The sequence below is a fragment of the Tatumella sp. UCD-D_suzukii genome (genome assembly GCF_000611875.2).
In the GTDB taxonomy this organism is placed as follows: Bacteria; Pseudomonadota; Gammaproteobacteria; order Enterobacterales; family Enterobacteriaceae; genus Tatumella; species Tatumella ptyseos.
Genome location: NZ_JFJX01000053.1, coordinates 230,686 through 346,028 on the forward strand (window position 1 = coordinate 230,686; position 115,343 = coordinate 346,028).

Annotated in this window: 107 protein-coding genes, 1 tRNA gene and 1 pseudogene (1 of these 109 running past the window's edge); 57 read left to right on the forward strand and 52 right to left on the reverse strand. The window is 51.8% G+C overall.

The window, feature by feature from the left end; all coding sequences use genetic code 11:
- Window positions 1-335: 335 nt before the first annotated feature.
- Complete coding sequence (gene zwf / locus CG67_RS10985; protein ID WP_025902994.1) at window positions 336-1,811, forward strand: glucose-6-phosphate dehydrogenase; 1,476 nt, start codon at window positions 336-338, stop codon at window positions 1,809-1,811.
- A gap of 472 nt (window positions 1,812-2,283) precedes the next feature.
- On the forward strand, window positions 2,284-2,859 hold the full coding sequence (locus tag CG67_RS10990) for an Ail/Lom family outer membrane beta-barrel protein (protein WP_025902995.1): 576 nt from the start codon (window positions 2,284-2,286) through the stop codon (window positions 2,857-2,859).
- Between the two features lie 110 nt (window positions 2,860-2,969).
- On the opposite strand, the gene purT is transcribed toward CG67_RS10990, so the two are convergent.
- Entirely contained in the window at window positions 2,970-4,148 is a 1,179-nt protein-coding gene (gene purT, locus CG67_RS10995; RefSeq protein WP_025902996.1) for a formate-dependent phosphoribosylglycinamide formyltransferase, read from the reverse strand.
- A 290-nt stretch (window positions 4,149-4,438) separates the two neighbouring features.
- Between purT and CG67_RS11000 the strand changes: the two genes are divergently transcribed.
- Window positions 4,439-6,496 (forward strand): S9 family peptidase, encoded by a 2,058-nt coding sequence (locus tag CG67_RS11000; protein WP_025902997.1) that lies wholly within the window; start codon window positions 4,439-4,441, stop codon window positions 6,494-6,496.
- 4 nt (window positions 6,497-6,500) lie between these two features.
- On the opposite strand, the gene exoX is transcribed toward CG67_RS11000, so the two are convergent.
- Together exoX and CG67_RS11010 are read right to left on the reverse strand one after the other, a co-directional pair.
- The gene (gene exoX / locus CG67_RS11005) at window positions 6,501-7,175 is read right to left on the reverse strand and encodes an exodeoxyribonuclease X (protein WP_038024773.1); all 675 of its coding nucleotides are present in this window, start codon (window positions 7,173-7,175) and stop codon (window positions 6,501-6,503) included.
- On the reverse strand, window positions 7,175-7,408 hold the full coding sequence (locus CG67_RS11010) for a DNA polymerase III subunit theta (protein WP_025902999.1): 234 nt from the start codon (window positions 7,406-7,408) through the stop codon (window positions 7,175-7,177). Before CG67_RS11010 ends, exoX begins: the two co-directional genes overlap by 1 nt.
- A gap of 233 nt (window positions 7,409-7,641) precedes the next feature.
- Here CG67_RS11010 and copD point away from each other — a divergent pair, with 233 nt between their 5' ends.
- Window positions 7,642-8,514 carry a copper homeostasis membrane protein CopD gene (gene copD, locus CG67_RS11020; protein WP_051546384.1) on the forward strand — a complete coding sequence of 291 codons (873 nt, stop codon included), beginning with the start codon at window positions 7,642-7,644 and terminating at the stop codon, window positions 8,512-8,514.
- 38 nt (window positions 8,515-8,552) lie between these two features.
- Window positions 8,553-8,891: a DUF2511 domain-containing protein gene (locus tag CG67_RS11025; protein ID WP_025903002.1), complete on the forward strand. Its 339-nt coding sequence runs from the start codon at window positions 8,553-8,555 to the stop codon at window positions 8,889-8,891.
- A 183-nt stretch (window positions 8,892-9,074) separates the two neighbouring features.
- On the opposite strand, the gene rsmF is transcribed toward CG67_RS11025, so the two are convergent.
- The 3 genes from rsmF to yebS all read right to left on the reverse strand — a co-directional run bounded on the left by rsmF (window position 9,075) and on the right by yebS (window position 14,422).
- The gene (gene rsmF / locus CG67_RS11030; protein WP_025903003.1) at window positions 9,075-10,502 is read right to left on the reverse strand and encodes a 16S rRNA (cytosine(1407)-C(5))-methyltransferase RsmF; all 1,428 of its coding nucleotides are present in this window, start codon (window positions 10,500-10,502) and stop codon (window positions 9,075-9,077) included.
- Between the two features lie 79 nt (window positions 10,503-10,581).
- The gene (locus CG67_RS11035; RefSeq protein ID WP_025903004.1) at window positions 10,582-13,209 is read right to left on the reverse strand and encodes a PqiB family protein; all 2,628 of its coding nucleotides are present in this window, start codon (window positions 13,207-13,209) and stop codon (window positions 10,582-10,584) included.
- The gene (yebS, locus tag CG67_RS11040) at window positions 13,178-14,422 is read right to left on the reverse strand and encodes a membrane integrity lipid transport subunit YebS (RefSeq protein ID WP_025903005.1); all 1,245 of its coding nucleotides are present in this window, start codon (window positions 14,420-14,422) and stop codon (window positions 13,178-13,180) included. Before yebS ends, CG67_RS11035 begins: the two co-directional genes overlap by 32 nt.
- Window positions 14,423-14,643: 221 nt before the next feature.
- Between yebS and CG67_RS11045 the strand changes: the two genes are divergently transcribed.
- From CG67_RS11045 to htpX, 5 genes are all read left to right on the forward strand, one after another.
- Window positions 14,644-15,144 (forward strand): GAF domain-containing protein, encoded by a 501-nt coding sequence (locus tag CG67_RS11045; protein WP_025903006.1) that lies wholly within the window; start codon window positions 14,644-14,646, stop codon window positions 15,142-15,144.
- 95 nt (window positions 15,145-15,239) lie between these two features.
- The gene (gene proQ, locus CG67_RS11050) at window positions 15,240-15,920 is read left to right on the forward strand and encodes an RNA chaperone ProQ (RefSeq protein ID WP_025903007.1); all 681 of its coding nucleotides are present in this window, start codon (window positions 15,240-15,242) and stop codon (window positions 15,918-15,920) included.
- Between the two features lie 19 nt (window positions 15,921-15,939).
- Window positions 15,940-17,979: a carboxy terminal-processing peptidase gene (gene prc / locus CG67_RS11055; protein ID WP_025903008.1), complete on the forward strand. Its 2,040-nt coding sequence runs from the start codon at window positions 15,940-15,942 to the stop codon at window positions 17,977-17,979.
- Window positions 17,980-18,099: 120 nt separating this feature from the next.
- Entirely contained in the window at window positions 18,100-18,273 is a 174-nt protein-coding gene (locus tag CG67_RS18330; RefSeq protein ID WP_156022682.1) for a hypothetical protein, read from the forward strand.
- 238 nt (window positions 18,274-18,511) lie between these two features.
- Window positions 18,512-19,393, forward strand: a complete 882-nt coding sequence (htpX, locus tag CG67_RS11060) for a protease HtpX (RefSeq protein WP_025903009.1) — start codon at window positions 18,512-18,514, stop codon at window positions 19,391-19,393.
- Between the two features lie 26 nt (window positions 19,394-19,419).
- On the opposite strand, the gene CG67_RS11065 is transcribed toward htpX, so the two are convergent.
- Entirely contained in the window at window positions 19,420-19,671 is a 252-nt protein-coding gene (locus CG67_RS11065) for a YobH family protein (RefSeq protein WP_025903010.1), read from the reverse strand.
- A gap of 215 nt (window positions 19,672-19,886) precedes the next feature.
- Between CG67_RS11065 and CG67_RS11070 the strand changes: the two genes are divergently transcribed.
- From CG67_RS11070 to CG67_RS11085, 5 genes are all read left to right on the forward strand, one after another.
- Window positions 19,887-20,171, forward strand: coding sequence for a YebO family protein (locus tag CG67_RS11070; RefSeq protein WP_025903011.1), 285 nt, complete (start codon window positions 19,887-19,889; stop codon window positions 20,169-20,171).
- Window positions 20,172-21,031: 860 nt separating this feature from the next.
- Window positions 21,032-21,118, forward strand: coding sequence for a hypothetical protein (locus tag CG67_RS18105; RefSeq protein ID WP_235501133.1), 87 nt, complete (start codon window positions 21,032-21,034; stop codon window positions 21,116-21,118).
- 42 nt (window positions 21,119-21,160) lie between these two features.
- Window positions 21,161-21,370: a transcription antiterminator/RNA stability regulator CspE gene (gene cspE, locus CG67_RS11075; RefSeq protein WP_001062678.1), complete on the forward strand. Its 210-nt coding sequence runs from the start codon at window positions 21,161-21,163 to the stop codon at window positions 21,368-21,370.
- A gap of 117 nt (window positions 21,371-21,487) precedes the next feature.
- Entirely contained in the window at window positions 21,488-22,324 is an 837-nt protein-coding gene (rlmA, locus tag CG67_RS11080; protein WP_025903012.1) for a 23S rRNA (guanine(745)-N(1))-methyltransferase, read from the forward strand.
- A 273-nt stretch (window positions 22,325-22,597) separates the two neighbouring features.
- On the forward strand, window positions 22,598-24,163 hold the full coding sequence (locus CG67_RS11085; RefSeq protein WP_025903013.1) for a TerC family protein: 1,566 nt from the start codon (window positions 22,598-22,600) through the stop codon (window positions 24,161-24,163).
- A gap of 58 nt (window positions 24,164-24,221) precedes the next feature.
- Here CG67_RS11085 and CG67_RS11090 read toward each other — a convergent pair whose 3' ends face one another.
- From CG67_RS11090 to pabB, 3 genes are all read right to left on the reverse strand, one after another.
- Window positions 24,222-25,586: an L-serine ammonia-lyase gene (locus tag CG67_RS11090; protein ID WP_025903014.1), complete on the reverse strand. Its 1,365-nt coding sequence runs from the start codon at window positions 25,584-25,586 to the stop codon at window positions 24,222-24,224.
- A 162-nt stretch (window positions 25,587-25,748) separates the two neighbouring features.
- Window positions 25,749-26,312, reverse strand: a complete 564-nt coding sequence (locus CG67_RS11095; protein ID WP_025903015.1) for a CoA pyrophosphatase — start codon at window positions 26,310-26,312, stop codon at window positions 25,749-25,751.
- A complete protein-coding gene (pabB, locus tag CG67_RS11100; protein ID WP_025903016.1) occupies window positions 26,305-27,681 on the reverse strand; it encodes an aminodeoxychorismate synthase component 1 in 1,377 nt (458 codons plus the stop codon). The genes CG67_RS11095 and pabB overlap by 8 nt, the downstream gene beginning before the upstream one ends.
- A gap of 114 nt (window positions 27,682-27,795) precedes the next feature.
- On the opposite strand from pabB, the gene CG67_RS11105 reads away from it, so the two are divergent.
- Entirely contained in the window at window positions 27,796-27,987 is a 192-nt protein-coding gene (locus CG67_RS11105; protein ID WP_025903017.1) for a YoaH family protein, read from the forward strand.
- 6 nt (window positions 27,988-27,993) lie between these two features.
- Here CG67_RS11105 and CG67_RS11110 read toward each other — a convergent pair whose 3' ends face one another.
- Window positions 27,994-28,338 (reverse strand): RidA family protein, encoded by a 345-nt coding sequence (locus CG67_RS11110; RefSeq protein WP_025903018.1) that lies wholly within the window; start codon window positions 28,336-28,338, stop codon window positions 27,994-27,996.
- Between the two features lie 125 nt (window positions 28,339-28,463).
- Here CG67_RS11110 and CG67_RS11115 point away from each other — a divergent pair, with 125 nt between their 5' ends.
- From CG67_RS11115 to rnd, 4 genes are all read left to right on the forward strand, one after another.
- Window positions 28,464-30,398, forward strand: coding sequence for an ATP-dependent DNA helicase (locus tag CG67_RS11115; protein ID WP_025903019.1), 1,935 nt, complete (start codon window positions 28,464-28,466; stop codon window positions 30,396-30,398).
- A 160-nt stretch (window positions 30,399-30,558) separates the two neighbouring features.
- Window positions 30,559-31,269, forward strand: a complete 711-nt coding sequence (gene tsaB, locus CG67_RS11120) for a tRNA (adenosine(37)-N6)-threonylcarbamoyltransferase complex dimerization subunit type 1 TsaB (protein WP_029990163.1) — start codon at window positions 30,559-30,561, stop codon at window positions 31,267-31,269.
- A gap of 61 nt (window positions 31,270-31,330) precedes the next feature.
- The gene (locus CG67_RS11125; RefSeq protein WP_081671445.1) at window positions 31,331-31,927 is read left to right on the forward strand and encodes a Slp family lipoprotein; all 597 of its coding nucleotides are present in this window, start codon (window positions 31,331-31,333) and stop codon (window positions 31,925-31,927) included.
- A gap of 352 nt (window positions 31,928-32,279) precedes the next feature.
- The gene (gene rnd, locus CG67_RS11135; RefSeq protein WP_025903023.1) at window positions 32,280-33,401 is read left to right on the forward strand and encodes a ribonuclease D; all 1,122 of its coding nucleotides are present in this window, start codon (window positions 32,280-32,282) and stop codon (window positions 33,399-33,401) included.
- Window positions 33,402-33,454: 53 nt separating this feature from the next.
- Here the strand turns inward: rnd and minE are convergent, their stop codons facing one another.
- Genes minE through minC form a run of 3 tightly spaced genes read right to left on the reverse strand, consistent with a single transcriptional unit; the run spans window position 33,455 to window position 35,302 of the window.
- Window positions 33,455-33,724 carry a cell division topological specificity factor MinE gene (minE, locus tag CG67_RS11140; protein WP_025903024.1) on the reverse strand — a complete coding sequence of 90 codons (270 nt, stop codon included), beginning with the start codon at window positions 33,722-33,724 and terminating at the stop codon, window positions 33,455-33,457.
- A gap of 3 nt (window positions 33,725-33,727) precedes the next feature.
- Window positions 33,728-34,540 carry a septum site-determining protein MinD gene (gene minD / locus CG67_RS11145; protein ID WP_025903025.1) on the reverse strand — a complete coding sequence of 271 codons (813 nt, stop codon included), beginning with the start codon at window positions 34,538-34,540 and terminating at the stop codon, window positions 33,728-33,730.
- Between the two features lie 33 nt (window positions 34,541-34,573).
- Entirely contained in the window at window positions 34,574-35,302 is a 729-nt protein-coding gene (gene minC, locus CG67_RS11150; RefSeq protein ID WP_025903026.1) for a septum site-determining protein MinC, read from the reverse strand.
- Window positions 35,303-35,459: 157 nt separating this feature from the next.
- Between minC and CG67_RS11155 the strand changes: the two genes are divergently transcribed.
- The 3 genes from CG67_RS11155 (at window position 35,460) to CG67_RS11165 (ending at window position 37,178) form a co-directional block, all read left to right on the forward strand.
- Window positions 35,460-35,732 (forward strand): YcgL domain-containing protein, encoded by a 273-nt coding sequence (locus tag CG67_RS11155; protein ID WP_025903027.1) that lies wholly within the window; start codon window positions 35,460-35,462, stop codon window positions 35,730-35,732.
- Window positions 35,733-36,004: 272 nt separating this feature from the next.
- A complete protein-coding gene (locus CG67_RS11160; RefSeq protein ID WP_025903028.1) occupies window positions 36,005-36,664 on the forward strand; it encodes a fumarylacetoacetate hydrolase family protein in 660 nt (219 codons plus the stop codon).
- A gap of 64 nt (window positions 36,665-36,728) precedes the next feature.
- Window positions 36,729-37,178: a YcgN family cysteine cluster protein gene (locus tag CG67_RS11165; RefSeq protein WP_025903029.1), complete on the forward strand. Its 450-nt coding sequence runs from the start codon at window positions 36,729-36,731 to the stop codon at window positions 37,176-37,178.
- Window positions 37,179-37,213: 35 nt separating this feature from the next.
- Here CG67_RS11165 and dsbB read toward each other — a convergent pair whose 3' ends face one another.
- Window positions 37,214-37,729 (reverse strand): disulfide bond formation protein DsbB, encoded by a 516-nt coding sequence (gene dsbB / locus CG67_RS11170; protein ID WP_025903030.1) that lies wholly within the window; start codon window positions 37,727-37,729, stop codon window positions 37,214-37,216.
- Window positions 37,730-37,993: 264 nt separating this feature from the next.
- Here dsbB and fadR point away from each other — a divergent pair, with 264 nt between their 5' ends.
- A complete protein-coding gene (gene fadR / locus CG67_RS11175) occupies window positions 37,994-38,713 on the forward strand; it encodes a fatty acid metabolism transcriptional regulator FadR (protein ID WP_025903031.1) in 720 nt (239 codons plus the stop codon).
- 31 nt (window positions 38,714-38,744) lie between these two features.
- Here fadR and CG67_RS11180 read toward each other — a convergent pair whose 3' ends face one another.
- Window positions 38,745-40,280: a SpoVR family protein gene (locus CG67_RS11180; RefSeq protein ID WP_025903032.1), complete on the reverse strand. Its 1,536-nt coding sequence runs from the start codon at window positions 40,278-40,280 to the stop codon at window positions 38,745-38,747.
- 478 nt (window positions 40,281-40,758) lie between these two features.
- Here CG67_RS11180 and CG67_RS11185 point away from each other — a divergent pair, with 478 nt between their 5' ends.
- Window positions 40,759-42,057: a D-amino acid dehydrogenase gene (locus tag CG67_RS11185; RefSeq protein ID WP_025903033.1), complete on the forward strand. Its 1,299-nt coding sequence runs from the start codon at window positions 40,759-40,761 to the stop codon at window positions 42,055-42,057.
- 17 nt (window positions 42,058-42,074) lie between these two features.
- Entirely contained in the window at window positions 42,075-43,145 is a 1,071-nt protein-coding gene (gene dadX, locus CG67_RS11190; protein ID WP_025903034.1) for a catabolic alanine racemase DadX, read from the forward strand.
- A 95-nt stretch (window positions 43,146-43,240) separates the two neighbouring features.
- Here dadX and CG67_RS11195 read toward each other — a convergent pair whose 3' ends face one another.
- The 5 genes from CG67_RS11195 to CG67_RS11210 all read right to left on the reverse strand — a co-directional run bounded on the left by CG67_RS11195 (window position 43,241) and on the right by CG67_RS11210 (window position 50,142).
- A complete protein-coding gene (locus CG67_RS11195) occupies window positions 43,241-44,431 on the reverse strand; it encodes a multidrug effflux MFS transporter (RefSeq protein WP_025903035.1) in 1,191 nt (396 codons plus the stop codon).
- 159 nt (window positions 44,432-44,590) lie between these two features.
- Window positions 44,591-46,306 (reverse strand): potassium/proton antiporter, encoded by a 1,716-nt coding sequence (locus tag CG67_RS11200; protein ID WP_371190692.1) that lies wholly within the window; start codon window positions 46,304-46,306, stop codon window positions 44,591-44,593.
- Window positions 46,307-46,518: 212 nt separating this feature from the next.
- Entirely contained in the window at window positions 46,519-46,617 is a 99-nt protein-coding gene (locus CG67_RS18110) for a YoaK family small membrane protein (protein WP_145959578.1), read from the reverse strand.
- Between the two features lie 251 nt (window positions 46,618-46,868).
- Window positions 46,869-48,143 (reverse strand): YeaH/YhbH family protein, encoded by a 1,275-nt coding sequence (locus tag CG67_RS11205; protein ID WP_025903037.1) that lies wholly within the window; start codon window positions 48,141-48,143, stop codon window positions 46,869-46,871.
- Window positions 48,144-48,207: 64 nt separating this feature from the next.
- Window positions 48,208-50,142 carry a PrkA family serine protein kinase gene (locus CG67_RS11210; protein WP_025903038.1) on the reverse strand — a complete coding sequence of 645 codons (1,935 nt, stop codon included), beginning with the start codon at window positions 50,140-50,142 and terminating at the stop codon, window positions 48,208-48,210.
- Between the two features lie 407 nt (window positions 50,143-50,549).
- On the opposite strand from CG67_RS11210, the gene CG67_RS11215 reads away from it, so the two are divergent.
- A complete protein-coding gene (locus CG67_RS11215; RefSeq protein WP_025903039.1) occupies window positions 50,550-51,293 on the forward strand; it encodes a MipA/OmpV family protein in 744 nt (247 codons plus the stop codon).
- A gap of 102 nt (window positions 51,294-51,395) precedes the next feature.
- Here the strand turns inward: CG67_RS11215 and CG67_RS11220 are convergent, their stop codons facing one another.
- Both CG67_RS11220 and gapA read right to left on the reverse strand, forming a co-directional pair.
- Window positions 51,396-52,271 (reverse strand): D-hexose-6-phosphate mutarotase, encoded by an 876-nt coding sequence (locus CG67_RS11220; RefSeq protein ID WP_025903040.1) that lies wholly within the window; start codon window positions 52,269-52,271, stop codon window positions 51,396-51,398.
- Between the two features lie 88 nt (window positions 52,272-52,359).
- Window positions 52,360-53,358, reverse strand: coding sequence for a glyceraldehyde-3-phosphate dehydrogenase (gapA, locus tag CG67_RS11225; protein ID WP_025903041.1), 999 nt, complete (start codon window positions 53,356-53,358; stop codon window positions 52,360-52,362).
- A gap of 349 nt (window positions 53,359-53,707) precedes the next feature.
- Between gapA and msrB the strand changes: the two genes are divergently transcribed.
- Window positions 53,708-54,094 (forward strand): peptide-methionine (R)-S-oxide reductase MsrB, encoded by a 387-nt coding sequence (gene msrB, locus CG67_RS11230; RefSeq protein WP_029990339.1) that lies wholly within the window; start codon window positions 53,708-53,710, stop codon window positions 54,092-54,094.
- A 3-nt stretch (window positions 54,095-54,097) separates the two neighbouring features.
- Entirely contained in the window at window positions 54,098-54,373 is a 276-nt protein-coding gene (locus CG67_RS11235; protein ID WP_025903043.1) for a YeaC family protein, read from the forward strand.
- Window positions 54,374-54,423: 50 nt separating this feature from the next.
- On the opposite strand, the gene ansA is transcribed toward CG67_RS11235, so the two are convergent.
- Both ansA and sppA read right to left on the reverse strand, forming a co-directional pair.
- Entirely contained in the window at window positions 54,424-55,437 is a 1,014-nt protein-coding gene (gene ansA, locus CG67_RS11240; protein WP_025903044.1) for an asparaginase, read from the reverse strand.
- A 101-nt stretch (window positions 55,438-55,538) separates the two neighbouring features.
- A complete protein-coding gene (gene sppA, locus CG67_RS11245) occupies window positions 55,539-57,404 on the reverse strand; it encodes a signal peptide peptidase SppA (protein WP_025903045.1) in 1,866 nt (621 codons plus the stop codon).
- Window positions 57,405-57,573: 169 nt separating this feature from the next.
- On the opposite strand from sppA, the gene CG67_RS11250 reads away from it, so the two are divergent.
- Together CG67_RS11250 and CG67_RS11255 are read left to right on the forward strand one after the other, a co-directional pair.
- Window positions 57,574-58,122, forward strand: a complete 549-nt coding sequence (locus CG67_RS11250; protein WP_025903046.1) for an NAD(P)H nitroreductase — start codon at window positions 57,574-57,576, stop codon at window positions 58,120-58,122.
- A 204-nt stretch (window positions 58,123-58,326) separates the two neighbouring features.
- The gene (locus CG67_RS11255; protein WP_025903047.1) at window positions 58,327-60,252 is read left to right on the forward strand and encodes a DNA topoisomerase III; all 1,926 of its coding nucleotides are present in this window, start codon (window positions 58,327-58,329) and stop codon (window positions 60,250-60,252) included.
- 168 nt (window positions 60,253-60,420) lie between these two features.
- Here the strand turns inward: CG67_RS11255 and xthA are convergent, their stop codons facing one another.
- The 4 genes from xthA to CG67_RS11275 form a co-directional block, all read right to left on the reverse strand.
- Window positions 60,421-61,227, reverse strand: coding sequence for an exodeoxyribonuclease III (gene xthA, locus CG67_RS11260; RefSeq protein WP_025903048.1), 807 nt, complete (start codon window positions 61,225-61,227; stop codon window positions 60,421-60,423).
- A 416-nt stretch (window positions 61,228-61,643) separates the two neighbouring features.
- A tRNA-Tyr gene (locus tag CG67_RS11265) sits at window positions 61,644-61,728 on the reverse strand.
- A gap of 144 nt (window positions 61,729-61,872) precedes the next feature.
- Window positions 61,873-62,721, reverse strand: a complete 849-nt coding sequence (gene purU, locus CG67_RS11270; protein ID WP_025903049.1) for a formyltetrahydrofolate deformylase — start codon at window positions 62,719-62,721, stop codon at window positions 61,873-61,875.
- 53 nt (window positions 62,722-62,774) lie between these two features.
- Window positions 62,775-63,236 carry a YchJ family protein gene (locus CG67_RS11275; RefSeq protein ID WP_029990341.1) on the reverse strand — a complete coding sequence of 154 codons (462 nt, stop codon included), beginning with the start codon at window positions 63,234-63,236 and terminating at the stop codon, window positions 62,775-62,777.
- A 218-nt stretch (window positions 63,237-63,454) separates the two neighbouring features.
- Here CG67_RS11275 and rssB point away from each other — a divergent pair, with 218 nt between their 5' ends.
- From rssB to CG67_RS11290, 3 genes are all read left to right on the forward strand, one after another.
- Window positions 63,455-64,471, forward strand: a complete 1,017-nt coding sequence (rssB, locus tag CG67_RS11280) for a two-component system response regulator RssB (protein WP_025903051.1) — start codon at window positions 63,455-63,457, stop codon at window positions 64,469-64,471.
- A 181-nt stretch (window positions 64,472-64,652) separates the two neighbouring features.
- Window positions 64,653-65,552 carry a UTP--glucose-1-phosphate uridylyltransferase GalU gene (gene galU, locus CG67_RS11285; RefSeq protein ID WP_025903052.1) on the forward strand — a complete coding sequence of 300 codons (900 nt, stop codon included), beginning with the start codon at window positions 64,653-64,655 and terminating at the stop codon, window positions 65,550-65,552.
- A 225-nt stretch (window positions 65,553-65,777) separates the two neighbouring features.
- Window positions 65,778-66,785 carry an NAD-dependent epimerase gene (locus CG67_RS11290; protein ID WP_025903053.1) on the forward strand — a complete coding sequence of 336 codons (1,008 nt, stop codon included), beginning with the start codon at window positions 65,778-65,780 and terminating at the stop codon, window positions 66,783-66,785.
- Window positions 66,786-66,866: 81 nt separating this feature from the next.
- On the opposite strand, the gene hns is transcribed toward CG67_RS11290, so the two are convergent.
- Window positions 66,867-67,271 (reverse strand): histone-like nucleoid-structuring protein H-NS, encoded by a 405-nt coding sequence (gene hns / locus CG67_RS11295; RefSeq protein ID WP_025903054.1) that lies wholly within the window; start codon window positions 67,269-67,271, stop codon window positions 66,867-66,869.
- Window positions 67,272-67,542: 271 nt separating this feature from the next.
- Between hns and CG67_RS11300 the strand changes: the two genes are divergently transcribed.
- A complete protein-coding gene (locus tag CG67_RS11300; protein ID WP_025903055.1) occupies window positions 67,543-68,166 on the forward strand; it encodes a thymidine kinase in 624 nt (207 codons plus the stop codon).
- 50 nt (window positions 68,167-68,216) lie between these two features.
- On the opposite strand, the gene adhE is transcribed toward CG67_RS11300, so the two are convergent.
- Window positions 68,217-70,898, reverse strand: a complete 2,682-nt coding sequence (gene adhE / locus CG67_RS11305) for a bifunctional acetaldehyde-CoA/alcohol dehydrogenase (protein ID WP_025903056.1) — start codon at window positions 70,896-70,898, stop codon at window positions 68,217-68,219.
- A gap of 388 nt (window positions 70,899-71,286) precedes the next feature.
- On the opposite strand from adhE, the gene CG67_RS11310 reads away from it, so the two are divergent.
- The 6 genes from CG67_RS11310 to oppF all read left to right on the forward strand — a co-directional run bounded on the left by CG67_RS11310 (window position 71,287) and on the right by oppF (window position 77,979).
- Window positions 71,287-71,943 (forward strand): YchE family NAAT transporter, encoded by a 657-nt coding sequence (locus CG67_RS11310; protein WP_025903057.1) that lies wholly within the window; start codon window positions 71,287-71,289, stop codon window positions 71,941-71,943.
- Window positions 71,944-72,402: 459 nt separating this feature from the next.
- Window positions 72,403-74,043: an ABC transporter substrate-binding protein gene (locus tag CG67_RS11315; protein WP_025903058.1), complete on the forward strand. Its 1,641-nt coding sequence runs from the start codon at window positions 72,403-72,405 to the stop codon at window positions 74,041-74,043.
- A gap of 86 nt (window positions 74,044-74,129) precedes the next feature.
- Entirely contained in the window at window positions 74,130-75,050 is a 921-nt protein-coding gene (gene oppB / locus CG67_RS11320) for an oligopeptide ABC transporter permease OppB (protein ID WP_025903059.1), read from the forward strand.
- A 15-nt stretch (window positions 75,051-75,065) separates the two neighbouring features.
- Window positions 75,066-75,974, forward strand: a complete 909-nt coding sequence (gene oppC, locus CG67_RS11325) for an oligopeptide ABC transporter permease OppC (protein ID WP_025903060.1) — start codon at window positions 75,066-75,068, stop codon at window positions 75,972-75,974.
- Window positions 75,975-75,985: 11 nt separating this feature from the next.
- Window positions 75,986-76,975: an oligopeptide ABC transporter ATP-binding protein OppD gene (gene oppD, locus CG67_RS11330; protein WP_025903061.1), complete on the forward strand. Its 990-nt coding sequence runs from the start codon at window positions 75,986-75,988 to the stop codon at window positions 76,973-76,975.
- Complete coding sequence (gene oppF, locus CG67_RS11335; protein ID WP_025903062.1) at window positions 76,972-77,979, forward strand: murein tripeptide/oligopeptide ABC transporter ATP binding protein OppF; 1,008 nt, start codon at window positions 76,972-76,974, stop codon at window positions 77,977-77,979. Before oppD ends, oppF begins: the two co-directional genes overlap by 4 nt.
- A 383-nt stretch (window positions 77,980-78,362) precedes the next feature.
- Here the strand turns inward: oppF and CG67_RS11340 are convergent, their stop codons facing one another.
- Together CG67_RS11340 and cls are read right to left on the reverse strand one after the other, a co-directional pair.
- Complete coding sequence (locus CG67_RS11340; RefSeq protein ID WP_025903063.1) at window positions 78,363-78,692, reverse strand: HI1450 family dsDNA-mimic protein; 330 nt, start codon at window positions 78,690-78,692, stop codon at window positions 78,363-78,365.
- 34 nt (window positions 78,693-78,726) lie between these two features.
- Window positions 78,727-80,187: a cardiolipin synthase gene (gene cls / locus CG67_RS11345; RefSeq protein WP_025903064.1), complete on the reverse strand. Its 1,461-nt coding sequence runs from the start codon at window positions 80,185-80,187 to the stop codon at window positions 78,727-78,729.
- A gap of 137 nt (window positions 80,188-80,324) precedes the next feature.
- On the opposite strand from cls, the gene CG67_RS11350 reads away from it, so the two are divergent.
- The gene (locus tag CG67_RS11350) at window positions 80,325-80,522 is read left to right on the forward strand and encodes a YciY family protein (protein ID WP_025903065.1); all 198 of its coding nucleotides are present in this window, start codon (window positions 80,325-80,327) and stop codon (window positions 80,520-80,522) included.
- A gap of 252 nt (window positions 80,523-80,774) precedes the next feature.
- Here the strand turns inward: CG67_RS11350 and CG67_RS11355 are convergent, their stop codons facing one another.
- Window positions 80,775-81,071: a YciI family protein gene (locus tag CG67_RS11355; RefSeq protein WP_025903066.1), complete on the reverse strand. Its 297-nt coding sequence runs from the start codon at window positions 81,069-81,071 to the stop codon at window positions 80,775-80,777.
- A 157-nt stretch (window positions 81,072-81,228) separates the two neighbouring features.
- Here CG67_RS11355 and CG67_RS11360 point away from each other — a divergent pair, with 157 nt between their 5' ends.
- Window positions 81,229-82,011 (forward strand): energy transducer TonB, encoded by a 783-nt coding sequence (locus CG67_RS11360; RefSeq protein WP_025903067.1) that lies wholly within the window; start codon window positions 81,229-81,231, stop codon window positions 82,009-82,011.
- Between the two features lie 97 nt (window positions 82,012-82,108).
- Here CG67_RS11360 and yciA read toward each other — a convergent pair whose 3' ends face one another.
- The 3 genes from yciA to CG67_RS11375 are packed head-to-tail and all read right to left on the reverse strand — an operon-like array spanning window position 82,109 to window position 83,888.
- Window positions 82,109-82,528 carry an acyl-CoA thioester hydrolase YciA gene (gene yciA / locus CG67_RS11365; protein ID WP_025903068.1) on the reverse strand — a complete coding sequence of 140 codons (420 nt, stop codon included), beginning with the start codon at window positions 82,526-82,528 and terminating at the stop codon, window positions 82,109-82,111.
- Between the two features lie 36 nt (window positions 82,529-82,564).
- Entirely contained in the window at window positions 82,565-83,101 is a 537-nt protein-coding gene (locus CG67_RS11370) for a septation protein A (protein ID WP_025903069.1), read from the reverse strand.
- Between the two features lie 52 nt (window positions 83,102-83,153).
- Complete coding sequence (locus tag CG67_RS11375; RefSeq protein ID WP_025903070.1) at window positions 83,154-83,888, reverse strand: YciC family protein; 735 nt, start codon at window positions 83,886-83,888, stop codon at window positions 83,154-83,156.
- 369 nt (window positions 83,889-84,257) lie between these two features.
- On the opposite strand from CG67_RS11375, the gene ompW reads away from it, so the two are divergent.
- On the forward strand, window positions 84,258-84,890 hold the full coding sequence (ompW, locus tag CG67_RS11380; RefSeq protein ID WP_025903071.1) for an outer membrane protein OmpW: 633 nt from the start codon (window positions 84,258-84,260) through the stop codon (window positions 84,888-84,890).
- A gap of 69 nt (window positions 84,891-84,959) precedes the next feature.
- On the opposite strand, the gene CG67_RS11385 is transcribed toward ompW, so the two are convergent.
- From CG67_RS11385 to CG67_RS11415, 6 genes and pseudogenes are all read right to left on the reverse strand, one after another.
- Complete coding sequence (locus tag CG67_RS11385; protein WP_025903072.1) at window positions 84,960-85,274, reverse strand: BON domain-containing protein; 315 nt, start codon at window positions 85,272-85,274, stop codon at window positions 84,960-84,962.
- A gap of 122 nt (window positions 85,275-85,396) precedes the next feature.
- The gene (trpA, locus tag CG67_RS11390) at window positions 85,397-86,212 is read right to left on the reverse strand and encodes a tryptophan synthase subunit alpha (RefSeq protein ID WP_025903073.1); all 816 of its coding nucleotides are present in this window, start codon (window positions 86,210-86,212) and stop codon (window positions 85,397-85,399) included.
- Window positions 86,212-87,402, reverse strand: coding sequence for a tryptophan synthase subunit beta (trpB, locus tag CG67_RS11395; protein WP_025903074.1), 1,191 nt, complete (start codon window positions 87,400-87,402; stop codon window positions 86,212-86,214). Before trpB ends, trpA begins: the two co-directional genes overlap by 1 nt.
- A 39-nt stretch (window positions 87,403-87,441) precedes the next feature.
- Window positions 87,442-88,803, reverse strand: coding sequence for a bifunctional indole-3-glycerol-phosphate synthase TrpC/phosphoribosylanthranilate isomerase TrpF (trpCF, locus tag CG67_RS11400; protein WP_025903075.1), 1,362 nt, complete (start codon window positions 88,801-88,803; stop codon window positions 87,442-87,444).
- Window positions 88,804-88,805: 2 nt separating this feature from the next.
- Window positions 88,806-90,396, reverse strand: a pseudogene (gene trpD / locus CG67_RS18570) (bifunctional anthranilate synthase glutamate amidotransferase component TrpG/anthranilate phosphoribosyltransferase TrpD).
- Window positions 90,396-91,958 (reverse strand): anthranilate synthase component 1, encoded by a 1,563-nt coding sequence (locus CG67_RS11415; protein ID WP_025903076.1) that lies wholly within the window; start codon window positions 91,956-91,958, stop codon window positions 90,396-90,398. Before CG67_RS11415 ends, trpD begins: the two are co-directional and overlap by 1 nt.
- Before the next feature lie 278 nt (window positions 91,959-92,236).
- Between CG67_RS11415 and CG67_RS11420 the strand changes: the two genes are divergently transcribed.
- From CG67_RS11420 to rluB, 3 genes are all read left to right on the forward strand, one after another.
- A complete protein-coding gene (locus tag CG67_RS11420; RefSeq protein ID WP_051546386.1) occupies window positions 92,237-93,136 on the forward strand; it encodes a PHP domain-containing protein in 900 nt (299 codons plus the stop codon).
- Complete coding sequence (locus CG67_RS11425) at window positions 93,133-93,753, forward strand: L-threonylcarbamoyladenylate synthase (protein ID WP_025903078.1); 621 nt, start codon at window positions 93,133-93,135, stop codon at window positions 93,751-93,753. The genes CG67_RS11420 and CG67_RS11425 overlap by 4 nt, the downstream gene beginning before the upstream one ends.
- Window positions 93,754-93,923: 170 nt before the next feature.
- Window positions 93,924-94,859, forward strand: a complete 936-nt coding sequence (gene rluB, locus CG67_RS11430) for a 23S rRNA pseudouridine(2605) synthase RluB (protein WP_025903079.1) — start codon at window positions 93,924-93,926, stop codon at window positions 94,857-94,859.
- 52 nt (window positions 94,860-94,911) lie between these two features.
- Here rluB and CG67_RS11435 read toward each other — a convergent pair whose 3' ends face one another.
- Window positions 94,912-95,673 (reverse strand): YciK family oxidoreductase, encoded by a 762-nt coding sequence (locus CG67_RS11435; RefSeq protein ID WP_025903080.1) that lies wholly within the window; start codon window positions 95,671-95,673, stop codon window positions 94,912-94,914.
- Window positions 95,674-95,845: 172 nt separating this feature from the next.
- Between CG67_RS11435 and sohB the strand changes: the two genes are divergently transcribed.
- Window positions 95,846-96,892 carry a protease SohB gene (gene sohB, locus CG67_RS11440; protein ID WP_025903081.1) on the forward strand — a complete coding sequence of 349 codons (1,047 nt, stop codon included), beginning with the start codon at window positions 95,846-95,848 and terminating at the stop codon, window positions 96,890-96,892.
- A gap of 51 nt (window positions 96,893-96,943) precedes the next feature.
- Here the strand turns inward: sohB and CG67_RS11445 are convergent, their stop codons facing one another.
- Window positions 96,944-97,195: a DUF2498 family protein gene (locus CG67_RS11445; RefSeq protein ID WP_025903082.1), complete on the reverse strand. Its 252-nt coding sequence runs from the start codon at window positions 97,193-97,195 to the stop codon at window positions 96,944-96,946.
- A gap of 25 nt (window positions 97,196-97,220) precedes the next feature.
- Here CG67_RS11445 and CG67_RS11450 point away from each other — a divergent pair, with 25 nt between their 5' ends.
- From CG67_RS11450 to cysB, 3 genes are all read left to right on the forward strand, one after another.
- Window positions 97,221-97,565: a hypothetical protein gene (locus CG67_RS11450; protein WP_025903083.1), complete on the forward strand. Its 345-nt coding sequence runs from the start codon at window positions 97,221-97,223 to the stop codon at window positions 97,563-97,565.
- The gene (gene topA, locus CG67_RS11455; RefSeq protein ID WP_025903084.1) at window positions 97,558-100,155 is read left to right on the forward strand and encodes a type I DNA topoisomerase; all 2,598 of its coding nucleotides are present in this window, start codon (window positions 97,558-97,560) and stop codon (window positions 100,153-100,155) included. The genes CG67_RS11450 and topA overlap by 8 nt, the downstream gene beginning before the upstream one ends.
- Before the next feature lie 444 nt (window positions 100,156-100,599).
- A complete protein-coding gene (gene cysB / locus CG67_RS11460; RefSeq protein WP_025903085.1) occupies window positions 100,600-101,574 on the forward strand; it encodes an HTH-type transcriptional regulator CysB in 975 nt (324 codons plus the stop codon).
- A gap of 440 nt (window positions 101,575-102,014) precedes the next feature.
- Here cysB and ribA read toward each other — a convergent pair whose 3' ends face one another.
- Window positions 102,015-102,617: a GTP cyclohydrolase II gene (ribA, locus tag CG67_RS11465; protein ID WP_025903086.1), complete on the reverse strand. Its 603-nt coding sequence runs from the start codon at window positions 102,615-102,617 to the stop codon at window positions 102,015-102,017.
- Window positions 102,618-102,828: 211 nt separating this feature from the next.
- Here ribA and pgpB point away from each other — a divergent pair, with 211 nt between their 5' ends.
- From pgpB to yciH, 5 genes are all read left to right on the forward strand, one after another.
- Entirely contained in the window at window positions 102,829-103,563 is a 735-nt protein-coding gene (pgpB, locus tag CG67_RS11470) for a phosphatidylglycerophosphatase B (RefSeq protein ID WP_025903087.1), read from the forward strand.
- A 145-nt stretch (window positions 103,564-103,708) separates the two neighbouring features.
- Window positions 103,709-104,017, forward strand: coding sequence for a LapA family protein (locus CG67_RS11475; RefSeq protein ID WP_025903088.1), 309 nt, complete (start codon window positions 103,709-103,711; stop codon window positions 104,015-104,017).
- Between the two features lie 6 nt (window positions 104,018-104,023).
- Window positions 104,024-105,193 carry a lipopolysaccharide assembly protein LapB gene (gene lapB, locus CG67_RS11480; RefSeq protein ID WP_025903089.1) on the forward strand — a complete coding sequence of 390 codons (1,170 nt, stop codon included), beginning with the start codon at window positions 104,024-104,026 and terminating at the stop codon, window positions 105,191-105,193.
- Between the two features lie 181 nt (window positions 105,194-105,374).
- Complete coding sequence (pyrF, locus tag CG67_RS11485; RefSeq protein WP_025903090.1) at window positions 105,375-106,097, forward strand: orotidine-5'-phosphate decarboxylase; 723 nt, start codon at window positions 105,375-105,377, stop codon at window positions 106,095-106,097.
- Window positions 106,097-106,417 (forward strand): stress response translation initiation inhibitor YciH, encoded by a 321-nt coding sequence (gene yciH / locus CG67_RS11490; RefSeq protein ID WP_025903091.1) that lies wholly within the window; start codon window positions 106,097-106,099, stop codon window positions 106,415-106,417. Before pyrF ends, yciH begins: the two co-directional genes overlap by 1 nt.
- Before the next feature lie 47 nt (window positions 106,418-106,464).
- Here the strand turns inward: yciH and CG67_RS11495 are convergent, their stop codons facing one another.
- The 3 genes from CG67_RS11495 to CG67_RS11505 all read right to left on the reverse strand — a co-directional run bounded on the left by CG67_RS11495 (window position 106,465) and on the right by CG67_RS11505 (window position 111,427).
- Window positions 106,465-106,650, reverse strand: coding sequence for a glycine zipper 2TM domain-containing protein (locus tag CG67_RS11495; RefSeq protein WP_038024775.1), 186 nt, complete (start codon window positions 106,648-106,650; stop codon window positions 106,465-106,467).
- Between the two features lie 405 nt (window positions 106,651-107,055).
- Window positions 107,056-108,990: an exoribonuclease II gene (locus CG67_RS11500; protein ID WP_025903093.1), complete on the reverse strand. Its 1,935-nt coding sequence runs from the start codon at window positions 108,988-108,990 to the stop codon at window positions 107,056-107,058.
- Window positions 108,991-109,117: 127 nt separating this feature from the next.
- Window positions 109,118-111,427 (reverse strand): FdhF/YdeP family oxidoreductase, encoded by a 2,310-nt coding sequence (locus CG67_RS11505; protein ID WP_025903094.1) that lies wholly within the window; start codon window positions 111,425-111,427, stop codon window positions 109,118-109,120.
- Between the two features lie 240 nt (window positions 111,428-111,667).
- Here CG67_RS11505 and CG67_RS11510 point away from each other — a divergent pair, with 240 nt between their 5' ends.
- Window positions 111,668-112,585, forward strand: coding sequence for a LysR family transcriptional regulator (locus tag CG67_RS11510; RefSeq protein WP_025903095.1), 918 nt, complete (start codon window positions 111,668-111,670; stop codon window positions 112,583-112,585).
- Here CG67_RS11510 and CG67_RS11515 read toward each other — a convergent pair.
- The 3 genes from CG67_RS11515 to sapF form a co-directional block, all read right to left on the reverse strand.
- Complete coding sequence (locus CG67_RS11515) at window positions 112,567-113,571, reverse strand: hypothetical protein (protein WP_025903096.1); 1,005 nt, start codon at window positions 113,569-113,571, stop codon at window positions 112,567-112,569. The genes CG67_RS11510 and CG67_RS11515 overlap by 19 nt on opposite strands.
- Window positions 113,572-113,790: 219 nt before the next feature.
- Window positions 113,791-114,579: an enoyl-ACP reductase FabI gene (gene fabI, locus CG67_RS11520; protein ID WP_025903097.1), complete on the reverse strand. Its 789-nt coding sequence runs from the start codon at window positions 114,577-114,579 to the stop codon at window positions 113,791-113,793.
- Between the two features lie 142 nt (window positions 114,580-114,721).
- Window positions 114,722-115,343 carry the 3' portion of a putrescine export ABC transporter ATP-binding protein SapF gene (sapF, locus tag CG67_RS11525; protein WP_025903098.1) on the reverse strand. It continues 185 nt past the right edge of the window, so only the last 622 of its 807 coding nucleotides appear in the window; the start codon falls outside the window, past its right edge; its stop codon occupies window positions 114,722-114,724.

Genomic DNA, 115,343 nt, shown 5'->3' on the forward strand with positions numbered 1-115,343 from the left:
GAAATATCGGTGATTTTCTCCTGGTTGAATGTCATCGTCTATTATTTAAAAAGGGAATAACACTGTTTCATTTGCAGTCACCCGGCACGCCGGGTGGTAAACTCTGATATAAGAATAGGTTGTCATCACCGTCTACACTGTACGTTAGCTAATTCTCTGTACAGTCAGTGTGTTAATATAGTCTGGCTGGCCGGGCGTACTCACACCAGGTAACTTTCTGTGTATTTACCTGATGGCCTAAAAAGAAGTACAGTGTCACGCAAATAAATTAAAAGTGAAAAGAGACCGGCACTATCAGCAGACCGTGACGGTAACTCTGCAATGAGGAGAGTAGAATGGCGGTAACCCATCAGGCCCAGGCATGTGATCTGGTCATTTTCGGTGCCAAAGGCGATCTCGCACGCCGCAAACTGTTGCCTTCCCTGTATCAGCTGGAAAAAGCCGGTCAGATCCATGACGATTCCCGCATTATTGGCGTAGGCCGTGCTGACTGGGATAAAGCGGCGTATATCGCCGTGGTGCGTGAAGCACTGGAAACGTTTATGAAAGAAAAAATCGATGAAGAGTTGTGGGATAAACTCAGCAGTCGTCTCGACTTTTGTAATCTGGATGTGAATGATGCCGCACATTTCTCCCGTCTGGGTAAAATGCTCGACCAGAAAAAACGTGTCACCATCAACTACTTCGCGATGCCACCGGGAACTTTCGGTGCCATCTGTCAGGGGCTGGGCCAGGCAAAACTGAATGCTAAACCGGCACGGGTTGTGATGGAAAAACCGCTGGGGACTTCACTGGAGACCTCACGTGAAATCAACGACAGCGTGGGCGAGTATTTCGATGAAAGCCAGGTTTTCCGTATTGACCATTACCTCGGCAAAGAAACGGTACTGAATCTGTTGGCGCTGCGCTTTGCTAACTCCATCTTCGTTAACAACTGGGATAACCGGACTATCGATCATGTACAGATCACGGTCGCTGAAGAGGTAGGGATTGAAGGGCGCTGGGGCTATTTTGATAAAGCCGGCCAGATGCGCGATATGATCCAGAACCATCTGCTGCAGATCCTGACCATGATTGCCATGTCTCCGCCATCTGATCTCAGTGCGGACAGTATTCGTGACGAGAAAGTCAAAGTATTACGTTCGTTACGCCAGATAGATCAAAGCAACGTGCGTGAGAAAACGGTCCGTGGTCAGTACACGGCGGGCTTTGTACAGGGCAAAAAGGTACCAGGGTACCTGGAAGAAGAGGGTGCGAATAAGACCAGCAGCACAGAGACCTTTGTTGCCATCCGTGTTGATATCGATAACTGGCGCTGGGCGGGTGTACCTTTCTACCTGAGAACCGGTAAACGTCTGCCGGCTAAGTGTTCTGAAGTCGTGGTGTATTTCAAAAACCCGGAAATGAATCTGTTTAAAGATTCCTATTCAGAGCTTCCGCAGAACAAACTGACGATCCGTCTGCAGCCGGACGAAGGTGTGGATATTGAGATCCTGAACAAAGTTCCGGGTCTGGATCACAAGCATAAACTGCAGACCACGAAACTGGATCTCAGCTTCTCAGAGACGTTCAACGAATCTCACCTGGCTGATGCTTATGAGCGCCTGCTGCTGGAGAGCATGCGGGGTATTCAGGCGCTGTTTGTACGCCGTGATGAAGTGGAAGCTGCATGGACCTGGGTTGACTCTATCATCAATGCCTGGGCAACCGATGGCGACAGTGCGAAGCCTTACCAGGCAGGGACCTGGGGGCCGGTCGCTTCAGTCGCGATGATCACCCGTGACGGACGCTCGTGGAACGAGTTTGAATAACTCCCGTTGCTAAGTGTGATATCCCTGACGGCCTGCTCTGCAGGCCGTTTTTATCCCCGGAACGGGGGTATTTTCCGCAGTTTTTTGCCGCAGCCCCGGGTGTATTAATCTGAAGCATGGCAGGTCAGTCTCCGGGGATCGACAGGTATCAGGGCACCTTATCATTTACCCCCTGGCCTGCACACTGAACGGGGCCGCTGTTTTACGGCCATACGCTGACGGAATAAACGGAGAAAAATCCGGTTTTTTGCAAACCAGTTCAAAATTTATTAGCAGTCAGGCTAATGACTTCCAATGATAACTTTATATACTGTCTGCAATGCAGAGATTGCGCGTTATGCGGGGCGAAATACGGGGATTTTCAGTGAGCTCCCGGTTCAACTGTTCCCAATATGAGTCCCTCAGCAATCACGGATATTGCAGGGAACCCGAAGTTCGGGTCTGAAAAATTCAGGATTATGGATGATTACGAATGAAAAAATACTCTGTGCTATTGATGCTGATGACCGGCATCCTGATCAGCATGCCAGCAACGGCTGGACGCCATAGCTTTACGCTGGGTTATACCGGCGCTCAGGTAGCGGATTTAAATAATCTGAAGGGCGTAAACCTGAAATATCGCTATGAATGGAACTCTCCCCTCAGCGTCATTGCTTCAGCCAGTTACCTGAAATCTACGACGTATTATGAACACAATAGCCTGAATCAGTCCTATGCAAGAGAAACCCGGATCCGGGAATATTCTTTACTTGCAGGGCCCGCCTGGCGGTTTAATGAATTTTTCAGTATTTATGCCCAGGCCGGTGCCACTTTCAATAAAACGACTGTCAACTGGGCGAATGTATTTATTGCCCCGGTGAACAGGGGGATGAACTATATGTTCCATAAAACCAGCCGTTCAACAGTCCCGATGATAAGCCTGGGCACACAAATTAATCCTCTCAGCCCTATTGTCCTCGACCTGTCTTATGATGTGGCCCGTCCGAAGATCTCCGGAGAGACGAAAACGTTTAGCAGCGTTAATCTCGGGGCCGGGATCGCCTTCTGACAAGCGCTGTGACTTTCTTCCCCTGAAAAACCGTCTGAGTGACAAAGCATAAAGGGGCAGGGGAGGTTCCGGCCGGAGATCTCCGGCCGGGTGTACTGAGGTATAGCCGGTCAGCCGTTCACTGTCACCTTACCGGCGGCAGCAATGGCTCTGCTGACGGCCTCTTCAACTGTAGTTGCACAGGCCAGTGCCACACCCATACGACGCCGACCGGCAATTTCCGGTTTACCGAATAATCGTAATTGCACGCCGGCAGACAGGGCCTGATCGACTCCGGAAAAACGCACATCCCGGCTGTTCAGTTCCGGCAGGATCACGGCCGAGGCCGCCGGACCGTACTGGCGGATAGCTCCTACCGGCAGGCCGAGAAACGCGCGAACATGCAGGGCGAATTCTGATAGATCCTGAGAAATCAGTGTTACCATACCGGTATCATGTGGCCGCGGAGAGACTTCACTGAAGATAACCTCATCACCGCAGACAAACAGTTCCACACCGAACAGACCATAGCCGCCAAGGGCTTCTACCACGGATGCTGCAATGGTCTGTGCACGTTGCAGGGCCGCAGAACTCATCGCCTGAGGCTGCCAGGACTCACGGTAATCGCCGTCTTCCTGACGGTGACCGATAGGGTCACAGAAATGGATACCGTCTGCCGCATGAACGGTCAGTAACGTTATTTCAAAATCAAAGGCGACAACGGCTTCAATAATGACCCGTCCGGCGCCGGCGCGGCCACCTTGCTGTGCATATTCCCAGGCTTTTTCAAGCCCGGAAGCATCACGAATAAAGCTCTGGCCTTTACCGGAGGAACTCATTACCGGCTTAACAATACAGGGAAACCCGATGTCCTCTGCTGCGGCAAAGAAGGTCTCTTTACTGTCGGCGAAGCGGTAACCGGAGGTGGGCAGTTGCAGCTCTTCTGCCGCCAGACGACGAATACCTTCACGGTTCATTGTCAGTTTTGCAGCCCGTGCCGACGGCACCACACGCTGTCCCTGTTGTTCCAGTTCCAGCAGAGTATCGGTAGCAATAGCCTCAATTTCCGGCACCACATAATCCGGTTTCTCTTTGGCGATAATCTCTGCCAAAGCTACGCCATCAAGCATATTGATGACATAACTGCGGTGCGCCACATGCATGGCCGGGGCATCCGGGTAGCGATCCACGGCAATCACTTCGACTCCCAGTCGCTGGCATTCCAGTGCCACTTCTTTTCCCAGTTCACCTGAACCTAATAACATTACGCGCGTAGCTGAAGGACGCAGTGCCGTGCCAAGAGTTACCATTGTTCCACCCATTAAATCTGATCATAAACACGGCGGGCAGTATAAACGAAAACGATTGCGCTGGCATTAACGGGCGATTTCTTTTTTATAATGTTACATTCAGCAGCAGAGGGGCAGGTGTGTCAGGTGGCGTAGTGACATGATCACGTAGTATGACAGAGACACCTGACTGACCCGCAGACGATTCAGCGTAACGCCATCAATGTCCTGTCGGGCGGTATCCTACGCATGGCCCTGAATAGCAGCCTCCGGTGGATAGGCCATAAGATTGTGATGACCAGGAAAAGAAAATGACAATACCTAAAGCAGCGAAACACCCCCATACCATGACGCTTCATGGCGAAACACGTGTGGACGATTACTACTGGCTCAGGGATGATGAGCGCGCTGATCCTGACGTTATCGCCTATCTGCAGGCGGAGAACAATTATTGCCGGCAGCAGCTATCTCCGGTGGAACCACTGGAGCAGACGCTGTACGAAGAAATGGTGTCCAGGATCCCGCCGAAGGATCACTCAGTGCCTTACCGCAAGAACGGTTATCTTTACCAGCAGCGTTACGAGAAAGGGGGCGAATATCCCCTGTGGTTTCGTGCTGCCGATGAAGAGGGGTTACAGCCGGACTGGCAATGTCTGATTGACTGTAACCAGCGGGCAAAAAATCATCCGTTTTACAGTCTCGGTGCGCTGGATATTACCCCTGATAACCGCCTGATGGCAGTGGCTGAAGACTATCTGTCACGACGTCAGTATGAGATCCGTTTGTATGATCTACAGCAGAATTGCTGGCTGCCGGAGGTGCTGACCGGAGTATCTCCTTCGCTGGTATGGGCAAATGACGGCAAAACCTTGTTCTATGTCAGGCAGGATCCCGGGACGCTGTTGCCCTGGCAGGTCTGGCGTCATGAGACCGGCACCCCGGTCACCGATGACCAGCTGGTCTATGAGGAATCGGACGACAGTTTCTATGTCAGTCTTGGGAAAACCACCTCCGAAGCCTTTATCGAAATTGTGATTGATAGTACGACGACCAGTGAGATCTGGCTGGTGGACGCCGTACAGCCGTCCGGTGCTGCCCGTTGCTTCCTGCCACGCAGGGAAGATCACGAGTATGACCTCGACCACTATCAGAACCATTTTTATATCCGTTCAAACTCAGCGGGGAAAAACTTTGCGCTCTTTATGGCAGAAGAGACGGCTCCGCAGGAGTCGCACTGGCAAACCTTGCTGCCTGCACGGGATCATCGGGTGCTGGAAGATTTTCAGATCTTCCGTGACTGGCTGGTCACCGGTGAACGTGAAAATGGCCTCAGCTGCCTGACACAGTATCACCGCTTTCGTGACGAAACGCGGGAAGTAACCTTCGATGACCCTACCCGGGTGGCCTGGCTTGGGTATAACCCGTCACCGGAAACCTCACAATTACGTTACGGTTACTCGTCAATGACCACGCCGGCCACCACCTATCAGCTGGATCTGGACAGCGGGGAACGTCAGGTTCTGAAACAAACGGTGGTTAAAGGCTTCAGCAGCGAACAGTATCAAAGCGATTATCTGTGGCTGACGATGGAAGATGGCTGCCGTGTTCCGGTCTCTGTGGTCTATCGGAAATCCCTGTTCTCCCCGGGGAAAAATCCGTTACTGGTCTACGGATACGGGGCTTATGGCAGCAGTATGGATGCAGATTTCAGCAGCAGTCGTCTGAGTCTGCTGGATCGGGGCTTTGTCTATGCCCTGGTGCATATCCGTGGCGGCGGGGAGTTGGGGCAGGCCTGGTATGATGCCGGCCGGCTGGCCAATAAACAAAACAGTTTCAGCGATTTTACCGGCGCAACCCGGCAACTGCTGGCGCAGGGCTACGGTGATCCCACCCGGTGTTACGCCATGGGCGGCAGTGCCGGAGGGTTGCTGATGGGCGCGGTGATCAATCAGGCTCCGTCACTCTATCACGGTGTTGTTGCACAGGTACCGTTTGTCGATGTGCTGACGACGATGCTGGATGAAAGTATTCCGCTGACCACCGGTGAATATGATGAATGGGGCAATCCGAACAGGGCGGAAGATTATGCGACGATCCGTGCTTACAGCCCGTATGACAATATTGTCCCCGCCAGTTATCCGCATTTACTGGTGACCACCGGACTGCATGATTCTCAGGTGCAATACTGGGAACCGGCCAAATGGGTAGCAAAACTCCGTGAGGTTAAACAGGATGACCATCTGTTATTACTTCTCACCGATATGGAGGCCGGTCACGGCGGGAAATCAGGGCGTTACAAAGCGTATGAAGATATCGCGATGGAAATGGCATTCCTGCTGGGACTGGCGGATGGCTCCCTGGGCCACTGAGGGCTCAGGGCTGTCCTTTCAGGTAACGTTGCAGCGTCTGGCGAAACGCCGGGCGCAGGTCGTTCAGGTTATCCAGCATCCAGCGTAAATACCCCGGGTCTTTACGTGCGATCACGGCGACCGGCTGACCCCGATACTTCCCGAACGGGAAAATATCGGGGTTCGCTTCCCGGGAAGCTGGCTGGCACAGCGTACGCAGGGCAGTAATCTCCGGGCCTGACTCTTCCATGATGCGCAGCAGAAGTGCGGCGGTGACATAACAGTCATACAGTGCCCGGTGGGCATGCAATTCCGCAGGTGGCGTCACCTCCAGTTGCAGGCTATGGCGCAGGGCCTGGTTACCGTATTTTCGGCCCGGCCAGAGCTGCCGTGCCATTTTCATCGTACACAGCCATTCGCCACCCATTTCGGGCAGCACCCGGCGGTCAAAACTGGCATTATGTGCCACATAGCAGGGGCTTCCCTGATAGCGGCCGATGATATCTTCGATATACGGCTTTCCGGCCACCATTGCCGGGGTGATACGATGGATAGTCATGGCCCGGGTACTGATTGGCCGGTCAGGACAGACCAGGTCGCTCATCGGGTTCGTGATCTTTCCGTCGATAACATCTATCGACGCAATCTCAACAATGCCGCCTTCTAATCCACAGGTTTCAGTATCGATGACTCTGAACATCAGTTTTTCTGTTTCGGTTCATAAGGCAGACGGGAAAGGGTCAGCGATGTCTGACGATAAACACCCAGCCGCTGGCGGAAACGCTCACGAAGGGCCTCCGGCTGTTCCCGTTCAACAATCTCTGCAACTACCGGCATATTATAACGCTCTTTAAACGCCACACCGGACGCCGCTAAATCCGTATTAATTTGATCTTTTTCTTCTGCACTGAGCAGGGCTAAATTAAAGCTCATCATAGACTCCATGTTATCAGGCGCAAAAATAATGCTTTCTGGCGGGGCAATCAACCCTTTCCGGCTTGCGGCAATCTCGACACCCTTCGGTCTGCAGCGTATTCTTGACGAAAACCGGCGTACCGGCTGCAAATTACCTCAGGGGATCAACGTGTCAGGCAGTCATAACGAATTCAATCCGTTGATGCAGTCAGATTATCATAACATCCTTACTCCAGGGATCCGGAGTGATAGTGACTGATTTTTTATACATTTCGCTACGGTTTTTCCATTTCAGCAGTTTGTTCCTGCTGACTGGCTGTCTGATGTATCTGATGCTGCTGACACCGGCCGGTTACAGAAACCGCCTGTGGAACCGTTTATCGTCAGCCTTGCGGGTCAGCGCCGTCACAGCTCTGTTTTCTGCCATCGCCCTGTTTGCGTTACAGACCATCATGATGAGCGGTGACACGGCGGCCATCAGACAACCTGAACTCTGGGTAGCGGTTGCCGGCACGCGCTTTGGCCATGCCTGGTTGCCGGAAATGACCTTCGCGGCGGTGTCTTTCATGCTGCTACGGGTCGGCGGGGAGACTGTCCGTTATCCCCTGCTGCTAAGTCAGTTACTGCAACTATTCCTGACGGCGATGACAGGCCATGCGGCGATGCATGATGGCTGGCGAGGCGTGGCAGGAGAAGCCAGCCAGAGTCTTCATGTGATTGCCGCCGCTTTCTGGTGTGGCGGCTTGTATCCGCTCCGGGTGCTGATCAAGCAGGGGCAGCGGGATCCTAAAGATAACACCGCTATTCTCACCATGATGAAATTCTCCCGCTCGGGTCACTGGGCGGTTGCGCTGGTGCTGCTGACCGGCTTGTGCAACACCTTACTGATCGCCGGTATTCCCCGACATTTTTCGTTCTGGTTATCCGGGGTGATCCTGAAAAGTGTGCTGGTGGCGGGCATGGTAACACTGGCATTACTTAATCGTTACTGGCTGGTTCCCAGGTTCAGGCAATTCCCGACAGAGAGTCGCCGCATGTTTATTCGTCTGACGCAGGCAGAAATTTTGCTGGCTACGGGAGCCATCGCGGTCGTCAGTCTGTTTGCTACACTGTCACCAGACTGATCCTGTTTTATTACGTGTTATTAAAGGCTGAGACTGAAATGAAGAAACAATTACCCTGGCTGCTATTGGCACTAAGCACGCCTGTGTTGGCGACTCAGGTCATTACCGTGAGTCGTTTTGAGACCGGAAAGGCGAACTGGCCATTAAACCGCGAAGAAATCATGCTGACGTGTGAAAAAGACGGGGCACTGTTTGCGATTAACCCGTCAACACTGATGAATTATCCCCTGAATGCAAAAGCGGAGCAGAAGGTCAGTCAGGGACTGGCGAGCGGGGAATCTATTGCGCCGCTGGTGCTGGATGATAAAGCACACAGCGGGCAAAAAATGAGCCTGCAACCGCTGATTGATAAAGCCAGCGGGCTTTGCGGCCATTAATCTGCTGCGGCAGAGAGCCTGAAAAAGGGGGGCGCTGGAAATTATCAGGATCTGAACTAGTATTACTGATACTAACCTATGCAACTGCCATCGGTTATCGCTCATCATTTTTAGCGCACGGCTCTCTGAGCCATTTCCCTGGACCGGTCACTGGAGTTGTGTCCGGTCTTTTTTTTCGCTCTCTTAACGGAATAAACGTCCGTCTCTGACCAAATCCCGCGGATAGCTGTTTTTAATCCGGTTGCCGACTTTTTTAACCAGACCCAGTGGCTGTCCGTGATGCATCACCAGCATTTCATTACCTGGTAACGGACCGTCAGGATGAATATCCCGTCCCCGATACCATTCCTCGGCTTCTTCATCAGTGAAAGCGTAGACCTGCGCATGGTCAGGGTTCCCCAGCGCAATAACCGCCTCATGCTGCCATCGGTAACCTTTTGCAAAGGTTTCTGCCAGCCGGACACCAATGCGTGAAAAGCGGATCCGGCCAAACAGGGGCACGGTAGCTTGCGGAAATAACCAGATTTCTTTATCCCGTTGCCAGAGTTCCAGGTCTGCCGGCCAGTGTAATCCGGACCCGGCCGCCCGCTGACGGACTTCTTCGGCCTGTTGACGGGATAATGGCGTAAACGGGAATTTACCGACCTTATAGCCAGGAGCCGGCAGTTTCGGAACACTGCCGGTTTTTCGCAGGCAGGCAACAAAGAAACCTTCGCTGTCAAATACCTGCGGGAAAACGTGCAGGAAACCTTCCGGTGTGGCGACCTGTTCAGCGCCAGGGAAGAGGGTATCGAGCCGGATAACCTCGACCGCTTCCGGATAGCGGGCGAGCAGCGACCCAATCACCTGCTGGTTTTCCAGCCGGTTCAGGGTACAGGTTGAATAAACCAGGGTTCCTCCCGGTTTCAGGGCCTGGAAAGCACTTTCCAGCAGACCCTGCTGCGTGTCAGCAATTTGCTGACAACTCTGCGGACTCCAGTTTTTCAGGGCTTTCGGATCTTTACGGATAACGCCTTCGCCCGAGCAGGGAGCGTCCAGCAGCACAGCATCAAAATACTCCGGCAGGGCCGGGCCGAAAACGGCGGCATCAAAATGTGTAATGGCTGCACGGGTGACGCCGCAGCGACTGATATTGGCGTGCAATACTTTGACCCGACTGGCCGAATATTCATTCGCCAGGATCATGCCTTCTTCGCCCATCCGGGCAGCAATCTGTGTGGTCTTGGAACCTGGGGCGGCAGCCATATCGATAACGGACTGAGGGTGTTCGCAATGGGCAAACAGTGCGGAGACCGGCAGCATCGAGCTGGCTTCCTGGATGTAAAACAGTCCGCTCAGATGTTCAGCCACACTGCCCAGCGGCAGGGATTCATCGTCACGGGTGATCCAGAAACCTTCTTCACACCAGGGGATCGGCGTCAGCTGCCAGCCATACCCGGCGACTTTAGAAAGAAATGCGTCGACAGAAATTTTCAACGTATTGACGCGGAGACTGCGGCGCAGAGGTAACCGGCAATAGGTTTTAAAGTCTTCAAAAGATGCCCCGTCACCCAGCAGTTGTTGCATCTGGCTCAGGAAATCGTCGGGTAAAAAAAGGGATGAATCGGACACAGCGGAGTTCCGTCAGAAAATAATGCGGCAGTGTAGCATGATAACGGGAAGTCACGCTTCCCGTTATCATGACACCGGCTTAGCGGGGGAGAGCTGTTCCCCATTGCTGCCAGTTCTTCGGTGCCTCATTCAGCAGCAGGAAATGCTTATTCGCGGTGGCTTCCGGTGCCAGGGGGACCGTGGGCGGAGTAGCAAATTCAATGCCACCGCGGATGAACTGCTGGAACGTCCCGGTTTTCACCACGCCGCCGGTTAAACCGAAATTCAGTGAATAGCCGGAAGCCTGCCAGAAGATGGAGTTATTGCGTACCAGATACTGGTAGTGCTGGCTGATACGCATTGCTATCTGTACGCGATCGGCCATGGCACCCAGCGAGATACCGGTGACGGTACCAACTTCTACCCCACGGAACAGGATAGGCGTACCGATGGTCAGCGATCCGGCCTCCGGCGCATCGACGAAGAAGGTTTTACCGTTCAGGTAGCGGGAATCGGTGATCGTTGACTGCTGCAGTTCAAAAGTACGCACTGATGCGCCTTTGCCCGGTTCCACGTTAACGTAAGGCTGTAACAGGGAATCCAGGTGACTGATCCCCGTGGAGGAGATTTCCGGGCTGATCACCGAAAACCGGCTGCCGGTTCTGGCAAAATCATTCACATATTCGGGGTACAGTACGGCTTTTGCCAGCACCTGATTGTTATTGGCACTCAGCGACAGTGACTCTATCTGGCCGATAGTGATCCCCAGATAACGGATGGGCATTCCGTTGGAAAGCTTACTGGCATCATAGGTTTTCAGAGTGATCTGACTCCCGATGGCGCGGGCGGCTGTCTCTGACGGGAAAAGGGTGCGGGACTGCCCGGGCTGATGCACTACCCCCGGCATATTATCAAAGCTGATAGCACCTTTCAGCGCCCGGTTAAGCGGGGTGGCCTGTACAGTAATGCCGCTGGTATTGATCTGCACCCGGGCACCGCCTTCAGCCCAGAACACCGTATCCCGTGTGATAAGGTTGCGGTAGGGCGGAGAAATATGTACTGCGACTTCAAAGTTATTCGCATGTGGCGTCACAGCGACAATTTCACCGACCTGGTAACGGCGATAAAGTACGACCGATCCTGCCTGGATATCCGGCAGGCTGCTGGCGGTCAGGGTGAGGGTCGTCGAAGGGGTGTCTCCGGTGATGCCCTCGTCGGCTTTACCGGCATCGGCATACAAAGGATACCCGGATAAGGGTTCACCACGGTCACCCGCTTCCAGCCGGATGCCTCCCTGCAGCCACTGACCCGGTGTCGCGCCTACCATCCGGATCCCGTCCGGACTCACATTGACACGGATCTGACTGTCGGCAACAAATTTACTGTTGCCGTGGACAAAACGGCGATAATCCGGCGCGATTGAGACGATAAAACTGACGCCGTCATTGGTCAATTGACGTTCGGATACCGTACCGATAGTGACGCCATTCAGTACTACCGGCTGGCCCGGAGCAATACCATAACTGTCAGAGGCCTTCAGACGGAGGTTCAGGCTGCCCGGGGTATGCATCAGAGTTTGTGTAGCGGGATAGACACTGAAACGTGACTGTGGCTGGCCCCCCCCGGGGACCAGTTCGAGAGTATCCCCGGTCAACAGACTACTGAGAGACGTGTCTGTCAGGCCGATTTTCGGGCTGTGCAATTCGATACGGGTTTCACTGCGCATTAGTCCGGCCACGGATGGGTCGATAATCAGCTCTCCGCTGACATGTTGCGGGTCTGCCAGGTTCAGACGGGTCAACGTACCGACCTGTAACCCCTGATAGATTAACGGGGTGGAGCCGGCCGTCAGGTTGTCCCCGTCCGGCAGATCCAGCTGAATTTTCACGCCCCGGTGACTTTGCGCGAGGTTCGGATATAACTGATAACGATCGTCGGTAATTGCAGGCTGACTGTCGGACGGTGAATCAAAGGCGATGGCTCCGTTAATCAGTGCCGGCAGGCTGTCCATTTTCACGTTAACGCCACTGAGGCTGAAGCTCGCATCCACGCCGGACACATTCCAGAAACGGCTGTCTTTTTTCACCAATGAACTGTACCGGCGATCAATCAGCAGGTCGATAACCACACCCTGGTTGCCGTTGTTAATACTGTAGTTATAGACCTTACCGACCGGGATTTTCCGGTAATAGACGATAGAACCAATAGAGAGTGAACCGAGATCCGGCGCATTCAGATGCAGTAATAACCCGGAGGTATTTGTACTGAAGCGGGGCTGGGAGTCCAGAGCCGTGAAGTTGTCCTGGCGGTTACCGTTGCCCGGCATCATCGAGATATAGTTCCCGCCGACCAGAGCATCCAGCCCGGAAACCCCGGCGAGTGAGGCTTGCGGCGTGACCAGCCAGAATTTCGTATTCTGACGTAGTGCATCTTTCATATCGTTCTTAATGCTGGCACGAATACGGATAGTGCGATAGTCATCGCTCAGGACGATCCCCTCGACCGTACCAATCTGCACCCCCTGATAGCGTATCGGGGTGCGTCCGGGAACAATACCGTCCGCAGACTGGAAGTTGATGGTGATGGTGGTTCCCCGCTGCAGGTAGTTTTGCCACAGTAACCAGCCGGTGATCAGCAGAGCAACGACCGGTAATAACCAAAAGGGGGAGAGCTTACGTTTCTTTGTCACCGCTGAATTAATCGGCATATTCGGCGTTTCCTGTTGCATGTGCATCCCAGAGTAATCGACTGTCAAGCCATTCGGCGGCCAGTATGGTAAGAATAACGGCGGAGCCGAAATAGAAAGCAGCCGGCCCCATAGTAAAAGCTAAAAGCTGGTCACGGTTCACCAGTGACATGGTCAGTGAAATGACAAACAGATCAAGCATTGACCAGCGACCAATCCACTTGATTGCTCTGAGCAGGCGGATCCGTGTTTTCAGGCCCTGAACACAGTGGAAGTGAATACTGAGCAGCAGGGAAATCATGATTAATACTTTGCTGAACGGTACCAGAATACTGGCAATAAACACGACCATGGCGACCGGGAAGTTTCCGGCCCCGAGGGATAAAATACCGGAAAAAATGGTATCTGCCTGTTGAGAGCCATTCAGATAGATAACCGATATCGGTAACAGGTTGGCCGGAAACAGCAGAATGATCGAGGCAATCAGTGCAGCCCAGGTTTTCTGGAGGCTGTGAGGCCGGCGTTTATCCAGGGGGGTATGGCAGCGAGGACAACGGCCACGGTCATCCGGTAATCCGCTGAAATGACAATGCAGGCAGACAATAATTTTCTCCGGGGCGGCAGCCACGGCCTTCTGCGGATAAAATGTTTGCCACAGTGACTGCGGGTTCAGATTGATCAAGGTCAGCAGGCTCAGTACAGTGAGGGTAATAAATGCGGTTAACCCGTAGCCGGCAGTCAGTGCCGCGTAGTCCTGTACCTTAATCGCCGCGACAGCGATCCCCACCAGGTAAATATCCAGCATCACCCATTCTTTCAGCTTTTCCAGCATCAGTAATACCGGCCGAAGATTCATGCCAAGCCAGTGACCGATGAGCAGATAAAAGATGGCCAGCACCAGTGTGACCGGTGCACCGATAGCACCGAAGGTCACCATGGCGGCAGTGAGGACATTGCCGGCAGAGACCATTTGATAAATCCCCCCGAGCACGCTGGCATTGATATTCATGCCCAGCAAACGGATGCTGATCAGTGGCCAACTGAAAGCACACGGCATCAGGATCATCATGGCAATCGCCAGGATCACCAGTCGGGAGAGAGGCCAGGCATTGCCACTGACTATCTTTGCCATACAGCGGGGGCAGTAAGCGGTTTCGTGGGCATTTAGCGGTGACAGGTTGAAAACCAGATCACATTGAGGGCACCGGTGGACGGCGCTATGCGATAATACCGGCCTGATTGTGTTAATTTTCATAAACGAAATTTATAGTTATCCGGTGGAGTTGTTAAAAATCCTGAATTATCCCAGGGGCAGTCTGCTATATTACAGCGGACGATAGTGAAGAGATTTCCCGGACAACGGATTGCTAAGAGTATAGTAACTCTGCTATTGATTCATTATGCCTGTGTATGTTTTTGTGCTATTCAGAAACATACGGAAGAAAGTAATAATTTGTTAATGTATATGGTTGGTATATGAGCAAACAAGCATTTTATGATGAGCTTAACCGGGATTTCAACGCGTTGACTTCCGGAGAAACATCATTCCTGGCCCTGCTGGGAAACTGCAGTGCCTTACTGTTTGAGCGGTTGTCAGGGGTTAACTGGGCCGGATTTTATTTGCTGAGTGAACCTGACACACTGGTACTTGGACCGTTCCAGGGGAAAATTGCCTGTGTGCGTATTCCTGTCGGCCGGGGTGTTTGCGGCACAGCGGTGGCCGAAAATGCGGTTCAACGGGTGGCGGATGTGCATGCTTTTGCCGGCCACATAGCTTGCGATGCTGCCAGTAACTCTGAAATTGTATTACCTGTGACCGTTAATGGCCGGGTCATCGGGGTACTGGATATCGATAGTACGGAATATGACCGTTTCGATGCGGACGACGAAAAAGGGCTGCATCAGCTGGCTGAAAGCCTGTCAGCGGCCCTGCCGGGGACAGAAATTGAAAGATTTTTGCAACAGAACGACAGCTAATTGACAGGATGCATAGCATTTAGCAACGTTGTCATTATAATGACGCCTGTTCATGTCCGCGTTGGTCGGCAAAACCGTTGTAATCAGGAAATTTCATGGAAAATCAACCTAAGTTGAATAGCAGTAAAGAAGTCATCGCCTTCCTGGCCGAGAGTTTCCCTCAATGTTTCTGCATTGAAGGTGAAGCGAAGCCCCTGAAAATCGGTATTTTTCAGGATATTGTTGAACGTGTCCCGGCAGAGTCGCAGATAAGTAAAACCCGGCTGCGTTCAGCACTACGTTTATATACCTCCAGCTGGCGTTACCTGCACGGTATCAAAGCGGGTGCGAAACGCGTTGACCTGGATGGAAACGCCTGCGGAGAGCTTGATGAGCAACATGTCGAGCACGCACGTAAACAGCTGGAAGAAGCCAAAGCCCGTGTGCAGGCGCACCGCGCACAGCAGCGGGCCAGTAAAGCAGAAAATGGTGAAGCAACCAGCGAACCCCGTAAGCCACGTAAAGCAGCTCCGCGCGCGACTTCCTCCGCTGATGCGCCGCGGAAACCCCGCGATAATGCAAAAAAATCTGCTACCCCTCGTTCAGCCAAACCGGCTGCAGCGCCTCTGAAACCGGTAACAGATACTTCTGCATTGCACGCAGGCCAGCCAATTAAAGTCAAGGCCGGGCAAAACGCAATGGATGCCACTGTCCTTGAAGTATCAAAAGAGGGTGTTCGGGTTCAGCTTGCATCCGGCATGGCAATGATAGTACGCGCAGAACACTTGCAGTTCTGAAACGGAGAATGACCAGGGCATGAACACCTTTAAGTTAAGTATGATTGCTGGCCTGCTTTTTGCAGGCCAGACCTTCGCGTCAGACACCATCACCCGCGAAGATCAGATCCCGGTATTGCATGAGGAACCTCAGCATGTGACTGTCAGTGAACGTGTGACTACGCGGTTCACGCAATCCCATTACCGTCAGATCAACCTGAACAGTGCTTTTTCAGAAAAAATCTTCGATCGCTATCTGAACATGCTGGACTATAACCACAATGTGCTGCTGGCGTCCGATATTGCGAAATTTTCTGACAAAGCGGGTACGGTCGGGGATGAACTCAAAACCGGCAAACTGGATATTTTCTACGACCTGTTCAATCTGTCGCAAAAGCGCCGTTTTGAACGTTATCAGTACGCGCTGGAAGTCCTGAAACGCCCGATGGACTTTACCGGGCATGACACCATTAATCTGGACCGCAGTAAGGCACCGTGGCCGGTCTCAGAAGCTGAACTGAACAGCCTATGGGATGCCAGGGTCAAATTTGACGAGCTTAATCTCAAGCTTGCCGGCAAGAGTGATGCCGAAATCCGGGATACACTGACCCGGCGTTATACATTAGCTATCCGTCGTCTGGCACAGACCAACAGTGAAGACGTGTTTCAGATGGCGATGAATTCCTTTGCGCACCAGATAGATCCGCATACTAATTATCTGTCGCCACGCAACACAGAACAATTTAATACCGAAATGAGCCTTTCCCTGGAAGGTATCGGTGCAGTGCTCCAGTCTGACGATGATGGCTCCGTCATGATCAACTCGATGGTGGCCGGCGGTCCTGCCGCACGGAGCAAGCTGCTGTCGGTCGGGGATCGTATCGTTGCCGTTGGCGAACCGGGCAAACCACTGGAAGATATTATCGGCTGGCGCCTGGACGATGTGGTGGAGAAAATCAAAGGGCCTAAGGGAAGCCGGGTTCGTCTTGAGATTTTACCCGCCGGTAAAGGGACCAAAACCCGCACCATTACCCTGACGCGTGAAAAAATTCGTCTGGAAGATCGCGCGGTGCAGATGTCTGTGCACAACGTGGGCACGCATAAAGTCGGTGTACTGGATATTCCCGGGTTCTATGTCGGACTGACCGATGATGTGAAGGTTCAGCTGCAGAAACTGGAAAAACAGCACGTTGACAGTATTGTTATCGACTTACGCACCAACGGGGGCGGGGCACTGACAGAAGCAGTTTCACTTTCCGGCTTATTTATCCCGTCAGGTCCTGTCGTTCAGGTCCGTGACAATACCGGTAAAATCCGTCAGGACAGTGATACCGATGGTATTGTCTACTATAAAGGTCCGTTAGTGGTGCTGGTTGACCGTTTCAGTGCTTCAGCCTCTGAAATTTTTGCGGCCGCGATGCAGGATTACGGCAGAGCACTGATTGTCGGTGAACCGACCTTCGGTAAAGGAACGGTCCAGCAATACCGTTCACTGAGTCGTATTTATGATCAGATGCTGCGCCCTGAATGGCCTGCGCTGGGCTCTGTACAGTACACCATTCAGAAATTTTACCGTATTAACGGTGGCAGTACACAGCTGAAAGGGGTTACCCCGGATCTGCTGATGCCAACGGGTGTTGAGACGGTGAAAACCGGTGAGAAGTATGAAGATAATGCCTTACCGTGGGATAGCATCCCGCCGGCAAAATACCAGAAATACGGTGATCTGAAACCTTATCTGCCAACGCTACTGGCCGAGCACAATGCGCGGATCGCTAAAGATCGCGAATTCCAGTATATCCTGCAGGATATTAAGCGTTTTGATGCGATGAAAGACAAAATTGATATTGTTTCTCTGAATTATGCTGAGCGTGAGAAAGAGAACAAAGAAGATGATGCAATGCGTCTGGACCGCATTAATGCCCGTCTGCAGGCCGAAGGTAAGAAACCGCTGGCGAGCCTTGATCAGTTGCCAAAAGACTATAAAGAGCCTGATCCTTACATGGATGAGACGGTCGATATTGCCAACGATCTCGCACAGCTTGAAGATGCGTCCTCTTCGACTAAAGCGAGTAAATAAGCGCTCTCCGTCATTAAAAAACACCGGTTATCCGGTGTTTTTTTTTTGCCGGTGATCCACCCATACTAATACCTGCACAAAATACCGACCCCGTGACCGTAACTTCATTCAGGCAGCGGAATGACCCGGCCCTTAATCTTTGCCCTGTCAATGATCCGTAAAATAATGAGTGAAGCGTCCGACAGTGAAATGCCTCCGGGGGCTTCACTACGGCTATCGCGGATTGCGGGTAAAGCTACTTATGCGGGGGAAGCGGAGAGTACGTTGCGCGGCAAGGCAGGGGATTACCAATGATACCGGTGCCCGGGAGTCGCTGGCCATCATCACTAAACACACTTATCTGAGGTATCGGTACAGACGTTCCCGGGCGAGTTATGTCAGGAATAGCGAGAGTAATGCCGTCATATGTCTGTCAAAATGTAAAGTTATGTCTTTTCAGAGATCTACACTCAATCGTTGCTTGAAAAGCCCTGTAATGCACATAGGATAGGGGGCTGATAACCTGCGTAAATAATGAGGACAATAAACGTTTATGATGCGTATCGCTCTATTTTTGCTTACCAACCTGGCCGTCATGCTGGTGTTCGGATTAATACTGAGCCTGACGGGGATCCGTTCCGCCAGTGTTCAGGGATTAATGATCATGGCGGGGCTGTTTGGTTTTGGCGGTTCATTTATTTCTCTGCTGATGTCTAAATGGATGGCATTACGATCCGTCGGCGGTGAAGTGATCGAACAACCGCGCAATGAAACCGAAAACTGGCTAATGAACACGGTAGCACAGCAGGCGCGGGCGGCCGGCATCGCAATGCCGCAGGTTGCGGTTTATCATGCACCTGACATTAATGCCTTTGCTACCGGCGCCCGCCGGGATGCGTCGCTGGTGGCGGTTTCGACCGGGCTTTTACAAAATATGAACCGCGATGAGGCCGAAGCTGTACTGGCCCATGAAATCAGTCATATTGCTAATGGCGATATGGTGACCATGACACTGATTCAGGGGATCGTGAATACCTTTGTGATCTTTATCTCCCGGATCATTGCTCAGCTGGCTTCCGGTTTTATGTCGTCTGACCGGGATTCTGAAGAGAACGGTAACGGTAATCCGCTGGTCTATTTCGCGGTCGCCACGGTACTGGAACTGGTGTTCGGTATGCTTGCCAGTCTGATCACTATGTGGTTCTCGCGTTACCGTGAGTTTCATGCGGATGCCGGTTCTGCAAAACTGGTGGGGCGTGAAAAAATGATTGCCGCACTCCAGCGCCTGAAAACCAGCTATGAGCCTCAGGAACCGGGCAATATGATGGCCTTCTGCATTAACGGTAAAGGAAAGTCGTTGAGTGAGTTATTTATGTCTCACCCGCCACTGGATAAGCGTATTGAAGCGCTGCGCCGTGGTGATTATCTGAAATAATCACAGACCGCCGGGGTGCCCGGCGGTCAGTTTTTCAGCGAACCGTCTCCCGGAATGAAGGTATCCTCATTTTTGCTGAACAACGGACACTCCGCTTTGCCTGTCACACCCCCCTCGGAATGTAAGTAACGCGATACCGTCATTCCCTTCGCCGTCAGATACTGGCAGCTAAGACCCAAACCGAAGGCAATTTTATGGCTACCGGTCAGCACTCCGTAACCGGAGAACAACATAATCAGCCACAGCATGGCCAGGATTATCAGGCTGCGTAAAACCATTTCATTTCATCTCCGAAAGATTGAACAGGATCCCGTTCCAGGCTGACTCATCTGTAGCATGGGACAATCTCCGTTTTAAAGGGATCAGAGATAACTGAAAGTGTTTCAATCACCCTGGTCATTGTGCACAACAGCAGATGAACATTTTATTGATGCAGAGTAGAATGTTGGCTCAGTTTCTCATGAAGTAACACAGAGTGTTTTGAGGCCAATGTATGAATGATTTTACGTCCGGACCGGGGCCGTTTGTTCTGCCGTCGTTAATTGCCCTGGCGGTGATTTTTGCGCTGATTATCTGGTTCTTTGTTAACCGTGCCAGTGTCCGAGCCAATGATAAGATACAGCTCCTTGAGGCGTTGCTCAGGGAACAAAAAAAGCAGAATGCGTTGTTGAAACGTCTGGTTGAGTATCACATGCCTGTGGTGCCTGAAGTTGCCGATGAACCGGTAGTGGCTGAACCGGAAGGTAGTGAATACCTGCAGTTTGTCCCGGAACGTTAATCCGCTGAAAAGTACAGAGACGGTATACGCCTGGCTGATACAGCCAAAGGGATACAGGGGCAGGGGGGAGGGGTGGCCTGTGTTACCTTTACCCGTCTCTTTCCGCAGGACGTTGCTCCGGTTATCCGTAACCGTACGCGACCCGGTGGATGATGCGCTACCGGAATCGCGTGGCTGACGAGAGGTATAGGCTGACTCACAGGGGCCGGAATATTTCGCCTGAAAAGCCACTGTCTGGCCGGGCACTGCCCTGAGATATTTACCTGTCGTACCCTCTCTGCCGGCTTTATGTGGCCTCATTATCGGGAATTATTGATCACTGTGCATGCTTTCCGGAGAGTTTGCACAGCATCCGGTTGCCTTAAGGGAAGGGCCGGCAGAGGGATGGAACAATATTACTCAGGCGGCAACGGGATTACGTTTTATTTATAATAGTGTCATAGAAAAATAATATATTTGCCCTGACAGTCTGCCGGCAGCATTATTTCTGTTAATTTTCTGAGTAAATAAACTTCAACTTGCTCACGAAAAATTTATGTCAGTGATTACTATCATTTCATCAGGGTTATACGATGAGGTTATATATTTATAATCCTGAACAGTTAAAACTACTGAAATAGTATCATTTTGGTATTAATTAGTGATGACTCCCCGACGCTGAAAGCCTCTGAGTCACCGGTTTACAGGGCCCCCGGGGGGACGTCCGGAAGACTAAAATGTGTCTCATATCAATAATTATTGCCATTGTTGCCTCTCAGGATTAAAAATGGCTTGCCATTAATTAAAGGATATGTGATAACAATTGATAGATTAATCGAGGTACGATTCTGTATATGTATGGCATTATCAGTAAAGAAGTTATGAGTAAAGACGTTATCGTTAGAACTGCTTCCTTTGCCGAACCTAATATTAGTGCCTCATTCAGTGAGTCCCGCGTTTTTCTGTAATATCGCCTACGGGCAAAATAAACATTTTAAGGAATTTGCAAAATGGCAAAGATTAAAGGTCAGGTTAAGTGGTTCAACGAGTCTAAAGGTTTTGGTTTCATTACTCCTGCTGACGGCAGCAAAGATGTGTTCGTACACTTCTCTGCAATCCAGGGTAACGGCTTCAAAACTCTGGCTGAAGGCCAGAACGTTGAGTTCGAAATCCAGGACGGCCAGAAAGGTCCTGCTGCAGTAAACGTTACTGCTATCTGATAAGCGACAATCTTTCAGGGGTAACCTCCTGACAGGATAAATTGCGAAACCCTGCTCTTTGAGCGGGGTTTTTTCTTTTGACTCCGGCGATGAACAGGTACACTGCCCGCTGATTTTATGAGTGGGGTAACAGCAGTGTTTATATGTCCGTTGTGCCAGCAGTTGCTTGAAAAGCAACAGGGCGGATGGCGATGCGCCGGTAATCATCAGTTTGACCAGGCCCGTGAAGGGTATGTGAATCTTCTTCCTGTGCAGCATAAAGGCTCGAAAGTCCCCGGCGACAGCCCGGAGATGATGCAGGCACGGCGCAATTTTCTCGATGCCGGCTATTATCAGCCTCTGCGTGATGCCGTAACGGCATTGCTGACTGAACATGTGCCCGGCCCCGATGTCAGGGTCCTTGATATTGGTTGCGGCGAAGGTTATTACACTGCCGGCATTGCGGCGGCATTTGAATCGAGGCCCGGTGCGGAAATTTATGGCCTGGATGTGGCGAAAATTGCCATAAAATCTGCTGCTAAACGTTATAAAGCGATTCGTTTCTGTGTCGCCTCCAGTTATCGTCTGCCGTTTGCGGATAACAGTCTTTCTGCGGTATTGCGTATTTATGCCCCCTGCAAAGATGAAGAGCTCGCCCGAACGATCATGCCTGGCGGTTATCTGCTGACGGTCACACCGGCACCACGTCACCTGATGCAACTTAAAGCCCTCATCTATCAGGAAGTTAAACTGCATGAGGAAAATGAGCACCCGCTGGAAGCGTTTGAATGCGTCAGGGAGCAACGGCTCAGTTACCCTATGTCTCTGCCCCCGGAAGCTTCGCAGGCTCTGTTGCAAATGACTCCTTTTGCATGGCGGGCGACGGACGCGGTCCGTGACACCCTGGCGGCATCGGAGAGCTTTACCTGTGAAGCTGATTTTTGTCTGCGGTTATGGCAACGGAAGCGTGGATAAATCTGTACAAGTGTCAATAACTTTGTAAATGTAAAAAATATTTTTGACGGCGTTGCTGTAACTGATACATTAACACCCTGTTTATTATTCAGGAGTAATGGGCTTAGCCCGGGTTATGGATCGTCACCGACGTCGTTCAATGTTCTTCTCAGGGTTGCTCTGCAACACCTCTGGTTTTCTTTTCTCACCCATTTTCGTTCAGTTTCCATCAATACCGGCTTTTTGCCGGCACCTTGCTGAGGTCAGGACGTTGACGTCCCTGAGGAGCTGCTAATGGAAATATTTCTTGATCCTTCCGTCTGGGCAGGGCTGCTGACCTTAATCGTGCTGGAGATTGTTCTCGGTATCGATAACCTGGTTTTTATTGCCATTCTTGCCGATAAACTTCCGCCGAAGCAGCGTGATAAGGCCCGGATTATCGGCCTTAGCCTGGCGCTGGTGATGCGACTGGCTTTGCTTTCATTGATGTCATGGCTGGTCACGCTGACAAAACCCTTATTCCATGTCGGCGGCTTCGGGTTCTCAGGACGTGATTTAATCATGCTGGCGGGCGGGATTTTCCTGCTCTTTAAAGCCACGACGGAATTACATGAAAGACTGGAAAACCGGCCAGAGACGCATGACGGTAACAAGAGCTATGCCAGTTTCTGGGTCGTTGTGATTCAGATAGTGGTACTGGACGCCGTATTCTCGCTGGATGCGGTGATCACCGCCGTGGGTATGGTGAGCCATCTGTGGATTATGATGACGGCAGTGGTCATTGCCATGGGCATCATGCTGCTGGCTTCGCGGCCACTGACCCGGTTCGTCAATGCACATCCGACGGTCGTTGTGCTGTGTCTCAGCTTCCTGCTGATGATTGGCCTGAGCCTGGTGGCTGAAGGTTTTGGTTTCCATATCCCGAAAGGCTACCTCTATGCGGCCATCGGATTCTCGATAATCATCGAGTTTTTCAATCAGATAGCACGGCGTAATTTTATCCGTCATCAGGCCCGCAGACCGATGCGTGAACGTACGGCCGAGGTGATCCTGCGCCTGATGGGCGGGCAGCGGGGCCAGCATCAGACGGATGAAGGGACCTCTCCCGAAATCAGAAAACCGGGGACTGAAGCTTTCAAGGATGAAGAGCGCTATATGATCACCGGGGTACTGACGCTGGCCTCGCGTTCCATCCGTAGCCTGATGACGCCACGTGGAGAAATTTCCTGGGTTAATGCGGAAAGCCCGATAGATGAGATCCGTCAGCAGTTACTGGATACCCCCCACAGCCTGTTCCCGGTGAGCCGGGGTGAGCTGGATGAAATCATCGGCGTGGTCCGGGCGAAGGAACTGTTGGTAGCGCTGGATCATGGGGTTGATGTGGCTCAATTTGCCGCAGCGACGCCAGCTATCATTGTGCCGGAAACACTGGACCCGATAAACCTGCTCGGGGTGCTACGCAGGGCCCGCGGAAGCTGTGTGATTGTCAGCAATGAATTTGGTGTGGTTCAGGGGCTGATCACGCCGCTGGATGTTCTGGAAGCGATTGCGGGTGAGTTCCCGGATGAAGATGAAACGCCCGATATTATTCCCGAAGGTGAGGGATGGCTGGTAAAAGGCGGGACGGATCTGCATTCACTGGAACAGTTACTGGATGTGCACTGTCTGGTGGTCCCGGGTGAAGACCATGCGTCACTGGCAGGACGACTTATCGGCCTGAAAGGGCAGATACCGCAGGTCGGGGAAGTGATCACCCTTGACGACCTCAGTTTTACCATTACAGAGGCCACGGATTACCGTATTGATCTGGTCCGTGTCACCCGCACTCGTCCGGTCGACCCTGACGAGGAGTCCGCCTGAAAAAAGGCCCCGGGAATACCCCCGGGGCCTTTCATCGCCTGCCGCTTAATTTGCAGCGTTAATCACATTGCACTTTGATCGCCAGCCCGCCACGGGAAGTTTCACGGTATTTTGCATTCATGTCTTTCCCGGTCTCATACATGGTTTCGATCACTTTATCGAGCGAAACCCGCGGGGCACTGGTACGACGCAGTGCCATACGTGCCGCATTGATGGCTTTCACAGATGCAATAGCATTACGTTCAATGCAGGGCACCTGAACCTGACCGGCCACCGGGTCACAGGTCAGGCCGAGGTTATGTTCCATACCTATCTCCGCCGCAATACAGACCTGCTCCGGACTGGCCCCGGATAACTCTGCAAGCCCGGCGGCAGCCATTGAACAAGCGACGCCCACCTCGCCCTGACAGCCGACCTCCGCCCCGGAAATCGAAGCATTCATCTTATAGAGGATCCCGATAGCCCCGGAGGCCAGGAAATAGCGTAAAGCGACTTCCTGGCTGACCGGTGAGACAAACTGATGGTAGTAGGAAAGCACTGCCGGAATAATCCCACAGGCACCATTCGTGGGTGCGGTGACCACCCGGCCACCGGCCGCATTTTCTTCATTGACCGCCAGGGCAAACATATTCACCCAGTCAATAACGTTCATCGGGTCACTGGAATGCTGACTGCCGGAAATCAGCAGACGTCGCAGGGAAGAGGCCCTGCGAGGAACACGCAACGGCCCCGGCAGAACACCTTCGGTATTTAACCCCCGGTCGATACAGGCTTGCATCGTCTGCCAGACCGTAGCGAAATACTGTTCTATTTCACTGCGGCTATGCAGCGCCAGCTCATTTTTCATGACCAGTCCGGAAATAGACTGTCCGGTGCGATGGCAGCTTTCCAGCAACTCCCGGGCAGTATTGAACGGGTGTGGCACTTCAACCTCATCGAGGACCGGTTGTCCGAACTGCGCTTCTTCGATGATAAAACCGCCGCCTACGGAATAATACGTCTTCTTAAGCAGGCACATGTCGTCTTCCCAGGCGGTCAGGGTCAGTCCGTTTTCATGCAGTGGCAGGTTATCACTGCGGAAGATCATGCCGCCTTCCCGCGGAAAATCCACCTCATGTGTTCCCCCGGCCATCGGCAGGCGTTGTCGCTGGCTGACATCGGCCACAAACGCCGGAATGGCATCAATATCGACCGTATCCGGAGCAGCCCCGGATAATCCCATAATGATGGCAATATCCGTATGGTGACCGTGTCCGGTAAGGGAAAGTGAACCATAGACATCCACTGAAATGCGGGTCGTCCGGGTAAGTTTATCTTCGGCAATCAGCGCATCAGCAAATTCTTTGCCCGCCTTCATCGGGCCAACCGTATGAGAACTGGAAGGGCCGATACCTACTTTAAACATGTCGAAGACACTTATCACAAAAACTCCCGTACTTTGGTCAATCTGGCTATAACCGGCTGATGCTGGTTGTTCCGCAGGAAAGCCAGCGCATCAGCGCAGTAAAATGTGTTCCGGGTAAGATACACGGAATAATTATTGATGGAAAAGTGAGATAACGACAGGGATTATCGCTAAAGAAGGCTATTCACCGGTTATCTGTTTTCCAAGGTTGCGAATAATACCTGCAGTCATGCCCCAGATAAAATGCTTTTGGTAATCCACCACCCGGACCGTGTGGGGCTGTCCGTTTCGCAGCACGTCCAGCCGGAAAAAGTTCGCAGGGGAAAGCAAGGGGGCTAATGGTACTTCAAAGCTCAGCGCGACTTCTTCCGGGGCCAGGGTCAGCAGAGTGCCTGGCGTTAACAACGCCACAAACGGGGTGACGCGAAAGCCGGTCTGACTGCTGACGACGGGGAGGGTACCGATAACCTCGATGTGACGGGGGGGCACCCCCAATTCTTCACAGGTTTCCCGTAGCGCGGTCTGCATCAGTGAACGGTCAGCCGGATCCCGTTTCCCGCCGGGAAAGGCAACCTGTCCCGGATGATGCCGCAAATGCGCGGCACGCTTTGTCAGCAGCAGGTGTGGCTCCGGATACGTTATCACCGGCACTAATACGGCCGCTTCACGGCCACCCGGCGACACCGGTGCATTGTCCGGGGGTAACAGTAAAGTGAACCGCTGACGGAATGCCTCGCTATTCATTGCAGGCCGAAGCGGATAAATGCTGCAGAGCCGGGAGGATCCTCTGCACTTTATGGAAAGTCTCCTGATACTCCTCGTCCAGGACGCTGTCGGCGACAATCCCGCCGCCGGCGGTACAGTAAAGTTTTCCGCCTTCGGCGGTCAGGGTCCGGATAGTGATACTGGTATCCATGGTACCGCAACGGCTGAGATAACCGATGCTGCCACACCAGGCATTCCGGCGATGAGGCTCCAGTTCGTCGATAATTTCCATGGCACGGATCTTCGGTGCCCCGGTAATGGATCCCCCCGGGAAGCAGGATCGTAACAGGTCAGTCGGGTGAAGATCGGCTGGCAGGCTTCCGCGAACCGTACTGACCAGATGATGCACCGCCGGGAAAGGCTCCACAGTGAACAGTTCAGGGACGGTCACACTGCCCGGTGTCGCAATGCGGCCGATATCGTTACGCAGCAAGTCGACAATCATCAGGTTCTCGGCCCGATCTTTTTCTGCGACCGCGAGTTCTGCGGCCTGCCTTGCATCTTCCTGCGGATCGGTCATCCGCGGGCGGGTCCCTTTAATCGGCCGGGTTTCAATCTCACTGCCGGAGACTTTAAGAAAGCGTTCCGGGGAGAGGCTCAGCAGACAGCTTTCGTTAAGACGAATAAATGCGCTGAAAGGCGCCCGGTTTTGGTGACTCAGATGTTCCCAGGCTTGCCACTCACTTCCTTCATAACCGGCGCTGAACCGCTGTGCCAGATTTATCTGGTAACAGTCGCCGGCACGGATATACTCTTTGACCCGCTCGAAACACCGGGCGTAGCCCTGAGCCGATAAATTGCTTTCCCAGTCGGTCAGTAACCGAAAGGGGGGCTGCGGAGATAACTGTTGTTGAGACAGCCAGTGAAGACGCTGGCTGACGTCGCTCAGGCTGACCAGGGTAAGGCGTTTTTGATGGTGATCTGCTATCATGGCCCAGTCGTAAATACCGACTGCCATATCAGGGGTCTGCAGATCGTTTATTGCCCGTTGGGGAAGGTGTTCAAATCGTCGCCCCAGATCATAACCGAACAGACCCAGCGCGCCGCCGGCAAAGGGAATATCCGCATCGGGAGTGCCGACAGCCGGTAATATTTCCAGGGCTTCCTGCACCAGAGCCAGCGGATCCCGCCCGGAAAGCCTGAAGCCAACGGCATCTTCAATGGTGGTTTCAGTCCCACGGGTAGTGAGTGTCCGGAGGGGAGCCGCGCTAAAAATATCAAAACGGTTATCGTGATGATCTGCACCGGAAGAGCTTAATAACATGGCCCACGGTTGTTCAGAAACACGCGAAAACCAGCCGGTAAGCGCGTCCGGAGAGTATGGCAGGGAAATTGTTTTCAGGGTCATAAGTGTCAGAAAGTCGTCAGCATCGAAACTGACTATAGCCTGACATATTTTTTTATCACTGACATCCGTTATCTCGTGCATCCTGCACAGAGCTGTTGTCTGACAGAGGTTTCTATGTTTAAAGGATTACCGGCACTTTCGGTTGAACAGCAACAACAGGCCGTCGAACGCATTCATCAACTGATTGCCGATGGCATGTCCAGCGGTGAGGCTATCGCACAGGTTGCGGCTGAAATTCGTGAAACGCACCAGGGCGGGATCAGCCTGGCGCGCTTTGAAGATGACGAAGAAGACGAGCAGGAATAGCGGCGCTTATAACGCGGCGATCACCTTAATTTCTACTTTGTATTTCGGATGCATCAGACCGGCCAGCACGGTGCAGCGCACCGGTGCATTTCCCGGAGAGACCCAGGCATCCCAGGCCTGGTTCATCGCGTCAAAATCGGCTTTGTCAGTCAGAAAAATGGTCGCGTCCAGGATCTTACTTTTATCGCTGCCGACGCGGGCCAGGATCTTATCGATAACGGCCAGGGCATCGGCGGTCTGTGCCAGGGCGTCGCCTTCAAGATCTTCCGGCACACTGGTGTAGTATACCGTCTGATCGTGAATTACGGCTTCGGACATACGGTGTTCAGGATCGATTCGTGTAATGGTCATTCACAACTCCTTAGTGTCAATGTCCGTCAGCCTGCCATATCAGGAGGAATATGTCATCCCTGGTGGTGAGCGGGCAGGATTACTGACATAATTGCAGGGTGCAACCGAATGACGAGAGAGGCGATGTGACTGAAGATTTTTCCCCGGGAGGGATCCTGACCGATGCCATTCCGGGTTTCCGGCCTCGCGCCGCTCAGCGGGAAATGGCTCAGGCCGTCACAACCGCAATATCAGAAGGGCATGAGCTGGTTGCGGAAGCCGGCACCGGCACCGGAAAGACCTTCGCCTATCTGGTTCCGGCGCTGCGCTCCGGTAAAAAAGTGATTGTCTCCACCGGTTCCCGTGCATTACAGGATCAGCTTTATACCCGGGATCTCCCGACCATTGTTAACGCACTGTCCTACAAAGGAAAAACGGCTCTCCTGAAGGGCCGGTCGAATTACCTTTGTCTGGAAAGAATGGATCAGCAAAACCTCTCCGGTGGCGACCTTCCTGTACAGGCATTGAGTGATTTAGTCAGTGTCCGTGGCTGGTCGGCGGTGACGGTGGACGGAGATATCAGCAGTTGCGGTAGTGTGGCAGAAGACAGCACCTTATGGCCGCTGGTGACCAGTACCAATGATAACTGTCTGGGCAGTGACTGTCCCCGCTACAGTGACTGCTTTGTGGTTAAAGCGCGCCAGCGAGCGATGGATGCAGATGTCGTGGTGGTGAATCATCATCTTTTCCTTGCCGATCTGGTGGTCAAAGAAAGTGGTTTTGCCGAGCTGATCCCGGAGGCAGATGTCATGATCTTTGATGAAGCGCATCAGCTTCCTGACATTGCCAGCCAGTATTTCGGTCAGCAGATTTCCGGGCGTCAGCTGCAGGATCTGTCGCGTGATATTACTATCGCATACCGTACCGAAGTGCGGGATGTACAGCAGTTACAGAAAGCGGCCGACCGTCTGGCTCAGGCCAGTCAGGACTTCCGGCTGATACTGGGAGACCCGGGGTATCGCGGTAATCTGCGGGAAGTCTTACAGCGTCCCGATGTTTCACGCATGCGGGTATTGCTGGATGATGCGCTGGAACTCTGCTACGACGTGATTAAACTCAGTCTTGGGCGCTCAGCCTTACTTGATGCCGCCTTCGAACGGGCAGCGCAATACCGGACCCGGCTTAAACGCATCAGTCAGACCAGTGAGGCGGGGTTCAGTTACTGGTATGAATGTAACGCCCGCTACTTTACCCTGGCACTGACACCACTTTCGGTCGCAGAACGCTTTCGTGAAGTGATGGATGCCCGTAAAGCCGCCTGGGTTTTCACCTCTGCAACCCTGTCCGTTAACGGCAAAATGGATCACTTTGCTGACCGGTTAGGGGTGAGCGGCGCCCGGCAGCTGATCCTCAACAGTCCTTTTGATTATCGTCAGCAGGCATTGCTTTGTGTGCCACGAAATCTTCCGGAAAACCAGCGTCCCGGGGCGGCTAAATCATTGGCCGCCATGCTTGCGCCGTTGATTGAAGCGAACCGGGGACGCTGCTTCTTTTTATGTACCTCGTATCAGATGATGCGTGATCTGGCGGCTGAATTCAGGGCGTTACTGACGTTGCCGGTACTGTTACAGGGAGAAACCAGCAAAGGTCAGATCCTGCAGCAGTTTATTGAGGCAGGTAATGCCTTGCTGGTGGCAACCAGCAGTTTCTGGGAAGGCGTGGATGTCCGCGGTGATGCGTTATCACTGGTGATTATCGATAAGCTGCCCTTTACCTCGCCGGAAGACCCTTTACTGAAAGCGCGAATGGAAGACGCGCGTCACCGGGGACTGGATCCTTTTAATGAAGTGCAATTGCCGGATGCGGTTATTACGCTGAAACAAGGGGCAGGGCGGCTGATCCGTGATGTGACGGATCGCGGTGTGCTGGTGATTTGTGATGCCAGACTGGTCTCAAGGCCTTATGGCGAGCTGTTTCTTAACAGTCTTCCGGATACACCGCGTACCCGGGATCTTGCCCGGGCGGAAGCGTTTATTACTGCAGGAAGTCCGCAGATGATGGAGGATACCGATGAAACCTGAGCCTGTCTTATTTTGTTGCGGATCATTTGCATTTCCTGATGTGTCTTTCATGTATCCCTGCGCCGCTGCGGTGTAGAATAGTCTTACCGGAAGAGGGCGGACGGGCGAAACTCCGCATCAGTCCTCACCGGTTCTTCACACTTATTAATAACGAAAAATTATGCAAGATATCTCAACACTGAAACTATTAGCCCTGGATACTGCGACAGAAGCCTGTTCCGCAGCCATCCTGAATCAACAGCAGCAGGATGCACGTTTTGAGATTGCGCCCCGTGATCACACCCGTAAGATCCTGCCGCTGGTGGCAGAATTACTGGCAGGACAGGAACTGACCCTGAATTCTCTGCATGCCCTGGTGTTTTGTCGTGGTCCGGGCAGTTTTACCGGTGTGCGTATCGGCATCGGCATTGCTCAGGGGCTGGCGCTCGGCGCGGAGCTACCAATGATTGGCGTCTCCACGCTGGCTACGCTGGCGCAAGGGGCTTTCAGACGCTGTCAGGCGGACAGGGTACTGACGGCCATTGATGCCCGGATGGGGGAAGTCTATTGGGCAGAATATCAGCGTGATGCGTCAGGAGAATGGCAGGGCAGTGACACCGAAGCCGTATTAAGTCCGGCTCAGGCCCTTCTGCGTATGCAGTCACTTTCCGGCCGCTGGGCAATGGCAGGAACAGGGTGGCAGGCGTATCCGGAATTGCTGCAGGGGCATTCTCTGGAGCTGACGGAGGGGGCTACCGAATTACCGGCCGCAGAAGACATGCTGCCCCTGGCGACAGTGCTCTGGCAACGGGGCGAAGTGTCGCAGGCGGCAGACATTGAGCCGGTGTATCTGCGTAACGAAGTGACATGGAAAAAATTGCCTGGCAGATAATGCCGGCAGCATGTGGTTCGGATGAGGTGAGGCAACGGATAACATTCAGGAGATAATCATGATGAAACTGATCAAACATTGTCCGGCAATGCTGCTGGTCCCGGTATTACTGTTGTCAGGATGTGTTACGGTGCCGCAGAGTATCCGCGGTCATTCCCCGTTGCCTCAGCAGAATCTGGTCCAGGTGATGAATGCGCCGCAGCTTTATGTCGGTCAGGAATCACGGTTCGGGGGTAAAGTCGTCAGCGTGAGCAATACCAATGGCCGGACCCGCATTGAGCTGGCCGTACAGCCACTGGATGACAGCGCGCGGCCGGTGCTGGGTGCGGCTTCAATCGGCAGGATCTACGCGGACGTACCTGCTTTTGTCGACCCGGTTAACCTTAATAACCAGTATCTGACGGTGCTGGGCAATATCCGTGGTACCGATGAAGGTAAGGTCGGTAACGCGTCCTATAAATTCCTGGTGATTGATGTCACCGGTTATCAGCGCTGGCATCTGGTCAGACAGGTAATGACGCCACCGCAACCAATGGATCCGTGGTTCGTCTACGGCCCGGGTCCCGGACGTTACCGTCACGGTTACTGGGTTGCTAACCCCTGGTGGGGATTCTATAACCCGGGGCCGGCCACGGTTCAGTCTTACCTGACGGAATAAGTGATACGGTGACAAAGACCGTGGCCTGCCGGCCGCGGTTTTTTTGTGCGTTTCTCCGCTCCGCCAGGGGCCCGGCTTTTCGCATTTTCACCGTCTGGCGGGTAAATCAGGGCGGAGAGGTAAAGAGTTGCTTGACCCTGACTGTAATAATCTGACAGGGTAGGCAGATGCAGAAAACAGTTAATGCCCGGCAGCCGGACAATGTGGCTGGCCGGCACTGTTCAGGTCCACCGGAACAAGCTCCGTTATACCACCCCACGGTGGCGCCGGAATCTTTTTATACCAACGCCGGAGAGCCCGGCGTTTTTCATTATCGCTGTGATGTATTTCCACAGTAAGAGAGAATGTTGCTTTGAACTATCAATTAATTCATACCAATCAGCAACTGGCAGAGGTTTGCGCTGAAGCCAGACAGAAAACAGCCGTTGCCCTGGATACCGAGTTTGTCCGTACCCGAACCTATTATCCGCAACTGGGGTTGATCCAGTTATTTGACGGCTCACTCCTGACGCTGATTGATCCTCTCGGGATCAGCGACTGGGAACCCTTCAAGGCCCTGCTGAGTGATGTTCAGGTGGTTAAGTACCTGCATGCTGGCGGAGAAGATTTAGAAGTCTTCCTTAACCGTTTCGGTGTTCTGCCTGAACCCATGGTCGATACCCAAATCCTGGCGGCATTCCTGGGCTTCCCGATGTCACTGGGATTTGCAGCAATGGTCTCAGAGTTCGAGGGTGTGACGCTGGATAAAAGTGAATCACGCACTGACTGGCTGGCCAGGCCTCTCAGTGAACGTCAGTGTGAGTATGCCGCGGCAGATGTCTGGTATTTGTTGCCGATTGCACAAAAACTGCATCAGCAGGCTGAAGAGCAACAGGTGCTGGCAGATGCACTCAGTGAATGTACGATGTTATGCGAAAGGCGCAGAGATATCCTGCCGGCGGATCAGGCATGGATTGATATCAGTCAGGCCTGGCAGCTCCGCCCGTTGCAACTGGCAGCGTTGCAGAAGCTCGCAGAATGGCGCCTGAACTATGCACGGCGTAAAGATATGGCGGTTAACTTCGTCGTCAAAGAGGAAAACCTCTGGAAAGTCGCACGCTATCTGCCAGGGTCTCTGGGGGAGTTACACGAGATGGGGCTTGCCGGACCGGAAATACGTTTCCACGGCGACACCTTGCTTCGTCTGGTCGCTCAGGCCAAAGAGGCCCCGGAAGAGAGTTATCCGTTACCGTTGAAAAACCTGATCGAGTGCCCTGGCTATAAAGCCCTGTTTAAGGACCTGAAAGCCTGCATTAAATCGATCAGTGACCGCACGGGCTTCAGTCAGGAGTTACTGGCTTCCCGTCGGCAGATCAATCAGGTACTGAGTGAACACTGGAAAATTAAACCTGTGAGTCGCACGCCGGAGCTGCTGAAAGGCTGGCGGGGTAAACTGATGGAACAGGAAATTACCGCCATTATCGACGGTAAATAAGAAACCGGTGAATGCCGCCGTTGAGCGCGGCATTCATTATCGGTTGCAGGGCCTCATTTCGCGGCTTCTTCAGCTTCCGGTAGCGTCACGTTGAGCTCAAGAATCGAGATATCTTCCCCTTTCTGGTCCAACTGAACGGTAACCATCTCCGGATCAATCTTCACATACTTACAAATCACTTCCAGAATATCGCGTTTCAGTTGCGGAAGATAATGGGGTTCACTGTCTCCACGACGTCGTTCCGCGACGATGATTTGCAGACGTTCTTTAGCAATGTTTGCAGTATGTTTTTTCCGGGATAAAAAGAAATCAAGTAATGCCATGTCTTATCCCCCGAACAGGCGTTTTAGGAAACCCTTCTTCTCTTCTTCAATAAAGCGGAAGGGACGTTCTTCACCGAGTAAGCGATCGACGGTATCAGCATAGGCTTTGCCTGCGTCTGAAATAGTATCCAGAATCACAGGTTCGCCCTGGTTTGAAGCACGCAGCACTGACTGGTCTTCGGGGATCACTCCCACCAGAGGGATACGCAGGATCTCCAGGACATCTTCCATGCTTAACATGTCGCCACGGCTGACCCGGCCCGGGTTGTAACGGGTCAGCAGAAGGTGTTCTTTGATAGGTGTTTCACCTTTTTCTGCACGGCGTGACTTAGAGGCAATAATGCCGAGAATACGGTCAGAGTCGCGGACAGATGAGACTTCAGGGTTGGTGGTAATGATAGCTTCATCGGCGAAATAGAGTGCCATCAGCGCCCCGGTTTCGATACCGGCAGGGGAGTCACAAACCACAAAGTCGAAATCAAGGTCGGAAAGTTCGTTCAGGACTTTCTCCACACCTTCGTAGGTGAGCGCATCTTTATCGCGGGTCTGCGAAGCAGGTAAGATAAACAGGTTTTCGGTACGTTTGTCTTTAATCAATGCCTGATTCAGCGTAGCATCACCCTGGATAACATTGACAAAGTCATAGACAACCCGCCGTTCGCATCCCATGATCAGGTCCAGATTACGCAGACCGATATCGAAATCGATAACGACGGTTTTTTTCCCTTTCTGCGCTAAACCGGTAGCGATGGCCGCGCTTGACGTGGTCTTGCCAACGCCCCCTTTGCCCGATGTAACTACAATAATGCGTGCCATATATGATGATTTCCTTAACAATAGAAAAGGGGTCTAATTGAGTGTCTTAATCGACAGTACACCGTCAGTTAACGACAAGCGTGCCGCTTGTCCGGAATATTCTGACGGGATCTGATCCATAATCCAGTATTCACCGGCAATGGACACCAGTTCTGCCGCTAAATGGGTACAAAAAATTTCGGCGCTCTGCTCACCACTGGCTCCTGCCAGGGCGCGGCCCCGCATCATTCCGTAGATATGAATATTACCATCCGCGACAAGTTCGGCACCGGCACTGACACTGCTGGTGACGATCAGGTCCGCATTTTTAGCATAAATTTGCTGACCCGAACGTACCGGAGTATTGACGATCCGCGTACGGGCGAACGTCTCTCCCTCTGTCACCACAGGCGGTGCTGTCACCGGTGGCTCTGCCGGGGCAGGTAACGGTTCACTGTCACGGGTTTTACGTAAGTCTTTTCCCTCGGTCAGTACCGGCAGACCTGCAGCCTGAATCAGTTGCTTTAGCTGTTCATCTTTACAACCGCTGACACCCATAATACGCAAGCCGGTCGAGGTGATCGCTGACTGGATTTTCGGCCAGTTCACGTCCGCGGATAACGAGGAAATATTCAGAACAACCGGGGCATTTTTAAGAAACGCCGGTGCCTGATCAATTTTTTCCAGAATCGCCTGACGGATCACTTCGGGCTGTGTGTGGTGAAGATGTACAACAGATAAAGTAAAACTGCTTCCTTTAAGTTCAATTGGCGTTTGCGACATCTGTCCTGACCAGTCCTGTTTTTACAGTTTCATTTCTGAACAGGCGTTTAAATATCCGCCATTGGCCCAGAAGGTTCAATATTCGAATGACTCTTGTCATGTTATAGTTACACTATTATCAGGGCAAGTCACCACAGAGATTAATTCGGAGAAAAATATGTTATGTGCCATCTACAGAAGTTCATTACGGGACCAGACCTATCTGTATATTGAAAAAAAAGATGATTTCTCCCGTGTCCCTGAAGAGCTTCTGAAAGGTTTTGGCAAACCAGTGCTGGCTATGGTGCTATCCCTGGCCGGGCGGGAAAAATTAGGCAGTGCCGATATCAATAAAGTGAAGCAGGAATTGCAGGAAAAAGGCTATTATTTACAGGTACCACCACCGGTCGAAAACTTACTTAAAACACATCTGGCTTCTGCAAAAAATTAATTATTAAGATTACTCTGTAATTATAACCAGTATTATTTCCGGGATGTTCAATACATCCCGTTTCACATTTTCTGGTCAGAACCTCATTGCCACACCTCTCATTTTATCTTTAACCCGGCAGCCGGTTTCCGTTAACGTTAATCCGGGGTAAGAATTTGTTACCTGTTTCCCCGCAGAAGATGTGCTCAGCCGGAGGGGAACTATTTTCTTTTCTGCAGTTTCCTGATAATTATGGTTCGCTAATTGTTCACTTTTTGTAACGAGGGCTCGACATGTATCAGCATCGGAACTGGCAGGGAGAATTACTGGAGCTGCCCGCAGGTAAAGTGGTTTGCGTTGGCAGTAATTACGCGAAACATATCAGTGAAATGGGCAGTATTACCCCCGAAGAGCCGGTCGTCTTTATTAAACCTGAAACGGCACTCTGTGATTTACGACAGCCGCTGCATCTGCTTACCGGTTTTGGCGAAATCCACCATGAAACCGAGCTGGCAGTACTGATAGGCAGTACCTTACAACAGGCAAGCGAAGCACAGGTCTTACCGGCAATTGCAGGTTACGGTGTTGCGCTGGATTTGACCTTGCGTTCGGTGCAGGCGGGACTCAAAAAGAAAGGGCAGCCGTGGGAAAAATCAAAAGGGTTTGATAATTCCTGTCCTGTTTCGGGGTTTGTGCCGGCGGCAGAATTCAGCAGCGACCCGCAAAACACCACGCTGCAACTGGAGGTCAATGGGGAAATCCGTCAGTCAGGGAATACCCGCGATATGATCCATAAGATAGTGCCGCTGATAGCCTATATGTCCCGTTTCTTTACCCTCCGTCCCGGCGATATTATTCTCACCGGCACCCCTGAAGGGGTCGGGCCGTTGAATGCCGGAGATGCGTTAACCGTCTCTTTTGCCGGCCATGCGATTACCACACGGGTCGCATAGGGCTTGCATATCGGGCGATGACTCTTTATAACGGGCGCCTGAAACGGATAAAGAGAAATTGCTAATGACGACAAATGCCCCGTTCTGGGAAACCAGGCGCCTTGAAGAGATGACCGATGAGGAGTGGGAATCCGTCTGTGATGGCTGCGGACAGTGTTGTCTGAATAAATTACAGGACGCGGATACGGATGAAATTTACTTCACCAACGTGGCCTGTAATTTGCTGAACATCAAAAGCTGTCGTTGCAGGCACTATGAAAACCGCTTCGAGTATGAACCCGATTGCATCAAGCTGACGCGCGAAAACCTGCCGACATTCTCCTGGCTCCCTCGGACGTGCGGGTACCGTTTACTGGCTGAAGGCAAACCCTTGCCTGCCTGGCATCCGCTGCGCACCGGGTCTGCGAAAGAGATGCATGCGAACCGTATCTCGGTCAGATATATTGCCGTGCGGGAAAGTGAAGTGCAGAACTGGGAAGATCATATCATCGAACGTCCCGACCGGGGCTGCTAAGGGTAACCCATCCTGGCCGGGACATGCGGACCGGCTTACTTCCTTTTGAACAGGCTTATCTGGGCAATTAACACCACAACAGCGACCAGCAGATAGGCGGCAAACACGCCAACCAGCCACTCAGGCATGCTGAGGTTGAAAAGCGTCCAGCTGCGATCCAGACAGTTACCACTGGCGACGAACATTCCGGGGACCCACTGGTCCAGCGGCAGCCAGGATGGAAAACGGGCTTTAAAGTCACAGGTTGCGAACAGCGGCGGATGGATCTGTAGCATCGTGTGTTCCCAGGATAACCTGAGTCCTTCCGTGGCACTGACCAGCCAGATAATGATCCCGGCAAAGCGCAACGGGGTTGCCGGCGCGATAGCCCCCACAACTCCGGCCAGTAGCACGCCCAATAATGCACAGCGCTCATAAATACACATCACGCAGGGCCTCAGACCCATGACATGCTGGAACCAGAGTGCGGTGAGTTCAAGTGCCAGCGCTGTCAGAGCCAGAAGCAGCCAGGCGCCCCGGCCTCTGGAACAGCGATTTAACATTACTAACATACTGTTTTCCTTATTTAATCCCGACGTCAGGAAGTGTAAACAAAAACACGTTATATGCCATCTCTGTCGGAGAATATTATCAACAAAATATGTCAGAGGACGATCACTTTTTCTGACTGGCCGCTACTGAAGAATTTAATACGTTGTTAATTAATTGATTGATGCTGATCCCGTTTTAGTTATCCGGGTGCTATAACGCTGAACAGGCTTTTGCTATGATACTTTTTTCGTCAAAGGCATGTCAGGTTAAGAGAAAGAAACGTTATGGTCATCAAGGCACAGACTCCTGCAGGATTTGCTGAAGAGTATATTATCGAAAGCATCTGGAACAGTCGTTTTCCCCCGGGAACCTATTTGCCTGCTGAACGCGAATTATCCGAACTTATCGGTGTAACAAGGACGACGCTTCGCGAAGTTCTGCAGCGTTTATCCCGGGATGGCTGGCTGACTATCCGCCATGGGAAACCGACGCAGGTGAATAACTTCTGGGAAACCTCCGGTCTGAATCTTCTTGAGACGCTGGCGCATCTGGACCATGAAAGTGTCCCGCAGATGATCGATAATCTTTTTGCGGTTCGTACCAGTATTGCGAGTATTTTTATCAGCCGGGCTTTGACACATAACCCTTTGCAGGCTCAACAGGTACTTACTGAAGCGCTAAATGCGGCAGCCGGCAGCGCAGAGTATACCGATATTGATTACCGGCTTTTCCAGGGGCTTGCTTTCGCCTCCGGCAATCCTATCTATGGTCTGATCATTAATGGCCTGAAAGGCTTGTTTACGCGGGCAGGGCGACAATACTTCTCACTGGATGAGGCTCGTCAGCTGGCATACAGCTTTTATCATAAACTTTATGAACTGAGCCAGGCCGGGGTAAGTAAATCAGAGGTGGCAGACACTATTCGTGATTACGGTCGGCGCAGTGGGGAGATCTGGCAGGCCTTGCAGGTCTCCATGCGACAGAACGCCGCAGAGGCATCGTAAACGCGCAGCGCCGGTCAGTCCGGCGCAGGCATTATTGACGGGGCGCACGGGAAGGGCAGCGCTCAAGCAGTTCCACACTTCCGTCCTCATTCTCCTGCTCCAGCAGAACATCAAAACCCCATAAGCGGTGAATGTGCTTCATGACTTCTGTCCGGGTGTCTGCCAGAGACACTCTTTTCTGCGGTATATAGCGCAGAGTCAATGATCTGTCGCCGCGTAAATCGACATTCCATACCTGAATATTGGGCTCCAGCAGGCTCAGATTATATTGTGCCGACAGTTGCTGGCGGATTGACCGATACCCTTCGTCGTCGTGGATAGCGGAAATTTCCAGATAATTTTTTCGGTCATCATCGGCCACCGCAAATAAGCGGAAATCCCGCATCAGTTTGGGCGACAGAAACTGGCTGATAAAACTTTCATCTTTAAATTCCCGCATGGCGAAATGCAGCGTTTCCAGCCAGTCTTTACCGGCAATGTCAGGAAACCAGCGCTTATCTTCTTCTGTGGGCTGCTCACAGATACGCCGGATATCCTGAAACATTGCAAACCCCAGCGCATAAGGATTAATCCCGCTATACCACTGGCTGTTATAGGGGGGTTGCGCGACGACATTGGTATGATTATGCAAAAATTCGAGCATAAACCGGTCACTGACTTTACCTTCGTCATACAAATGGTTCAGCAAGGTATAGTGCCAGAAGGTTGCCCAGCCTTCGTTCATGACCCGGGTCTGTTTTTGAGGATAAAAATACTGACTGATTTTACGGACGATGCGTAAGATCTCGCGCTGCCAGGGCTCAAGCAGCGGGGCATTTTTTTCCATGAAATAGAGCAGGTTTTCCTGAGGCTCTGCCGGATAGCGGGGCGCAGAGGTCTCTTCTGCCTCTTTTTCTTTACGTGGCAGAGTGCGCCACAGGGTGTTTATCTGGCTCTGCAGGTAGGCTTCCCGGCTCTGCTGGCGCACCTTCTCTTCCTGCAGTGATATTTTTTGGGGGCGCTTATAGCGGTCAACACCATAATTCATCAGGGCATGGCAGGAGTCGAGTAAACGTTCAACGCTCTCAATGCCATATATTTCTTCGCAATCCGCAATGTAATTTCTGGCAAACAGCAGATAGTCGACGATAGACCCGGCATCTGTCCAACTGCGGAACAGGTAGTTATTTTTGAAAAAAGAGTTATGACCATAGCAGGCATGGGCCATCACCAGAGCCTGCATCGTCATGGTATTTTCTTCCATGAGATACGCAATACACGGATTAGAATTGATGACGATTTCGTAGGCGAGTCCTTGTTGGCCGTGTTTGTAGAGTTGCTCGGTTTCTATAAATTTTTTACCGAAAGACCAATGGGTATAATTGATAGGCATACCGATGCTGGAGTAGGCATCCATCATTTGTTCTGAGGTAATGACTTCAATCTGATGGGGATAGGTGTCCAGCCGGTAATGCTTAGCGACTCTGTCAATCTCAGACAGGTATTGTTCCAGCAAATCAAACGTCCAGTCCGGACCATCACTCAGGCGCTCAGGCCGCAGGACAGGCCGGTCAAAAAAGGTTGTCATAGCACACCTCGTCTTTCTGCAGCGAATTATCTTCCGGCGAACCGGCATCATCATCCTGATAAAAGAAACGTTTGCGTACCTGTCAGGTACTTTTTAAGGATAGTCGATACTTTTGCGGGGCAGTAACCCTGGCGGCAGAAAAGGGCGATAAAAAAAGGCTGAATTATGTTACGGGCTATTTTTGTGCCTGAAAGATAAATTTTGAGCAACAAAACAGGATAATATCCTGTATATAAGGTAATTTTATGGCAACATTTAAAAATTCTGACAACCTTTCTTAAAGCGCATATCCGCATAATTAACTACTAATTTTTAATATTAAACCGATTTAACTACTGAATATTCACTTTAGTGCTGATTTTAGTTACCAGGAAAGTAAAAAAAAGGTGAAATAGCCTGAATCGGGTCATATGGGTCGTGTTAGTTGATAACACTACTCTGAAGGTCTTTATCAGGTTTATTATGCTACGGGGGTGGTATGAAGGTTTTGATTCTGGGAAGTGGTGTTGTAGGAGTAACGAGTGCCTGGTATCTGGCGCAGGCAGGGCATGAAGTCACGGTCATCGATCGCAGTAGCGGGCCGGCAGAAGAGACCAGTGCCGGGAATGCCGGTCAAATCTCCCCGGGTTACGCCTCGCCCTGGGCAGCGCCAGGTATTCCCCTGAAGGCCGTAAAATGGATGTTCCAGAAACATTCACCCCTGTCGATCCGTCCGGACGGGACAACTTTTCAGCTGCAATGGATGTGGGAAATGCTGAAAAACTGCACCCTGCCACATTACCAGGAAAACAAAAGCCGTATGGTGCGGATTGCGGAGTACAGCAGGGATTGCCTGAAAGATTTGCGGGCGACGACGGGTATCCTTTACGAGGGCCGTCAGGGAGGAACCCTGCAGTTATTCCGTACCGAACAGCAGTATGAGAATGCCTCTAAGGATATTAAAGTGCTGGAGGAAGCGGGTGTTCCTTACCGTTTACTCAAATCCGCTGAGCTTCATAGCATCGAACCGGCGCTGGCAGCCACTCAGCATAAACTGACCGGCGGTTTGCAGTTACCGAACGATGAAACCGGGGATTGTCAGTTATTCACCCGGCGGTTGGCCGCCATGGCCGAAGAAGCCGGAGTCACCTTCCGTTATAATGTGGCTGTCGATCAGTTACTGCGTGACGGAAACAGCATTAGCGGAGTGAAATGCGGTGCGGAAACCCTGACCGCTGACCGTTATATTGTGGCCTGTGGCTCTTATTCAACCGCACTGCTGAAAGATATCGTTCCGGTGCCGGTTTATCCACTGAAAGGCTATTCCCTGACCATCCCGGTAAAAAACGCGGACGGTGCACCTGAATCCACCATCCTTGATGAAACCTATAAAGTTGCAGTAACACGATTCGATAACCGCATCCGGGTCGGAGGTATGGCAGAGATTGTTGGTTTTAACACCAAACTGTTACCGGCTCGCAGAGAAACACTGGAGATGGTCGTCAGGGATCTCTATCCTGAAGGCGGGTTTGTTGAACAGGCAACATTCTGGACCGGTTTGCGCCCGATGACCCCGGATGGTACCCCGATCGTTGGCCGTACACCGCTGACGAATCTGTACCTGAACACAGGGCATGGCACACTGGGATGGACGATGGCATGTGGTTCCGGAAAACTGATTGCCGATATTATTTCCGGTAATACGCCGGATATTGCGGCTGATGATTTGTCGGTGATGCGCTACTTACCGGGTTTTGATCGCCGGTCATCATTATCCGGTATTAAAGCTGTCAGTTAACGTTTCAGGAGAGTGAGATGTCCCGACCGATTTTCGCCACGGTAAATCAGCAGGCGTTAGAGCAGAATTTAGAGATTATCAGAAAAAAAGTGCCGGATTCAAAAATCTGGACAGTAGTTAAAGCAAATGCCTACGGGCACGGTATTTCCCGGTGTTATGAGGCCCTGAGTTCTGCAGACGGTTTTGCGCTGCTGAACTATGAAGAAGCCATACTTCTCCGTGAACAGGGTTGGAAAAAACCTATTTTGTTACTGGAAGGTTTTTTTAAGGCACAGGATCTGGCCTTGCTGGATCGCTATCGTCTGACGACCAGCGTACACAGTGAGTGGCAGATTGAAGCTCTGGCAAACGCCCGGTTATCCGCGCCGCTGAATATCTATGTCAAAATTAACAGCGGCATGAATCGTCTGGGCTTTCGCCCGGAGCAACTTAAGGATGTCTGGCACCGGTTGGCTGCGTTGCCAAATGTGGGCGAAATGACTCTGATGACACACTTCGCCCGCGGTGAAGAGTCGGACGGCGTGACAGAGCCGGTGGCTTTGCTGGATGTCGCGGCTGAGGGCATGGAAGTGTCGCGCTGTTTCGCGAACTCGGCGGCGACATTATGGCACCCGCAGACACACCATCAGTGGGTCCGGCCAGGCATTATCCTCTACGGCGCATCACCTTCGGGCCGGTGGCAGGATATCGCCGATACCGGACTGCAGCCGGTCATGCAGTTGCACAGTGAGATCATCGGTATCCAGCAGTTACAACCGGGGCAAGGCGTCGGGTACGGTTACCGTTATCAGGCTGAAAGTGCGCAGCGGATTGGCGTGGTGGCGTGTGGTTATGCCGATGGTTACCCGCGTCATGCACCTACCGGTACTCCGGTGGCGGTAGACGGTATTCTGACCCGTACCGTTGGCCGCGTCTCGATGGATATGATTATGGTGGATCTTACTCCCTGTCCTCAGGCACAGATTGGCTCTAAGGTCGAACTGTGGGGAGAGCAGGTGCATATTGATGATGTGGCCGCGGCCTCTGATACCGTAGGGTATGAGCTTATGTGTGCCGTCGCCCCCCGGGTACCCTTCCGCACTCTTTAATTCTCTGACAGCCTCCCCGGTGTGCGGGAGGCTGTATTCTGTTAATCCCCGGGCTTGCGGCTGAACGCCCGGGGATTAACAGAAGGCCCTGACCATTACAGCTCGGTCAGGGTACCTTTTACAGAGTGGCTACAGCGCCAGGCGATAAAGGCCAGTACCGCGCCGATTAACATCATAAGGGAAAGCGCATGCTGAGGTGTCAGGGGCAGGGCCAGCATGCACAGGCTGCCACCGGCTCCGCCTGCCATCTGGAAGAACCCCTGCAACGCCGATGCCATACCCGCCTGTTGCTGGTAAGGTTCCAGCGCATAGCTGGTGGCCGGGCCGATAATAAACGCCAGACCCGCAACGGCGAGTGCGACCGGCAACATATAACTCAGCCAGTGTTGCTGAAGGGCTGTGCTGAACAGTACGGCTTCACTGCTCAGAAGACAGGCAGCAATCAGCATGCATATACCGCCAAAGAACAGGCAGAAGGGACGACCGGCTTTACGGATGACGTAACTGACAACACTGCTGACCAGCATGATCCACAAACCGTTGGCTCCGAAGGCCAGTGCAAAAGCAAACGATGACAGGCCCGCTTGCTCCATCAGAACCAGCGGTGCGAGTGACACATAGGTCAGAACCATTCCCAGCGCCCCTGCATTTGCCAGAGCAAAGCAGACAAACCGTACGTCAGAAAGAATAGACGCATACTGCTTTAACGGAAAAAAGGGGACTTTTAGCGTCTCTTTTGGGCGTGTTTCCGGCAGGAACAGCAGGATGACCACCCCAATCATGACCGCATACAGGCAAAGGAAGCTAAACGGTGCACGCCATCCCCAGAATTCTGCCAGCGTCCCCCCCAGTAAAGGCGCAAGCGCAGGAACGATATTCAGCGCGCCATTAAGAAAGCCGAAAGTTTTCGCGGCTTCGTCACCGCTGAGACGATCACGGACTCCACTGAACGCAACCACAGCCGTACAGCAGACAGCACAGCCCTGGATGATCCGTGCGGCCAGAAATACCGGCCAGTGGTCGGCGAGTGCAGCGGTCAGGCTGCCAGCGGCGTAAAGGCCTAATCCGGCGAGGGCGACGGGTTTGCGGCCGAAGTTATCTACCAGCGGCCCGGTGATTAACTGACCCAGTCCCATCACCAGTAAGAACAAGGGAATGGTAGACTGAATATTACTCACCGGGGTATGTAACCCGGAGGCAACCTGTGGCAGTGTGGGCAGATACAGGTCTATGCCCAGCGGGGCTAGCAGGACCAGGCTCAGCAGTAACAGAGTGTATTTATTCATAAATAAGCAGGTGACCTGAAAAAAGCGGACAAGATTACCCTGTTTCCGCGGTAACGAATAGTGATAAATAATAATTTTATGTCTGACCGTGAAGGGACAGTATTAACAGCAGACGCAGACTCCGCTGCAAGGCAACGGAGCTGCTCCTTCCGGCCGGGGTCAGGAAGCTTCCCCGCTCATTCTTACGCCGACTTTGAGGATATCGTTGCCTTCTTTTTCAGCAATAGTCCAGGTGATATTCATCCATTCGAGCTGATCACCGATGACCGGCGTTCCGCCTAATTGCTGAACAATCAGTCGGGACAGTGGCTGATGTGCCCGGACGTCGGGGTCGAGTTCCAGTCCGTACACCTGAGCAATATCATAAAGGTCTGTGCTGGCATCCAGAATAAAATCGCCAAAAAAACGTTGCTCCAGTGAAGAGGGCGGACTTTGACTGAACATTTTACCTAATGCCGGCAAATCTTTTTCCCGGCCGATCACACAGAGGATGTCATCTTCCTGCAAGCGGGTTGACCCTGACGGATGCATCAGCACATTACCGCGGAACAGTGCCGCAATACGGGTATCCGCCGGCATTTCAAGTTCTCTCAGTGCCGCACCAATACACCATTTGTCCGCGCTGAGCTGATAGACAAACTCTTCCCATTGCGTATCCGGATGGATGTCCAGCCCGATACGCTGAATAGGCTCTGCGGTCGGTGGTACCACAACTCTGGCAAGCTTTGCTGCTTTGGTCAGGGAGGTTCCTTGCAGCATCAGAGAGACCAGTACCACAAAGAAGGCAATATCGAAGTAAAGCTTAGCATTATCAAGTCCGGCCATCATCGGGAAAACCGCAAGGATAATCGGGACGGCTCCCCGTAAGCCTACCCAGCTGATAAAAAAACGTTCTCTCAGGGTGAAGTTTTTAAAAGGTAACAGCCCGGCAAACACAGACAGCGGCCGGGCGACAAAAATAAGCCACAGAGAGAGCATCATCGCGGGGAACGCAATTTGCCATAAATCTGTCGGTACCACTAACAGCCCGAGGACAATAAACATGCCGATTTGGCTTAGCCAGGCCATTCCGTCAAACGTTTGCAGAATTCCGTTACGGTTACGGATCGGTGTATTTCCCAGCCAGCAACCGCACAGGTAAACCGCCAGAATACCGCTGCCTTCCATCAATGTGGTCAGCGCAAAAACGAGGATCCCGCCGCTGACGGCCAGTAAAGGATAGAGACCCGGCGGTAAGGTAATGCGGTTAATAAGCTGCTGAAGGGCAAAGCCGCCACCGATCCCCAGTACAATACCCAGCCCGAATTCCCGGACCAGGTGCACCAGAAACATCATGCTCAGACCGGTTTGTCCTTTCTGGATCATCTCTATCAGAGTTATGGTTAAAAACACGGCCATCGGGTCATTACTGCCGGACTCGATTTCCAGCGTGGCACTGACCCTTTCGTTCAGGCCTTTCCCTCCCAGCAGTGAAAACACGGCCGCGGCATCGGTGGAGCCGATAATGGCACCTATCAGGAACCCTTGCATCAGGTCGAGATGAAATAACCAGGCGGCCATCAGCCCGGTCAGCCCGGCGGTGATTAACACACCAATAGTGGCGAGAGACAGGGAAGGCCGGAGCGCGACTTTCAGCGATGCGACACGGGTGCGCATTCCCCCGTCCAGCAGAATAACCGCCAGTGCCAGGTTAGAGACCAGATAGGCGGCGGGGTAGTTATTAAATACAATCCCACCAATGCCATCTTCTCCGGCCAGCATGCCCAGCGCGAGGAAAATCACCAGGATAGGAATACCCAGTTTCGATGAAAAGGCACTGAGTATAATACTTGACGCTACCAGCACTGAGCCAATAACAAAGAGACTGTAAATCATGCCGGAATCCAATATAACTGCTCCCTGAAGATAAATAATGTGGCAGAGATGAAACTCTGCAGGATCCCTGAATCGGGCCGGAAATCATAAACGGGGTGGCTTATCGGATAAGTCCGGCACCTTCAGTGACAAACAGACTTACCAACGCGCGGGTTATCAACGATAAACCACACCCCCGACAGCGCAGTAAACCACGGTATTTCTTTCTGTGTTTATTGCCCCGGCATCCATGCGCCGCTGGCAACGAACCAGGTCAGTAATCCCACACCGGCAATAATAATTGCGATCGGAAATAAATAGCCAATTTTCATGAAACGCTCCCGGAAACGGATAACCGCTGGCCTGCAGACCAGGGGATTTTTACAGGCGTTATAAGCAGTATCAGCGGTTCTCTGATGCTGCAGTGGTATTATAAACGAATACGTTATCCGGATGCATCGTCTAAGGTTATCGGCAGAAAAATAACACCCGTAAACAGAAAAAAAGAACAGGAGTTTCGTGGCAGTCGCTAAAACGGGCGGGTGTGTTTCCCGGACAGCAAGGGCCGATCCGGGAGACGAACTCAGTTACCGGCCGTCTGGCGCCGGAATAATTCACGGAACACCGGGTAAATATCTTCCTGTTCACGGATTTGCTGTATGGCGAAATTTTCAAAGCGTTTTTGCAACTGCTCATATTCACGCCACAATGTCTGAGGGGCCCGGCGGGTGATTTCGATATAACTGTAATAACGCATCACAGGCAGCAGCTCAGAGGCCAGCAATTCCTTACAGAGAGGAGAATCGTCAGCCCAGTTATCACCGTCAGAGGCCTGTGCGGCATAAATATTCCACTGTTGCGGGTCGTAGCGTTCCCTGATGACCTCATTCATCAGTTTCAGCGCACTGGAGACAATGGTCCCCCCGGTTTCCTGGGAATAGAAAAATTCATGCTCATCCACTTCTTTTGCCTGCGTGTGGTGGCGAATATAAACCACCTCAACGTTTTCATAGTTACGGCTCAGAAATAAATACAACAGAATATAAAACCGTTTCGCCATCTCTTTCGTCGGCTGATCCATCGAGCCGGAAACATCCATCAGGCAGAACATCACTGCCTGGCTGGACGGTTCTGCCCGCTTTTCGAAGTTCTTATAGCGTAAATCGAAAGTATCAATAAACGGAACACGGGCGATGCTGGCTTTCAGTTCAGCGATTTCATGCTCCAGCCGTTCCTCTTCCCGGAGTTGTGCCGGTTCCTGGTGACGAAGTTCGCTCAGTGCCTGCTCGCATTCAGCCAATCGCCGGCGTTTACCCGCCGTCATCGCAGTGCGCCGGGCCAGCGAGTTTTGTAATGAGCGCACGACACTGATATTAGAAGGCACCCCATTCGCACTGTAACCCGCACGGTGAACTTTATATTCGGTTAAGCGGTTCTGGTTATTTTTCTGCAAATCAGGCAGGGCCAGGTCGTCAAACAGGAGATCAAGATATTCATCTTTTGAAATTGAAAAGCTGAAACTGTCTTCACCTTCTCCCTGCTGACTGGCTTTACCCTGACCGGATCCTGAGCCGCCACCGCCAGGGTTACGTTCGATACGGTCATGGGTAATAAACTGATCATTGCCGGGATGGACCCGGGTACGCTCACCGTCGCCGCCCTGATGAAAGGACGGCTCATGGATATCATCAATAGGGATGGAAACGGATCCACCGCTGCCGGTATCGGTGACTGAGCGTTTGTTGATGGCATCAGCCAGAGATTTTTTTATTTGCGATTTATAACGACGTAAAAAGCGCTGCCGGTTCACCGCGCTTTTATTTTTACCGTTGAGTCGCCGATCGATAAAATAAGACATAACTGACTCCCGGACATCAACGAGAAACGGGAGGGCGGCAAACGTCTGCCGCCCGGAAATGTGTTCAGGAAGACTTACGCACTCTGAGGTACCATTCGCAAAGCAGACGTACCTGTTTACGGGTGTAGCCTTTCTCCATCATACGATCCACAAAGTCATCATGTTTTTTCTGTTCATCGGTGGAGGTCTTGGTATTGAACGAAATCACCGGCAACAGTTCTTCGGTATTTGAGAACATTTTCTTCTCAATGACGGTGCGCAATTTTTCATAGCTGGTCCAGTTCGGGTTATGGCCACTGTTCTGAGCCCTGGCACGTAGCACAAAATTCACTATTTCATTACGGAAGTCTTTCGGGTTACTGATCCCCGCCGGCTTCTCAATTTTCTCCAGCTCAGCGTTCAGGGAGCCGCGATCAAACAACTGACCGGTATCCGGGTCACGGTATTCCTGATCCTGGATCCAGAAATCAGCATAAGTCACGTAACGGTCAAAAATATTTTGTCCATACTCGGAATAGGACTCAAGATAGGCCGTCTGTATTTCTTTGCCGATAAATTCCGCATATTTAGGGATCAGGTAGCCCTTCAGGAACTCCAGATATTTATCGGCCACTTCCTGTGGAAATTGCTCCCGCTCTATCTGCTGTTCGAGAACATAGAACAGGTGAACCGGGTTTGCGGCAACCTCAGAATGATCGAAGTTAAAGACCCTGGAGAGTATTTTGAAGGCAAAACGTGTCGAAAGACCGTTCATTCCTTCATCTACGCCGGCATAATCGTGATACTCCTGCCAGGATTTTGCCTTAGGATCGGTATCTTTCAGGCTCTCTCCGTCATAGACCCGCATTTTTGAGAATATGCTTGAGTTTTCCGGTGACTTCAGCCGGGACAGGATGATAAAGCGGGCCAGAGTTTCAAGGGTACCCGGCGCGCAAGAGGCTTCGGTCAGTTCACTGTTATCTAACAGTTTTTTGTAGATCTTAATCTCTTCAGAGACCCGCAGGCAGTAAGGGACTTTCACGATGTAAACACGGTCGAGAAACGCTTCGTTGCTTTTATTATTTCGGAACTGTACCCATTCAGATTCATTAGAGTGGGCAAGAATAATGCCGTTAAAAGGCAGGGCTGAAATACCTTCGGTACCGTTATAATTCCCTTCCTGGGTCGCGGTCAGTAGCGGGTGGAGGACTTTGATCGGTGCTTTGAACATCTCAACAAATTCCATCACCCCCTGGTTAGCGCGGCACAATGCCCCGGAGTAGCTATAGGCATCCGGATCATTCTGAGCGAAATGCTCCAGTTTACGAATATCCACTTTCCCCACCAGGGCTGAAATATCCTGGTTGTTTTCATCCCCCGGTTCCGTTTTCGCGATAGCCAGTTGCTCAAGGATGGATGGCCAGACCTTGACGACCCTGAACCTGGAAATATCTCCGCCAAATTCATGCAGGCGTTTTGCCGCCCACGGAGACATAATCGTTCCCAGGTAACGGCGCGGAACACCGTATTCCTGAGCCAGGATACCGGCATCCTCGGCGGGGTTAAACAGGCATAGCGGGTGATCGTTAACCGGGCTGCGTTCACCGTCAGCGGTCAGAACATAGATGGGGACCCGCTGAACCAGCGCTTTCAGACGCTCTGCCAGTGAGGATTTTCCCCCGCCGACCGGCCCGAGCAGGTAAAGAATTTGTTTCTTTTCTTCCAGCCCCTGAGCTGCATGTTTCAGGTAAGAGACGATCTGCTCGATAGCCTCTTCCATCCCGTAGAACTCTTCAAAAGCAGGGTAGCGGGGAACCACTCTGTTCGAAAAAATACGGGAAAGCCTGGGGTCCTGAGCGGTATCCACCATGACGGGTTGTCCGATGGCGGTCAGCAGTCGTTCTGCGGCATTGGCGTAAGCACTGCGATCCTTTTTACAAATGGATAAAAATTCCTGCAGTGTGAACTCTTCGTCTTTGGCCGCTTCATAACGCTGGCGATAATGATCGAATATATTCATAGCGATGCCCGTCCTTTTATTTTTAGCACAGGTAAAGGAGCAGAATGATGACAGGATTTGCTCCGGGAAAGACGACTCACTGGCTGATACTGCAACCCGTATGCCAGAATGGGATGTTTAAGAAATAATTGACTGGCCGGTTGTCATTACAAATTTTGTACAGAGTCGTATTATTTAACTGTAGTCAGGAATTTTCAGTTCACACAGGGTTTTTTGCACTATTTAGCGATATATCAATAACAAACTGTACTATCGTGCCATTTATCAACCGCAGTATGCGGGAGATGAGGGCACGAATCGCTGACCGTTCAGAGGAATTTACGTTTATTCTTCTCTCCTTTCCCGCGGCGGAGATGACCGCTGGTACCGGTTAGCTAACATTTAATTAAGGATCCTCTGGTTTGAAAATATCATATTTGTCTCTCAGCACTCTGGCGGCTGTCTGTGTCTCCTCCGGAGTCTTCGCGGCAGGCTCCCCGCTGACGGTCGGCGCAGGCGCATTGTATGTGCAATCGCCTTATCAGGGGGGTAAAGAACGCTATTATCCGTTCCCTCTGGTGAATTACGAAGATGCGAATTTCTTCGTTTCCGGACTGCAGGGGGGGTACTTTCTGTGGAGAAATCCGCAGAACCAGTTATCACTGATCATCACCAGTTCGGGACAGGAGTACGATCCGAAACGAACCGACTCATCGGCCATGAAGCAACTGGATAAACGCCATCTGACCCTGATGGCCGGCGGACAATGGCAACATATTGCTGACTGGGGGGTTCTGAAAACCTCGCTGGTGGGTGATGTATTGGACCAGAGTAACGGTATTGTCTGGAATACCAACTGGCATTATCCGCTAATGCTGGACGGAATTTCACTTAACCCCGGGGCCGGGTTGAGCTGGAACAGCAGCCATCAGACGGATTACTACTACGGGGTGTCATCGGCGGAATCACGTCGCAGCGGAATATCTTCCTACCATGCCGGGGACAGCTGGCTTCCGTATGTGGAAATCAGCGCCAGTTATCCGCTGACCAAACGCTGGCAGTTAGGGGTCGGCGGACGTTATCAGTGGTTCGGCAGCGAAGTGAAAGACAGTCCGATGGTGGCGAAATCCGGTCAGGCAATGGTTTGGACGGGGATCAGTTACACGTTCTGAAACTCAGGTTGTGAATAGGGATTTCTGACGTTTGGGCCGGCGCGGGGCAGTGAATGCCCCGCAATCAGGCAGATAGCTGCGTCAGGGGGCACCCCTGATACATTATGCTGATCTGGCCACTTTAAACATCACTCCCAGGCGTGCCGGAGAATCATGTTTGCTGACCAGGGGCTGAGAGATCCGTGCCGTTTCCACACAGACCATGGTTTTATAACCATCATTGGCCATATCTCCCATACTGCAGGAGAGTGCCGGACCGGGATTCCAGGTGACAACGTCACTTTTATGATGGTGATAAATTTCCAGCCGTCGTTTACCGGCAGGATCGTCGATGACATTACAATCATCGGCGGCAGTAAATATACGGTCTACCTGATCAGAATAGGTTTGTGGCGTGAGTTGCTCTGCCGTCGTCCCGCCAGTCACTTTATCAATATACGACGTCCCCAGGCCACTGACAGAGACCCCGGCAATATCGGCCACACGGAAATAGCTGTGCAAGGCGGCGGTGGACGTAAATCCACCGTGGGCTTCCAGTTCAATTTCACAGTGCTTTCCAAGACGGAATCGGGCAATCAGTGAAAAATCGTGCGGCCAGTATTTATGGGTCTGTGGTGAGTGTTTAAGCTCAAAAGTGAGGATCACTCCCTGCTCATTTTCATCATGAGCCAGTAGTGTCCAGGGGAGGTTACGAGCAAAACCATGGGCCGGGTGACCGGCAGGGCCAAACCAGGGCCAGCATACCGGTACGCCGCCACGAATGGCTTTACCTTCAGTGAATGCCGTTTCATCGCTTAACCAAATCACCGGCTTTTCACCGGAAGGTTGCCATGAAATAAGATGAGCGCCCTGCAGTGCAACCACCGCATGTACAGCCGGATGATTAACCACAATCAGCGGTAACTGACCTTTCTGACGCAGAGAAATATAGGGGGTTATCTGACGGTTTACCGGCAGTTTATAGAGTGATTCCTGCATTCGCTCTCCTCAGAGGGATCAACCAACAAACAACAAAAAGAAGGGGCGACCGAAGTCGCCCCTGATATTTACGGACTGTCCGTTGATTTTATTTGGCCGCAACCAGTGCAATCAGGTCAAGGACTTTGTGTGAATAACCGGTTTCGTTGTCATACCAGGAAACCAGTTTCACGAAGTTATCATTCAGCGCGATACCTGCTTTCGCATCGAAGAATGATGTGCAAACTTCACCGTTGAAATCGGTAGAAACAACGTCGTCCTCGGTATAACCCAGAACACCTTTCATAGTGCCTTCAGACGCAGTTTTGATGGCAGATTTGATCTGCTCATAAGTGGCTGCTTTTTCCAGACGAACGGTCAGGTCAACGACAGAAACGTTCGGGGTAGGGACACGGAATGCCATACCGGTCAGTTTACCGTTCAGTTCCGGCAGAACTTTACCGACGGCTTTAGCCGCACCGGTAGAAGACGGGATGATGTTCTGAGAAGCACCACGACCGCCGCGCCAGTCTTTATGAGACGGGCCATCAACAGTTTTCTGCGTTGCAGTCGTCGCGTGAACAGTGGTCATCAGGCCTTCAACGATACCGAAGTTATCATTGATGACTTTGGCCAGAGGGGCCAGGCAGTTAGTGGTACAGGAAGCGTTAGAAACGATATCCTGGCCCTGATATTTATCGAAGTTCGCACCGCGAACGAACATCGGTGTGTCGTCTTTAGAAGGACCGGTCAGAACAACTTTTTTCGCGCCTGCGGTAATGTGTTTACGTGCAGTTTCGTCGGTCAGGAAGATACCGGTCGCTTCTGCAACAACATCCACACCCACTTCGTCCCATTTCAGGTTAGCCGGGTCTCTTTCGCTGGTCACACGGATTTTTTTACCGTTAACGATCAGTGCACCGTCTTTAACTTCTACGGTCCCGTCGAAACGTCCATGGGTGGAGTCATACTTCAGCATGTAAGCCATGTATTCGGCGTCGAGCAGGTCGTTAATTGCAACGATCTCGATGTCTGAACGCTGTTGCGCAGCACGAAAAACAATGCGACCGATACGGCCAAAACCGTTGATACCTACTTTGATAGTCATATATTCCACCAGCTATGGGTTATTGAATAAAAGGTTGGCTGTAAAATTACAAAAACCGCTTCAGGCGTCAAGCTTAATCGTGTCAATTATTGTGGCAGATCAATCCTCACCTGCAGTTTTTTACCCGTTAAAGCATAAGTACCCTTAACCATAACGGGGACTCGCCCGGCAGAGAGTGTGCAGGACCTTTCCATCATAAATTGGGATGCAGATCACAATTTCAAACCCACCGGTTATCCTGTGTTCAACGCACAAATTACCCGTCGTGATTGTTGCCTGTTTGTTATAATACGCATATTCATTGGATCAATCATATGGCTTCTACATGACATCGGAAAAAAACAGAAACATGCCTGAACGTGACCTGACAGAAATACAACGTTATGTCACCCGTGATCGCGGAACGGAGCCTCCGTTCAGTGGTGCTTTGTTGCACAATACTGACGAAGGCATTTACCACTGCCTGGTGTGTCATGTGCCATTGTTCTATTCAGAGACAAAGTTTGATGCCGGTTGCGGATGGCCGAGTTTTTATCAACCGGTTTCCCCGGATGCTATCCACTATATCGAAGATTTCTCGCATGGCATGCACCGGACAGAAATTCGTTGTGCACATTGTGATTCGCACCTGGGGCATGTATTCCCGGACGGTCCGCAACCCACGGGTGAGCGTTACTGTGTGAACTCTGCCTCGCTAAGTTTTACCGATCCGCATGGCAATAATACTCCGGGGTGACAGATGAAGGATCTTGAAAATTTACTGGCAGGCATGACCCCTGAATTGTATGAACGTCTGGTTCTCGCCAGTGAAACCGGAAAATGGCCTGATGGTGTGGCGCTGACTCCGGCACAGCGTGAGCACACTCTCCAGCTGGTAATGCTATGGCAGGCGAGATATAACGACAACCCGGGCCATATGACGATTGGCAAAGGCGGAGAGATGGTGGTGAAGAGTAAGCAGGCCCTGAAGGAAGAGTTTGGTATCGACGGTTCGGTGACGAAACTGACTCTGTAGGTGGCCCTCATACCGGCTTGTCAGGGACGCGCACAAGCCGGTGTTGAATGTTAATCCGCGGTCAGTTCGCCACGAAGATTTTGCTGCATAAGGTCCCGGATCTGTTGCGGATCATAGCCGGCAGAGAGCAGATAATGCAGCTTAGTCAGGGCCGCTTCTACGGTCAGGTCATATCCGCTGATCACTCCGGCATTTTCCAGCGCATTCCCGGTGGCATAGCCCCCCATATTGACCTTCCCCGAAATACATTGCGTCAGATTGACGACCACAATGCCACGCTCAGAGGCTTGTCTGAGTTCAGTCAGAAATTCAGCATTCTGCGGAGCATTGCCTACGCCATACGAACGAAGGATCAGCGCTTTCACCGGCTGGCGCAGGAAATTACGCACAACCTCGGCCGGGATACCGGGATAAAGCGTAACGACACCCACCGGTTGTGGTGTGATGTTATGGACGGTAAACGGCCCCTGAGCCTGCGGTGCGGCCGGCGTATGTAACCGGCGGATATGGATACCGGCTTCCAGAAGCGGAGTCAGATTAGGGGATGCAAAAGCATCGAAACCATCAGCATGAGCCTTTGTGGTCCGGTTACCCCGGTAGAGCGTATTATTAAAAAATAACGTGACTTCATTCACCGGGTAATTGGCGGCAACATACAACGAATTAAGCAGATTCTGCTGGCCGTCAGAGCGTAGCTCAGCCAGCGGTATTTGTGACCCTGTCACAATGACCGGTTTCCCCAGGTTTTCCAGCATAAACGAGAGCGCAGATGCGGTAAACGCCATGGTATCGGTACCGTGCAGGATCACAAAACCATCATACAGTTCATAGTTTTTATGAATATCATCAGCAATGACCTGCCAGTCCTGCGGGGTCATGTCTGACGAGTCCATCAGTGGCTGATATTCATGAATAGAGAAAGAGGGCATTTCCGGACGATGGAACTCCGGCATCGCCAGTAATTGCTGTTGCAGATGGCCGGACACCGGCACATACCCCTGGGCAGAACGTTGCATACCAATGGTCCCGCCTGTGTAGGCGACATAAATATTTTTTCTCTGCATGACGTATTCTTTTCAAAAGTCGTAAAAAAGCCGGATTAGGGTGGCAGTATAAAGCAATTCACGGGAAAAGCAGCCTGAACCCGGTTCAGGCTGCCGGCCGGTCAGTTCATAACACCGCAGTTAAGGCAATAAGCATAACGGTTTTGCGGATCGGCCGCCTGGCCTGTCAGGCCGGGCTGATTTTGTAAATCGGTCATCACTTCGGCCAAAGGCGCTGGCAGGAAAGCCTTAATACTGGCAGGGAGTGACGCACTGACCGAAGAACTCATTTGATCCAGTACCTGGTCAAAGAAGGTCGGCTGTTCCTGATACCAGTCCAGACGAGGCGTAGTGATATGTGCCAGCTCTGCCGCTTTGCGGGTCGCATCATCAAAGTCACCCAATTCATCGACCAGTCCGTTTGCTTTTGCATCACTGCCTGTCCAGACGTGTCCCTGGGCTATCTGGTCTATCTGGTCCGTGGTTTTATGACGGGAGTCAGCCACCAGGCTCAGGAAGTTATGGTACCCGTTTTCGATGCTGATTTGCATCATCTGCTGCACCTGATCCGGCAGTGCTTTGGTCATAGAAACATCGGCCAGCGGAGAGGTCGAGACACCGTCAGTGTGCACGCCCAAAGTGCTTAGCGAGTTCTCAATGGTATTGATCACACCGAAAATACCAATCGAGCCGGTCAGGGTGGACGGGCTGGCAATAATGTAGCTGGCCGGTGTCGAGATCCAGTACCCGCCGGAGGCGGCAACACCGCCCATGGAGACAACCACAGGTTTACCAGCCTGTTTTGCGGCCATCAGCTCTTCACGAATAGCTTCAGAGGCCGTCACGCTGCCTCCCGGACTGTTAACCCGCAGAATAATGGCTTTAATGTTTTTATCCAGACGCGCAGCACGGATTTGTGAAACCAGCGTATCACTGCCCACGTTACCGGCACCGGAGTCGCCGTCAACAATCGCCCCGTTCGCGACAATAACCGCGATATTCGCCGGGCCATCCGTCTGAGAGTCTTTTAACGGATAATCATAAATACTGACATTGCGGTAATCATTGGTCTGACTATCCCAGCCAAATTTATGGATAAGGATCTGATCCACCGCCGCACGGGATTCCAGTCCATCTACCAGCCGGGTATTCAGCGCATAAGTGGCGGTACTACCGTTCACGGCTTTCAATGCGGTAATCAGGTTGTCTGCGCCCGGGAAGACCTGCTGCGGCGTCAACTGACGGTTGGCAGAGACCGTGGTCAGATAGTTGTTCCATAACTGGTTAATCCAGCGGCTATCGGCATCTCTCGCTGCCGGTGACATGTTATCGCGCAGGAAAGGTTCTACCGCAGATTTATAAGTACCGACACGGAAAACATGGGAGGATACTTTCAGCGTATCCAGCAGGGTTTTGTAGTAGAGGGCATTGGTCGCCATACCGTGAATATCCACGGCACCCTGAGGAGAGAGATAAATCGTATTAGCAAAACTGGCCAGGTAGTATTGAGCCTGGCTAAAATTATCGCCATAGGCATAGACAGGCTTTCCGGCATCACGGAATTCGCGTAAGGCTTTACCGATATACTGCAGAGAAGGCTGATCGCCGCCACCGAAATTCCGCAGGTCCAGCACGATGCCGGTGATTTTATTGTCACTTTTTGCCTGACGGATGGCATTAACGATATCGAAGACAGAGTTCTGCTGCAGTGTTTCACTGCGGCTGCCCAGCAACTCCCGGCCAACTTTACTCAGACGGTTTTGTGCTGAAGGCTGGTCAACGACCATACCGGCAAGATTAATTTTCAGCGCCCCCCCGGTCAGCGTTTTTGCCGAATTCGCCGACCCGCCACTGACCTGTGACCAAATCCCGACCCCCACGACGATCAGCAACAGCAGGAACAGGTTCAGGATACACTCCCTGATAAAATTGATTATCCGCCAGACGGCAGAAAATAACCTGCCGGTAATTCGCCACAATGTGCGCATAATTTCTCCATGTAATTGTCAGCAGACTCTTTTGAGCGCTGCGTTCTGAATCATTCCGCCCACATCCTAAAGAGCGCCGCTCTAAAAGTCAGCAGGAAATCACAGCAGACTGTTACAAATCACGTTGTTATGCCAGACTTGTCAGAGACAGACTGAATATGAGGAAGTTATGGACGCATTAGACTTGTTATTACAGCGACGCTCTGCGTCACGGCTGGCGGATCCTGCCCCTGAAGGTGAAACGCTGGAAAATATTCTGCAGGCGGGCTTACGAGCGCCTGATCATGGTGCTCTGCAACCCTGGCACTTTGTTATGATCACAGAAGAAGGGCGTGAGCGTTTCAGCCAGCTGCTGGTTTCAGCGGCAACCGGCGACGGAGCTGATGAAAAAGCCATAGAAAAAGCGCAAAATGCCCCTTTCCGGGCACCGCTGATTATCGCGGTCATTGCCCGATGTGAAGAGCATCCTAAAGTTCCGGAATGGGAACAGGTGGTTTCCGCTGGATGTGCTGTAATGGCTATGCAGATGGCCGCCCAGGCGCAGGGCTTTAACGGGATCTGGCGCAGTGGTGCCTGGACAGAACATGAGGTCGTCCGTCAGGGGCTGGGATGCCGGCCACAGGATAAGATTGTCGGTTTCCTTTATCTGGGCACCCCCCGGCTGAAAGCGGCACCGTTAACCGCTGTAGATCCCGCACCTTTTGTCAGCTATTTCTGACAGATCTTTGCCAGTCAGTCTGGCATGATTAACCCCGCGACAGCGCCCCGGACTTTTGTGCCGGGCATTTGTCGTTAAGCCGCAGTATGCAGAAGACCGGCAGAGCAGCCGGCAGGTCGCCGATTCTGACGACTGAAAGTATTCACCCCCGGTGCGGGTATGTCTACCTCATTCCTGGCCGGACAAAAAGGAAGATCGCGGTTAATGCGTTTGTTTATTGCCGAAAAACCCAGCCTTGCCCGGGCGATTGCTGAAGTTTTGCCTGAGCCTCATCGCCGCGGACAGGGGTTTATTGCCTGCGGAGATAACCAGATTGTGACCTGGTGTGTCGGCCACCTGCTGGAACAGGCACAGCCGGAAAATTATGACCCGCGCTTTGCCCGCTGGTCCCTGGCCGATCTGCCTATTATTCCTGAAAAATGGCAACTGAAACCCCGCCCCGAAGTGGCAAAGCAGCTCAATGTCATCGATGAATTACTGCAAAAGGCAACTCATATTGTCCATGCCGGCGACCCCGATCGTGAAGGGCAGTTACTGGTCGATGAAGTGCTTGATTATCTGAAACTCAGCGATGAGAAAAGAAAGTCGGTACAACGCTGTCTGATCAATGATCTCAATCCGCAGTCTGTCGCCCGTGCTATTGAACGGTTACGGGATAACCGTGATTTTGTACCGCTCTGTATTTCCGCGCTGGCCAGGGCCAGGGCCGACTGGCTGTACGGTATTAATATGACCCGCGCTTACACCCTGTTTGGTCGCAATGCCGGCTACGACGGTGTGCTCTCTGTCGGACGGGTACAGACCCCGGTACTCGGACTGGTGGTACGCCGTGACGAAGAGATCGAGAATTTTGTTGCCCGCGATTTCTTTGAAGTGAAAGCCCATATTCTGGCCGGTGATGAACAACGTTTCACCGCACTGTGGGTGCCCAGTGATGCGTGTGAGTCCTGGCAGGATGAAGAGGGACGACTACTGAACCGTTCACTGGCAGAACATGTCTGTCAGCGGATCAACGGCCAGCCGGCGAGGGTCATCCATTACCAGGATAAACGTGAGTCTGAGATAGCACCGCTGCCGTTCTCGTTATCAGGTTTACAGATTGAGGCGGCCCGCCGGTTCGGGCTCAGCGCTCAGACGGTACTGGATGTCTGCCAGCGACTTTACGAAACCCACAAACTGATCACTTACCCCCGCTCAGACTGTCGTTATCTGCCCGAAGAGCACTTCGCAGGACGTCATGCGGTGCTGGAGGCTATCGGGACCCATCTGCCTCATCAGACCATGCCACAGGAACTGGATACCGAAACGCGTAATCGTTGCTGGGATAACAAAAAGGTCGATGCCCACCATGCCATCATTCCTACCGCCAGACGCAGCCGGACAAAACTGACGGAGAATGAACTCAATATTTACGGGCTGGTGGCTCGCCAGTACCTGATGCAGTTTTGCCCGGAGGCGGTTTACCGCAAATGCGTTATCGACCTGGAGATTGCGGGTGGAAAGTTTATCGCCAAAGCCCGTTTTCTGGCGGTAGCCGGCTGGCGGGTATTACTGGGGAACAAAGAGCGTGACGAGGAAAATGACGGCACGCCACTGCCGGAAGTCAAAAAAGGGGATGAGCTGTTGTGCGAGAAAGGCGAAGTGGTGGAAAAGAAAACACAACCCCCGCGCCACTTTACCGATGCGACTTTACTTTCTGCAATGACCGGCATCGCACGTTTTGTCCAGGATAAAGCCCTGAAGAAAGTGCTCAGAGAGACCGATGGATTAGGAACCGAGGCGACGCGTGCAGGGATCATCGAATTGCTGTTCAAACGAGGGTTTCTGGAAAAAAAGGGGCGGTATATACACTCTACCGTGGTGGGGAAAGCCCTGATCCACGCGTTACCGCAACCGGCTGCCAGCCCGGATATGACGGCACAGTGGGAGTCGATGCTGACCAGCATCAGCGAGAAAAACTTTCGCTATCAGGATTTTATGCAGCCTCTGGTCGGAACGTTGCATAGCCTTATCGGCGAAGCCCGGCGCACCCCCCCGGTACAGATCCTGAGGCAATTACCCCGTGGTCAGGCCAAACGCGGCAGCAAAGGGAGCACCAAAGGGAGAAAACATAAAGCTGCCCGCGAGTAACCGATGTTGTCTTCAGGGGTGGGGTTTCTGATGATATTAGCGGCAGGGGACAGTGGCACCGTGTCGCATGGAAAGCCCCTCCCTGAGTCCGGGAGCGACGGCACTCAGCCGTCCCGGCTACCCGCGAGCCGTCAGTCCCGCGGGAGCGTATCCATCGGTGACTAAAACTCAGAGGTCAAAGGTCGCCCACACCGGGGCGTGATCTGACGGTTTCTCCATACTGCGGATATCATAATCGATACCGGTCTCCAGGCAACGAGAGGCCAGAGGCTGGCTTGCCAGCAGTAAATCGATACGCAGACCGCGGTTATCATTGAACCCTTTAGAACGGTAATCAAACCAGGAGAAGCGATCATTGGTTTCAGGCCAGGCGGCACGCCATGTATCGGTGAGCCCCCAACCGAGCAGCTTATCCATCCACTCGCGTTCTTCCGGCAGGAAAGAGCATTTCCCGGTACGTAACCAGCGTTTGCGGTTGTCATCACCGATGCCGATATCATTGTCGGTACAGCTGATATTCATATCACCCATGATCAGTACAGGCTGCTGAGGATCCAGGCGCGATTCCAGATGATCCTGCAGATCACGGTAGAATTTTTCCTTTGCCGGGAACTTCAGTGGATGGTCACGGCTTTCACCCTGCGGAAAATAGCCATTGATCACGGTGATATTGCCGATAGCCGAAGGGATCTCAGCCATGATGATCCGCCGCTGGGCATCGTCTTCATCGGTAATAAAGCCACGCTGCACACTGACCGGTTCCATTTTCGTCATCAGTGCGACACCGTAGTGGCCTTTCTGGCCATGGAAGAAGACGTGATAACCGAGTTTCTGCACCTCTTCCAGCGGGAACATATCATCATGAACTTTGGTCTCCTGCAGCCCGATAATATCCGGCTGGTGAGTTTCGACCAGCGCGGCCAGCTGATGGGGACGCGCCCGGAGTCCGTTGATATTGAAAGAAACAAATTTCATGTTTTAACCACAGTCAGAGAATTTACCCGCGATGGTAGCGATTTTTTCGATGATTGTCACCGTCACTACGGTGCCGGTCCGGATGGCAGAGGCAGCGCACCGTAGAGGAGCACAACAGCGTTTTCGCGACCGGGGATGGAGGGGCAAGTGATTTCCCCGGCAATGTTCTGTAGTAAGTGACAGCTCCGGTGTTATGGGAATATTTCTATATGGATATTTTCGGTGAAGCCCCTGAATAAAGCGTTTTCAGGCAAGCCAGAAGGAGTTAACGAATACCGGGCAGTGAGAATAATGCAGATGATGTCGAAAGATCATACCCGAAGATAATGGCATAACGAGTGAGGAAAAATATCAAAAAAGGCATCTGGTACAGGGAAGTGTAAAACAGGGGATTACAGGCTGAAGCTTATCAGGAATGGTGGTGGGAGAAGGATTCGAACCTTCGAAGTCTGTGACGGCAGATTTACAGTCTGCTCCCTTTGGCCGCTCGGGAATCCCACCTGATTGTGATGCTTCGTTGTGTGCTGAAGCGGGGTGCATAATAACAAAACTTATCTATGTGTAAACAGGCAACACGGACATTTATGACTGTTTGCCTGTTTTTTACACTAAAAATTAATGGGTTGCGTATTATTTGTCCGGAAATTACAGGATGATAGTCCGGTTACCGTAAACAAAGACCCGTTGTGCCAGCACTTTATCCAACGCACGGCTCAGTGCATTTTTTTCGACATCTCTGCCTGCACGCATCATATCGTCAGCGCTAAACGTATGATCGACGTGGATCACGTCCTGCATAATAATCGGGCCTTCATCGAGGTTATCATTCACATAGTGCGCAGTAGCACCGATAATTTTTACGCCACGCTCATAGGCCTGATGATAAGGCCGCGCCCCGATAAAGGCAGGCAGGAAGGAGTGATGGATATTAATAATCTTATTCGGAAAGCGCTTAACGAATTCCGGGGTCAGTACCCGCATGTACTTCGCCAGCACGACATAATCCGGCTGATAGCGTTCAATCTCATCAGCCATCAGCATATCGTGTTCTTCACGGGTATGTCCTTCATGGCTGATCAGCACAAAAGGAATATCAAAACGTTCAACCAGCGAACGTAATGTTTCATGGTTTCCGATGACGGCCGCAATTTCCATATCCAGACCACCAAAGGCACTTTTCATCAGTAAGTCGCCCAGACAGTGTGCTTCTTTTGTCACCATAATAACCACACGGCGGCGACCGGCGGGTTGCAGTTCGCGAACTGAACCGACGGGTAAGGCGCTGTCTAAATCTGCCAACAGAGTGGTGTCATTAAAAATACCTTCAAGCTCAGTACGCATGAAAAAGCGGCCGGTCCGGTGATCGACAAACTCGTTATTCTGAACAATGTTCAGTTCGTGCTTGTAGCAGATATTGGTAATTTTAGCGATAAGGCCTTTCGCATCAGGGCAAATGGTTCTTAAAACTTTTTTTTGTAGTGTCTGGGCTTGCATTGTGCAATGTATCCTGTCGAATCAGATTTCAGTCATGTCGGACATTTTAATTATCATAAGCCACAACATTTTTTAAACTTTTTGCCCGAACCGCAAGGGCAGGGGTCATTTCTGCCAGCCTGCAGATGAACGCCATCAATATAATACCAGTGTTGTTCTTCTCTGATAAAGCGTGAACGTTCGTAAATGGCAGAAGTTTGTTGTTTTTCGCGATATCTTGCATAAAAAGTGACGAACGCTTCATTACTATCTTTTTCGCAAGTATGTGAGATAACATTCAGTCCGAGCCACTCAGTTTCTGACAAGCCGGCAGAGAGGCTGGCGGTCAGTTCAGGGCTCCGTTGCGAAGGATGCCAGGTGGCAATCAGCCAGTCGGTATTTCCTCGCTGGTATGCGGTGTATCGCGAACGCATCAGTGATTCAGCATCAGGGATGCGTTGCTGTCCGCTAAGATATCGGCCACAGCAGGCATCATAGGTTTCTGTGTTTCCACAGGGGCAGTATTCAGTGGACACATCATCTCCGTATTATCACAACCTGTTTATACTATCATGTCACACCCTGGAGGGAGGTAACAAAGTGAACGATACGAAATGAACTATACTATAGTTAACTGTCAAATTCTTATTCACGGGGCCAGGGAACGTTGCCGGCGTCTGTAATACAGGCAGGCAGAAGGACTTCCGGCCCAGCGGAGAGGGTGCCAGTCAGGTCTTAATCACAGGTATTTGTAATGAGTAATACACTATCCGGTAAGCTGATTCTGGTGGTTGATGATGAACCTGTATTTTCGTCATTGTTATGTGGTGTGTTAGCGAATATGGGCGCAAATACTCTGCAAGCCATCAATGGGGTGACAGCCCTGCAAATGCTGGATCAGCATCCTGTTGATCTGATCATCTGCGATCTTGAGATGCCGGTCATGCGCGGGGACAAATTCGTGCAGCAGGTACGCTCGCAGGGGAGGACATTGCCTGTCATTATCATGACAGCCAGTGAGGATGTTTCAGAAATTGCCGGAATGTTGCGTTTGGGCGTACAGGATGTGGTGTTAAAACCGCTGGATGATATTCCGCGGTTGCGTGAAGTGCTTCTGGAGTGTCTTTATCCGTCGATGTTTGCCTCTAAAGTAAAAGAAGATGAACAATTATTCGATGGCTGGGACAGTCTTATTCGTCATCCGGAAAAAGCAGTCCAGCTTCTCCGGCAGTTACAACCCCCTATCAGACAAGTGCTGGCAGAGACGCGGGTCAATTATCGCCAACTGACACCGACGGAGAAACCCGGACTGGTGTTTGATATCGCCGCGCTTTCTGATCATCAGATCGGCTTTTACATACTGGATGTCACCAGAGCGGGTGATAACGGAGTGATGGCGGCCTTACTGTTGCGGGTGTTGTTTAATGAATTGCTGAGGAAAAAAATTGCCGGACAGCATCAGCAATTGCCTCAGATAAACACAATTCTCAATGATATTAATCAGTTACTCGAAGATGCCGGGATGGAAGGGCAGTTCCCGCTGCTGGTGGGTTATTACAACCGTCATCTTCATAATTTATTATTGATCCCGGCAGGCTTGCATAGCACGCTTACCTATAACGGGCAGCATCAGGTTCTGGAAACCGGGGTTCCCCCCGGTACGTTCCGTAAAATACATGCCAGTCAGCATAGTTTTAATCTTAACGCCTGTGAATGTAATATCAGTGGCGCAGGCGGTAGAATTAATCTTATGTTTTCAGATAATGATTAGTTTTCCTGATAATAAATATGTTGTAAGTTGCCTGTGCTCAGACAGAAATCCCCGGTTAGTATTATTCCTAATTTGAGCGGATTTATGTTTTGAGGATAAACTCCCTGTGCTGAGCTGGTATACTGATAACATTAAAATTTAAAGACTTATGGGTTTTCATACCCGCGAATGAGGTAATTTGATGTCTGCTTATAAATCAAAAGTAAAAAAGGCGGTAATTCCGGTCGCCGGATTGGGAACCCGAATGCTACCGGCAACCAAGGCGATTCCGAAAGAGATGCTGCCACTGGTTGATAAACCACTCATTCAGTATGTCGTGAATGAATGTATTGCTGCCGGAATCAACGAAATTATTCTGGTGACGCATTCTTCAAAAAACTCCATTGAAAACCACTTTGACACTAGCTTTGAACTGGAAGCGATGCTTGAAAAGCGCGTAAAACGTCAGCTTCTTGATGAAATTCAAAGTATCTGCCCGCCACACGTCACTATTATGCAGGTGCGTCAGGGGGTTGCTAAAGGGCTGGGCCACGCAGTGATGTGTGCACATCCGCTGGTAGGTGATGAACCTTTTGCGGTGATCCTGCCGGACGTTATCATTGATGAATACGAATCTAACCCTCAGCAGGACAACCTGGCAGAAATGCTACGTCGTTTCGATGAAACCGGAAGCAGCCAGATTATGGTGGAACCGGTTGCAGATGTGACCGCATACGGTGTGGTGGACTGTAAGGGAGCAGAGCTGCAACCGGGTGACAGCGCGCCTATGGTGGGAGTGGTTGAAAAACCTAAAGCCACAGAGGCTCCTTCTAACCTGGCAGTTGTCGGACGTTATGTTCTGTCTGCAGATATCTGGCCTTTGCTGGCGAAAACGCCTCCGGGTGCCGGTGGTGAAATCCAGTTAACAGATTCCATTGCAATGTTGATGGATAAAGAAACTGTCGAAGCTTATCACCTGAAAGGGCTGAGCCATGACTGCGGTAATAAGCTGGGCTATATGCAGGCTTTTGTTGAGTATGGTGTCCGCCATCCGGTGTTAGGTGAAGACTTTAAAGCCTGGCTGCAAAAGACCGTCGACTGATAGCTTGCGCTGATACGCTTGACAGGCCATACAACATTGTTGTGTGGCTTTTTTTTCACCTGAACAGCCTGAAATGTATTTTTCCGCGGCTATCAGCGACGGTTATGAAAACAAACCGTGATCTTTAGCGACGGAAACCTGTATCATTTGCGCAGTCTGAATAACAGGAATTAACGGTGCTTCTGAACAGAAGTGCCTTTATTAGTGGTAAGAGTTGAGGGTGATATGAATTATTTGGTGACCGGTGCAGCAGGATTTATTGGATTTCATGTGAGTCTGAGACTACTCAAGGCCGGTTACCGGGTCACTGGCGTCGATAATCTGAACGATTATTATGATGTGCAGTTAAAAAAAGACCGCATCCGGTTGCTGGAAGCTTATCCGGATTTCACCTTTCAGCATACCGATATTGCTGACCGTACAGCAATGGAGCAATTATTTGGCCGCGTCCGGTTTGACCGGGTGATCCATCTTGCTGCACAGGCCGGCGTCCGTTATTCGATTGAGAATCCCCATGCGTATGTGGATGCCAATATTGTCGGACATCTGAATATTCTGGAAGGCTGCCGTCAGCAAAAAGTCGGTCATCTGTTATTCGCCAGTTCAAGTTCTGTCTACGGGCTGAACCGTAAATTGCCTTTTTCCACAGAAGACAGCGTGGATCATCCGGTTTCTCTGTACGCTGCGACCAAAAAATCGAATGAACTGATGAGTCATAGTTATGCGCATCTGTACCAGTTACCTGTCAGCGGATTACGTTTTTTTACAGTGTATGGTCCCTGGGGGCGCCCTGATATGGCCTTATTTAAGTTCACCCGGGCGATGCTGGCGGGTGAAGCGATTGATGTTTATAACTACGGTAAGATGCAGCGCGATTTCACCTATATTGATGATATTGTGGAAGCTATTTTCCGGGTACAGGATAAAATTCCGATGCCGAATGCTGACTGGAGCGTAGAGTCCGGGTCAGTGGCGATGAGTTCAGCCCCATACCGTATTTATAATATCGGCAACAGCCAGCCGGTTCCCCTGATGGATTATATTTCCGCACTGGAGCAGGCATTGGGAATGACCGCGAAGAAAAATATGCTGCCATTGCAGCCAGGTGATGTACTTGATACCAGTGCTGATACTAAAGAGCTTTATGATCTGATCAATTTCATTCCGGAAACTTCGGTGGTGACAGGCGTGAAGAAATTTGTCGACTGGTACAGAGGCTATTATCAGGTATAAAAAAACGGGAGGATAATTATCCTCCCGTTAACGGGTTTATTATCGCTAAGACAGTAAACCCGACGAAAAAAAGGCCTTCACTCAGAGGGCAAAATCTTCCAGTGTTTTTCCGGATTCCATCGCTTTTCTGATCACTGCAGGTGTACGTCCCTGGCCCGTCCAGGTCCGGTTTTCACCTTTTTCATCAGTGTATTGGTATCTTGCAGGGCGGGCAGCACGTCGTGTCTTAACTGCTGGTTTTGTTTCTGCCATTGACTGCAGCAATTCATTCGGGTCAATACCGTCAGCAATTAACATTTCACGATATTGCTCAAGCTTACGTAATTTTTCGGCATTGTGAGCGACAGCATGTGATTCTTCTTCACGGCGTTCGTTGACAATAACTTCAAATTTTTCCAGCATATCTTCCAGCGTTTCGATGCTGTATTCTCTGGCTTGCGCACGCAGTGTACGAATATTATTCAACGATTTAATGGCATCGCTCATTGTCCGGCTCTCACAATTTAATTGGTTATTATGCGTAAGTATATAATCATAGTCTGCGGTAAAATTTACTGCAACTGAATACTATGCTGGTGTTTCTAAATAAAGCGTAAGGGCGTTTTACCGGATCCCCGGACGGGTGATTAATTCATACCCGCCACGGGAAGTCATTGCACATTCCTCCTTCAATGACCGGTAAATGCGTCATCACATTTTCAGTTGACGATTATGTTAATATAGACGTTATTATTCTTTCCTGACTGAGATCATTCTGATGGCACAGCTGTACTTCTATTACTCCGCAATGAATGCCGGAAAATCGACATCGTTACTGCAATCCTCTTATAACTATCATGAGCGGGGAATGAAGACGGTTATTTATACCGCAGAAATTGATAACCGGTTTGGGCACGGAAAAGTCAGCTCACGCATCGGGCTCTCTGCCGAAGCGCTGTTGTATCGTCCCGGCACAGATATCGCGAAGCAGGTCGCAGAAATACATGGCCGCGATAAAATCCACTGTGTGCTGGTGGACGAAAGCCAGTTTCTGACCCGTGATCAGGTCAGGCAGCTCACTTCTGTCACGGATTTACTGGATATTCCTGTGTTGTGCTACGGATTACGCACAGATTTTCGCGGAGAACTCTTTGAAGGGAGTCAATACTTACTGGCCTGGGCAGACAAACTGGTAGAACTGAAGACCATATGTCACTGTGGCCGCAAAGCCAGCATGGTACTGCGTCTCGACAGTCAGGGTAAGCCGTTTAAAGAAGGGGAGCAGGTGGTGATTGGCGGGAATGAGCGGTATATCTCGGTCTGCCGTAAACATTACTGGCAGGCGATTGATGAGAACAGCACTACCGCGATTTATGGTGACGGGCAGTCACCGGCCGGGTGAGTCGTCTATCGTTTTATCAGGCTGCCGGTATACCGGCGGCCTGTGTAAGACTATTTTGCTTTTTTACGGCCTTTTCCTGCGGCAGTCGGCGTCGGGTCTTTTATTTCCAGAGGCACTTCGGGGATTTCACTGAATTCACGTCCGTAGTAACTGTCCAGCATTAACTGTTTCAGTTCACTGATTAACGGATAACGCGGGTTCGCACCTGTGCACTGGTCATCAAAGGCATCTTCTGCCAGTTTATCCACTTTAGCCAGGAAATCAGCTTCCTGAACACCGGCGTCACGGATGGATTTCGGAATACCCAGCTCGGCCTTAATCTCTTCCAGCCACTGCAGCAATGCGGTTATTTTACCGGCAGTACGTTCACCGGGCTGACCTAAGCCCAGATGGTCGGCAATTTCGGCATAACGGCGACGTGCCTGCGGGCGATCATACTGACTGAATGCGGTCTGCTTAGTCGGGTTATCATTGGCGTTATAACGGATCACATTAGAGATGAGCAGGGCATTAGCGAGGCCGTGCGGGATATGGAATTCAGACCCCAGTTTGTGAGCCATAGAGTGACATACGCCCAGGAAGGCATTCGCAAAGGCGATACCCGCAATGGTGGCGGCATTGTGTACGCGTTCACGAGCGATAGGGTTTTTCGCCCCCTCATGATAGCTGGCTGGCAGATTCTCTTTCAGCAGTTTCAGGGCCTGTAAGGCCTGACCATCTGAATACTCATTCGCCAGAACAGACACATACGCTTCGAGAGCATGAGTGACGGCGTCCAGGCCCCCGAAGGCGCACAGTGATTTAGGCATATCCATCACCAGATTGGCATCCACAATCGCCATGTCCGGGGTCAGGGCATAATCTGCCAGCGGATATTTTAACCCGGTCGCGTCGTCGGTGACGACGGCAAATGGCGTGACTTCAGAGCCGGTCCCCGAAGTGGTCGTGATCGCGACCAGGCTGGCTTTTACACCCATTTTCGGGAACTTATAGATACGTTTGCGGATATCCATAAAGCGTAATGCCAGATCTTCAAAGTGAGTTTCAGGATGTTCATACATGACCCACATGATCTTAGCGGCATCCATGGGGGACCCCCCGCCCAGAGCGATAATGACATCGGGTTTAAAGCTATGCATCTGTGCAGCGCCCTGGCGCACAATACTGAGTGTCGGGTCAGCTTCCACCTCAAAGAACACCTCAGTTTCCACTCCCTGTGCTTTTAACACCCGGGTGACCTGATCGGCGTAGCCATGATTAAACAGGTAACGGTCCGTCACGATAAAAGCACGCCGGGCACCGTCACTGGCAATCTCTTCAAGCGCAACCGGTAATGACCCACGGCGGAAATAGATAGATTTAGGAAGTTTGTGCCACAGCATATTTTCAGCCCGTTTAGCGACGGTTTTTTTATTGATCAGGTGTTTAGGCCCGACGTTTTCAGAAATTGAATTTCCGCCCCAGGAACCACAACCCAGCGTCAGGGAGGGGGCCAGTTTGAAGTTATAAAGGTCACCGATCCCGCCCTGGGATGCAGGGGTATTGATAAGAATTCGCGCCGTCTTCATTTGCGCGCCGAACTGATTGACTCTCTCCGTCTGATTGTCCTGATCCGTATACAGGCAGGAGGTGTGGCCAATGCCGCCCATTTCTACCAGTTTTTCTGCTTTGCTCAGGGCATCCTCAAAACCGTTTGCCCGGTACATTGCGAGGGTAGGTGACAGTTTTTCATGGGCAAAGGGTTCGCTTTCATCAATATCTGTCACTTCGCCGATCAGAATTTTGGTGTCGGCCGGGACGACAATACCTGCCATTTCAGCGATCTTCGGTGCCGGTTGTCCTACGATAGCGGCATTCAGCGCACCATTTTTCAGGATCACCCCGCGGACAGCTTGCAGTTCTTCGCCCTGCAGCAGATACCCGCCATGGGACGCGAACCGCTGGCGGACCGCATCATAAATCTGCGTATCGACGATAACGGACTGCTCAGAAGCGCAGATAACGCCGTTATCAAAGGTTTTTGACATCAGAATGGAGGCAACTGCTCTTTTTATATCCGCAGTTTCATCGATGACCACGGGGGTATTCCCGGCCCCAACGCCAATGGCTGGTTTGCCTGAACTGTACGCCGCTTTCACCATACCCGGCCCACCGGTGGCAAGGATAAGGTTAATATCAGGGTGGTGCATCAGCTGATTGGATAATTCGACGGAAGGCTCATCAATCCAACCGATGATATCCGGTGGCGCGCCCGCGGCAATGGCCGCCTGCAATACAATATCCGCCGCTTTGTTGGTTGCGGTCCGTGCCCGCGGGTGAGGGGAGAAAATAATACCGTTACGGGTTTTCAGACTGATCAGCGCTTTAAAAATTGCCGTCGAGGTGGGGTTGGTGGTCGGAACAATACCGCAGATGATGCCGATAGGCTCAGCAATTGTAATGGTACCGAAAGTATCATCAGTTTCCAGAATACCGCAGGTCTTTTCGTCTTTGTACGCGTTGTAAATATATTCGGAAGCAAAATGATTTTTAATCACTTTGTCTTCAATAATTCCCATCCCCGATTCAGCAACGGCCATCTTCGCTAAGGGGATCCTGGCATCGGCCGCGGCGAGTGCTGCAGCACGGAAGATCTTGTCAACCTGCTCCTGACTGAACCCGGCAAAGGTCCGTTGGGCATTCTTAACCCGCGAGACCAGCGCATTTAACTCAGCAATGTTTGTGACAGTCATGATTATCTCCTGAAGGAAAATTAAGCTTTTTAGTAAACAGACGTGCAGTTCAGGTGTTCTGCAGAGGCACGACGAATGTTTACTAAAAAGGTTTCACTTCAGTGCTCTTAAAGCATAGCCAGATTATCGAAAACTGCCGGTGCCGATAATGATGCAGATCAAGCAGGAGTGAAGCTGATACCATTCAGCGTGAACATTCGAGGGGGCGGGGAGAAGCCGTACCGGGGAGGAGGTCAAATCCCGGGGAGCAGAGCAGGGTAAACACCGGCATTGGCACTCAGATAAAATGATAAAAGTGCCTGTCCCGGCCCTGTAATAGTGCTTTTCCTGCAGTAAGGACCTGTCTATACTTACGCTTTGATATTTGCCCCCCAGTCTGAGGTACACTTTGTCTTCTTTTCTTTCCGACCTGCCTACCTATATCAAATTTTATATCGGGTTATTTGCGCTGGTGAACCCGGTCGGTATCATTCCTGTATTTATTACCCTGACCAGTACGCAGGGAACCGCAGAACGCCATAAAACGAATATGACGGCCAACTTATCGGTGGCCATTATCCTGTGGATTTCATTGTTGCTGGGCAACAGTATTCTGGCCCTGTTTGGTATTTCTATTGACTCCTTCCGTATCGCTGGCGGCATTCTGGTCGTGACCATTGCGATGTCAATGATCAGCGGCAAAATTGGTGAAGACAAACAAAACAAACAAGAGAAAGCGCAGACCTCAGAAACGCACGAGAATCTGGGGGTGGTTCCGTTAGCCCTGCCGTTGATGGCAGGACCGGGAGCCATTAGTTCGACCATTGTCTGGGGAACACGCTATGACTCGTGGGTAAATATTCTCTGCTTTTCTGTGATGATTGCACTTTTTGCCGCCAGTTGCTGGTTACTGTTCCGCGCCGCCCCGATGATGGCACGTGTCCTGGGGCAGACCGGGATTAACGTCATTACCCGAATTATGGGCCTGTTACTGATGGCATTAGGTATCGAATTTATTGTGACCGGTATTCGTGCGCTTTTCCCGGGCTTATCTGTAATGCATTAACTTAATTCGCGCCAATTTTCAGCCTCACCAAAACAGGGCACCATTTTGGTGAGGTGCACCATAATTAACCTTCTCTATTCCTGTCGCTTATAACACCGCTGTGGTTATTAGCTGCATTTCTGATTAAAGAGTGTCCACCCGGATTTTCAAAAAAACCAAAGCGTTAGCCCCCGCCCTTGTACATGGAAAATATTCATCTTTAATGACATTTATTGGCATAGTTTATGCATTGATTGGTCTTTTATTGTGAAGTTTATCCCTTTATAGTGATTATGTTTCACAATGTGAGGATGATTCGCTTCGCGGTGAAATTATCCTGCTATTCATACATCGGATTGATTCCCGGGTAAAAAGACAGACACAGTGACGACGGTAAGGAAATAATAAGTATAAACCTCCGGAAATACGGGGGTGACCTATCCGCCAGACAATAACAAATGCAAACAACGGAGCCGGAAAATGAGTAAATTACCTGGTAAGAGGTTACTCGCCGCAGGGATAGTCCTTGCAATGAGCCAGATGGCTATTCAGCAGGTGCAGGCCGCAGACGTCCCAGCCGGGGTAACTCTGGCCGCGAAACAGGAATTAATAAAAGGTAATGGCGGGGAAGTGCAGTCGCTGGACCCGCATAAAATTGAAGGCTCACCGGAGAGTAATGTCAGTTATGATCTACTCGAAGGGCTGGCGGTAGTAGGCACCGAGGGTAAAGTGATCCCGGGGGTGGCAGAGAGCTGGGAAAATAAAGACGGTAAAGTCTGGACTTTCCATTTACGTAAAAATGCCCTCTGGTCGAATGGTGCCCCGGTGACGGCGCAGGACTTTGTTTACAGCTGGCGCAGACTGGTGAACCCGAAAACCGCATCACCGTATGCCAGTTATCTGCAATACGGGCATGTGGAAAATGTTGATGACATCATTGCCGGTAAAAAATCGCCGGACCAACTTGGCGTAAAGGCGCTGGATGATCATACTCTTCAGGTGACACTGACCACATCGGTTCCTTTCTTTGATCAGCTACTGACTTATGCGGCACTGTCTCCGGTCTATCCACCGGTGGTTGAAAAATATGGCGATCAGTGGACATTACCGCAGCATTGGGTCGGTAATGGTGCATATACTCTGCAATCCCATATTGTGAATGAGAAGATCGTGGTTGTCCGTAATCCGAAATACTGGGATAACGCCCACACAGTGATTAATAAAGTCACGTTCCTGCCCATTGATTCTGAAGTTAACGACGTTAATCGCTTCTACTCTGCAAATGGCAGTGATGTCACTTATAACAATCTGCCTATCGAATTATTCCGCAAGCTGAAGCAAGACCATCCTAAAGATCTGCATGTTGATCCTTATCTCTGCACCTATTTCTATGAACTGAATAATAAGTCAGCACCGTTTAATGATGTCCGTGTCCGTACCGCCATCAAGCTTGGACTGGATCGCGATATCGTCGTGAATAAAGTGCTGGCCCAGGGACAGACTGCCGCGTACAGCCTGACCGATCCTGCGACCAATGGTATTGATGTGACAAAACCGGCCTGGTTTACCGAAACTCAGGCACAACGCAACGCTGAGGCTAAAAAATTATTGCAGGAAGCCGGCTATGGCCCGGGGCATCCGCTGACCTTCACGCTGCTCTATAACACTTCAGACCTGCATAAAAAGCTGGCGATTGCCGCGGCATCCCTCTGGAAGAAAAATCTGGGTGTGAATGTGGTACTGGAAAATCAGGAATGGAAAACTTATCTGGACTCGCGTCATCAGGGGACCTATCAGATGGCGCGTGCCGGCTGGTGTGCTGATTATAACGAGCCGAGCGCATTCCTGAACACTATGCAAACCGGTGACAGCAATAATACCGCGTTCTATTCAGATACTGCGTTCGACCAGGTACTGAAAGATGCCGCCAATGCCAGCGATGCGGCACAACGTGCGTCGGACTATCAGAAAGCGGAGCAGATCCTGGACAAAGATTCGGCTATCGTCCCTGTATTTTATTATGCCAATACCCGGCTGGTGAAAACCTATGTTGGCGGCTATACGGGTAAAGATCCACTTGACCATGTTTATGATAAAAACTTATATATAATCAAACATTAATTTATTTTACGGATCCGGCCTGTCTCTGTAATACAGGCCGGTTTTCCGGTCAAAAATGACGGTAGCAATGGAATTAAGGTAATGTCATGTTGAAATTTATTTTACGAAGGGTCGCTGAGGCCATCCCGACGTTGTTTATATTGATTACTATCTCCTTTTTTATGATGCGGCTTGCACCAGGCAGCCCCTTCACCGGAGAGCGTAATCTCCCTCCGGAAGTCATGGCGAATATTGAAGCCAGTTATCACCTGAATGAGCCTATTGGCGAACAGTATGTTGACTACCTGGTCAAGCTGGCCCACGGCGATTTCGGGCCTTCCTTTAAATATAAAGATTTCAGTGTTAACTATCTGATAGGGCAAGCTTTCCCGGTTTCTGCATCTCTGGGGCTGGCGGCATTTTGCTTTGCAATGGTGTGCGGTATCGCGGCCGGTATCATTGCTGCCCTGCGGCAGAACACCTTCTGGGACTATGCGGTGATGGGGGTGGCAATGACCGGTGTGGTGATCCCGTCGTTTGTTGTCGCTCCCTTACTGGTCTTAATATTTGCGATCACCCTGAAATGGCTTCCCGGCGGAGGCTGGAATGGCGGGCAGTGGCAATACGTCTTACTGCCGATGCTGGCCCTGTCACTGGCTTACATCTCCAGTATTGCCCGAATTATGCGCAGCTCAATGATTGAAGTTATGCATTCGGACTATATCCGTACTGCGCGTGCAAAAGGAATGCCGATGAGCCGTATCGTCTTCCGTCATGCTCTGCGTCCCGCATTACTGCCAGTGGTTTCCTATATGGGGCCAGCTTTCGTGGGCATTATTACCGGGTCGATGGTCATTGAATCAATTTTCGGATTGCCGGGCATCGGGCAACTGTTTGTGAATGGCGCACTGAACCGCGATTATTCACTGGTTCTCAGCCTGACTATCCTGGTCGGGGTACTGACCATTGCTTTTAACGCCATCGTCGATATTTTGTATGCCGTTATCGACCCGAAAATTCGCTACTGATGGCGGGAGTTGAAGATGATTTTATTTAAAAGAAATAAAGAACTGACCCAAAGCTTACTGGGTGATACCACCATCAAAGGCCGCAGTCTGTGGCAGGATGCCGGTCGCCGGTTTATCCATAACCGTGCCGCTCTGGTCAGCCTGTTTTTGCTGCTTCTTATCATTCTGTTCGTGGCCTTCGCTCCGATGATATCGCCGTTTGCCTACGATGATACCGACTGGAATATGATGTCTGCGGCACCGGATTTCAGTTCCGGGCACTGGTTCGGAACTGACTCGTCCGGTCGTGATCTTCTGGTGCGGGTAGCGATTGGCGGACGTATCTCACTGATGGTCGGTATCGCATCGGCCGCTATCGCCGTGATTGTCGGTACCCTGTATGGGTCGATTGCCGGTTATGTGGGGGGGAAAATCGATGCATTTATGATGCGCTTGCTGGAAATCCTTAACTCTTTCCCGTTCATGTTCTTTGTGATCCTGCTGGTTACCTTCTTTGGCCGTAATATCCTGCTGATTTTTGTCGCCATTGGTATGGTGTCCTGGCTGGATATGGCGCGTATTGTACGCGGGCAAACACTGGCCCTGAAAGGGAAAGAGTATATTGAAGCGGCTCGTGTGGCCGGAGTCTCCACCAGTGGAATTGTGCTTCGACACATTATCCCGAATGTCTTAGGGGTTGTCGTCGTGTATGCCTCGTTGCTGGTGCCCGGAATGATCCTGTTTGAATCTTTCCTGAGCTTCCTTGGTCTGGGTACCCAGGAACCGCTGAGCAGTTGGGGGGCTCTGTTAAGTGACGGAGCAAACTCTATGGAAGTCTCCCCCTGGTTATTACTGTTTCCGGCCAGTTTTCTGGTGGTCACTCTGTTCTGTTTTAACTTTATCGGCGATGGTTTGCGTGATGCCCTCGACCCGAAAGATCGCTAAGGAGCACCGCAATGACTGTTGAAAATTTAAGGACACAGCCGTTACTGGCGGTAAAAGATCTGCGGGTGACTTTTTCGACCCACGATGGTGATGTGACCGCGGTCAATAACCTGAGCTTTGACCTGAATGAAGGTGAGACGCTGGGGATTGTCGGGGAATCCGGCTCAGGTAAGTCTCAGACCGCATTTGCGTTGATGGGATTACTGGCCAGAAACGGAAAAGTGTCAGGATCAGCACAATTCAAGGGGCAGGAATTACTGAACCTGCCGGAGAAACAACTGAATAAGTTGCGTGCCGGGCAGATAGGGATGATTTTCCAGGATCCGATGACGTCACTGAATCCGTATATGAAAGTCGGTGAGCAGTTAATTGAAGTGCTGATGTTACATAAGGGATTGAGTCATAAGGTGGCGTTTGAAGAGTGCGTGAAAATGCTGGATGCAGTAAAAATCCCGGCCGCACGTCAACGTATGAAAATGTACCCTCATGAGTTTTCCGGCGGTATGCGTCAGCGGGTAATGATAGCCATGTCGCTGTTATGTCAGCCACGACTACTGATTGCGGATGAACCGACCACTGCACTGGATGTGACTGTACAGTCACAAATCATGACACTATTGAATGATCTCAAGCGGGAGTTTTCCACCTCGATTATTCTGATCACCCATGACCTGGGCGTTGTGGCAGGGGGCTGTGATAAGGTGCTGGTGATGTACGGTGGCCGGACGATGGAGTACGCCACGGCAGATGAGCTATTTGCTCAGCCGTCACATCCTTATACCCGGGGCTTGTTAAAAGCCGTACCCCGTCTGGACCGGGAAGACAGCGAATTGCGTACTATCCCGGGGAATCCTCCTAACCTGCTGAATTTACCTTCCGGCTGTCCGTTCCGTCCGAGATGTGAATTTGCAGTGCCGCTGTGTGAAACCTCACCGGCTGCCGTTATGAGTGCAGGAGGCAGGATCAGAGCCTGCCACAGAAGCGTGGAGGAAATACAATGATAACGGCGAATGAAACCCGTAATCCGTTGCTGCTTGAAGTTAAAAACCTGAAAGTCTGGTTTGAGATCAAACAAAAAAAACAGTGGTTCTGGCAACCGGCCGTGAACCTGAAAGCGGTCGATGGTGTGAGTTTTAAACTCCACCAGGGAGAGACCCTGGGTGTGGTCGGAGAGTCCGGCTGCGGTAAATCTACCCTGGCACGTGCGGTGATCGGGCTGGTGAAAGCCACCGAAGGCAGTATTTGCTGGATGGGTAAAGAGCTGGCCGGCGCAAATGCTGCTGAATGGCAAAAGGCCCGCGGGGATATCCAGATGATTTTTCAGGATCCGCTCGCCTCCCTTGACCCGCGGATGACCATTGGCGACATCATTGCTGAACCGCTGCGCAGCCGCCGCCCGCGGGTGTCAAAAGCTGAAGTCAGAGAACGCGTACAGGCCATGATGCAGAAAGTGGGCCTGCTGCCGAATATGATCAACCGCTATCCACACGAGTTCTCCGGCGGACAGTGTCAGAGGATCGGCATTGCCAGGGCACTGATCCTTGAGCCTAAACTGATTATCTGTGATGAGCCGGTGTCGGCACTGGATGTTTCTATCCAGGCGCAGGTGGTTAACCTGCTGAAAAAGCTGCAGCGCGAAATGGGGCTGGCGTTAATTTTCATCGCCCATGATCTGGCGGTGGTAAAACATATTTCTGATAAAGTGATGGTCATGTATCTCGGCCACGCGGTTGAAACGGGTGATGATGAAAAAGTGTATACAACACCGGCACATCCGTATACCCGTGCCCTGATGTCGGCAGTACCGCTGCCGGACCCGGAACTGGAAAGAAATAAAACCATTCAGTTACTTGAGGGAGACCTGCCATCCCCGATAAATCCGCCCCGGTGTTGTGTCTTTTCTACCCGCTGCCCGCTGGCTGAGGATCGGTGCCGTAACGAACGACCTCAGATACAGGGAGACGCTACTCATACGGTAGCCTGCCTGAAAGCTGAAGCACTCTGAGGGTGATCACCCTGCGTTAACCAAAAGCCGGGGCAACCCGGCTTTATTGATCTGAGATGCTGCATTTTTTTCCGGCTAGCCTTCGCACACAACCCCGGGTGACCCGTTCATCCCCGGACAGAACCGGCATGCCGTTCCGTCGGTCAGTAAGTCACCGAAACGGATCGCCATGACGAACGTTTGCGGTCACGGTAAAGGGCCTGCGAGGAGGTACTGAGATACCGGCGTAAAAAAGAGACGTGCCGGGTGAGCGAACAATACAGGGAAAATCAGCAGGGAAGAGAGGGTATAAAAAGAAAGTTTTCATCGGTGGCCGGAAGAAGGGTAACCTCCGGCGGGACCGGGGTTACCTCGTTATCATTCACCGGATGACTGAACGATAATTACTCACGCCACAGAATATGGCACAGCTTATGATCTTTCTCCCGGCACAGTAATACGCGGGCAAAAATATCCGTCACCGGGTCAGCTTCGGTCTCACCGAGACCAATCACTACCTCAGCAAAAAAATCAGGGTTCAGGTCGAAATCGACGTGTTCCTGCCAGTCTTCGGCAGGGTCCAGTAATTCGGCACTACCACGCTCTTCAAACTGCAGGTTAAACAGAATGATATCAGCCGGTTCCAGGTTATCTCCTGCCAGCTCAAGAAAGATATCGTAAGCCTGCTCCAGCGTTTCATCTTCAGTAAGACGATTATTAAGATCCATGTTCAGCCTGTACTAATCAAAAGTGTATATGCGGCCTTTTTTACAGCAAAGGACTAAAGAAGTAAAACAGTCGTTCCAGAATCCGCCGCCAGTACGAGCGTTTCGCCCATTCTGCACCGCTCAGTCGTGTTGAACGTTCAATATAATCCTGCTGTACCAGGTCGACATCATTACCGAAATCACCATCATCCACTACCAGCGTGACCTCAAAATTCAGCCACAAACTACGCATATCCAGATTGACGGTGCCTACCAGACAAAGTTCACCGTCGATGAGCACACTTTTGGTATGCAGCAGCCCCTCAGAGAACTGATAAATTTTTACGCCTGCCTCCAGCAGTTCAGTAAAGAATGCCCGGCTTGCCCAGTCGACCAGCATGGAATCGTTCTTTTCAGGAACAATCAGGCGAACATCCACACCACGCAGAGCCGCAGTGCAGATAGCATGCAGCAGGTCATCACTGGGAACAAAATACGGCGTTGTCATGGTCAGTTGTTCACGAGCCGAATAAATAGCAGTGAGCAGGGCCTGATGGATCATATCTTCCGGAAAGCCCGGGCCGGAGGCGATAACCTGAATAATATGCCCGCTGGATTGCTCAAAGGGCATGACAACCTGGTCGGGTTGTGGCGGTAAAATCCGTTTCCCGGTTTCTATCTCCCAGTCACAGGAATAAACGATCCCCAGCGTGATCGCCACGGGGCCTTCCATGCGTGCCATCAGGTCGACCCATTGGCCGACACCGGCATCCTGTTTGAAAAAGCGTGGATCCACCAGATTCATACTGCCGGTATAGGCAATATAATTATCAATCAGTACGATTTTACGGTGTTGCCGCAGATCCATTCGTCGCAGGAACACCCTCAGCAAATTAACCTGTAAGGCTTCGACGACCTCGATACCCGCCTGACGAAACTTTTTAGGCCACGGGCTTTTGAAAAACTGCCGGCTGCCCGCGGAGTCCAGCATGAGTCGGCAGTGAACGCCCCGTTGTGCGGCGTCCATAAAGGCTTCGGCCACATCATCAGCCCGGCCCCCGGGCTGCCAGATATAAAACACCATCTCGATATTATGGCTGGCCTGACGGATATCGTTGACCAGCGACGCCATTACGTCATCCGGGTGCGTCAGTAACGTGAGCTGATTCCCACGCACACCGGCAATCCCGTGGCGATGTTCGCATAATTTAAACAGGGCGCTGGCAACATCGCTGGTGCGGGTCGCAAATATATGAGAAGACTTCCTTAACTCAGCCAGCCAGCGAGCGGTAGAGGGCCACATGGTTCTGGCCCGTTCTGCACGGCGTTTACCCAGATAGAGTTCACCGAAACTCAGATAAGCAATAATGCCGACCAGGGGCAGGATATAGATAATCAGCAGCCAGACCATAGAGGATGATACGGTTCTTCGCTTCATCAGGATCCGGAGGGTAACCCCTGCAATTAATAGCCAGTAGCCAAATAATAGTAACCCGTTGAGCAGGGAATAGAATGTCGTCATTAAATGGAAGTCCGGTTCACGCTTTCGTGTAATGAGTTTACGTTGAGTTCCGGTATTGTGAAACCTTTTCTAATCGGTCATTGGATCCCCGGGGCATTGGCGTATAATGCACCAATGACGCGGAAGAGGGTGGAACAATGAAAAAAAGCAGAAATGAAGTGGCCCGTTGGCGAATGGCCCGGCAGAAAAATCGCCGCAAGGTGCGCTGGCTGGAAGCGCAGTCACGCCGCTATACACGCATTATTGCTATCCGGCATCAGTTAGCCAAAAAGCAGCGAAGCTCCCTGCTGTTTATCCTTGCTAACCCGCCCGCAACTGTTAAACATTACTTCTGAGTTTTGCCGGAGGTTCAGTCCGTACTGGCAAACGGATGCACCGACTGATGGTGGAGTTATTGAAGGTGACGTACGGGACATGGACGATGCCAGGGGGAGCCGGGAGCTAAAACAATGTCATGGCATGGGTGTGCTGCTGATATAAGATTAAAAGATCGGGCAATAAATATTTCGTGTACCTCATAGTGTACCTTCTGTATTTTATTCCCGATGCTTTCATGCTAACCATTGGGTTTTTTAGCTTCGTCTTTTTCAGAACACCTGCTTAAAGGGTTTTACGGTAACGTTCTGGTAAACATTCGCCGCAACATAGGGGTCATCATTCGCCCAGGATTCCGCTTCTTCCAGTGAAGAGAACTCAGCGATCACCGTTGAACCCGTAAATCCGGCGGCCCCCGGGTCATTACTGTCAACCGCCGGCATTGGCCCGGCAATAATCAGTTTCCCCTCATCCCTCAGTAGCTGCAGACGCGCCAGATGCGCCGGTCTGACAGACAGCCTTTTTTCCAGTGAATCCGGGGTATCCTCTGCATAAATGACATATAACACGTTGATAATCTCTCAGGGCAACTGTTTGTAACCTTAACGGTAAGCTAACTCTGCAATCAGTGCAAATAAAATGACAGGGGGAGGACGGGCATTACTTATTGAAACTGATTGCTATTTGCATTTAGAATGGGGACTTTCAAGAACTGACGCGATGGCTATGAGTACTTTGACCGAAGATTTTCCTAAACGTTTGCCGCTGTCTATGCTGGTTTCTGTCGCTCTTCATGGCGCGGTGATTGCAGGGCTCTTATTTGCGTCATTTCATCAGACTATGAATGTGCCGCCCGCACAAGCGGTAATAGATGTCTCTATGGTTGCCCCTGAAGTGCAACCTGAAGCGGCCAAATCACAGCCTCAGCCTGAACATCAGCCGGAAAAGCCGGTAGAGCCTGCAGAGGTCCCCCCGCAGCCCGCGCCGGAACCTCCGGTCGACAAGCCTGTACCGATAGAAAAGCCCAGGCCAGTGGTTAAACCCAAACCGGTGGTCAGAAAACCGCATGAAGTGAAGAAGCCGATCGTCAAACCTCACCATGAGGTGAAACCTGTCCGTGAGCCGGTGAAAGAGGCTAAACCGACACCGTCTGCCGTGCAGAATGATAATAACGCATTACAGACAAAAGCACAGACAGCCCCTGAAACGTCGAAATCGAATCAACACAGTATTTCTGACGGTAAGCCTCAGCCGCAGAACATTACGCTACCGGCTTATCCGGCCCGTGCTCTGGCTTTCCATCTCGAAGGACGGGTACAGGTACAATTTGATGTGGATAATGACGGCAGGGTCGTTAACGCACGCATTATCGATTCTCAGCCGAAGATGATGTTTGATCGCGAGGTGAGAATAGCAATGACGCGCTGGCGTTATAAAAGCGGCAGTCCCGGTACCGGCCTGAAGATGACGATTGTATTTAAGCTTGATGGCAGTTCATCCGTGGAATAATCGGAACAGAGCCTTATTACCGCAGAAAAAACGCCTGATAATTTCATCAGGCGTTTTGTTTGGCGGGGGTTGCCAGGTCAAAGCCTGGCAAAAAGCGCTAAGGAAACTGCTTATTTGCAATCATTTCATTCAGAGGACGTGACTTACCGTTTTCATCCACTGCGACATAGATAAAGACTGCCTCTGTGGTACAGTAACTTTTACCGATTGGCTCTGAAGAAACTTTTTTTACCCAGACTTCGACATTGATGGTAATCGAGCTGTTTCCTGTGCGGATACAATGGGCATGACAACTCACCACATCGCCGATAGCGACAGGCTTCATAAACGTCATCCCGTCAACGCGTACGGTCACCACCCGGCCATTAGCGATCTCTTTCGCCAGTATAGCCCCGCCCATGTCCATCTGCGACATCAGCCAGCCCCCGAAAATATCGCCGTTAGGATTGGTATCTGAGGGCATTGCCAGGGTGCGTAATACCATTTCACCGCGGGGCTGTCTAAGTGTTTCGGTCATACTTTTCTCTTTTATTCTTCGGTCTGTAAGGCCCGGTTATTTCTCTTCACGAGGCAGGTGACGCCAGATATACAATCCGCTGAACAGCGTAAATAATAGTGTCAGTGCGGTCAGGCCGAAGACTTTGAAATTCACCCAAAGCGATTCCGGCAGCCAGAAAGCCACATAAATATTGATCAGGCCACAGATAAAGAAAAACAGAGCCCAGGCAATATTTAACCGGCGCCAGACCGCTGACGGTAACACCAGTTCTTTACCCAGCATCGACTGAATAAGTGGTGTTTCCATCCACCACTGACTGAACAGCAGTGCGGCAGCAAAGAGGGTGTAGATAACGGTGACTTTCCATTTGATAAAGTCATCATTATGGAAAATCAGCGTCAGCGACCCGAAAACGGTGACCAGAACGAACGTAATAATGGTCATTTTTTCCAGTTTACGATACACCACCCAGCTGACAACCAGCGCGATAGCTGTTGCCGCAATGAGCGCACCGGAAGCAACGAAAATGTTATAGAGCTTATAAAAGACAAAAAAGACCACAAGGGGCAGAAAGTCGAGTAATTGTTTCATAGCAGGTCCGGTAATACGGCTTACCAGGTAAGCCGGAAATTAAAAACAGACGTTATCGTAAGAGCATATACGCACGGTAAAGATAGATAACCAATGCGGCCGATAATAAATTGCCTAACGCGGTAATAATTAAGGAAGAGAAGGCAACAGGTAAACTGGTCATCGAAGAGAAGAGAATAATCAGGATAACTTTCGCCAGTAGCCAGCAGATCACCGCCGGTGCCAGTACTTTAAAATTCTTCCAGGCGAGGGGCACACTCTGTTTCATGCTGCCGATAAGACCGGCCTGTTTCTGACTCAGTAGCACCGGGGAGAAGGAGAAAAGGATCGTTAACAGGATCCCCGGCACCAGCAGTACCATAAACCCGAGCTGGACAATCAGGGTCACCAGAAACGTCTGGATCAGCAATGCAGGCAGAAAACCCAGCGATCCGCCGATAGCCGTCAGGGCACTCAGTTGCTTTCCTGCAGAAACCGCCGGCAGCAGGATCAGCATACCTCCCAGTAACAGCGTGTTGCCAATCAATGCCGCAAGAGTGCTAACGGCAGAGCTATGCAGTAATATTTTTTGTTGTTCGGGTGACATCCCCTGCAACAGGCTGATCAGTGACCCGGTACTGTCACTGTTCTGAGCCAGTACAGATAACTCATCGGGGCCCGGAGCAAAAACAGTGCTCAGGATCACAGTGACAAACGCACTGACCAATGAAATCAGAACGATTGTTTTTAACTGGTGGCGCAAAAAATTTGCGGTATCACGGTATAACGAGCTGGCCGTGAGAGACATGAACACTCCTTTGGAAAACAAATGGATTAACCGTCTGATTGTACATGTTTAGCTTCCTTTCCGGCACCCCGACTTACATAACTTTCGGATCTAATCATTACAGAGAATGCTCTGACATTCCTCCGGTGCGTCTCTGTGCCTCACAACGCCATTTACTTTCGCGGACAGTTTTTATGAAAAAAAGGTCATTAATAAATTCCGGAAAAATTGATCTAAATCAAGGCTATGTTTTTTAAGGTTTTTTTTGTGAAGTAAACGAATGATTTTCTCGATAAATCACGTTAAATATAGGAACCATAAAGGGAAGTTGAAACATTGTTCATCTTTATAAAACTAAAAAAGCAAAGCGCGTACCTAAGAGGAGTGGCTATGAAACTGGCAAAAATTGGCTTACTGATGGCAGCATTATTACCCGCCGTGGCATCAGCGCATCAGGCCGGAGATTTCTTTATCAGAGCAGGCAGTGCAACCGTCCGTCCGACCGGGGGTTCTGATAATGTTTTAGGGATGGGTGGCTTTGATGTCAGTAACAATACACAGCTGGGTCTGACATTTACTTATATGGCGACCGATCATATCGGTGTGGAATTACTGGCAGCGACACCTTTCCGTCATAAAGTCGCTCTCGGACCGACCGGTACCCTGGCAACCGTTCACCAGCTCCCGCCAACACTGATGGCACAGTACTACTTCCTGGATAACAGCTCTAAATTTCAGCCTTATGCGGGTGTTGGTGTGAACTATACCGCATTCTTCAATAACAAATTTAATGATACCGGTCGTGACAGTGGTCTGACGGATCTGAGTCTGAAGAATTCATGGGGTGTAGCAGGGCAGGTCGGTATGGATTATCAGCTTAACCAGCACTGGATGCTGAATGCCTCACTGTGGTACATGAATATCGATACTAAAGTCCGGTTCAAAGCGGCTGGTGAGCAACAAAGCATTAATACTAACATCAATCCGTGGGTATTCTTCCTGGGTGCAGGTTACACCTTCTGATAACTCCCTGTGGAACCCGGAAAATAAAAAAGGCCGTCAGACGGCCTTTTTTGATGGCAGCGGGTTCCGCTACTTAATCTGCATATTATTCACAACGGAGACTACGCCCGGTATTCTGCGTGCAACATCGACTGCACGGCTGGCTACCTGAGGCGAGGACACAAAACCGCTCAGTTGTACGCGGCCTTTGAATGTTTCAACATTAATCTCAGTTGATTTCAGCTCCTTAGTATCCAGCAGCTGAGCTTTAACTTTCGTAGTTATTACCGTGTCATCAATGTAGCCACCGGTACCTTCTTTCGTTGGTGTTGGCGCACAGGCTGCAAGTGATAATGCAACCACGGATGCCATAACAGCGCTGGCTAAAACCTTAACAAACTTCATTTAATGCCTCCCTGTATCATGGTTATGATCAACCGGAAATCTTCCGGCATAAGTAAGTTTAACCGCATTCCCGGGAACTACCAATTTTAAACGTAAAAGGCACCGGAGTGCCTTTTACGCTCTCAGGAGACGTTCTGTCGGGTGGCCGCTTTCAGTGACGCAGCAAACCCGGTCAGCTTATCCAGCATGACCGACGGCTCGTGCTGGTGGGTTTCGATGATTTTTACCACCGCCGACCCCGAAATAGCCCCGGCAGCCCCGGCCTGCAAGACCTCACGGACCTGTCCGGCTTTGGAAATACCGAATCCCTGGATAGGCGGAGCCGCATGATATTCCTTCAGTTTCACGATCAGATGCTCTAAAGGCGCTGATCTGCTGTTCTCGGCGCCAGTCACCCCGGCGCGTGAAAGCAGATAGGTATAGCCGCGCCCGTGGGAAGCAATCTCGCGGAGTAAATCATCACTGGCATTTGGCGGGCAGATAAAAATAGGCGCGATCTCATGGCGCATTGCTGCCTGACGGAAGGGCTGAGATTCTTCAACCGGCACATCGGCAACCAGAACAGAATCCACCCCGGCGTCCCGGCAACGGGAATAGAAGGCATCGATACCCGGGCGGAAGATCAGGTTTGCATAAATCAGTAAACCGATAGGCAGGTCAGGATACTTGCTGCGAACCCGGGTGATGATATCGAAACATTTTTCGGTATTCATCCCCGCATTCAGGGCGCGCAGGTTAGCGGCCTGGATGGTCGGACCGTCCGCCAGCGGATCAGAAAACGGAAAGCCCAGCTCCAGAGCATCCGCACCTCCCGCCACCAGGGCGTCAATAATGTCCAGAGAAGACTCAAAGGAAGGGTCACCCAGGGTGACAAAAGGGACAAAAGCACCTTCACCTTTCGCGGAAAGTTGCTTAAAAAGTTCAGAATAACGTTCCATCAGAATTCTCCACGCTGCTTCAGGATGTCATGCACGGTAAAAATATCTTTGTCGCCACGTCCTGAGAGGTTAACGACCAGCAATTGCTCTTTTTCCGGATTATCTCTGGCCATTTTCAGAGCATGAGCAAGGGCGTGTGAAGATTCCAGGGCCGGAATAATCCCTTCATGGCGGGATAACTCTTTAAATGCGTCAATGGCTTCATCATCGGTGACAGACACGTAATCCGCACGGCCAATACTGTTCAGCCAGGCGTGTTGCGGACCGACTGACGGGAAGTCCAGCCCGGCGGAGATGGAGTAAGATTCCTCAATCTGGCCATCTTCGGTCTGCATCATCGGGGCTTTCATCCCGAAGTAAATCCCGGTTTTACCGTATTTCAGGGGGGCACCGTGCTGGCCTGACTCTATTCCGAGACCGGCGGGCTCAACACCAATCAGACCGACGGACGTTTCATCAATAAACTCGGCAAACATCCCAATCGCGTTAGAACCGCCACCGACACAGGCAATCACCGCATCCGGCAGACGTCCTTCGTGCTCCAGGATCTGCTGCCGGGTTTCTTCTCCAATCATCCGCTGAAATTCGCGCACGATCGTCGGGTAAGGATGCGGGCCGGCGGCCGTCCCCAGCATATAGTGAGCCGTCTCGTAACTGCCTGACCAGTCACGTAAGGCTTCATTACAGGCGTCTTTTAGGGTGGCTGACCCGCTATGCACCGGGATCACTTCTGCACCCATCAAACGCATACGGAAAACGTTAGGTGACTGACGTTCAACGTCTTTAGCGCCCATATAAATACGGCATTTCATGCCCAGCAGGGCACAGGCCAGTGCTGAGGCGACACCATGCTGTCCCGCGCCGGTTTCAGCGATAATTTCGTTCTTCCCCATCCGTTTTGCCAGCAGTGCCTGACCGAGTACCTGGTTAGTTTTATGAGCTCCGCCGTGCAAGAGATCTTCGCGTTTCAGGTAAAGGCGGGTACGTGTGCCCCGGGTCAGATTACGGCACAGCGTAAGTGCGGTCGGACGGCCGGCATAATTCTTCAGTAATCCGGTGAATTCGGCCTGAAACTCAGGGTCGCGCTGGGCACTGACAAACGCTTCTTCAAGCTGGCTGAGCGCCGGCATCAGGATCTGCGGAACATACATTCCGCCAAATTCGCCAAAATAAGGGTTCAGTAACGTCATAACTCAATTTCCTGTGTCGTCAGAATGACGAATCTTAATTTAGTAAGCCCGTAATTGTTGGAATACGTCTGCCAGTTTGTCTGCATCTTTGATGCCCGGGGCCTGTTCAACGCCTGAATTAATATCCAGGCCGGCACAGCCGGTATCCGCGGCCGCAGCACAGTTCTTAGGGGTGATCCCCCCGGCCAGCATGACATTGTGCAGCTCCTGGCCTTTCAGTAATGACCAGTCGAAGCACTGACCGCTGCCGCCTTTGCCATGATCAAACAGATAACGGTCCACATAGGGCAGGTCGCGTGCCGGTAAATGATCACTGATGCTGAATGCTTTCCAGATGGCGACGTTGTCCGGCAGCAACCGGCGCAGGCGGGCTATCATGTCGGCATCTTCCTCTCCGTGCAGTTGCACCGCACTCAGGGACAGACGGCGGGCGATACCGGCGATGTGTTCCGGTGTATCATTACGGAAAACACCCACGAATTTCAGCGGCGCAGCCCGGGTCAGTTCTGCGGCCTGTTGTTCGGTAACCTGGCGCGGTGAACCGGCGGCAAAAATGAATCCGCCGTAAACGGCACCGTGCGTATAGGCTGCTTTGACATCTTCAGGCCGTGTCAGGCCACAGACCTTATTATCGCCGGTCAGGACGCGACGCACCGCCATGCCCAGATCATCTTCAGACATCAGGGATGATCCGATCAAAAAGCCCCCCGCATAATGCTGTAATTCACGGATTTGAGCATAGTCGTAGATACCGGACTCACTGATGACGATAGCGTCTTCAGGTAACTGCGGGGCGAGCTGACGGGTTTTTTCCAGGTCAATTGACAGGTCGCGCAGGTCACGGTTATTGATCCCGGCCACACGGGGTTTCAGTACCCGTGCGCGTTCGAGTTCTTCCTGATTACTGACTTCGGTCAGGACCCCCATATTCAGGGAGTGAGCGACCTCAGCCAGCTCACGGTATTGCTGGTCATCCAGTACCGATAGCATCAGTAATATGGCATCTGCCTGATAATGGCGAGCCAGGTAGATCTGGTAGGGATCAATAATAAAATCTTTGCACAATACCGGCTGGGTGGTCGCCTGACTCACGATAGGCAGGAAATCAAAGCTGCCCTGGAAATATTTTTCATCAGTCAGCACCGATACCGCGGACGCATATTCGCGGTAGACCCCGGCGATAGTGGCCGGGTCAAAATCCTCACGGATCAACCCTTTTGATGGCGATGCTTTTTTACATTCCAGAATAAAGGCGCTTTTTTCACGCTGCAGAGCCTGATAAAAATTGCGGGAAGAAGGTGCCAGAGCATCCCTGAACGTTTCCAGGGGCTGTTTTTGCTTACGTTCGGCAACCCAGATGGCTTTATCGGCAACAATTTTCTCTAAAACGGTACCCTTCATGGTTATCCTCTTGCAGCCAGTGCGGTGACACAGTCATAAGCCCGTCCGCTACGGAGGGTTGCAATGGCCTGTTCAGCATTGTGGCGTAAATCTTCATGACCAAACAGTTTCATCAGCATGGCGACATTGATAGCAATGGCATGTTCATGCGCTGTCTGCCCTTTACCCTGCAGCAGTTGACGCAAAATGTCACGGTTTTCTCCGGGCGTTCCGCCGGCCAGGGAATCCTGCGAATGGAAATCCAGACCAAAATCCGGCGGACTGACCTCATAGCGGGTGATTTCCCCGTCGCGCAATTCGGCCACCAGAGTGCTGCTGTGGACTGCAATTTCATCCATTCCTCCGCCATGAACCACGGCAGCGCGGTGATACCCTAACATCCGCAGGGTTTCAGCCACCGGTTGCAGTAACTGCGGGCTGTAAACGCCGATCAGTGCCAGCGGAGGGCGGGCCGGGTTAATTAACGGCCCGAGCACATTAAACAATGTGCGTGTCTGCAGTTGTTTACGCACAGGCATCGCATACCGGAAGCCGCTGTGGTACTGCGGGGCAAACAGGAAGCAGAGGTTATCTTCATCCAGGGCCTGACGGGCGGTTTCCGGGGGCATGTCCAGGTTGATGCCAAAGGCCGCCAGTAAATCGGAAGAGCCAGACTTACTGGAGACACTGCGGTTTCCATGTTTGGCAACTTTCAGGCCACAGGCCGCAGCAACAAACGCACTGGCGGTGGAAATATTAATACTGTTGCTGCCGTCGCCGCCGGTACCCACAATGTCAGCGAAGGGGTAATCAGGGCGCGGAAAGTTCCGCGCGTTGGCCAGCAGGGCGGTTGCGGCCCCGGCAATCTCCGGGGGAGTTTCCCCGCGGACTTTCATGGCTATCAGAGCGGCCCCCAGTGAGACCGGGTCCATTTCTCCGGTGACGATAGCAGAGAATAGCTGTTCACTCTCTGCCTGGCTGATGATTTTGCCCTGATAGAGTTGTTCCAGAATTTGTTGCATATCCTTGTCCTTAATCGCTAAGCGCCCATACCAGGGTTTGTTCCAGAAGCTTTGCTCCCTGCGTGGTCAGAATTGACTCAGGGTGGAACTGGAAGCCGCAGACTTTGTCCTTATCATGACGAACGGCCATGACCATTCCGTTAAAGGTCGCGTTAACCGTGACGTCTGCCGGGATGCTACTGCCGACCAGCGAGTGGTAACGGGCAACCGGTAAAGGATTCGGTAAGCCACTGAACATATGTTGTCCGTCATGGCTGATGGCAGAGGCTTTACCATGCAGGATCTCCCCGGCCTGACCCACCACGCCGCCGTAACTTTCGACGATCGCCTGATGGCCAAGACAGATACCGATAATCGGAACCTTGCCGCGCATGGCTTTCAGCAGGGCGGGCATGCTGCCGGCATCCGCAGGGGTGCCAGGCCCCGGGGATAACATCAGCACCGGGCTTTCCATAGTGCGCAGGCGTTCTGTCAGCGTTTCCACCGGCAGGTTATTACGGTAAACCATGACCCGGTGGCCGAACGTGCGCAACTGGTCGACCAGGTTGTAGGTAAAGGAATCAAAGTTATCCAGCAGTAAAATATCAGCCATCAGAAAATCTCCTTACATTGATGGGCTGTTGCGATGGCTCGTAGCACCGCACGCGCTTTATTACGACTTTCGTCTGCTTCTGCCTGAGGTATGGAATCCAGCACGACACCGCCCCCGGCCTGGACGGTTGCAATACCGTCTTCCACATAAGCAGAACGGATCACAATGCAGGTATCAAAATCTCCGGTTCCGGTGAAGTAACCTACAGCCCCGCCGTAGGAACCCCGGCGTGTGCCTTCTGACTCAGCAATAAGCTGCATCGCACGGACTTTCGGAGCTCCGCTCAGGGTACCCATGTTCATCACCGCGCGGTATGCATGCAGTACATCAAGATCTTCACGGAGCTTGCCGATGACGCGGGAGACCAGATGCATCACAAATGTATAGCGGTCGACTTTGGTCAGATCGGCGACATGCCGGCTGCCCGGCACGCAGATGCGCGCAAGATCATTACGCGCCAGGTCAACCAGCATCAGATGCTCCGCCAGTTCTTTATGGTCCGTACGCATTTCCAGTTCAATACGGCTGTCCAGGTCACGGTCCAGTTCACCGGCCGCATTACGTCCGCGCGGACGGGTACCGGCGATCGGGTAAATCTCTATCTGCCGCGTGGTGGCGGAATATTTCAGTGAACTTTCCGGGGATGCGCCAAACAGCGTGAAATCATGATCCTGCATAAAAAACATATAAGGACTTGGGTTGCTGTTTTTCAGGGTCTCATACGCGGCCAGGGGGGACGGGCAGGGCAAAGAAAAACGGCGGGAAGGTACGACCTGGAAGATTTCGCCGATGCGGATGGCATGCTGCAGTTTAGTGACAACGTCACAATAAACCTCATCGCTCTGATTACAGCTCAGGGACATTTGCTCCACTTTCTGAGCTACCGGCGTGGCCGAAGGTTGTAACATTTGCTGATGCAACTGGTGGACGCGTTGTTGCAGACGTTCAAATTCGCTCACCGACGGGGTAAAGACACTGGCCTGAACCCGCGAGGTGCGTGACTGGTGATCAATGACCAGTAAGGTTTCGGCCAGGTAAAAACAATAGTCCGGGCAACGCTGTTCATTGGTCAGTTCCGGCAGAGTTTCAAACCCGGCGACCAGGTCATAAGCAAATAACCCGCCCAGCATTACCGCTTCGCGTTGTTTCGGGTCACTGTGGATCAGTGTCGGGATCAGCCGCAGAGCATCCATTACGGATACTGATTTCAGGCGGGAGTCTTCGTCCTGTAACGGGTCAATCGGCGGAAAGATCAGTTCCCGGCCATCGGGCCTGACGCAGATTTCCACGTCCTGAGGCAGAGCAGCATCCAGCAGGGGAAGCAGGCTGGCCCCGTTTTCAGACAAGGCCTGTACGGTCACGGTACGACCGAATGCAGTGATCCGTAAAGCACTGTCAGTGATCAGCAAGCTTTGCAGATTATTTTTACTGTCGACATCGGCAGATTCCAGCAACAGAGTTGCCGGACGTGCACCGCAGAGCTGGTTGAAAAGTGCTGCCGGGTCATCACGGTACGGGGCATCACCGGTAATCAGTTTTAAATCGGGTTTTGCTGTAGCCATTGTTGTTTCTCTGAATTCTATCCAAAAAAAAGCCCGCGATGAGCGGGCCCTGAAATCTGCACTGTGTTGACTGCCGGGTGCACGAAAACATCGCCCTGTTATGGGAGAGTCATACGCCACCAGCGGAGAGAGTGAATTGCCGTCATACACATGAGAAGTATCCTTATCTGAACTTGCGTACTAGTTAACTAGTTCACTGTCGTATTGTCAATACATCTTTTGCAGTTATTGCTAAAATCACGGGTATCCGCCCGGACAACCGATAGCATGGAGTAAATTTGACAGACAGAACGGCGTTTAATTTGTATGACCTGCATAGCCACACAACAGCTTCCGATGGCCTGTTAACCCCGGAGGCGCTGGTGCTGCGTGCCCATGGGCGGGGCGTTAATATTCTGGCGATCACGGACCATGACACCACGGAGGGGATTGCACCGGCGAAAGAGGCCATCGCCCGTCATGGGTTGCCTCTGGCGCTGATCACCGGGGTTGAGATCTCGACCCGCTGGCAGAACCATGAAATTCATATCGTTGGCCTGGGGATGGATATTGACCATCCGGCTATCTGTGCGTTGCTGGACAGTCAGCGACAAAAACGTCAACAGCGTGCACAGGAAATAGCCGAACGGCTGGAGAAGGCCGGTATTCCCGGAGCGCTGGAGGGCGCACGCAGACTGGCCGGCGAGGGTGAAATCACCCGTGGTCATTTTGCCCGCTTTCTGGTGGAGTGCAATAAAGCCGATACCATTGCCAAAGTTTTTAAAAGTTATCTGGCGCGCGGTAAAACCGGATACGTCCCTGCACAATGGTGTACAATTGAACAGGCTATTGAAGCCATTCAGCTTTCCGGTGGCAGGGCGGTGGTGGCCCACCCCGGACGTTACCAGTTATCCACGAAATGGCTGAAACGTTTGCTGCAATTTTTTGCTGAGGCTGGCGGTGATGCGATGGAGGTGGCGCAATGTCAGCAGCCCCCGAACGAACGCCAGCAACTCGCCCTGTATGCACAGGAATACGGACTCGCCGCCTCCCAGGGCTCTGATTTTCATCAGCCCTGTGCGTGGATAGAACTGGGCAGAAACCTCTGGTTACCTGCCGGTGTTGAAGCCCTTTGGCTGCGTTTTCCGCACATTCAAAATAACGCACCGGTTAAATCCGGTGCCGGGAGTGAAGTATGAGTCAGTTTTTTTATATCCATCCGGAAAACCCGCAACCCCGGCTGATAAGCCAGGCGGTGGACTATCTGAATAAGGGCGGCGTGATCGTCTACCCGACGGATTCCGGTTATGCACTGGGATGTCGCCTGGAAGATAAATCCGCGATGGAGCGTATTTGCCGGTTACGTCAGCTGGATGGGAACCATCATTTCACACTGATGTGCCGTGACTTGTCTGAGTTATCGGTTTACGCCCAGGTCGATAACAGTGCATTCCGTCTGATCAAAAATAATACCCCCGGGTGCTATACCTTTTTACTGAAAGCTACCAAAGAAGTGCCGCGCCGCTTAATGAACGAAAAGCGGAAGACCATCGGTCTGCGGGTGACAGCCCATCCGGTGGCTCAGGCTCTGCTTGAAGCGCTGAATGAACCGCTGATGTCGACCACACTGATGTTACCTGGCAATGAGTTTGCAGAGTCGGACCCGGAAGACATTCAGGACAGTATCGGTAAGCAGGTCGATCTCATCCTGAACGGAGGCACTATTGGTCAGCAACCCACCACCGTAGTCGATCTCACCGGTCCTGCGCCGGAAGTGATCCGTGTCGGCAGCGGTGATCCTGCCCCGTTCAGTTAAGAGCCGTGCGGGGGCAACCCATGCCCGCGCCACAGGTACGGCCCGATAAATAACGTTACATTAGGGCCGCCATCCTGTATAATGGCAGTGATTTTTTACGTAAGTATTTGATTTTTAAATTAAATACATCCTAACCCTGAGGCCTGGGAAGGCGACAGTGAGGCTGCTCAATGAGCGAAAAGTTACAAAAAGTTTTAGCACGTGCCGGGCACGGTTCCCGACGTGAAATCGAATCTGTTATCTCCGCAGGTCGGGTCAGTGTTGATGGTAAAGTTGCCACACTGGGTGACCGCGTTGATACGAATACCGCGCTTAAAATTCGTATTGACGGGCACCTTGTCCGGGTGGCTGAAAGCGCGTCTCAGGTATGCCGTGTTCTGGCGTACTACAAACCGGAAGGTGAGCTCTGTACCCGCAATGATCCTGAAGGTCGCCCGACGGTGTTTGATCGTCTGCCACGACTGAATGGTGCCCGCTGGATAGCGGTCGGTCGTCTTGATGTGAATACCTGCGGTCTGTTGCTGTTCACCACTGACGGTGAACTGGCGAACCGGCTGATGCACCCGAGCCGTGAAGTTGAACGCGAATACGCCGTGCGTGTTTTTGGCCAGATTGATGATGATAAAATCCGTCAGTTAAGCTTAGGCGTACAACTTGAAGATGGTCCTGCGGCCTTTAAAACCCTGAAGTTCGGGGGCGGTGAAGGGCTTAACCAGTGGTATAACGTTACCCTGACAGAAGGTCGTAACCGTGAAGTCCGCCGGTTATGGGAAGCCGTGGGTGTCCAGGTTAGTCGCCTGATCCGTGTCCGTTATGGCGATATTCCTCTGCCGAAAGGATTACCCCGCGGTGGTTACACAGAGATGGACCTGACCTCAGTGAACTATCTTCGCCAGCTGGTGGGAATGCCTGATGAGACTGAAACGAAGCTTGCGGTGGAGAAGGATCGTCGTCGTACCAAAGCGAACCAAATCCGTCGAGCCGTGAAACGACATACTCAGGTCAGTAGTAATGGCAATGGGCGTCGTTCCACCCAGGGACGTCCGGGTTCGGGCCGTCCGGGGTCAGCAAAGCCGGTTTCTAAACGTAATAAAGGACAGGGCTGATTTTTCAGCGTTAGTCAGACTAAGACCCCGCGACTGCGGGGTTTTTTTTTATCTATTCCGCCGGGCCGGCTTTTCTGCCGGGCTGAGCATCAAAACTGATACCTGTTTTCCCCAGGCTTTCATCACTCATCAGATACAGGTAGACCGGCATAATATCGGCCGGGGTTTTCAGGCGCGCAGCATCCTCTTCAGGAAAAGCGCTGGCACGCATCGAGGTACGTGTCCCCCCCGGGTTGATACAGTTGACCCGCAACGCAGTGTCCTTATATTCGGCTGCCAGTACCTGCATCATCCCTTCGGTGGCAAATTTGGAAACGGCATAGGTTCCCCATCCGGCCCGTCCTTCACGGCCGACACTCGATGTGGTAAAGACCAGCGACGGTGCGGGTGCCGTAAGTAATTGAGGCAGCAGGGCCTGGGTCAGGAAAAACGTCGTATCCAGGTTCACTTTCATGACCTGTGACCACTCTGCCGGCGGAATGTCCGCCATCGGCTGAAGGGTGCCGAGGATGCTGGCATTATGCAGAACACCGTCTAATTGCGGGGTGAGTGCGGCAACTTCCGCGGCAAATTGCCGGCAGTCTTCCGGGGTTGCGGTCGCAAAATCCAGTACCAGTACCGGCGCAGGTGTCAGTCCCGCGGCGGCAATATCGTCACGGACCTGATTGAGCTTTTGGCGGTTTCTGCCAGCCAGCAGTACCCTGGCCCCCTGACGGGCGAACGTCAGGGCCGCTTCGCGACCTATGCCGTCTGAGGCACCGGTGACCAGAAGGGTACGATTTTTCAACAGGTTGGTTTGTTGCTGAGCATTCACAGGCGGGTCCTTTGTTTTTAAAATTTCATGCAGTTATGCCGAAAATTATCCTATGGTACACTAAGATAACATGCTGTTAATTTCCAGCTTAGCGGCCGGTTTCTGCGCCCCTCAGTGCGTCAGGCCGGTCAGGAAAACATGCGTTTAACCGAAATTGACTAAGGTGGACTGAGTGAGTTTTATTGCAGAATATGGATTATTTTTAGCGAAAATTGTCACTGTTGTCGTTGCTATTATTGCGCTGGCAGTGGCCATTGTGAGCCTGTCTTCCCGTAAAAAAGGGGGACAAGGCCAGCTTCAGTTAGGGCACCCGGGGGAGGATTACCAGACCCTGAAACAGACTCTGGCGGTCGCGAAACTGCCGGAGCATGAACAAAAACTGTTCCTGAAAGCGGAAAAAAAACAGCGCAAAGAAAAAGCTAAAGCCGATAAGGCGAAGGCCAAACAGGGGCTTAGTGAAGAGAGTAAAAACACCCTGTTCCTGCTGGATTTTAAAGGCAGCATGGATGCGGGGGAAGTAGCCTCGTTGCGTAAAGAAATTTCTGCTGTATTGTCGGTGGCTTCTGCCGGAGATGAAGTGTTGTTACGTCTGGAAAGTCCGGGCGGAGTCGTGCATGGCTATGGCCTGGCGGCATCACAGTTGCAACGCCTTCGTGATCACAATATTCCCCTGACGGCTGTGGTCGACAAGGTGGCCGCCAGCGGCGGTTATATGATGGCCTGTGTCGCGTCACGGATCATTGCGGCGCCGTTTGCTATTATCGGCTCTATCGGGGTCGTTGCACAGGTGCCTAATTTCAACCGGTTGCTGAAACGCAATGACATTGATATTGAGCTCCACACGGCCGGACAATATAAACGCACTCTGACGCTGCTGGGTGAGAATACGGAAGAAGGGCGCGAGAAATTCCGTGAAGACCTGAACGAAACGCATCAGTTGTTTAAATCGTTTGTTCATCAGATGCGCCCGGGGCTGGATATTGATTCAGTAGCCACCGGTGAACACTGGTATGGTCGTCAGGCGCTGGAAAATGGCCTGGTGGATGAAATCGCCACCAGTGATGAAGTGATTATCCGCCAGATGGATAAGTTTACTATCCTGTCGGTCAGCTACAGTAAAAAGAAAAGCATCATTGAGCGTTTCACTCAGAGCGGTGCGCAGGTCGCTGAACGTATGCTCCAGAAATGGTGGCAACGTGGTGAAAAACCGCTACTTTAAAGGGTAGTCAGTGGCTCTGATACCGAAAAATGACCCCGGGATTTCCCGGGGTCATTGTTTCAGACGGTAGCGTGATGATAAGTTCAGCGTCAGAAACTTAAACACGTTAAACACTGCGGTGGTCTGACGTGTCGGTAAGCCCTGTGCATCGGTGAACAGTGGGCCGCTGAACATCAGGAGTCCGTTCTTTTCATCTACGCCTGTCACCTGCATTGCCGAAAAGTAGTCATCATGGCCGGTCATTGATTGATTAGCGATGTTGAGCAGCGCTGTTTTATCTATATATTCAGGGTGTTCAGACATTGTTTTCCTCACTTGAGATAAAGTCATGGCAAAGAGTGTGGGTATTGTAAGCGGTTTGACCGGGCACCACAAAAATTTTGCTGGTGCAGACGGGCGGAAATTTGTCAGGATGCTAATAAAGTTGCGTCTCAAATTTTATCAGGTAGAGTGTGGACGATTTGCGAATCAGGGAGCCCGCTTCACGACCGGCCGGGGAACTAAAGTAAAAGATTATTTTAATCATACTGTTATTTCCGGGCTATTATCAGTTATCAATGGATCATGGCGTGAACTGCGGGAGTCAGCAGCAAGTAGCGTTGTTGCAAATCAGGGGAGTTCTCCTCTCCCGTTCTTCAGGACGTTTTTATTAGGTAAAGTTATCTATGGGTAAAGCACTCGTTATTGTTGAGTCACCGGCAAAGGCTAAAACTATTAATAAATACCTTGGCAGTGGCTTTGTCGTTAAGTCCAGCGTAGGTCATATTCGGGACCTGCCGACCAGCGGGTCTCTGGCTAAGAAGACGGCAGAAGCCGGTAAAGCCAAAACAGCAAAGTCAGGAAAAAAAGACGAGAAGGCCGCTCTGGTGAACCGCATGGGTGTCGATCCATGGCACAACTGGGAAGCCAACTACCAGATTTTACCGGGTAAAGAAAAAGTCGTTTCTGAATTACAAACCCTGGCAGCGGATGCTGACCATATTTATCTCGCAACGGATTTGGACCGCGAAGGAGAGGCGATTGCCTGGCACCTGCGTGAGGTCATCGGTGGAGACGATTCGCGCTTCAGCCGCGTTGTGTTTAACGAGATCACTAAGAATGCGATCCGTCAGGCCTTTGAAGAGCCGGGTGAACTGAATATCGATCGTGTTAATGCCCAGCAGGCACGTCGCTTTATGGACCGTGTGGTAGGCTACATGGTCTCGCCTCTGTTGTGGAAAAAAGTTGCGCGCGGTTTATCCGCCGGTCGCGTTCAGTCAGTTGCTGTGCGGCTGGTGGTAGAGCGTGAGCGTGAAATCAAAGCCTTTGTCCCGGAAGAATATTGGGAAGTTGATGCCCGGCTGAATACCCCGCAGGGGACCGAGCTGCTGATGCGTGTATCGCATCATCACGACAAAGCCTTCCGCCCGGTCAATAAAGAGACGACCCGGGCCGCTGTCGCTGAACTGGAAAAAGCGACGTATCAGGTCACGGAGCGGGAAGATAAACCCACCAGCAGTAAGCCTGGCGCACCTTTTATTACTTCAACGTTGCAACAGGCGGCGAGTACCCGTCTGGGCTACGGTGTAAAGAAAACCATGATGCTGGCGCAGCGACTCTATGAGAGCGGCCACATCACGTATATGCGTACGGATTCCACCAACCTGAGCCAGGATGCGATTGAAATGGCCCGGGGGTATATTGACGGTAATTTCGGTAATAACTACCTGCCGGAAAAGGCCAATATTTATACCAATAAAGATAATTCTCAGGAAGCGCACGAAGCTATCCGTCCGTCTGACGTCAATGTGCTTGCCGAACAACTGAAAGACATGGAAGCAGACGCGCAGAAGTTATATCAGCTGATCTGGCGTCAGTTCGTCGCCTGTCAGATGGTTCCGGCGAAATATGACTCCACCACTCTGACCGTGATGGCGGGGGATTATCGTCTGAAAGCGAAAGGACGTACGTTGCGCTTTGATGGCTGGACGCGTGTCATGCCGGCATTACGCAAAAACGATGATGATCTGACGCTGCCGGCCATTGAGGTAGGTGATGCACCTGCGCTGCTGGAAGTGCTGCCTGCACAGCATTTTACTAAGCCTCCGGCCCGTTTCAGTGAAGCTTCGCTGGTACGTGAGCTTGAAAAACGGGGCATTGGCCGTCCTTCGACCTATGCCTCTATCATCTCTACCATCCAGGACCGTGGCTATGTCCGGGTCGAAAGCCGTCGTTTCTATGCAGAAAAGATGGGTGAAATTGTTACCGATCGTCTGGAAGCTAATTTCCGCGAATTGATGAATTATGATTTCACCGCACGTATGGAAGATAACCTCGATCAGGTAGCGAATGATCAGGCCGAATGGCGTGCGGTGCTGGATCATTTCTTCACGGACTTCAGTGATCAATTGCAGAAAGCAGATAAGGATCCTGAAGAAGGAGGCATGCAACCGAACCAGATGGTGCTGACCTCTATCGAATGTCCGACCTGTCAGCGGCATATGGGTATTCGTACCGCCACCACCGGGGTTTTCCTGGGCTGTTCCGGGTATGCGCTGCCGCCGAAAGAGCGCTGTAAGCAGACCATTAACCTGATCCCTGAAAATGAAGTTCTTAATATTCTGGAAGGGGACGATGCGGAAACTAACGCTTTGCGTGCGCGTCCGCGCTGCCAAAAATGCGGTACCGCGATGGACAGCTACCTGATCGATGAAAAGCGCAAACTGCATGTCTGTGGTAATAACCCTTCCTGTGACGGGTATGAAATCGAAGAGGGTGAATTCCGTATTAAAGGCTATGACGGCCCGGTGGTGGAATGCGAAAAATGTGGTAGCGAAATGCACCTGAAAATGGGACGTTTCGGTAAATACATGGCCTGTACCAACGACGAGTGTAAGAATACCCGTAAAATCCTTCGTAACGGCGATGTTGCTCCGCCGAAAGAAGACCCGGTACCTTTACCTGAACTTGCCTGCGAAAAGTCTGACGCCTATTTTGTGCTGCGTGACGGGGCTGCCGGTATTTTCCTGGCTGCGAATACCTTCCCTAAATCCCGCGAGACACGAGCTCCGTTAGTGGAAGAGTTGCAACGGTTCAGCGACCGTTTGCCGGAGAAGTTTATTTATCTGACTCAGGCACCGGCCGTTGATCCCCAGGGGAATAAAACGCTGGTCCGGTTTAGTCGTAAGACCAAACAGCAATATGTTTCTTCGGAAAAAGACGGTAAAGCGACCGGCTGGTCGATGTTCTTTATTGACGGGCAGTGGCAGGAAGTTAAAAAGTAGCGTTTTCTGTGATTCGTCCTGACCCGGGTTGATATTCATCAGCCCGATAACGCCCGGTGAACTTTACCGGGCGTTTTTTATTATTCCTGATGCTTCGCTCCCTCCGGAAGTCGGGAAGCCGGTAAAACAATGATGGCGATAAGCTGTCTTGCGATAATTGCGGTCAGGTATTACCCGATCTGCGTACTGGCAAAACACCGTCCCTGACAGCCAGCCGCCGCCTTATGGAAAAACGACCACACCGCAGCCTTTTTCAGACTCTTACTGATGCAATCGCTGTACATTGATTACCGGATATAGCTATTTGTTCTGTTAATTATAAATTAATGCTATAGTGGTTATAGTAAACAGCAATGTATGCTCTGTTAATAAATATAAATTAATCAGATAACTTTTTTGCAGGAATGCAGGCAATAAGTACCTTTTGTCCCGAAAAGGTGGGCTATGAAATTACAGCAATTACGCTATATCGTCGAAGTCGTTAACCATAACCTGAATGTTTCCTCTACTGCGGAAGGGCTTTATACGTCACAGCCCGGGATCAGTAAACAGGTTCGAATGCTGGAAGATGAACTCGGTGTTCAAATCTTTTCACGCAGTGGTAAGCACCTGACTCAGGTAACTCCGGCCGGCGATGAAATCATTCGTATTGCACGTGAAGTATTATCTAAAGTTGAAGCAATAAAATCGGTCGCCGGTGAGCATACCTGGCCTGATCAGGGTTCTCTGTATGTCGCGACAACGCACACCCAGGCACGCTATGCGCTTCCTCCGGTGATTAAAGGCTTTATTCAGCGTTATCCCCGGGTATCCTTGCATATGCATCAGGGGTCACCGACGCAGATAGCGGAAGCGGTATCAAAAGGGAATGCTGACTTTGCTATCGCCACTGAAGCATTGCACCTCTATGATGATTTAGTGATGTTGCCCTGTTATCACTGGAACCGTGCTATCGTCGTCCCGCCAGGACATCCGCTGACCGAAAAAGCCCGGGTAACTATTAATGACCTGGCAGAATATCCGCTGGTGACTTATACCTTCGGTTTTACCGGCCGCTCAGAACTGGATTCCGCGTTTAATCAAGCCGGGCTGACACCAAAAATTGTCTTTACCGCCACCGATGCGGATGTTATTAAGACCTATGTCCGGCTGGGATTGGGGATCGGTGTGATTGCCAGTATGGCCATTGACCCGGTGACGGAAACCGATTTGGTGAAGATTGATGTGTCTGATATCTTCACTTACAGCACCACTAAAATAGGCTTCAGAAGCAGCAGTTTCCTCAGAACCTATATGTATGACTTTATTCAGCGATTCGCTCCCCATCTGACCCGTGACGTGGTGGATGCGGCAATTGCATTGCGTTCGAATGAAGATATTGAAGCGATGTTTAAAGATATCCGTTTACCGGTTAAATAACCTGACCGTGGCCCCGGCCCGATAGTGTTAATATTAACGTTGATCTTGAGTATGCCGGTTATGGATGGCCGGCGACGGAATATATCGGCCAGTGGTTGTATGACTCGCTGATGTATTTTGCCAGGCAAACAGGGATGTATTATGCATTTTTCTTTTCGTACCCGCGTTAAAGGGTATCAGGCGCCAGAAAACTTCCGCAGGACTTCTCTTTGTCGTTACCGTTGCAGGATATGGGGCACGGCGGTCGCACTGTGTCTTATGTTCTGGTCCGGGGTCATTTACCTTCTCATGCAATGTCTGACATAGACGTTTTAGCACCGTCTTTTCCTGGTGACTGATGTGACCGTTATCCCGCTGAGCACGATAAGACGGCGTTACCTGAGATAACAGGCGGGGCTCAGTACGCTCTGCAGTTGCCCCGGCGGAGTTAATTGCAGGCCTTAGTCATCATTATGCGGATGAAGCAGGTGTCCCATTTTTAATGCCTTGGTGTCCAGATAGCCGGTGTTTTTAGGGTTTCTTCCCACTTCCAGCGGAACCCGCTCGGTAATGTTGATGCCCGCGTCGGTCAGTACGCTGACCTTGCGTGGATTATTAGTCAGCAAGCGTACGGCATGAACGTCCAGCAAACTGAACATATCAGCACACAGAGTAAAATCACGCTCATCGGCGGCAAAACCGAGTTTGAGGTTGGCCTCAACCGTATCCAGCCCCTGATCCTGCAGCGCGTAAGCACGGATCTTGTTCAGTAAACCGATATTTCTGCCTTCCTGACGGTGATACAACAACACGCCCCGGCCTTCGGTGGCGATAGCATTGAGTGCTGCTTCAAGCTGAAAACCACAGTCGCAACGTAAGCTGAATAGTGCATCCCCGGTCAGGCATTCAGAGTGAACTCTGGCAAGGACGGGCGTATCACCACTGATATCACCGTAGACCAGTGCGACGTGGTCTTTACCTGTTTTTATCTCTTCAAACCCCACCATCAGGAAATCTCCCCAGGGTGTAGGTAGTGTGGCCTGGGCCACCCGCTTAAGTTGCATGTAAACTCCGTTACTATAAAACTGTATTATTATCAGCACTCTGAATGACAGAGGTTATCTGTGTATTGTGCCATAATTGTGCATCGTAACGTAATGTTATGCAGTTCGTGCCAGCGGGAAAGCACAATCAGGCAAGCGGTGAGCGTAGCGTATTCCGGCTGTGGCAGAAAATGATAATTTTTACTCACGACAGGCAGAAAAAGGATATGCGATGTTTAAGGTTTTAAAATCAGTCAGTACCGGTGTGCTGATATTACTTTGTCTGCCCTTACTGATTTGGGTGTCGGGCTGGCACTGGCAGCCCGACAATACGTTGCCTCTTAAGCCGGTATTATTCGCGTTTACTGAGACGGTGACGAGACCCTGGGGTATACTGACCAGCTTGCTGCTCGGCGGGTGGTTGTTATGGCTTCGATACGGGGATGGGGCAGGCCTGCGTGAACTCTTGCAGACGGCGGTGCTGGTCGTGCTGGTCGTGTGGGGCGGGCAGGGTATCAATACGCTTATCAAGCATTATGTTCAGGAACCCAGACCATATACTTTATGGATAAGCAGGGTGTCCGGCACCTCGGTGGATCATTTCTATCATCTTTCCGGTCAGGAACGTGGCCAGCTTGTCGAACGGGTGACAGGGCAGGAGCCGTTTATTCCCGGCTGGCTGCGGCAGCATTGGGCTTATGAAACCGGCTACGCCTTCCCGTCAGGACACAGTATGTTTGCGGCCTGCTGGGCATTACTGATGCTGGTGCTGGCGGGAGTAAAGCGTCATTATGTTACCGTGGTTGCTACCTTTGTCTGGGCTATTGTGGTGATGGGGAGCCGGATGGCGCTCGGTATGCACTGGCCCCGGGATGTTATCATGTCAGTGATGGTCGCGGGTATCACGCTGACGGTGGCTTGTGCATTATTCCGGGGGATCCTGAGCGAACGCGTCAGGCAGGGATAATTCACAGGACAAAGAGAAAAGTAATATTGTAAATACAGCCAGCATCCCCATAATATAATGATGCGGGTAAGCCGGTATTTCCTGTCAGTCGCGTGTCGCTGTTTATACGCCTGATGAGAGAAAGAAAACGATAACAGGATGCATTGTGAAATATTTACTGATTTTTTTAGTCGTACTGGTCATTTTTATTATCTCAATTACCCTGGGAGCCAAAAATGATCAGATAGTGACCTTTAACTATCTGCTGGCACAGGGCGATTTTCGCGTATCTACGCTGCTGGCATCGTTGTTCGGCGCCGGGTTTATCCTGGGGTGGGTCATTTGTGGATTGTTCTGGCTGCGCATGCGTCTGGCGTTATCGCACGCCCGTCGTAAAATTAAGCGCCTTGAAGCGCAGTATGTTCCGGCCAATTCTGTCACCACAGCCAGGGATAAATCCGTGGTGAAGGAATAATCGGCTATGCTCGAATTGCTGTTTCTGTTATTGCCTGTTGCTGCGGCCTATGGCTGGTATATGGGACGTCGTAGCGCGCATCAGGACAAACAACAGGAAGCCAATCGTCTTTCCCGTGATTATGTGACAGGCGTAAACTTTTTACTTTCAAATCAGCAGGACAAAGCTGTTGATCTGTTCCTGGATATGCTCAAAGAGGACAGTGGTGCCATTGAAGCACATCTGACGCTGGGTAACCTTTTTCGCTCCCGGGGGGAAGTAGACAGAGCCATTCGTATCCATCAGTCATTGATGGAAAGCACGTCCCTGGATTATGACCAGCGATTATTGGCAGTTCATCAACTGGGACGGGACTACCTGGCCGCCGGCCTGTATGATCGTGCCGAGGATATGTTTGCCCAGTTAACGGATGAAACTGATTTCCGGGAAGGCGCACTCACGCAGTTACTGCAGATTTATCAGCTGACCAGTGACTGGAGTCAGGCGATTGACACGGCTGAGCGCCTGGTACGGTTGGGGCAGGATAAACAGAAGAGTGTTATTGCACATCTGTATTGTGAGCTGGCTTTACAGGCGATGAGTAGTGATGATCTCGATAAGGCGCTTACCCTGCTCAAAAAAGGGGAGTCCGCCGATAAGAACTGTGCCCGTATTTCGATAATGATGGGGCGCATTTTTATAGAAAAAGGGGATGATCAGAAAGCGGTGCAAAGTCTGCAACGTGTACTGCAGCAGGACCCTGAGTTCGTGAGTGAAGTGTTGCCACTGCTGGATGGCTGTTACCAGCGCCTGAATGCGCCAGCCCAATGGGTGGAGTTTCTGCAGCAATGTGTTGCCGCAGATACCGGAAGCTCCGCGGAGCTGTATCTGGCAGATATTATCGATTCGACGGAAGGAACGGAGCCGGCCCAATTGTTCCTGATGAAGCAACTGGATCACAACCCGACGACCCGGGGCTTTCATCGTCTGATCAACTATTATTTGCAGGACGCTGAAGACGGACGGGCGAAACAGAGCCTTGCGGTTTTGCGTAATATGGTAGGAGAACAGATACGGACTAAACCACGTTACCGGTGTGAAAAATGTGGTTTTACCGCACATGCTATTTACTGGCATTGCCCTTCATGTCGGACCTGGGCTTCGGTCAAACCCATTCGTGGCCTGGACGGACAATAATCACAGACAGAGCGCAGGCTCTGTTTTTTTTACGGCTATTTAGTTACAACATACATTATGGACTGAACCCTCTGCACATCAGCACCGTGCAAAAAGGGTGACAACCAAAGCCAGGCAGGTAGAATAAGCGCCGTTTATCAGTCAAGCCCGATGCTCTTTTGTTATTTAAAGGAAAACTGCCATGTCTGCTTTATCGCCATCTTCTGTTACCTCACCGGTGCTGGTTGCACTCGACTTTGACGATATCAATCGGGCATTAGCGCTTACAGACCTTATCGATCCGCAAAGCTGCCGTCTGAAAGTGGGTAAAGAGATGTTTACCCGTTTCGGACCTGAGTGGGTAAAGACCCTGCAGTCCCGCGGGTTCGATGTTTTTCTGGACCTTAAATTTCACGATATTCCGAACACGGTTGCTCATGCTGTTGCCGCAGCCGCTGACCTTGGCGTCTGGATGGTGAATGTGCATGCCAGTGGCGGGGCAAGAATGATGAATGCCGCGCGTGAAGCTTTGGTCCCGATGGGGAAAGATGCGCCACTGCTGATTGCGGTGACGGTATTAACCAGTATGGAAGCCAGTGACTTACACGATATCGGTATCGACCGTACCCCGGCCGAACACGCATTGCATCTGGCAACACTGACAAAAGAATGTGGTCTGGATGGTGTGGTCTGTTCCGCACATGAAGCGGTCACTTTCAGACAACGGCTGGGGAATGCGTTTTCGCTGGTCACGCCCGGGATCCGTCCTGAGGGCAGCGCCGCACAGGATCAACGTCGTATCATGACTCCGGCACAAGCCAAACAGGCCGGGGTAGACTATATGGTGATTGGTCGCCCGATCACTCAGTCAGCCGATCCGGCCGCTACGCTGGCATCGATTCTGCAATCATTACAGGGGGCATAATGGGTCAGGATAATCTGGTTTACTCCACTGAGAGCGGACGCATCAGACCGGTTGCTGAAGTGAAAGAGCGCCCCAAAGGGGACGGTATTGTCAGGATCCAACGCCAGACCAGCGGCCGTAAAGGGAAAGGGGTGTGTATCATCACGGGCCTGGATCTGCCGGAGGCTGAGCTGAGTAAACTGGCCGCTGAACTTAAGAAGAAATGTGGCTGCGGGGGATCGGTAAAAGAAGGCGATATCGAAATCCAGGGGGATAAGCGTGATTTACTGAAATCGCTGCTGGAAGCTAAAGGGTTGAAAGTGAAACTCGCCGGTGGCTAAACCCTCTGCTATTAAAAGGGCCGTTCCCGGCCCTTATCTCCAGATGATCAGTGTGTCTGGCGGCCAATAACGCCACCGACAGCTGCTCCGCCTAGTGTCCCCAGGGTGCTGCCGCCCGTCAGTATATTGCCACCGATAGCGCCGATACCGGCCCCTAACGCGGTATGCCGGTCCCGTTTCGACCAGTTAGAACATCCGGTAACACTTCCGATCAGCAGTGTGATAACAATCATCGACGTTATCGTTTTTTTTGTGATTATCACGGTCAGCTCCTCAGTTTATTGCCGGTGATGGCAAAAAAACGACTGAAATCTTGCAGAGTAGGATGGACCTGATAGCGGCCCGTCGCAGGTATGACGGCCGCCGGGCAGCCGTTGCCTCAGAGAGTACAGGGTGAACCCCGGGCAGGGATAGCGTGAATATTCTGAATCTTTTTGCAAACCTTTATCACGGTCTGTTTTCGGAGAAGTCGCGTTACCTCGTCCGTTACTCGCCGCCCGCAGTGGCGACTTCACGGAAAGGTGCCTGCCGCAGGCGCAGCAACACGGTTGAGTGTAAAGACGACTGGCCAGGTAAATGCTGTGGCAGGAAAGAACAGGGGAAAGAACATACTCCCCGGGGGGAGTATGTCACGGTCATCAGACGACCGGGCGGGCAACTACGTTGCGGTTTTCCATACGGACTTCAGCAATCGTCACGTCAATCAGGTCTGTCACACGATAGCGTTCTTCACCTTTGATCTGCACGGTACCACTGTCCTGGCTGCACACCAGTTCATCACGCACACTGTGGATAAACGGTGCAGGGATAAAGGCCACGGCACCGATATCCGTCAGCCTGACACGCATTCCGCCGCGCGAGATATCAATGATTTCTGCAGGGAACTTTTGATCGGTACCGGCATAAGGGGCCAGATAACGGGCATATAACCAGTCCCCGACATCCCGTTCTGCCATACGGTTCAGACGGCGACGCTCACCCATAATGGTGGTCAGCTCTTCTGCCGGCAGTTCAGCCTGCTGGCCCAGGATAATCGCCTTCAGTAAACGATGGTTGATCATGTCACCATATTTACGGATAGGAGAGGTCCAGGTCGCGTAGGCTTCCAGTCCCAGACCGAAATGAGGACCCGGCTTGGTGCTGATCTCAGCGAATGACTGGAAGCGGCGAATGCGGCTGTCCAGATACTGGGTGGGCATACTGTCCAGTTCGCGGCGCATAGTCTTAAAGCCTTCCAGCGTCGCTATTTCTTTCGGGTCCACCGTAATACCATGACCTGCAAGAACGCCTGTGACTTGCTCTGCGTTAGCTTCATCGAAACCGGCATGGACGTTATAAATTCCAAAGCCGAGAGCCTCACCCAGAACCTTAGCCGCACAGATATTGGCGGTGATCATGGCTTCTTCAATCATGCGGTTAGCAATACGGCGGGGTTCTGCAACGATTTTCAGCACTTCGCCTTTCTCACCGAGAATAAAGCGATAATCCGGACGATCTTTGAAAACCAGCGCATTCTTACGACGCCATTCATTACGGGCCAGACAAAAACGTTGCAGCAGGGTGATCTGCTGAGCAATGGCTTCGCTGGCAGGCTGCCAGTCACCGGTATTTTCCAGCCAGTCAGAGACATTGTCATAAGCCAGTTTGGCTTTTGATTCAATCCATGCGGCAAAGAAACGGGTTTCCGCTTCCGGCGTGCCGTCTTTATCGATAACGATATGACAGGCCAGCACCGGACGACGTACGCCCGGACGCAGCGAGCAGACATCATCAGACAGCTCACGAGGCAGCATCGGGATGTTAAAGCCCGGCAGATAGTTGGTAAAGGCACGCTGTGCGGCCAGTTTATCCAGCTCACTCCCCTCGGGAACATACGCCGTCGGGTCTGCAATGGCCACCGTCAGGCGAAGTTTACCGTCAGGCAACTCTTCGGTGTACAGGGCATCGTCCATATCTTCCGTGCTGGCACTATCGATAGTGACAAATTCCAGCGCCGTCAGGTCTTCACGGGTTAACTGCTCGTCGAGCATTTCACCGAAACCAACGTCCGGGGCTTCACGCTCCAGATTGTGGCGTGACAGTGTCACCCACCACGGGGCCAGATGATCTTCAGCGAAGGTAATGAACCCGGTCAGTTCGGCGTAAAAGCTGCGGTCACCTTTTAACGGATGACGGCGCATTTCAGCGACAGCCCAGTCTCCGGCCTGAAATTCATGTTCCAGGTGACGGGCTGGCCGACAGGAAATGGCATCTTTCAGCAGCGGATGATCGGGAATAATGGATAACCGGTCATCTTTTTTCTGGACGCGACCCACAAAGCGGGTCAGAAACGGCTCTACCAGGGTTTCCGGTTCGGCACTTTCTTTACCGTTATTGGTCTGGATGACAGCAACCACACGGTCGCCATGCATCACTTTTTTCATCTGCGGAGGCGGAATAAAGTAGCTCTTCTGGGCATCGACTTCCAGAAAGCCAAAGCCTTTATCGGTACCTTTTACCACACCCTCCGCGCGGGGAGTTTGTGCATGAAGTGTTTCTTTCAGCTGCGACAGCAGCGGGTTATCCTGGAACATAATTTTATAGTTTCGTGGCCTAACAGCGGCTGACAGTTTTACGCGAATCATCGCTGCCGGGCAATAGCCAAACCGAGAAAGATAAAAAAAGCCGGAGTCATCTCCGGCTTTTTTGCGTTAATTGCCTTCAGGCGATCCGCAATGACGGTTGCTGTCGGGTGAGGGAGAGTTTTACCGGTATCGACTTGGACGTCGGTGTGCCACTGTCATCCCCGAAGCTGGATAACGGCACCAGCGGATTCGTCTCCGGATAATAGGCGGCCAGGTTACCGCGCGGTATATTATAGGGCACCAGTACAAACCCCTCGACCTGGCGGGTGATCCCGTCATTCCACAGCGTTTCGATATCAACCTTATCGCCTTCGCGCATTCCTTGTTCAGCCATATCTTCCGGGTGGATAAATACCACCCTGCGTTGACCGTAAACCCCCCGGTAGCGATCATCCAGACCATAGATAGTGGTGTTGTACTGGTCATGTGAACGGAGTGTCTGTAACACAAAGGGCACAGTTGTATTACCGAGTTGCGGAAACAGCGTATCGGGCAGAGGTGCGGCACTGAACTCTGCTTTGCCGGACGGGGTTGCAAAGACATGCCGGGCCGCCGCGTTGCCCAGATAAAAGCCACCAGGCTGCTCGCATTTCTGATTAAAATCGTCAAACCCCGGCAGGGTGGCGGCGATATGGTCACGGATCACCGAGTAATCGTCAGCCATCCCTTGCCAGTTGGCTTTCTCCCGGCCGAGTACCGCATTGGCAATACCGGCAACGATGGCTGTCTCGGAGCGCTGATGTTCCGACAGCGGAATACCGATGCCTTCAGAGGCATGAACCATACTGAAAGAATCTTCAACCGTAATAAACTGAGACCCGGTGCGTTGCATATCCCGCTCGGTGCGGCCCAGTGTCGGTAATATCAGGCTGTTCTCATAGCCCGGAACCAGATGCGTGCGGTTCAGTTTGGTACTGATATGCACCGTGAGTCCGCAGCGTTGTAACGCTTCTTCGGTACGCGGGGAGTCCGGGGCCGCCGCCGCCAGGTTCCCGCCAAGAGTGATCAGCACCCGGATTTCATCACGCAGCATGGCCTCGATGGCTTCCACGGTATTATGACCGGCCCTGCGTGGTGGCTCGAAACCGAAATGCGTCCCCAGTGCGTCAAGGAAAGGCGCGCCGGGCTTTTCATCGATACCCATGGTCCGGTTACCCTGCACATTACTGTGTCCGCGTACCGGGCACAGACCGGCGCCTTTTTTCCCCAGCTGGCCAAACAGCAGTTGCAGGTTAGCAATCTCACGCACGGTATCGACAGAATGTTTATGCTGAGTTATGCCCATCGCCCAGGTACAAATCACCCGTTCAGAGTGCTGATAGATAGCCGCTGCCTGACGTAATTCCTCTTCGGAAAGCCCTGAACCCGCGGTGATCGCTTCCCAGCCGGTCGCATCCACTGCCGCCAGGTAGGCATCCACCCCGTGGGTATGTTCACGGATAAATTGAGTATCAAAAATCCCTTCGCCATCCAGCGCTAACTGGCGGCGATGTTCTTCCAGCAACGCCTTCACCATCCCGCGCACCGCAGCCATATCACCCCCGAGACGAGGCTGATAATAAGAGGAGCTGATCTTACCGGCCATAGGGGTAACGACTTCCAGAGGGTTCTGCGGGTCGGCAAACCGTTCCAGGCCACGTTCACGCAGGGTGTTGAAGGTGACGATGCTGGCTCCGTGTTCCGCCGCGTGACGTAAACTGTGCAGCATACGCGGATGGTTGGTGCCGGGGTTCTGTCCGAAGACAAAAATCGCATCCGCACTCTCAAAATCATCCAGCCGGATAGTCCCTTTACCGACACCGATACTGCGTTTCAGGCCGGTACCACTGGCTTCGTGGCACATGTTTGAGCAGTCCGGGAAATTATTGGTACCCAGCATGCGGCCAAACAACTGATAGAGCCACGACGCTTCATTACTGGCGCGGCCTGATGTATAAAGCTCAATCTGATCCGGGTTATCCATGGCGTGAATATGCTGAGCAATCAGGGTAAAGGCGTCCTCCCAGCTGACAGGCTCATAATGGTCGGTGTCCGGGTTATAAGAGAGTGGGTGGGTTAACCTTCCCTGATACTCCAGAAAATAGTCGCTTTCGGCATACAGGCGACTGACACTATGCTGCGCAAAAAAGTCAGGGTCAACGGTGCGGCGGGTGGCTTCCCAGGTAACCGCTTTGGCACCGTTCTCGCAGAAACTGAACGTACTTTTATTATCATCGCCCCAGGCACATCCCGGACAGTCAAACCCACGGGCTTTATTCATACGCATCAGGTTACGCATATTCTTAAGCGCCGCTTTACTGTCGAAGACGAAACGGGTAGTTGCTTCCAGCGAACCCCAGCCACCGGCTGCCGCACGATACGGTTTAATCTGACGTTTAAATTTCATAGTGGATGCCGCTTCCGTTGGATGATGTTGAAAAATTGTACTCATTATATGAACAGAATTGTGCTTTTATGTTTTACTGGTGTCTAATTGATTCCAATTAACGAGCGATAGAGCCTGTTTATCGTGAGAATATTGCAACCTTGCTGAAATGGAGCCACCCTTAACAGATACGCACCTGGCTGCATCCGGAGCCGGTCCGTAAAGCAGATTACTTACCTTTCAGTACGGGAATAACACCACATGGATTTAAAACAACTGGTCTATTTGTGTAACCTGGAACAGGAAAAACATTTTGGCCGGGCCGCCGAAGCCAGTTTTGTCAGTCAGCCGACGCTTTCCATGCGGCTGAAGAACCTGGAGCATGAACTGGGCGTTTCTCTGATTAACCGGACGAATACATTTTCAGGGTTCACCCCGGAGGGCGAGCGGGTACTTTCCTGGGCCAGAGAAATGGTCTCTGTGTATCAGGGGCTAAAACTGGAAGTGGATGCCATGAAACATGGGATCCAGGGCACACTGCGGGTGGGTGTGGTGCCGCAGTGCAGTATTTCCCTGACCGGGGTCTTACAGGCAGTGTCGGCACGCTATCCGGAAATTAATTATCGTATTGATGTGATGAGTGCGGACCAGTTACTGGAAGCGATTAATGGTCATACCGTCGATGTGGCTTTCGGTTTTTTCGAACTGATAACGCTGCGCCAATTACAGTTTCAGGCCGCCTTCTTTGCCGACGAGGGCGTCGTGGCGCTCTATTGCCGTAAGACCTTTCCGCAACCGGAGACGACGGAACGATTGCCGCTGGCTACCGTCGCGGCATTACCGCTGTGCCTGGCTGAACAAACCCGCTACTTCCGGCGATACCTGGATAATTGCTTCCGCCAGGCAGAGCTGCCGTTCCGGGCCATTATTGAAAGTGCTTCTGTATCGCAACTGCTGGAAAGTGCACATCGCGGTATGGGAGTGATGCTGGCCCCGAAAGGTCATATTTTGCCGGCGATGCTGAACGGGCTGGCTGAAAGCCCGGTCGATATGCCGCCGATGAACCGCCAGGGAGCGATGGTTATCGCAAGCCCGGGCAAAGCCACGCCGCTGGTCCAGCATTTTTTCGATGCCGCCCGCGATTCTCTGCCAGTGATAACTCACGCCACCGCCAGCTGAGTCAGCCGGTAATCCCAGATATTGGTGGCGATGACACCGAGTAACGGCAGGAGGTCTTCAGTTTTCCAGCCCTGGCGTTTCAGCCTCTCCAGTTCCCGGCAGGAAAGCGGGGAGGTGCGTCTGCGCAACTCCTGATCCTCCGCAGTATTTTCCGCGGGGGGGTGACCGGCTGTGGCTGGTGGGGCGGATAACGCTCTCAGTATCAGCCAGGCACGGGCCGCCCGTGGGGCATGGCCGATAATCTCCGCTTTCAGGAACGGTTCGCCCAATGCCCTGATATCACGCAACAGGCTTCGTCGGACGGTGCTCAGCCGGGATGTATCCAGTCGCGGTAAGTATGTGGTTGTACTGCACGAGCACAGCAGATCAGGATAGGGCGGTACGGGGGAAGTACGGTAGCGTGTTTCCCCCCCGTCAGCTGCCAGCGTCATCACTCCGCTAATCCATTGGGCCTGCCAGCCTACGAAACCGCATAACTGATGCAGGATAAGAATATCCGGGGGGGTAACTCCTGATTGCAGCAGGCCGGCCAGCCCGGGGGACGGAGTTTCTGCAGAGGAACAGGTCAGTAAGCGGGTATATTCGGTGATTTCGGTTAGCCGGATATTATTTTCACGGCTACCTGCGGGGCCTGGTAAGGGGCTGAGCCACGCCGCATAAAAGTCGCTCAGGAAACCGGTTTCTGTGAGCTGAGCGACGGTCAGCGCGATGGTCAGGCGTTCATAAAGGGTGAGACTGCACTTTTCCTCCGGACATGGGGTTTCCGGGAATAGCCTGCTGTAAATTGCCGCAGAGTGCCGGGATAACGGTTGAAGGTGCCGGAGCAGCTTGCCATCCGGTACGGTATGCTGCGACAGACAGGCAAAGAGGTCACGGCGTTGCCTGGCAGCAGGAAAGTGTTGGCAGACGGAGGGGGATGACGGGGGGATGGCGGGTTCGTTGTCACCTGTGGCTATGCGGCGGTCATGATGTTGTCGGTATTCCATACACAATCCTCTGATATCATGCCTGACCCGGTAAGGGCCTGCGTAAAATCAATGTGCTTATAGTGGCTGACAGGATGTTCAGGGAGAAGGAATGTTACAGACTAACTAATAACGGGCAGGTATATGCAGGAGCGCTATGTCAGTGGAGCCGTGGAAGAGCCTGGCGCAGGAGAAAGCAACGCGGAAAAGCAGGCGGCTGACACCGCCTGCTGACAGAACTTATTTCAGTTCCAGTTCATTCATTGCGGCGATGCTGAAACCACCGTCAACGTGAACGACTTCACCTGTGATCCCGCCGGCCAGGTCAGAGCACAGGAAGGCTGCAGAGTTACCCACATCTTCGATGGTGACGGTACGACGGATAGGGGTGACGGCTTCACAGTGTGACAGCATTTTACGGAAATCTTTGATCCCGGATGCCGCCAGTGTACGGATAGGACCGGCAGATACGGCGTTAACACGCACGCTTTCAGGGCCCATCGCATTAGCCATATAACGTACGTTGGCTTCCAGAGACGCTTTTGCCAGACCCATCACGTTGTAGTTAGGGATAGCACGCTCTGCACCCAGGTAGGACAGGGTTAACAGTGCTGAGTTCGGGTTCAGCATGGCACGGCACTCTTTAGCCATCGCGACAAAGCTGTAGGCACTGATGTCATGAGCGATTTTGAAACCTTCGCGGGTGACAGCATTCACGTAATCGCCGTCTAACTGGTCGCCCGGGGCAAAACCGATGGAGTGTACAAAACCGTCGAATTTCGGCCAGACTTTTTCCAGTTCGGTGAACAGGCTTTTGATGCTTTCGTCTTCGGCAACATCGCAAGGTAATACGATGTCAGAACCCAGATCTTTGGCAAATTCTTCAACACGCGCTTTTAATTTTTCGTTTTGGTAAGTGAATGCCAGTTCCGCACCCTGTTTATGCATTGCCTGGGCAATACCCCATGCAATAGACAGTTTACTGGCTACGCCAGTGATCAGAATGCGCTTACCGGAAAGAAAACCCATAGCTGTAATCCTTAAAAATAGTTATTGTTGGCGGCGGCGATTGTTCAATTAACAACCTGTCCGCTATGTTCAATCCGGGGATTCTAACACGACAATGGGTTATCAGGTAAAGTTACGGTGAAACAGGACGTAATTCTGTGGGTCAGCGGTCATTCCTTCGCCAGGCTTCGGCCGTCAGCGCCTCTCCGAAGTGGCTCTGGATCAGCCGTTTGGTCAGGTCGTGCAAGGGTGACGCCAGAACATCTGCCGTTCCTCCCCGTTCAACCACTTCTCCCTGATGCATCACCATCACTAAGTCACTGATATGCTTCATCATGCCGATATGCTGGGTGACATAAATAAACGACAACCCGTCCCTGTCCTGCAACTCCAGCATCAGGTTGACCAGTTGTGAACGCATGGTCATATCCAGTGACGCCAGTGCTTCATCGGCGACAATCACCCGCGGTTGCAGGATCAGCGCCCTGGCCAGCGCCAGGCGTTGCTTCTGACCCGGGGCCAGCATATGCGGGTAATAACCGGCATGATCACGCAGCAGACCGACTTTGCGCAGTGTTTCAATGATGCGCGATTCCCGCTCTTCCGGCGTCAGAGAAGTATTCAGTCGCAACGGCAAATCCAGGATCTGGCTGACGCGTTGTCTGGGGTTAAGCGACGTCCCCGGGTCCTGGAAAATCATACGAATGACCTGGCTGCGGTAGCCATAGTCCCCGAAGGTGAGGGGATGATTATTGATAATGATCTCCCCGGCACTGGGTTCAATC

Excerpts from the sequence above, each read along its gene's own strand:
- fabI (WP_025903097.1), bottom strand. The coding sequence starts at position 114,579 with ATGGGTTTTCTTTCCGGTAAGCGCATTCTGATCACTGGCGTAGCCAGT.
- CG67_RS11450 (WP_025903083.1), top strand. The coding sequence starts at position 97,221 with ATGGCAAAGAGTGTGGGTATTGTAAGCGGTTTGACCGGGCACCACAAA.
- rlmA (WP_025903012.1), top strand. The coding sequence starts at position 21,488 with ATGAGTGGGGTAACAGCAGTGTTTATATGTCCGTTGTGCCAGCAGTTG.
- oppB (WP_025903059.1), top strand. The coding sequence starts at position 74,130 with ATGTTGAAATTTATTTTACGAAGGGTCGCTGAGGCCATCCCGACGTTG.
- ansA (WP_025903044.1), bottom strand. The coding sequence starts at position 55,437 with ATGCAGAGAAAAAATATTTATGTCGCCTACACAGGCGGGACCATTGGT.
- CG67_RS11220 (WP_025903040.1), bottom strand. The coding sequence starts at position 52,271 with ATGCAGGAATCACTCTATAAACTGCCGGTAAACCGTCAGATAACCCCC.
- CG67_RS11065 (WP_025903010.1), bottom strand. The coding sequence starts at position 19,671 with ATGGTTTTACGCAGCCTGATAATCCTGGCCATGCTGTGGCTGATTATG.
- CG67_RS11250 (WP_025903046.1), top strand. The coding sequence starts at position 57,574 with ATGGACGCATTAGACTTGTTATTACAGCGACGCTCTGCGTCACGGCTG.
- CG67_RS11360 (WP_025903067.1), top strand. The coding sequence starts at position 81,229 with ATGAGTACTTTGACCGAAGATTTTCCTAAACGTTTGCCGCTGTCTATG.
- ribA (WP_025903086.1), bottom strand. The coding sequence starts at position 102,617 with ATGCAACTTAAGCGGGTGGCCCAGGCCACACTACCTACACCCTGGGGA.
- oppD (WP_025903061.1), top strand. The coding sequence starts at position 75,986 with ATGACTGTTGAAAATTTAAGGACACAGCCGTTACTGGCGGTAAAAGAT.
- CG67_RS11070 (WP_025903011.1), top strand. The coding sequence starts at position 19,887 with ATGAATGATTTTACGTCCGGACCGGGGCCGTTTGTTCTGCCGTCGTTA.
- CG67_RS11445 (WP_025903082.1), bottom strand. The coding sequence starts at position 97,195 with ATGTCTGAACACCCTGAATATATAGATAAAACAGCGCTGCTCAACATC.
- CG67_RS11165 (WP_025903029.1), top strand. The coding sequence starts at position 36,729 with ATGACGACAAATGCCCCGTTCTGGGAAACCAGGCGCCTTGAAGAGATG.
- exoX (WP_038024773.1), bottom strand. The coding sequence starts at position 7,175 with ATGTTCAGAGTCATCGATACTGAAACCTGTGGATTAGAAGGCGGCATT.
- CG67_RS11045 (WP_025903006.1), top strand. The coding sequence starts at position 14,644 with ATGAGCAAACAAGCATTTTATGATGAGCTTAACCGGGATTTCAACGCG.
- CG67_RS11510 (WP_025903095.1), top strand. The coding sequence starts at position 111,668 with ATGGATTTAAAACAACTGGTCTATTTGTGTAACCTGGAACAGGAAAAA.
- CG67_RS11085 (WP_025903013.1), top strand. The coding sequence starts at position 22,598 with ATGGAAATATTTCTTGATCCTTCCGTCTGGGCAGGGCTGCTGACCTTA.
- CG67_RS11290 (WP_025903053.1), top strand. The coding sequence starts at position 65,778 with ATGAATTATTTGGTGACCGGTGCAGCAGGATTTATTGGATTTCATGTG.
- CG67_RS11235 (WP_025903043.1), top strand. The coding sequence starts at position 54,098 with ATGAAGGATCTTGAAAATTTACTGGCAGGCATGACCCCTGAATTGTAT.
- CG67_RS11195 (WP_025903035.1), bottom strand. The coding sequence starts at position 44,431 with ATGAATAAATACACTCTGTTACTGCTGAGCCTGGTCCTGCTAGCCCCG.
- sppA (WP_025903045.1), bottom strand. The coding sequence starts at position 57,404 with ATGCGCACATTGTGGCGAATTACCGGCAGGTTATTTTCTGCCGTCTGG.
- CG67_RS11495 (WP_038024775.1), bottom strand. The coding sequence starts at position 106,650 with ATGATTGTTATCACACTGCTGATCGGAAGTGTTACCGGATGTTCTAAC.
- CG67_RS11515 (WP_025903096.1), bottom strand. The coding sequence starts at position 113,571 with ATGGAATACCGACAACATCATGACCGCCGCATAGCCACAGGTGACAAC.
- dadX (WP_025903034.1), top strand. The coding sequence starts at position 42,075 with ATGTCCCGACCGATTTTCGCCACGGTAAATCAGCAGGCGTTAGAGCAG.
- CG67_RS10990 (WP_025902995.1), top strand. The coding sequence starts at position 2,284 with ATGAAAAAATACTCTGTGCTATTGATGCTGATGACCGGCATCCTGATC.
- proQ (WP_025903007.1), top strand. The coding sequence starts at position 15,240 with ATGGAAAATCAACCTAAGTTGAATAGCAGTAAAGAAGTCATCGCCTTC.
- CG67_RS11375 (WP_025903070.1), bottom strand. The coding sequence starts at position 83,888 with ATGTCTCTCACGGCCAGCTCGTTATACCGTGATACCGCAAATTTTTTG.
- CG67_RS11505 (WP_025903094.1), bottom strand. The coding sequence starts at position 111,427 with ATGAAATTTAAACGTCAGATTAAACCGTATCGTGCGGCAGCCGGTGGC.
- CG67_RS11105 (WP_025903017.1), top strand. The coding sequence starts at position 27,796 with ATGTTTAAAGGATTACCGGCACTTTCGGTTGAACAGCAACAACAGGCC.
- rssB (WP_025903051.1), top strand. The coding sequence starts at position 63,455 with ATGAGTAATACACTATCCGGTAAGCTGATTCTGGTGGTTGATGATGAA.
- pyrF (WP_025903090.1), top strand. The coding sequence starts at position 105,375 with ATGTCTGCTTTATCGCCATCTTCTGTTACCTCACCGGTGCTGGTTGCA.
- CG67_RS11205 (WP_025903037.1), bottom strand. The coding sequence starts at position 48,143 with ATGTCTTATTTTATCGATCGGCGACTCAACGGTAAAAATAAAAGCGCG.
- CG67_RS11155 (WP_025903027.1), top strand. The coding sequence starts at position 35,460 with ATGTTATGTGCCATCTACAGAAGTTCATTACGGGACCAGACCTATCTG.
- yciA (WP_025903068.1), bottom strand. The coding sequence starts at position 82,528 with ATGACCGAAACACTTAGACAGCCCCGCGGTGAAATGGTATTACGCACC.
- CG67_RS11425 (WP_025903078.1), top strand. The coding sequence starts at position 93,133 with ATGAGTCAGTTTTTTTATATCCATCCGGAAAACCCGCAACCCCGGCTG.
- lapB (WP_025903089.1), top strand. The coding sequence starts at position 104,024 with ATGCTCGAATTGCTGTTTCTGTTATTGCCTGTTGCTGCGGCCTATGGC.
- zwf (WP_025902994.1), top strand. The coding sequence starts at position 336 with ATGGCGGTAACCCATCAGGCCCAGGCATGTGATCTGGTCATTTTCGGT.
- CG67_RS11255 (WP_025903047.1), top strand. The coding sequence starts at position 58,327 with ATGCGTTTGTTTATTGCCGAAAAACCCAGCCTTGCCCGGGCGATTGCT.
- CG67_RS11200 (WP_371190692.1), bottom strand. The coding sequence starts at position 46,306 with ATGATTTACAGTCTCTTTGTTATTGGCTCAGTGCTGGTAGCGTCAAGT.
- oppF (WP_025903062.1), top strand. The coding sequence starts at position 76,972 with ATGATAACGGCGAATGAAACCCGTAATCCGTTGCTGCTTGAAGTTAAA.
- CG67_RS11125 (WP_081671445.1), top strand. The coding sequence starts at position 31,331 with ATGAAACTGATCAAACATTGTCCGGCAATGCTGCTGGTCCCGGTATTA.
- CG67_RS18110 (WP_145959578.1), bottom strand. The coding sequence starts at position 46,617 with ATGAAAATTGGCTATTTATTTCCGATCGCAATTATTATTGCCGGTGTG.
- CG67_RS11315 (WP_025903058.1), top strand. The coding sequence starts at position 72,403 with ATGAGTAAATTACCTGGTAAGAGGTTACTCGCCGCAGGGATAGTCCTT.
- cysB (WP_025903085.1), top strand. The coding sequence starts at position 100,600 with ATGAAATTACAGCAATTACGCTATATCGTCGAAGTCGTTAACCATAAC.
- topA (WP_025903084.1), top strand. The coding sequence starts at position 97,558 with ATGGGTAAAGCACTCGTTATTGTTGAGTCACCGGCAAAGGCTAAAACT.
- tsaB (WP_029990163.1), top strand. The coding sequence starts at position 30,559 with ATGCAAGATATCTCAACACTGAAACTATTAGCCCTGGATACTGCGACA.
- purU (WP_025903049.1), bottom strand. The coding sequence starts at position 62,721 with ATGCAAGCCCAGACACTACAAAAAAAAGTTTTAAGAACCATTTGCCCT.
- rluB (WP_025903079.1), top strand. The coding sequence starts at position 93,924 with ATGAGCGAAAAGTTACAAAAAGTTTTAGCACGTGCCGGGCACGGTTCC.
- oppC (WP_025903060.1), top strand. The coding sequence starts at position 75,066 with ATGATTTTATTTAAAAGAAATAAAGAACTGACCCAAAGCTTACTGGGT.
- CG67_RS11210 (WP_025903038.1), bottom strand. The coding sequence starts at position 50,142 with ATGAATATATTCGATCATTATCGCCAGCGTTATGAAGCGGCCAAAGAC.
- htpX (WP_025903009.1), top strand. The coding sequence starts at position 18,512 with ATGATGCGTATCGCTCTATTTTTGCTTACCAACCTGGCCGTCATGCTG.
- adhE (WP_025903056.1), bottom strand. The coding sequence starts at position 70,898 with ATGACTGTCACAAACATTGCTGAGTTAAATGCGCTGGTCTCGCGGGTT.
- CG67_RS11300 (WP_025903055.1), top strand. The coding sequence starts at position 67,543 with ATGGCACAGCTGTACTTCTATTACTCCGCAATGAATGCCGGAAAATCG.
- minD (WP_025903025.1), bottom strand. The coding sequence starts at position 34,540 with ATGGCACGCATTATTGTAGTTACATCGGGCAAAGGGGGCGTTGGCAAG.
- CG67_RS11180 (WP_025903032.1), bottom strand. The coding sequence starts at position 40,280 with ATGACAACCTTTTTTGACCGGCCTGTCCTGCGGCCTGAGCGCCTGAGT.
- CG67_RS11000 (WP_025902997.1), top strand. The coding sequence starts at position 4,439 with ATGACAATACCTAAAGCAGCGAAACACCCCCATACCATGACGCTTCAT.
- CG67_RS11500 (WP_025903093.1), bottom strand. The coding sequence starts at position 108,990 with ATGTTCCAGGATAACCCGCTGCTGTCGCAGCTGAAAGAAACACTTCAT.
- CG67_RS11160 (WP_025903028.1), top strand. The coding sequence starts at position 36,005 with ATGTATCAGCATCGGAACTGGCAGGGAGAATTACTGGAGCTGCCCGCA.
- prc (WP_025903008.1), top strand. The coding sequence starts at position 15,940 with ATGAACACCTTTAAGTTAAGTATGATTGCTGGCCTGCTTTTTGCAGGC.
- trpCF (WP_025903075.1), bottom strand. The coding sequence starts at position 88,803 with ATGAAGGGTACCGTTTTAGAGAAAATTGTTGCCGATAAAGCCATCTGG.
- CG67_RS11385 (WP_025903072.1), bottom strand. The coding sequence starts at position 85,274 with ATGAAGTTTGTTAAGGTTTTAGCCAGCGCTGTTATGGCATCCGTGGTT.
- CG67_RS18330 (WP_156022682.1), top strand. The coding sequence starts at position 18,100 with ATGACCCGGCCCTTAATCTTTGCCCTGTCAATGATCCGTAAAATAATG.
- CG67_RS11110 (WP_025903018.1), bottom strand. The coding sequence starts at position 28,338 with ATGACCATTACACGAATCGATCCTGAACACCGTATGTCCGAAGCCGTA.
- galU (WP_025903052.1), top strand. The coding sequence starts at position 64,653 with ATGTCTGCTTATAAATCAAAAGTAAAAAAGGCGGTAATTCCGGTCGCC.
- cls (WP_025903064.1), bottom strand. The coding sequence starts at position 80,187 with ATGACGACATTCTATTCCCTGCTCAACGGGTTACTATTATTTGGCTAC.
- trpA (WP_025903073.1), bottom strand. The coding sequence starts at position 86,212 with ATGGAACGTTATTCTGAACTTTTTAAGCAACTTTCCGCGAAAGGTGAA.
- CG67_RS11025 (WP_025903002.1), top strand. The coding sequence starts at position 8,553 with ATGAAGAAACAATTACCCTGGCTGCTATTGGCACTAAGCACGCCTGTG.
- xthA (WP_025903048.1), bottom strand. The coding sequence starts at position 61,227 with ATGAAATTTGTTTCTTTCAATATCAACGGACTCCGGGCGCGTCCCCAT.
- pabB (WP_025903016.1), bottom strand. The coding sequence starts at position 27,681 with ATGACCCTGAAAACAATTTCCCTGCCATACTCTCCGGACGCGCTTACC.
- CG67_RS11185 (WP_025903033.1), top strand. The coding sequence starts at position 40,759 with ATGAAGGTTTTGATTCTGGGAAGTGGTGTTGTAGGAGTAACGAGTGCC.
- trpB (WP_025903074.1), bottom strand. The coding sequence starts at position 87,402 with ATGACGTTACTGAACCCTTATTTTGGCGAATTTGGCGGAATGTATGTT.
- purT (WP_025902996.1), bottom strand. The coding sequence starts at position 4,148 with ATGGTAACTCTTGGCACGGCACTGCGTCCTTCAGCTACGCGCGTAATG.
- msrB (WP_029990339.1), top strand. The coding sequence starts at position 53,708 with ATGCCTGAACGTGACCTGACAGAAATACAACGTTATGTCACCCGTGAT.
- gapA (WP_025903041.1), bottom strand. The coding sequence starts at position 53,358 with ATGACTATCAAAGTAGGTATCAACGGTTTTGGCCGTATCGGTCGCATT.
- yebS (WP_025903005.1), bottom strand. The coding sequence starts at position 14,422 with ATGAAAATTAACACAATCAGGCCGGTATTATCGCATAGCGCCGTCCAC.
- minC (WP_025903026.1), bottom strand. The coding sequence starts at position 35,302 with ATGTCGCAAACGCCAATTGAACTTAAAGGAAGCAGTTTTACTTTATCT.
- CG67_RS11370 (WP_025903069.1), bottom strand. The coding sequence starts at position 83,101 with ATGAAACAATTACTCGACTTTCTGCCCCTTGTGGTCTTTTTTGTCTTT.
- dsbB (WP_025903030.1), bottom strand. The coding sequence starts at position 37,729 with ATGTTAGTAATGTTAAATCGCTGTTCCAGAGGCCGGGGCGCCTGGCTG.
- pgpB (WP_025903087.1), top strand. The coding sequence starts at position 102,829 with ATGTTTAAGGTTTTAAAATCAGTCAGTACCGGTGTGCTGATATTACTT.
- CG67_RS18105 (WP_235501133.1), top strand. The coding sequence starts at position 21,032 with ATGAGTAAAGACGTTATCGTTAGAACTGCTTCCTTTGCCGAACCTAAT.
- CG67_RS11415 (WP_025903076.1), bottom strand. The coding sequence starts at position 91,958 with ATGGCTACAGCAAAACCCGATTTAAAACTGATTACCGGTGATGCCCCG.
- CG67_RS11010 (WP_025902999.1), bottom strand. The coding sequence starts at position 7,408 with ATGAGCTTTAATTTAGCCCTGCTCAGTGCAGAAGAAAAAGATCAAATT.
- yciH (WP_025903091.1), top strand. The coding sequence starts at position 106,097 with ATGGGTCAGGATAATCTGGTTTACTCCACTGAGAGCGGACGCATCAGA.
- CG67_RS11095 (WP_025903015.1), bottom strand. The coding sequence starts at position 26,312 with ATGAATAGCGAGGCATTCCGTCAGCGGTTCACTTTACTGTTACCCCCG.
- CG67_RS11035 (WP_025903004.1), bottom strand. The coding sequence starts at position 13,209 with ATGCAACAGGAAACGCCGAATATGCCGATTAATTCAGCGGTGACAAAG.
- hns (WP_025903054.1), bottom strand. The coding sequence starts at position 67,271 with ATGAGCGATGCCATTAAATCGTTGAATAATATTCGTACACTGCGTGCG.
- minE (WP_025903024.1), bottom strand. The coding sequence starts at position 33,724 with ATGGCATTACTTGATTTCTTTTTATCCCGGAAAAAACATACTGCAAAC.
- CG67_RS11350 (WP_025903065.1), top strand. The coding sequence starts at position 80,325 with ATGAAAAAAAGCAGAAATGAAGTGGCCCGTTGGCGAATGGCCCGGCAG.
- ompW (WP_025903071.1), top strand. The coding sequence starts at position 84,258 with ATGAAACTGGCAAAAATTGGCTTACTGATGGCAGCATTATTACCCGCC.
- fadR (WP_025903031.1), top strand. The coding sequence starts at position 37,994 with ATGGTCATCAAGGCACAGACTCCTGCAGGATTTGCTGAAGAGTATATT.
- cspE (WP_001062678.1), top strand. The coding sequence starts at position 21,161 with ATGGCAAAGATTAAAGGTCAGGTTAAGTGGTTCAACGAGTCTAAAGGT.